Genomic DNA, 90,190 nt, shown 5'->3' with positions numbered 1-90,190 from the left:
ATGTCAGTTATATCTACATTATTATAAGAGCGACTTGCAACATCCACATTTGCGCCCAGCAAAATTGCTGAATTTTTTATTTCTAAACCAATACCACTTGTCCCTCCAAAAACCACTAAATTCTTATTTTTTAAAAATGACAAATCATCTTCAGGGTTATAAGATATTTTATTTGCTTCTTGCAATAATTTTTCAGCAATAAAGAGATCTATAGGATGAGTAATTTTTATATTAGCTTCATTTCCTTTAACTGTAGCAACTCTAATCCCCGGTATCATTGATCTAACAACACCACAGTCACAAGTAAATGAGAATCTCTGTTCTTTTATTGCTTTTTGGTAAGCTTTTTTTATTGTGCCAAGTTTAAAAGCTTGTGGTGTTTGCCCTCTACGCATGAAAGCTCTATTGGGTATATTGGAAATACATTCATCATCAAAGACTTCGACTAAAGTATCTGATGAAGGGATTACAACATCGACAGCATCAAATTCTTTGAGAGCATAAATACAGTCATTTATGATGTGTTCATTTATCAATGGTCGAACTGCATCATGAATAAGAATATTACATTCATGACTATACCCCTCTAATCCAACAAGAGCTGAATAAGTTGAATCAAACCGCTCTTTACCTCCAACAAAGACTTTAACAACTTTCTTCCATTTATTTTTTTTGATTATATCCCATGTTAAATGCATATGCTCCGATTGAGATACAATAATTATTTCATCAATATTATTAGATTTTTCAAAAGCATCTATAGTATACTCTATAACAGCTTTACCAGCTAGTTTTGTAAATTGTTTTGGTAGGGTGCCTCCGAAACGAGAACCTGTCCCTCCAGATAAAATCACAGCGATATTCTTCATGTTTCAACCCTAAGCTTATAATTAAAAACTATAATAAGTAAAAAGACAATAAATTACAGATATTGGCTTGATAAAATTTTTGAATTCATAAATGGTGTAGAATTTTAACGCTTTTAGCAGTATTAGTGAGTGCAATTATCCGCGCTCACTAATCAATATGCCCACTTTCATTTAAGTTGCGTTATTTTTTGAGGTTGTTCATAAATTCTTTTTATTTCTTTAACAAACTTATCATTAAGAGTTTCTTCATAACCTAAAATGTAATTCATAGCAAATTTTCTTTTATCCTCAAGATAGTCATTCCCATCTAATACAGAGCTTAGTTTCTCTTCCAATTCATTAAGTGTAGAAAAAGTATAACAATAATCCCCATAAGCCATATTAGAACTTGAGATATTAATCTCTCTATCTTGAGGAATATATACAAATATTGGTCCGTTTCCAGCGAGACATTCACTGATGACAGCAGAAATATCGCAAATGAATATGTTATAAGTAGCTAAAATTGTATCAACAGGAATAGTTCGTGGAATAACAGTAACTCTGTTTTCCTCATCAGAATTATATTGTGCTAAATTAGCATCAAGGTTCTTTAACTCGCTAATTCGTGACCCCGTTATATGGTGAAATTTGGCATCGATATGTAGTTTGAGATTATTTGCAACAGTTTGTATGATACCTCCAGAAATCAACGCAGAAGAATAGTTGCTTTCTTCAAAATGACCTTCCCATGTGGGCAAATAAAGTACGCGATAGTTTCTTTTTTTCCAATTTGATTGGCATGCTTCTATAATTTTTTTACTGTTTGGCCTACCAACTTTATTGAATATCATATGCTGGGTATTAAAATCACTGTTGCGGAATCTATCAATATGTGCTTCTCCTGCCGTCCATATCTCATCATATAACCTTAATCCCTTATGCGCACTAGAGGCCTTATCGCTATCCCCATGTCCAATAAAAATATGATTTAAATAACTAAACCGCACAAGATGTATATTATTTCCTGTGCTTGAAGGATATAAAACAGTATTAGCATACGGCATTTTATTTAAAAGATTTTCAATGTCCTGAGCTCCTTTCGCATAGGATATATATGTCCACGGAAAGTTCATCTTTACCCACTCAAATAAATTCAAATTACGCACTAATATTAGAAATTTAACATTAGTGCGCATCAATACTGCAATCCAAGGTTTTAAATGTGCCACCCCTGCATCAAAATTTTCTCCTGAATGTAAAATGACCCTGATGTCATCTAATATATTAAAATGATCAAGACTATTTATTTTGGGCTTGGTTACGACTTTTTCTTTTTTACTTTCCACTTTTTTTTGTGTCGGTATGTTTTTTTTCGCAACTTGTTTAGACGGCTCTGCATTACTTCGATTTATTTTTGCATCTCTAAAAAAAAGTCTCGGTTTCGTGATTAATTTAGTTAGCTTACTCATTTTATCTCCTCATTTTTTAGATATGTATAATTTCATATACACATTCATATAATTCATGGCGCGAAAGGCAATTTATTAGAAAGGCAATAGCATTCTTTCTTAAACATACAGATTTATGATAAATATACTTAATGATTATATTTTTTGTTCTACAACATACTCCTCTATCCCTTCCTGAACATCCTCAAAAAACCCAACCGCATTATCGTCTTTAAACACAATCGCCACATCACAAAACTCTTTCAATGAATTCAAACTATGTGAAACCATTAAAAAGCTAGACTCTTTATGCCTTTCTTTAAATAAGTGGGCGCACTTCTCTTTAAACCTGGCATCACCGACTGCGGTTACTTCATCGACGATATAATAATCAAACTTAAAGGCCATGCTTAAACCAAAGCCTAAACGCGATCGCATACCAGATGAGTAAGTTTTGATCGGCATATCAAAGTACTTACCGAGTTCGGCAAATTCTTCAACAAACTCTATTTTCTCTTTCAGTTCTTCTTGCTTCGCGTATAACCGCGCAACAAATTTTACGTTTTCGCGTCCGGTTAAACTTCCCTGAAATCCACCAGCGAGGCCGACTGGCCATGATATCGTTTTATTGGTGATGATCTTTCCGCTATCGGGGCGGTCAATGCCACCAATCATTCTCAGTAACGTTGATTTACCTGCACCATTACGACCAATAAAGGCAACGCTTTTTCCTGAAGGGATTTCGATGTTTAAATCCTTAAACACATAGTGTCGCCCCGTTGGCGTGCGATATGACTTCGTCAAATTCTCAATCTTAATCATGATGTCAGCATATCCTCCTCACGAGTTCGGTATAACGCCAGACCAATGAACAGGGTTATCAATGTAAACATTGCCAGGTAGTTCAGACTCACACCTTCGCTTATATAGCCAGGCATGACGGCCTCGCGACTTAACTCCACCACATGTACTAATGGGTTCCAGAGAAGATAAGACCAATATTGCTTAGGAATTGAGTGCAGAGGGAACATGATGCAGGAGATGAAATAAAGGGGCTTAAGAAGTATCGGTAGAACCTTTTGCATTTCGGGGAAGGTTTTACCAACGACCATGAATATTAAGCCAATGCTGCATGAAAGTATGATCAGCAGACTCCAGGTAGCCACAAGTTGTAAAAAATTTGTTATCTCGAAATATTCGCCTGCCATCCTGACAATGAGCATAAGCAGAATATAAACAGCAACGTAAATCAGTGTCTCAAGCAGTGCACGTGCAATGATCGTATCGATGGGTTTTACTGGACGATAATTAAACAGCCCCTGGTTCGCTTCAATAGCGCCGACAGAACGTTTGCTGATACTGCTAAAGATAAAAAAGGGAATCAGGCCATTAAGTAAGAACACCGGGAACGAGATGTCTGGCATCGTGCGGTGCATAATGTAACCAAAAATGCCCAACAGTATCAGCAAATGCGCAGAGGGTTCGAGAATCGCCCACAAATACCCCAGACGAAACTTACCAAAACGTGTTCGTATTTCTCGTAGAAATAATGCCTCTACGGTGACTTTCTGGACTTCAAATCCACTTCTTGCCATTTGATGATGTGCTCCTAATCTCTTCAGGTACGCTACCGCCCTTGGCTTAACAGCTACCAATACACTGGAGGTAATACTTGTTTGTAATTGGATAAAATACGTTCAGACGGTTTGACTTTTTAATAACTGCAAACAATTTCAGCAGAAATTATTTCCGCAGGGATAAATTGTTCTATTTCCGTCTTATTTCTTCTAATCCATTCTTCAGGCATGAATGTATTCGGTCTTCTGGTCATTTCAGAAAACTTGCCGTTTTAGAATGTAGAGTTAATTTCTCAGGAAATTATGCGCAACTCTTTTTGCTTAGCCTGTATGGGTAAAAAAGACGTAAAGCACCATGCATTCTGGATTACTCCGGAACACACTTATTTAAAATGAGTTGTTAATTTCACAAGAAATTATTTTTGCTTTTACTGTTAACTACTGGATTATAACACCACATATAAATTTTATGCGTAGCAACACCTGCAATCTGTTTCACACCAGAACGCACGAATTTATTACCAATTAATTGTTTACTGAGAAACTATTTCCCTATTTAAAATTCACTCGTGTACTTCTTATTTATATCTTCAGCCCCCTCTTTGCGGTCATATTTGTGATATTCATCACATTTAAACAATGTTATTTAAGTCGCAGGAATAATTCCGGCAGCAATTATTGTTGTCGATTAAAATATATGTCTTGATTATTTAGCGCGTTTATTTTAACCAGTGTTACAGCCAGCACTATCCCTCAGTAGATATACCTGAGCAGACATTGTTTCAAATCGACGGATAGTTTCTGTGGAAATTATTTTACTTACTTAAAATTTCCTTTCTGATTGTCTCCAGGAATTTTAGTAATTTCCAGGCTACACAAAATACAGATCACACAAGAATTATCCTATATGTTTTGACCTATCAATTGCCACCCAATGATTCATTACATCTATTAATGGTCATGATGTATTGCCACACTTAAGCATATTTATAGGACGCTGGGCTGCTTCAGGAGAGAACTCGTATCTGTTGTTTTGCAGAACATTCAGTGATGAGAGGAATGGGATATTTCTTATTGCAAAAATATTCAATTCGGTGAGTGGATAAGAAGATTATACACTCACCTTTCGGGCTGAATTTCACAGGGAATTTACTGGAACACTTATCCTCTTATCAACTCCAGTCGCTGCACATTCACCATCCCTGGCTTCTCACCTGCGCTGACATCAATTTGTGTCACCCGCAGCGCATACTTTTCATCCAGCGCGTTTAACCAGTTCAGCAGGTCATTAAACACCACAGGATCTATCCAGACCTGAATATTCTCCCCGCGCTCAGCTATCCGCTTAATGACCACTGAATGCGCCGAAGCACTGTCACTAATGACCCGCGATACCTGCGCAGGCGTTGTTGTGGCGGATTTTCGCGCTGCGATAATATCCGGCGCGGCGCTCTTCAGTCGCGCGTTCATCGCCACCAGTTGCTGCAGCATCGTCTCCTGTTGCTCAATCCGTTCGCTCAAAGGTTGCCAGATGAGGACGTAATATCCGGCGCTAAACAGAAACACCGCCGCAGCCAGTAACATGCCCTTTTCGCGCGGCGAACGCCCCGCGAGATGTTGAGCCAGCCAGTGTTCACCACGGCTTAACTGGCGCTCACGCCATTGCTGAAAATAGTGAATAAATTTATCGCGTAACATGTTATTTCCTCCGCAACGTTACGCCGCCGGAAACCGCATCACCCTCTTTCTGTAACGCGTCCTGTTGCACAACATAATCTGCCGCCAGTGCGCTACGCAGTTTGTCGAAACTGGCAAAGTTCGCAGCCCGTAGCTGGAGGTGAAGCGTCTGGCGTTTTTGATCAAAGGTGAAACCACGCATCTCGATGTCGGAAAGTGACGCTGATTTCAGGGTACTGGCGATCGCTGACAATTCTGCGAGCAGCCGGGTATCGTCGGCCTGTGGGCGATATTTTTTCAGCGCCATCGTCACCTGAGAGCGTAAATTCACAATCCGCTTCTGCTCCGGGAATAGCGTTAAGAACTGTTTCTCCGCCTGGGTGCGGCTTTGCGCCACCTGTTCGCTGACGCTCCATAATGTCACGCCCCGTTCCACTACCAGCGCAACCAGAATCAGCAATATCGGCAGAATCATCACCCGCCAGCGCGCCCACTGTTTTCGGTAGCTGACGCGAGGCTGCCACTGGCCGCTTAGCAAGTTCCCTTCTGGTTCTCCGAATGTGGTAATGGCTGGCAGTGCCGTGATTGTCAGGCGTTCTGCGTCCGCATCAGCCCATGTAGATAGCACTTCCGGCGCAATACCGACCACGGTCAACGAAAGCGGTAAATCCTGCTCATTGAGCTGTGCGCGTAACATGACCGGAGCCAGCGCCCGCCCGGCGCTCCATCCCCGGCACTCATTGATGCGGCAGATAACCCGTTGCGCATCGCCAGCCATATAGCCACAAGGAATGGACATCCAGTCCGGCGCGACGGTAGCGCGGGTGATGCCGTTTTCCTGCAACCACTGCGCAATGTTGCGCATATGCTGTTGGTGAATCACTGCCACGGTTGCCAGTTGCTGGTCGATTTTCAACGGGGCGAAATGCAGTTCATCGATATCCTGGTTCAGCTCTTCTTCCAGTAAGGCGGGCAGAATAGTCGGTATCTGCTTACGGGCGACATCAGGCAGTTCAACCTGCCAGACGCTGATCCATTCGCCGGGAATGTAGAGCCGAATCTCATCAGTTTGCAGCCATTGCTGAAGCTGTTCGTTGTCGACGTCAGGCCAGATACCGCACTCCACGTCGGCGGTACGGCGCTGCCAACGGATGGGGTCGGTGGCGCAAAGCGGGAAAAAAATCTCAAGGATGGAACTCACTCACTTTCTCCTGTCTGATGCCAGAGAACCGAAAAGTGTTGTGGCCCCATGCGGACAATTAACGAGTTCATCGTCAGTTCAATCTCATTCACGGTGATATCCGAACGCAGCCAGAAGTAATTGCTGTCCACGCTCAGGACGGTTTTTAGCTGTTTTTTAGTACGCTCATCGACGTCAGCAAGTAGCGGCTGCGCAAGAAACTGATCGACATCTTCCCAGCCCTTCGCCGGACGTTGTTGTAATAATGCCCGCGCCTGAACAGGGCTTAACCATGGGTCAAACAGCGCCTCAAGAATCACGCTTTGCGTGACGGCTAATGTGTTGATGTTGATTTGCTGGCGGGTCATCGGCAGCGCACAAACCAGCGGTTTCAGTTTTTGATAGAGTCCGGCGTCCATTCCCTGCACCACGCGCATTTCGCTGATATCAGCCAGCGGTTGATTCGCGGCATAGAACGGCACCGAACGGGCGAGATACTCGCTGTCTTCACGCCCCAGACGCGTCTGCACGCTGCGATCCTCGTCAATAAACTCCCACAGGCTTTCGGCTATCAGTTCAGCTCGATAAGCAGGCACATCAAGGCGCGAGATCAGGGCAATCAACTGTTGTACCGCGAGCGGACGCGATGCCGTCGTCGGCTGAGCGAGGGCATTCAGGTTAAAGCAGGCCTGTGCGTCGCGCAGGGTGACGGCAATTTGCCCCTGCGGCAGAGGGAAGAAACGAGGGCCGGATGCCCACGGCTGTGCCAGATGCACGCGTTGTTCATTTTTCAGGCTCAGACTGAGCGCGCTCAGCGCAAGGCTTTCAGCACTGGCGCTGTACCACAGCGCCTGCTGGTACTCCTGCTGGCTGCGCGTTCGCCCAAGTTGTTGTTGCATCCGCCCGGAAAGCGTGATGGTTACCAGCATTATGACCGCCAGCAATATCAGCACCACGACCAGTGCCATTCCGCGTTTTGGTGGTGAGGTGATCATGATAATTGCGGCCCGCGTAACAACCAGATGCGTTCAATCTCGCCCCATTGTGGCGAATGCAGGGTCATGCGCACCGCCACAGGGATCGCCTGCCCTGACGACCAGCTCTCCTGCCAGCGCGTGCCGTCGTAGAACTGCAAACGGAGCGAATCCGCCGGGATTAATTTTTGCGTTGTTGGCTTCACACTGCCTGCTGCATCGGTCAGCGGCCAGGCTAACCGTTCGAGATAACCGTCATGAATGCGGTAACCGACGGTGAGCAGATTACTGCGCGGCAGGCGCATCAACGGATTAACCACACCGCCACGCACAAAGCGCATCCCTTCACTCTCAGACGCCAGCACGCCAGCGCCCGCCAGTAACGCTGGTTCACGCTGCCCCTGCTCGCCTCTTACCGGGCGCGGCATCATTTGTGTCAGATCGTGGGTCAGAAAACTCATCGTTTGCTGCATGAGGTTTAGTTTTTGATCGTGTTCGGCGACGGCGCTATTCACGCGCGTAACGCCGTTTGTCACCTGCTGCGCCATCAGTGCCAGCGAAGCAAAAATGGCTATCGCCACCAGCATTTCCAGTAACGTGAAACCAGCGCGAGTCCTTCTCACTGTTGGCCTCCCACGGCGCTAAACCAGGCGCGTCGTGACTGGATCACCGACGAAAAGTCTTCATGACGGCTGACTTCAATATCCACCGCCTGGAGCAGCGCGTTACCGGTATTCAGCGGTGTAGTTCGCCAGTACCAGCGGCTTCCTGCCATATCGCTCTCGCCCTGATGCCTGACCGCCCGTTGTTCGCGGGTCATCAGGTAGAGCAGTGCGGTCTGGTTTTCAGCTACCCAGCCCGCTACCGTTTTCTCCTCAAGAACCTGCTGATTACTCAGCGCACCGCTGGCAATCTGTAGTACCGCCGTGGCAGCCAGCGCAAAAATCGCCAGCGCGAGCATCACTTCCAGCAACGTAAATCCGCGCTTCATGGCATCCTCTCATCACATTGATTGAGGGATAACGCGCCATCGTGCGCCAGCTTTACCGCCCAACATGCGTTTTGCGCCGCCGAGTAGAAGCGCAGCGTAAACGGCGTGGCGGGTTCAAAAGGCGAGAAGCGGATCTGCGGCGTCTTCTTTTTCGCCTCTTTTTGCAGTTCCAGTTCAATATCATGCAGCGTCAGGCGACGACGTTGCAGCTCCAGCGCATACTCTTTCTGCCAGATATCACTTCCGGGTTGTAACAGCATCTGCACCTGTTTCGGCACCGTAACCTGTGCCGATAACCGGGTCGCAGAAACGGGCAACCACTGCCCCTGACGACGCTGCATAAACTGATAGCCTGGCGGGTCGATTAACACACCGAGTGTTTTCCCTTCGATCACTGCCCTGTCCTTAAACTGCGCAAAGCGAGTCAGAAAATCCTGCGCCGCTTTTTTCGCAGGCGATTCAGAATCGGTCGCAAACGTCTGTACCACGCCCACACTGGCAAGGCCGATAAGGAAAATCACCAGCATGATTTCCAGAAGAGTGAATCCGCGTTCAGGCACTGATTACTGAAACTCCTGCAAATTCCAGTTACCGATATCTGCGCCAGCGCCTTCCCCGTTTTCCTGACCATCCGCCCCTAAGGTGTAAACATCAAACATCCCTTTTTCACCGGGGCTGAGATACTGATAATCATTGCCCCACGGATCTTTTGGCAGTCGTTTAATGTATCCACCTGGACGGTAGTTGCGGGAATCCGCCATATTGGCCGGTTGCTGGATCAGCGCCTCAAGCCCCTGCTCGGTGGTCGGATAACGCCCGTTATCCAGTCGGTACATATCCAGCGCGTTTTCCAGCGCCACGATATCGCTGATGGCTTTTTGCCTGTCCGCTTTTTCTTTGTTGCCCAGCAGGTTAGGCACCACCAGGCTTGCCAGAACGCCAAGAATAACAATCACCACCATCACTTCCAGCAGGGTAAAACCTGCCCGTGGTTTTTGTGTGCGGGATAACGAATTCATGTGATAACTCCGTAAATTACATTCCAACCATATTGTTCAGTTGCAGCATCGGCTCGAGGATGGCGATGACGATAAACAGCACCACGCCCGCCATCATCACCACCAGAGCAGGCTCAAACAGCCCCAACGCCAGCCCCACCTGGGTATCAAACTCCCGCTCCTGGTTGACTGCGGCCTGTTCAAGCATGGTTTCCAGCTCGCCGCTCTGTTCACCGGAGGCGATCATGTACAACATCATCGGCGGGAACAGGCGAAGCTCCGCCAGCGCGGCGCGCAGACTGCTTCCTTCGCGAACGCGATCTGCCGCCAGCAGCAGTTGTTGCTCGACATAGCGATTTGCCGACACGGCGGCAGCGGTCTGAATGCCTTCCAGCAGCGGAACACTGCTGGCGGTGAGGATGCTTAACGTGCGGGAAAAACGCGCCGTATTCAGTCCGCGCGCAACACGCCCCGTCACAGGCAGGCGCAGCAAAGTTTTATCCCAGCGCAGCCGCATAGCAGGATTTTTGAGTAACCGTTGCCCCAGCACCAGAAGCCCCAGCAAACCTACCAGCCAGTAAACGCCGCTGGTCTGTAACGTGTCGCTCATGGCGATGAGCATTCGGGTGGAGGCAGGCAGCGCGTGTCCGAGATGATCAAACTGTTCGATGATTTTCGGCACCACTGCCGTCAGCAAAATAGTGACCACGCCCGTTGCCACCACCAGCAATACCAGCGGATAGAGCATGGCCTGCAGCAGGCGTGATTTCAGGCGCTGCCGCTGTTCGGTGTAATCCGCCAGGCGATTGAGCACCACATCGAGATGCCCGGATTTTTCTCCGGCAGCCACCATCGAACAAAACAGAGAATCAAAGACGCGGGGATGTTCGCGCAGGCTGTCCGACAGGGTATAACCTTCCTGAATCCGGCTGCGTAGCGCCATACCGAGGCTTTTTACATGCAGTTTTTCACTTTGCTCACTGACCGCCTGTAAGCAGGTTTCCAGCGGCATTGCTGCCTGCACCAGCGTTGCCAGTTGACGAGTGAACAGCGCCAGATCTGCCGCCGCCACGCGACGATGTGCGTGTCGCCGACGCTGCAACATTCCCCCTGACGAAGCATTCAGCCGGGCTTCAATGTGCACGGGGATAAGCTCTTTACCGCGTAACAATTGACGGGCATGACGTGCTGAATCCGCCTCAATCATGCCTTTGGTTTTGCGACCATTACGCTCCAGCGCCTGATAGTAAAACAGTGCCATTACGCCTCCATGGTTACCCGCAGAACTTCATCGAGAGAGGTTTCTCCGGCGAGCACTTTCTCAATGCCATTGCTGCGGATGCCCGCAGAGTGTTGCCGGACATAACGTTCCAGCTCCAGTTCCCCGGCCTGACGGTGGATCAAATCACGCAATGTGGCGTCCACCACGATCAACTCATGGATGGCAGTACGCCCGCGAAAACCTTTGTGATTACAGGCGGGGCAGCCCTGCGGATGGTACAGCGTGACAGTACGCGCGTCGGTAATCCCCAGCAGGCGTTTTTCTTCGTCAGTGGCAGGCGCGGGCTGGCGGCAGTCGGGGCACAGCGTGCGAACCAGTCGCTGCGCCATCACGCCCGTCAGACTGGAAGAGAGCAGGAAAGGCTCCACGCCCATATCCTGCAAACGCGTAATCGCCCCCACCGCCGTGTTGGTATGCAGCGTGGAAAGTACCAGGTGTCCGGTCAATGACGCCTGGACGGCGATTTCTGCGGTTTCGGTATCGCGGATTTCACCGACCATCACCACATCCGGGTCCTGACGCAAAATCGCGCGCAGGCCACGGGCGAAGGTCATGCCGACGCGGGTGTTGACCTGCGTCTGACCGATCCCTTCAATCATGTATTCGATGGGGTCTTCAACCGTGAGAATGTTGCGCGAGTGGTTGTTCAGCTCCTGCAATCCGGCGTACAGCGTGGTGCTTTTGCCGGAACCTGTCGGCCCCGTCACCAGAAAGATACCGTGCGGTTTGTGTAACAGCTGGCGCAAATGCGCGGTCAGTTCATGACTCAGCCCCAGACGCTCCAGCGTCAGGCGGGCCTGGTTTTTGTCCAGCAATCGCAGTACCACGCGCTCGCCCCAGGCGGAAGGCATGGTGGAGACACGCACGTCAATCGCCCGACCGCCCAGCAGCAGCGCAATGCGTCCATCCTGCGGTACGCGCTTTTCGGCAATATCCAGCCGCGCCATCACCTTGATACGCGATACCAGCAGCGAGGCCAGTTTGCGCCCCGGACGCAGCATTTCATGTAATGTGCCGTCAACACGAAAACGGATCACCAGACTCTTTTCAAACGTCTCGATGTGGATATCCGAAGCGCCTTCTTTAATCGCCTCTGCCAGCATGGCGTTGATCAGTTTGATGATCGGCGCATCGTCGTCACTTTCCAGCAGATCTTCCGTTTCCGGCAGTTCTTCTGCGAGGGTAAAAAAGTCCTCGGCAGAACCGAGATCTTCCATCAGCTGGCGAGCCTCGGAAGAGTCCCGCTGCCAGACCGCATTCAGCCGCTGTTCAAACTCGGCCTCATCGATTTGCCGCAGCGTAAAGGGCGCGTTCAGCCCCCGTTGCAGCTCCTGCAAAACAGAGAGCGACAACGGGTGGACATGGAGGATCTCCAGCGACGATTCGCACCATGCCACCAGGCTAAACCGACGGCTGAAACTGTAGGGCAGACGCACGGTGTTAGCGGTGTTTTCCTGTGCTACAGGCACCATTAACGCGTTCTCCCGGCATTAAGGAATGCGCGTACTTCCGGCGGTAAGGCCTGGTTTTGCGCTGGCAGTACCGGCTGCGCGGTGTGCGGCATCAGGCTTAAGCCTTGCTCATCGCGATAGATCTGCTCGGCACGCATATAGTTATATTTGCGCTGCGACACGCCGTCTGCCGCCATACCGTCACGCAGAATCGTCGGGCGGATAAACACCATCAGGTTACGTTTTTCTTTTTTATCTGCCGTCGATTTAAACAGGTTACCAATCAACGGGATATCGCCCAGCAACGGCACTTTCGCCACACTTTCTCCCGCCTGGTCGTCCATCAGACCGCCAAGCACAATCAGCTCACCATCGTTAGCCAGCACGGTGGTTTTCAGTTTGCGCTCGCCAAACACCACGTCGAGGCTGGTCTGTCCTTCCACCTTCGAGACTTCCTGCTCAATCACCATCTGTACCGCGTTACCTTCGTTAATCTGCGGTGTGACTTTCAGCATGATGCCGACTTTTTTCCTCTCTACGGTGTTGAAAGGATTGCTGTTATTGGAGCCAACGGTAGATCCGGTTAATACCGGAACATCCTGCCCCACCATGAAGAAGGCTTCCTGGTTGTCCAGCGTGGTGATGCTCGGCGTGGAGAGGACGTTCGAGCTGGAATCATTTTTAACCGCCTGTACCAGCGCCATCCAGTCGCCTTTCACCACGCCAACCGCCGTACCGCTAAAGCCGGAAAGAAGCTGGGCGAGCGTGGAGAGATCGCCGTTGGTATCCGGATTAATGGTGGTTGCGCCGTTTTCACTGATCACCGTCGAGCCTTTCTGCGGTTTCGCCTGAGAAATGGCTGCGCCCAGCGTACCGATAGGGATCTGCGTACCATTAGCAAACTGCATTAATCCGGCATCTTTCGACGCCCACTGCACGCCGAAGTTGATATTGCTGCCTTCGGCAACTTCCACGATCAACGCCTCGACATGCACCTGAGCACGACGGATATCCAGTTGTTCAATCACGCTTTGCAGCGACTGCATGATGTCCTGCGGCGCGGTAACAATCAGGGCATTACTGTGTTTGCTGGCGGCGATGGAGACAACCTCACGCCCGCTACCAACCGTGCCTTCCGCCTCTTCTTTGGCGGCGGTGAGTGTGCCGCTGACCTGTTTCAGAACATCGACCAGATCTTCGGCTTTGCTGTATTTGAGATAGAACACCTGGCTGTTGCCGCTGCGCTCCATTTCTGAGTCCAGACGACGGATCAGGCGGCGCATTTTGTCCCGCGTGGCAGGGTCACCACTGACAATCACGCTGTTGGTGCGTTCATCGGCGACAATCTGTGATTTCAGCGTCGCTGGCTGGTTCTCGCCGCTGTTTTTAGTCAGGCTTTCCAGCACGCGAGCAATTTCCGAAGCCGAGGCGTTATCCAGCGGGATCACCTCTTCGGTGCGATTACCCGCGTGATCCACGCGCTGGATCACTTCCGTCAGGCGCTCCACAACGGAGGCGCGTCCGGTGAGCATAATCACGTTGGAGGGATCGTAATTAACGACGTTGCCAGAACCTGCGCTGTCGATCATCTGGCGCAGAATCGGTGCCAGCTCGCGTACCGACACATTGCGTACCGGCACCACTTTAGTGACCATTTCATCACCCGCGTAGTTGTCGCTACCTTCACCGACCAGCGGCAGCGGCTCGACTTTCGCGGCGCTGGATTTCACCACCTTCAGCACGTCGTTTTCCATCGGTACGACGGCATACCCCTGTGCTTCCAGCAGGTTAAGGAATAGCTGGTAATACTGGCGTTCATTGAGCGGGGTCATGGTACGAATACTCACTTTCCCCTGCACGCCCGGCCCCATAATGATGGTTTTATTAAGGTTAGCGCCGACGGTTTCGATGAACGATTTCAGGTCGGTATCTTTAAAATTGGCGGTGAAAGTGGCTTCTTCCGCCCAGACCGGTGAACTGCATAATGCCGCTGCCAGCACCAGCGGCAGTAAACGCTTTTTTGTTTTGAGGCCAGTTGTCTTCTTACGCCAGACCGACAACGTAATATCACGCCAAAACACGATGAATGATTCTCCTGGATTAAATGCGGTTAGCGCAGCGCGATGGAAATGTCGTAGCGCGCACCCTTGCGTAAAACCGTAAGTTGAATGGAATCCATTGAAGGTAACTGCCGCATCAGAGCAATCATTGCTCGCGGATCAGTAAAATCCTGCTGATTTAGCGCAATGGCGATATCGCCGTCCTTGAAACCGCTGGCATCGAACAGAGAACGATCTGCCCCCGGTTTCACTGCATAACCGACAATCCCCTCCTTACGCACGGGCGTAAGCTGGATATAGTTAAAAATTTTCTGCGGATCTTTCGCCAGCGCCTGACGCACGGCAACCGGGATCTCAACTGGCGCACTGGCAGCAGGCTCAGCAACAGCTTGCTTTGCTTCGTCACTAACGGCTTTTTTGTTGGTCACGGCTACGGTGGAACGCTCCTCTTCTGCCAGACTCAGGCGCTCCATTTTTCCCTGATAGCGCAGCATCACATGGTCGCGATTGATTTCCTCAATCACCGCGTTGTGAGAGCCAAGCCGTTCCCCCTGTAAATAGACCTGCTGTTTGCCGCCTTCTTCAATAACCGCGCCGGGTCTGGCACCAAAGGCGATCCCGCGCAGCACCACGTTAAGACGCGTTTCTGCCACAGGCGCAGGTTCGGGTTGTTTTACCGGCGCGGCGACGGGCTGATATTTGCCAAACCAGTTTTGCTGGCTGATTAATTGCACGTCTTTTTGCTCAAACGTTTTTGCATCCGCACGTGCCGGTTTATTCACCGATGGGGAAACCGCCGTATATTCCGCAGAAAAGGAGATATAGCGCCAGAGTGAATATGCCATTTTTGCAGAAATAATAAGCAGCATCAGCCAGAACATCGCGCGTACAATTTTTCGCAGATGCTCTTTGTCTGTATTAAGAGATTGTCTCTGGCTAAGAGTGTGACGAATTTTAGTCAGCCACTGAATGAGATAAATTCGTGCGTCACGAAAAACAACCCGCGCCAATTTATATACCCGACGTTATGCTTTGACTATTCCACAGGTGGTACGATCCAGTTTCCGCTGATACTGGTTACCTGTACGTGTATCATTAATCGTTATGCTGTAATTAATTCCCTCAGTGATCATTAATTTCACCGTCGGGTCAGCGCACATTTGTCGTTGATAGCTGGTTAAAAAGGCGTCAGGCGTCTGCGTGGTTTGTGTACCCGCTTCGCTGATAATGGTCATTTTTACCGTCGCACCGCTACTTTGCGCCAGCACTAAGGTATATCCCGCAGATTTAATCGGCAGGTTTTGGCTGATATTTTGCGCCTGTTTTTTCGCCAGTAAACTGGCATTTTCATTATGGCTGGCGCAGCCACTTAATAATCCTGTAACGCTCAACAATAGCGATATTAATACCCTCCCTGGCATTTGTTTTATCGACATGGTTAATAATCTCTAAGGTTATTAATAAGAGTAAAAATGTCACTTCGATAATGACGTTGTTATCATTAAAGCAATGCCTGTAGATAAAGTGTTGCTATACCGCCCAGACTTAAACATGGTCCAAAAGGCAGTGTGGTTGATCCTTTCTTTGTAATAACGGCATATATCAGGCCGCAGCATGAGGCGATTAAAGCAACATTGGGCAGCGACAACGCCCCCACCCAGCCACCTAAAGCGGCGAAGAGTAATACATCGCCCATGCCTAATGCTTCTTTACGCAGAACTATTCCGGCTATCCAGCGCAGCGAGTAAAAAGAGATAAACCCCACCAGTACGCCAGTAACTGCGTCTTGTAGCGTGAGCGGACTCTGCTGCGCCCATGCCGCAATAAGTCCTGTCCACAATACGCCCTGAGTAAAAACATCGGGCAGCCATTGGTGATCGAGGTCGATGACACTCGCGGCAATCAGCCAGGCGGATAATATCATCACCGCCAGCCCCCATCCACTTTCCGGCCAGACCAGACTCGCCAGCAAAAAAGCGAGTGCCGTCAATAACTCCACCAGCGGATAACGCTTGCTGATTTTCGTCTGACAGTCGCGGCAGCGCCCTTTGAGCATCAGCCAGGAGAACAGCGGAATATTGTCACGAACGCGGATGGTCTGCTGGCAATGCGGACAGTGCGAACGTGGCAGCGCCAAGCTTATTTTTGACTGCGCACTCGGAGTTTCCCCCTGAAACTCCGCCATTTGTTGGCGCAGCATGATGGGGTAACGCCAAATCACCACATTCAAAAAACTGCCGATGATTAATCCTCCAACGGTTGCCAGGATGGGCATCACCGCTGGATATTGCTGAAAAACATCAAAATGCATGGTTAAAGGTTGTTTGTTGTAATTTGCCGGATGCGGCGTAAAACGCCTTATCCGGCTTACAGGAGTCTGCCAACGCAAGTAATCGCGGCTTTTCCTGTAGCTCCGATAAGTTGGCACATCGGGCATATGTGTTAACCCGATGCGCCTTATTTCATGCCGGATGCGGCGTGAACGCCTTATCCGGCATACAGGAGTCTGCCAACGCAAGTAATTGCGGCTTTCCCTGTAGACCCGATAAGCTGGCGCATCGGGCAAATGTGTTAACCCGGTGCGCCTTATTTCATGCCGGATGCGGCGTAAAACGCCTTATCCGGCATACAGGCTTACTCGGCAGACATCTTATGCTCGGTAACCGTATTAATGGTTTCCGGCCCTTTTTCCGGTTTCGGCAGACCAAGCGCCGCGAGCGTCTTGTAAGCCGACTGGCTCACACCGCCCTCGAAGTTCATCTCGCTCACCCCCGGCAACTGGTAAGCATTCGCGCCCGGATTCCATTTCTTAAAGAACTCCGAAAGATCCGTCTGGGCTACCCAGGAGGCGCACAGCATCAGCGTGTCGGCAGCGTTACCGTTGGATTCAGCACAATAATTCTTGCCGCCGAAGGTGTTGTCGCCAACATCATCGCCGCGTGCTTTACGGTGCATCAACTGGAACAGGTTCCAGCCTTTCATCCCTTCACGATCGCTGTAGAACGCTGGCAGGTTGCCCTGCGGATACCACTTCGTGATATCAAAGTTTTTCTCTGCCCACTCCTTCAACTGTGCGTACATCAGCAGACGGTCACCCGCACCGCCGCGTGCCCATGCCTGACCGTTGCTCTCGTTCAGATATTCCGGCGCGACGGTAATATCGTCAGCGACACGGTTCATCTTGCCCAGATAGCGATCCTGCATGTACAGCGCCAGCACGTTGTTCGCTACTTCAGTTGCGCCCGGTACAGTCAGCGGCGTTTCTGCAGCGTTGTGCCCCACTTCATGCCAGATCAACCAGTCGTTCAGCGGCGTCGTCGGCAGCGTGGTGCTGTTCGTCGAGAAGCTGCTGTTCATCACCGGATAACCAGAGTGCGCATCACCGATGGAGATCTGCACATCGTTGGCGAAACGATGTTTATGCCCCGTCAATGCTTTATAGGTAAACATCCGGTGCTTACCGCTCGTTTCATCACGACCGTAGAAGTCATTCATCGAGCTGGCAAAGGTATCCAGATCTTTAGCGAATTCTGCTACACCACCAGTGAAATTGCTGGCCTCAAGGTTCTTCTTCGGCGTGGTATAAACGAAAGCGTCTGACTCCAGCTCGCCCAACGGCGCAGGGGATTTCAGATCGTTTTTCCATTTACCGTCTTTATAGAACGGCGCTTTTACCACACCGGTAAAGGTGAAGCTGGCAGATTTATTATTCTCCTTGCTGTCGCCCTTGATATAAATCAGACCACCGTAAGGAACCGTAAACTTCACCGTGCCATTAGCCTCCAGTGTATACGTTTTAGTCACTCTCGGCGGACGGTTCAGCGCGACCTCATGCTTCTCACGCCCGGTCAGGTCGTCGGCCAGCGCCACGGTGACAGTCACAGGAACGTTCGCATTGGACTTAATGGTGACCTCTTTCTGAGCCGGAGCCCACAGACCAGTAGACTGCATGTTACCCGCAAACCATTTGGTCGGATTCGAGTACAGGCTGATGGTTTCAGTAACATTCTCACCTTCAGCCGATACTGCTCCCGGATACTTCTCGACATCAACTTTGATGTTCAGATCCCACCAGGAACGCCCCAGCATCAGGCGAGTCAGCGGTTTTTCCATATAGTTGAGCGGATAGCTCGGGTTCATCATGCCCGCTTTGGCAGTATTATCTCCGTAGATCATCTTGTTATCGACAAGCGATTGTTTCAGCTCTGCGGAGCACTGCGTGCCTTTGGTGTAAGCATTGTTGGCGTAGCAGTTCAGGAACTCGGTGAACGTTTTAAAGCCCAGCTCGTCATCCTTGCTGCTGTCATAGCTGTATTCAATTTCATTCCACAGCCAGACCGACATGTTCTGGTACAGACGTTCCAGATCGACGCTGCTCAGACGCTCACCTTTGCGACCATTGGTACGGAAATAAAGCTCGTGCTGATACAGGCGCTGAATGTTGGTGCCTAAATCCGCCGCCTGCACCATCGCTTTCGCGGTGTCGGCGCTGAGATTCAGTTGCGTATAGCGCGGAACATACATGCCCCCGGTTACCGGAACGTTCGTGCCAGGACGATGTTCCAGGCAGTTGACCTCGTAGTGGTAGTCAGGATCCTTACACACCTCTAATCCAGGAAATGCCTTAAGGATTTTTGCCTTTGCCGCCTCCAGGGACTCGTTTGTTTCATGCTCCGCCTCATCAATAAAGGCATAGCGCTTGACCTGTTTGCCATCAACATCTTCCAGCCAGCTGGCCACTTCCAGTTTCGGCTTGTCATCAGGCTTGTTTTCTTGCTGGTATTTCCAGATAACTTCTTTCGTTGTTTCATCAATGGTATACGGCGGTTTACCGTCGACAAACGGATAACGTTCATATACCCAGATACCTTTTTCGCGCTGCTGACGAACGCGATCCGGATACCCCTGAGGATCGTTATTCACCACCGACTTGTTGAGTGCCATTGACAGGCCTGCGGCATCAAGCAGACGCACAAAGCCGGACGCACTTTCTTCCTTAAGATTGCTCATCACGTTTTCCATGATCAGCACCGATCCGCCTTTGTTCAGATAGGCGATCAGATCCGTCACATCCTGCTGAGTCAGCTTCGGTTTGCTGGTATCTGCACGCAGCGGGATTGCATAGGGATCGCCAGACCACTGAGTCACATACTCAAAGCCGTTGAGGATCAGCAAAGGAACTTCATCTGGATTCAGATTGCCATAACTGGTCAACGGTTTAACCGTGATACCTGCGAAATCCTTATGGAAAGCAAACGGTGCACTATTTCCTAATACCTGACCCGCTTTTTTGAAATAAACCGTATCCAGGTTAGTGCCCACGGTCATGCTGGTTTTCGCGTCCGGCAGCCAGCGTTCATTTGACAGATAGCGCAACACGTTCTCCATGAAGTTCTTCATGTCGTCCGGATCGCTGTCGAGCGTACACTGTCCGTCGCTATTAACCCCCCCGTTCCAGCTGTAACCGTTCGGGCAACGCAGGATGCTGTTGTAGTGCGGGTTACCGATAACCATCAGTTTGCCCTCACCAACTTGCCCCAGCGAGATAAACGGCAGGTTGAAGGTGGCAGTTTCGCGTGTCACGTTCTCCGGTCGCACAATGGAAGGCGCTTCCGTAATGTACGCCAGCTCGTTTTTATCCCAGGCGCGTTTTTCGCCAAACGCCAGCCAGTAGTTTTTATCATTACGCGCCATCAGAATCGGGAATGCCGCGTTGGAGATATTCACCACCGCCTGACCACGCGCATTACCGGTGCTACCATAGAAGTTGGTGGAGTCATGGAAAACATGGAATTTCGTCACTGATTTGTAATCTTTATCCACACCCCACAGCTTGTTGATAACGCCCTGAATCTGACCTTCGTTAACATTGCGAGCAGTCAACGAGAACCAACGTTGAGAGTTGCAGCCCCCAAGGGAGTCACAAATCGCCGTATCAATCTCTTTAGCCTGCCCGGATTTAAGTTGCTCAAGAAATTCGTTCTTCCGCTCAAAGGTTTGATCGCCTTCGCTCAACGTCTCGCCATTGGATAACGAGAGATTGATAATCTCGTTGATCACGTTGGGATACTCGGCAAAGACCTGGCGCACTACATCCGGCACTTCACGCTCATCATTTTTTCCGGCCTGGGAGTAACGATGAATAAGTTGATCGATATTTGCCCCGCGAACTTCATCGCCCAGTTCCGTCAGTGCAATAGTCGACTTATTGCCGCGTACTGAGCCCAGTTCAAAGGTGTCGATGCCAAAGGAGATGGTTTCACCCCAGCTGAAGTTGAATTTGCCGTTTTCGCCAGTTACGCCACGGCCTGAGCTGGTGTAGTAATTTACGCCAACCACACCATTGCCCATGCTGTCGACCAGGCGACCTTCAGAAAGAATGATTTCCGTAGGTTGATACTGATAAAACTGTTCCGCGTTAGCCGACACGAAGGAAGCGTTCAGATCCGGTTTTGTTCCCGGCGTCGTGACGGGCACTACCGGTGAAGTATGAGTGGATGGCGCCTTATCGGTCGCGGCATTGTTTTCCACCTCTTCATTGACCAGCTTTTTGAACTCTTCTGGTGCCAGATCGATTTGCTTATACAGCGAGTCGAAGCGTTTACTCTCCATCACCGAGGAGAAGGTCAGGCAAACCTGTTCTGTATCCGCCGGACAACTGTTCATGGAGGTTACCAGCGAGAGCGCATTGCTTTTCTTATCGTCGGACTCCGCCAGTTCTTGCGAGTCCTCAAGGCTAAACGACACTTTTTCAACCGCACGCAGGCTACGCGCAGCTTCTGACTGAGTGTTGAAGGTGGCAATTGTCGTGTTACCCGCCACGCAAGTAACGTCCTCGCCAGGTGTAAAAGTAAAGCCGTCGCTGGATTCACCATTACATTTAGCACCGATTACCCGCTGGCTTCCGCCCAGGGTCAGATAACCCGTTTTCGTCGGAACAGGTTCTGGCTCCGGTTCTGGCATTGGCTCTGGATCAGGTGTCGGGTCCGGAGTAGGTTCAGGCTCCGGCGTCGGCTCCGGGTTTGGTGTTGGATCAGGTTTCACTTCCGGCAAAGACCCTGTTCCAGAATCTACAGGCGGAGTATCGGAGGACGATCCTGAACCACCGCCATCACAACCGGCTAACAGGGTTGCGCTCAAAATAGCCGCTAAAAGCGATTTCTTATATTTAAATTTCTTATTCATTAATAACGCAAGTGACAAAACAAAGTTAAAAGATTCGTAACTGGGGAAATAGTTTTATGCTTTATCTTCTCTAATAATTTCCTCCATTCTTAAGAAAACTGCATTATTGATAACAAAACAGGTGAAATTTATAAGAATATCCCCTATACGATGCCAGTCGGGGTATTTATCAAAAGATTTAACAAACAAAAAAGTAACAATTATTCACAATGTGACTATCTCAAGCTGTTGATAGTTTTAACGATTGCGATTGCAAAAGCAACAGATAGCACGGTGTTTACTCATCAAGCGAACATAATTAATACAGACTTGTTTTGCGGGACAAAAAAATAGATATTCTCACGCACTTAATTATTTAGCGGATTATCTGAACGCAAAACATTATTGCTGCATAGATAATAAATCGGGAAATGATTTTTTAATTAATAAGACAGAATAATGTAACCAGCAAAGAATGAAGCCGGATGATATTGACGATCATCCGGCTTTGTTGACTTACGAGACTAACATTCCGGTAAACACATACGCCTGCAACAGCGTGATAATGCCAATAACGCTGGCAAAGATCAGACTGTGTTTCACAGTGTAGCGGAACAGTTCAGATTCTCTGCCCACCATACCTGTCGCGGCGCAGGCCACGGCGATAGATTGCGGGGAGATCATCTTGCCAGTTACGCCGCCGCTGGTGTTTGCTGCCACCAGCAGAGTGTCAGAGACGTTGATTTGCTGCGCCGTGGTCGATTGCAGTGAACCAAACAGGGCGTTCGAGGATGTGTCCGAGCCGGTAAGGAATACCCCCAGCCAGCCAAGGAACGGTGAGAAGAACGGGAACATTACGCCAGTGCCCGCCAGTACCAGCGCCAGCGTGGTGGACATACCGGAATAGTTGGTCACGAAGGCAAATGCCAGCACCATGCCAATCGACAATATCGGCCACTTCAGGCTAATTAGCGTTTCGGCAAAGACGCCAATGCCTTTCTTGATCCCCACGCCGAGGATGAAGATAGAGATAATCGCCGCAATAAAAATAGCGGTGCCGCCAGCAGAGAGCGGGTCGAATTTAAAAACCGCATCCATCGGTGTCGGCTGGGCGACAATGGGCGCCGCTTTCAGTACCTGCTGATGCAAATGAGGGATCTGGAAATTAATCACCAGCGAATAAAACGCGCCGCCCGGAGCAAATAACGCTTTAAATGGCTTCATCGTCCAGATGGTGACCAGCACCGTTAAGATTAAAAACGGTGACCACGCACGAATGATTTGCCCCAGACTATATTCTGAAGGCACGGGACCGCCAGAAGACGGTTTATTCACCACCATCGCACCTGCGGATTGCCCCATGCTGATTGCCGTTTCGGTATTTTTCGGCCGCCATACTTTAAGGAATAAAGAGAGTGAGACGATACTCACCAGCGCCGAAGTAATATCCGGCAGTTCCGGGCCAATATAGTTAGAAGTAAAGAACTGAGTAACCGCAAAGCTACCACCCGCAACCAGCGCCGCTGGCCACGTCTCTTTCACCCCTTTCCAGCCGTCCATCATCGCCACCAGCCAGAACGGCACAAGAACTGACAGGAACGGCAACTGACGTCCCGCCATTGCACCAATATCAAACGGATCGATTCCCGTTACCTGACCGGCGACCAGAATTGGCACACCCAACGCACCAAACGCCACCGGCGCAGTGTTGGCAATCAGGCACAGCCCCGCCGCGTATAACGGTTTGAAACCCAGCCCCACCAGCAACGCACCGGTAATCGCCACCGGTGCGCCAAAGCCAGCCGCCCCTTCCAGCAGTGCGCCAAAGGAGAAACCAATCAGTAACACCTGCAAACGCTGATCGTCGGTGATAGAGATAACCGAACTGCGGATAATATCAAACTGCCCGCTGGCAACGGTTAATTTATAGAGGAATACCGCTGCGACAATAATCCACGCAATCGGCCATAAGCCATAAATAAAGCCATATCCCGCAGCAGCAAATGCCATATCGATCGGCATTTTAAAGGCGAATATCGCAATCAGGATAGATAATATAAGGGTTATTGCTCCGGCGACATGTCCTTTCAGACGTAATACCGCGAGTGCAACGAAGAAGAATATTATCGGGATCAAGGCGACCAGAGCGGATAGCCCCAGTCCTCCCATCGGCATATACATTTGGGTCCAGGTAACCATATTGTTCAGTCTCTTATTATCTTTATATGCTTGATATACTTAAGGTTGTAATAAGCAAAAGAGGACCGAACTGTAAAATATAGGGGTTATACTTTACAGCAACAGCACGCTGCTAACGCAATTGCTACCTCTGGCATAACAAGTATATCGGGTAAGGGTTTCTGTTCCGCGCACGCAGGCGCAGAGTATCGTTAAGATGTCCATATTGTTGTTTTAATCCCGCTAGTGATGCGCTACGGGTATTTAATATTGTTAAACCCTGATAATCGCTCCGGTTATTTCCGGGGTAAATGTACTACCGCAGTAACTATAATAGCCCCGACAATAAAACTTGCCGGGGCTTTTGCTATTGCTATTAATGACTTTCTTTTTCGCGTAAACGCCAGGCATGTAATAACGGTTCGGTATAACCGTTTGGCTGTTTCACACCGAGGAAGATTAAATCGCTGGCGGCTTTAAATGCACACGAGTTAGCGAAATTCCCCACCATCGGACGATACGCCGGATCGCCAGCGTTTTGCTGATCCACCACTTTCGCCATGTTCTCCAGCGACGCCTGCACCTGTTCTTTGGTCAGAATACCGTGACGTAACCAGTTGGCGATATGCTGGCTGGAGATGCGCAGCGTTGCGCGGTCTTCCATCAGCGCCACGTTGTGAATATCCGGCACTTTTGAGCAACCAATCCCCTGCTCTACCCAACGCACCACGTACCCCAGAATCCCCTGCACGTTGTTATCCAGCTCTTGTTGGATCTCTTGCGCCGACCAGTTCGCGTTTTCAGCGACCGGAATAGTCAGCAGATCGTCCAGCAGAGGTTCAAATTCAGCATTGAACTCGGTCTGAGCAATGTTGGCTTGCACGCTCTGTACGTTGGTTTGGTGGTAGTGCAGCGCATGGAGCGTAGCGGCAGTTGGCGACGGAACCCAGGCCGTGTTTGCCCCGGCACACAGCTGGTCGCCCTTCTGGCTGTACATGTTTGCCATCAGGTCCGGCATTGCCCACATGCCCTTACCGATTTGCGCTTTACCGCGCAGCCCACAGAACAGACCAGACAGCACGTTATTACGTTCGTAGGCTTTGATCCACGGCGTCGATTTCATCTGGTTTTTACGCAACATCGGGCCAGCTTCCATCACCGAATGCATCTCATCACCGGTACGGTCGAGGAAGCCGGTGTTGATGAACGCCACGCGGTTGCGTGCCTGAGCGATACAGCTACGCAAGTTCAGCGAGGTTCGGCGTTCTTCATCCATAATGCCCATTTTCAGGGTATTCGGTGCCATACCGAGCATTGTCTCAATGCGGGTAAACAGTTTGTTGGCGAACGCCACTTCCTGCGGACCGTGCATTTTCGGTTTCACAATATAGACACTGCCAGTGCGCGAGTTTTTCTGCACTTTTAAATCATAGAGGGCAATCGCGCCAGTCATGACGCCATCAAGAATGCCTTCCGGGATTTCATTGCCTTCACTGTCCCAAATCACAGGAATGGTCATCAAATGACCCACGTTGCGGATAAACAGCAACGAGCGTCCGTGCAGAGAAATTTCAGAGCCATCGGCGGCGGTGTACTGACGATCGTCATTCAGTTTACGCACGATTTGCCGACCGTTTTTCTCCATTTTCTCTTGCAGAGTGCCCTGCATCAGGCCCAGCAGGTTGCGGTACAGCAGGATTTTGTCCTCGGCGTCAACCGCAGCGACCGAGTCTTCACAATCGAGAATGGTACTGATGGCAGCTTCGACGATTACGTCGTTGATGTGCGCCGGATCGTCTTTACCAATCCGCCCGTTGGCATCGATTTGCAGCTCGATATGCAGGCCGTTATTTTTCAGCAAAATGCAGGTCGGCGCAGCGGCATCGCCACGGTAACCGACAAACTGTGCTGGAGTACGTAACGTGGTTTCTTTACCATTTTTCAACTGGATGCGTAATTGTTTATCGACCACCTTAAACGCCACCACATCCTGATAGCTGCCGTTTTCCAGCGGTAGTGATTCGTCAAGAAAATGACGAACCCAGGCAATAACCTGCTCACCGCGCTGCGGATCGTAGCCGCTGACCATCGCCCCTTCCTGCGGGATGATGTCGCTGCCGTATAACGCATCGTACAGTGAACCCCAGCGAGCGTTCGCCGCGTTCAGCGCGTAGCGGGCATTCATTGCCGGAACCACCAGTTGCGGCCCCGCCTGGCTGGTGATTTCGCTGTCGATGCCCGTGGTTTCCACCGTCACGTGCTCCGGTTGCGGCACCAGGTAGCCCAGTTCACGCAGGAAAGATTTATAGGCCGCTTTATCTTTTACCGGCCCCGGATTGCTGCGATGCCACTCATCAAGCGCCGCCTGAATGCGATCGCGCTCTGCCAGCAACTGACGATTTTCTGGTGCCAGATCGTGAACAATCTCATCAACATTGCGCCAGAACGCGGCAGCATCCAGTTCCACGCCCGGCAAAACTTCTTCATCCACAAAACGTTTAAAATTGGCGTCAATGCGTAAACGGCCCTGGGTTATGGTTTCACTCATTATTTATCTCCTCGTTTTCGCTTATTTCGCCAACACCGCTGCTGCCGCTTTCGCGACCTGCGCATCCTGTGCTCCGGTTAAACCAGAAACGCCCACGGCACCAATAATTTGCCCATCCACAACAACCGGTACGCCGCCTTCCAGCGACGTCAGTAACGGCGCAGTCACGAACGCGGTACGTCCGTTGTTCACCATCTCTTCATAGCCCTTAGTTTCACGACGCCCCAGCGCGGCAGTACGCGCTTTCTCCTGGGAGATGTAAGCCGCAATCGGCGCGCAATCATCCATGCGGCTTAACGCCAGCAGATGACCGCCGTCATCTGCAACAGCAATGGAAACAGACCAGTTATTTTTCTGCGCCTCTTCCTGACCTGCGGCAATAATTGCACTCGCCATTTGCTGGCTAAGAATGACTTTAGTTTTCATTTTTTTATTCCTTTTCAAGGGCTTGTTCTACAATTTCAATCCAGTGACGCACAGAGGTACGACCGGCGCTCACCAGATGCGTCTGGCAACCAATGTTGGCGGTGACGATCATTTCCGGTTTGCCGCTTTCCAGCGCATTCATTTTGTTATCCCGTAGCTGGCGCGCCAGATCGGGATGCGTTAACGCATATGTTCCCGCCGACCCGCAGCACAGATGGCTATCGGGAACGTCGGTTAAGGTAAATCCAAGACGAAGTAACACTTTTTCCACTTCGCCGTTCAGCTTTTGCGCATGTTGCAGGGTACACGGGCAGTGGAAGGCCAGTTTTTTATCGCCGCGAATCGCCAGTTTTTCCAGCGGTTCCTCGCGCAACAGTTCGACTAAATCGACCGCCAGTTCACTGACCTGACGTGCTTTATCGGCATACAGCGCATCGTTTTTCAGCATCTGCCCATACTCTTTGACGAACGCACCGCAGCCGCTGGCAGTTTGCAAAATTGCCTCGGCACCTGCTTCAATTGCGGGCCACCAGACATCAATATTATTGCGCGCCCGCGCCAGCCCTTTCTCCTGCGCATTAAGATGATAGTCCACCGCGCCACAACAGCCTGCTTCGTTAGCTGGCATGACGCTGATCCCCAAACGATCCAGCACTCGCGCAGTTGCCGCGTTGGTGTTGGGCGAAAGCGTAGGCTGGGCGCAGCCTTCCAGCATTAAAACCCGACGCTTATGGCGCAGCGGCGGACGCGGTTTAGCTTTCACCGTTTCGGCAGGCAGTTTTGCTCTGATCTGTTCCGGCAAAAACGGTCGCAGCACCAGCCCTACCTGCGTCAGCGCGCGGAAGACCGCCGGACGCGGCACCACCTGGCGCAGCCCTTCGCGCAGCATTCGCTCCGGCAGTGGACGTTTCACCTTCTGCTCGACAATATCACGCCCGATATCCAGCAGAGTGTGATAGCGCACACCAGAAGGACAGGTGGTTTCACAGTTGCGGCAAGTGAGACAGCGATCGAGATGCTCCTGCGTTTTAAGCGTAACTTCGTTGCCTTCCAGCACCTGTTTAATCAGATAGATGCGCCCGCGCGGCCCGTCCAGTTCATCCCCCAGAAGCTGATAGGTTGGGCAGGTTGCAGTACAAAATCCGCAGTGAACACAGGCGCGCAGGATGCTGTCGGCTTCCAGCGCGCGCGCGTTCTGACGCATCTCTTCGGTTAATCGGGTTTGCATAGCCTGCTCCTCATAGTTCCGCGTACATGCGACCGGGGTTAAACACGCCGCAAGGGTCGAGCTGCTTTTTAAGCTGCTGGTGATAGCGGAATAAGGGAGTCGGTAGCGGAGCAAAGCCGCCATCTCCGGCACTAAAGCGAGTCGCATGACCGCCAGCGTTGCGGGCGATGCGGTGGATTTGATTGTCATCGGCTGTCGATTTCAGCCAGCGTAACGCGCCGCCCCAGTCGATCAGTTGCTCGCCGGGTAAATCCATCATCGGCGCATCGGTGGGTAAGGAAATGCGCCATAAAGTGCCCGGTAATGAGAAGAACGGCAATTGTTGTTCGCGCAATTGCTGCCAGAACTGACCAGCGACCTCTTCGCCACCCAGCAGTTCACGCGCTGCTTTTACCGATCCTTCACCGCCTTCAAGGCGGAGCCACAAGGCGTTGTCGAAATAACATAAGCCGCTAATGGGAAGTGGCTGGAGTTGCCACTGGGCGATTTCACTCATGGCTTCTTGTAGGTTGATTTCCCGCCGCAGGCTCAAGGTAGCGCGCGGTCGCGGCAACACTTTCATTGAGATTTCAGTGAGTACGCCAAGACAACCGTAGCTTCCGGCCATTAACCGCGAGAGATCGTATCCGGCGACGTTTTTCATCACTTCGCCACCAAAACGCAGATGTTTTCCAGTGCCGGTAATGATGCGCGTACCGAGGACAAAATCGCGTACTGAACCGCTCCACGGGCGACGCGGCCCCGCCAGTCCGCAGGCGACCATCCCGCCCCAGGTGGCTTCTTCACCATAATGCGGCGGCTCGCAGGGGAGCATTTGCCCCGCACTTTCCAGCGCCGCTTCAATCGCCACCAGCGGCGTTCCGGCGCGAGCGGTGATCACCAGTTCGGTCGGGTCGTAATTAACAATGCCGCGATGGCAACGCACATCCAGCGTTTGCCCGGCGACAGGGCGACCTAAAAAGGCTTTGCTATTGCTTCCCTGAATTACCAGCGGCGTTTTATCACTAATCGCCTGATTCACCTGCTCCAGTAACACCTGGCTGTAATCACACTCGCGTAGCATCAGAAACGCTCCAGTTCAGGGAAAGGTAAATGACCGTGATGCACGTGCATGGCACCAAATTCAGCGCAGCGGTGCAGTGTGGGGATGTTTTTCCCTGGGTTCAGCAAACCATCGGGGTCAAACGCCGCCTTGACCGCATGGAAGGTCGTGATTTCATCGCTGTTGAACTGGGCGCACATTTGATTGATTTTTTCGCGCCCGATGCCATGTTCCCCACTGATGCTGCCGCCCACTTCAACGCAGAGTTCGAGGATCTTCCCGCCCAGCTCTTCCGCGCGGGCAAATTCACCGGGTTCGTTGGCATCGAAAAGGATTAACGGGTGCATGTTGCCGTCTCCGGCATGAAAGACGTTGGCGACGCGTAAATCATATTGCTGCGATAAACGGGCAATGCCTTCCAGTACGCCAGGCAGGGCGCGACGCGGAATGGTGCCATCCATACAGTAGTAATCCGGCGAGATACGCCCCACCGCCGGGAAGGCGTTTTTGCGTCCGGCCCAGAAACGCACGCGCTCCGCTTCGTCCTGTGCCAGACGGACGTCAGTCGCGCCCGCTTTCAGCAAGATGTCGTTAACCCGCTCGCAGTCTTCCTGTACGTCAGACTCCACGCCGTCCAGCTCGCACAACAAAATCGCTTCGGCGTCGACGGGATAACCGGCATGAATAAAATCTTCCGCCGCGCGGATCGACAGGTTATCCATCATCTCCAGCCCGCCGGGGATAATGCCATTGGCGATGATGTCACCGACGGCGAGTCCGGCTTTTTCTACCGAGTCAAAGCTGGCTAACAGAACCCGCGCCACGGGCGGCTTCGGCAGCAGTTTTACCGTCACTTCGGTGGTCACGCCGAGCATACCTTCCGATCCGGTAAACAGCGCCAGCAGGTCAAAACCAGGCGAATCCAGCGCGTCCGATCCCAGCGTCAGCGCCTCGCCGTCCAGCGTTTGCACTTCAATTTTCAGCAGGTTATGCACGGTTAAACCGTATTTCAGGCAGTGGACGCCCCCGGCGTTTTCCGCCACATTACCGCCAATCGAACAGGCGATTTGTGAGGAAGGATCCGGCGCGTAATAGAGATTATGCGGCGCAACGGCCTGGGAGATCGCCAGGTTACGCACGCCCGGCTGCACGCGCGCGCGGCGACCAACGGGGTTAATGTCGAGGATCTCTTTAAAGCGCGCCATCACCAACAACACACCTTTTTCCAGCGGCAGCGCGCCACCAGAAAGCCCGGTGCCTGCACCACGGGTCACCACCGGTACACGCAGGCGGTGGCAGACAGCCAGAATCGCCGCCACCTGTTCCATCTGCTTAGGCAGAACAACCAGTAATGGACGCGTGCGATACGCGCTCAACCCGTCACACTCGTAAGGAATGATCTCCTCATTGGTATGCAGGATCTCCAGTCCAGGGACATGCTCACGCAGTGCTATCAGTACCGATGTGCGGTCGACATCGGGTAAAGCGCCATCAAGACGCTCTTCGTATAAGATGCTCATGAGTAGGCTTCGCTTTGTTGTGTTGTGTGGCAGCTGATTTTTGCGCGCTGCTTCTGTGAACAGTTATTAAGCGGGCTTTTTGTTTTCGTCTATCTCTTTAGCTACCGGTCAGACCATTTTTTTTCCAGCTCTGTGACCTTGCATTGGTTAACTTAATGTTAAATTGATGTAACATAATCACTTACGTGATGTGCGTGTTTTGCGAATTAAGAACAGAAAAATTGGTCCTACCTGTGCACGAGGTCCGGGAATGAAAGATGAGCGTCGCCCTATTTGCGAAGTGGTTGCAGAGAGTATCGAACGGTTGATTATCGACGGCGTGTTGAAGGTTGGGCAGCCGCTTCCTTCAGAGCGCCGACTGTGTGAAAAGCTCGGCTTCTCACGCTCCGCACTGCGCGAAGGGCTGACTGTGCTGCGCGGGCGCGGGATTATTGAAACGGCGCAGGGGCGTGATTCCCGTGTGGCTCGTCTTGATCGGGTGCAGGACACCAGCCCGCTAATCCATCTGTTCAGTACGCAGCCGCGAACGCTGTACGATCTGCTCGACGTTCGCGCACTGCTGGAAGGTGAATCAGCCAGGCTGGCGGCAACGCTGGGAACCCAGGCTGATTTTGTCTTGATAACCCGCTGTTATGAAAAAATGCTCGCCGCCAGTGAGAACAACAAAGAGATTTCGCTGATCGAACATGCGCAGTTGGATCACGCTTTTCATCGGGCGATTTGTCAGGCTTCCCACAATCAGGTGCTGGTATTTACTCTGCAATCATTGACCGACCTGATGTTTAATTCGGTGTTTGCCAGCGTGAATAATCTCTATCATCGACCACAGCAGAAGAAACAGATCGATCGCCAACATGCGCGGATCTATAACGCGGTTTTACAACGGTTGCCGCATGTCGCCCAGCGCGCCGCCCGCGATCACGTGATGACCGTAAAAAAGAATCTCCACGATATCGAGCTGGAAGGCCACCACTTGATTCGCTCGGCGGTGCCGCTGGAGATGAATCCGGGGTGAATGTGAGCCGAGTTTTCCTCCTCACCCTAACCCTCTCCTCGAGGGGCGAGGGGATCGCCCCTGCGCTTAATGGGAGCTGGTATTAAATGTGCTTTTCATACAATCGGTAACGTTTATACGGCTCCGCCCCAATGCGTTCCAGCATGTTATTCATGCCTGTATTGGTTTCGAGGATCCATGACATCTCCAGCGCATCGATCTTTCTGCGGGCAAACGGATCGCGTAAGGCTTCAATAAGCAACAACGCGATCACCGGGCCGATGCGGCTAAACTGATACTCGTCACGTACCCCCATCAGCGGCACTCGCGCAGTTCGCACACCGCTGACTTTTAAGCGCCACAGCAATTTTGCCCAGCCGAAGGGAAAGAGCGATCCATTCAGATCGGCAATCGCCTCGTTGATGTTCGGTAAGCCGACAATAAACGCACAGGGTGCAGAATCTATCTCAGCGATGTAGATCATATCGTCCGGCACCAGGTATTTAAGCTGATCGCCCATGGTCGCAAATTCGCGTTCGGTAAACGGCACAAATCCCCAGTTGTGCTGCCATCCAGAGTTGAAAATCTCACGCAGGATCTGCATTTCTTCGGCAAACCTCTGGCGATTGATGCAGCGAATGGTCACCTTCTTGCGTACCTGCTCCATCAGTTTTTTTAGCGCCGGAGAAAAAGTGAGATCGGTTCGCTGCATCCACCACGCCAGTAGATCAATGCCTTTGCGATAACCCAATTGTTCAATATGCGCGGCATACCACGGTTTACCGTGCGGCATCATCGCGCATGGCGGTGTGTCAAAACCTTCAATCAGTAATCCGCTTTCCTGATTGATATTCAGGCTGAAAGGTCCGCTGATGTTGCGCGCGCCTTGTGACTTCAACCACGCTTCCGCTGCGCCAAATAAAGCGGCAAAAACCTGCGGATCATCAATGGCATCAATCATACCGAAATGACCAGTATCTTCACCGTAACGCTCACGGTGCAAGGTATCGATTTGCGCGGTAATGCGCCCGACTATCTGCCCCGCTTTTTTTGCCACCCACGCCTGCCAGATAATATGCTTCGTCCCCGGATTCTTCTCTGACAAATGCTCGCTGCGTTCAATGAATAAAGGAGGGATCCAGTTTGGATCATCGGGATAAAGTGATGACGGAAAAGCGATAAATGCCTTAAGGTCATGTTTATTTATTACTTTTTCAATTTTAATCATCAGCGTCTCGCATTCCCTACCTCAATGGCTAACAAATAATTAACGGAGGGAATACGGACAATAACCGAGATATTCGGCATCTAAATAATCCATCCGATGAATATAAAATACTGCTTTTAATTATTGCGATAAAACCATCACCTACATTATCTGAAAAATATTAATATTTAGTGCTTAATGCGGCCAGACAGGCCATTTGCTTAATATATTCACAAATCAAATATCATTCACAATAAAAACAAAAAAGTTAAAATCATTATTTAAATCAATGTTCAATATCGCTCCCGTGAAAATACTATCTCATTTATCTTTTATGCATATATAATCCACCGCATTATTGTCATTTTATTTTTGATATCCAATTTTCTCGTGGTGTATATGTCTAATAAAATTTTTACGTATTCCCTGCCTATGCGCTATGCCGATTTTCCAACGCTGGTTGATGCTTTGGATTATGCCGCTCTGGGCCGCGCCGGAATGAACTTTTATGACAGACGTTGCCAGCTTGAAGATGAACTGGAATATCACAATTTAAAAGCACATGCCGAAGCAGGCGCAAAGCGGTTGTTATCGCTGAACCTGAAAAAAGGCGATCGCGTGGCGCTGATTGCCGAAACCAGTAGCGGGTTTGTCGAAGCATTTTTTGCCTGCCAGTATGCCGGGTTAGTCGCCGTCCCGTTGGCGATTCCGATGGGGGTCGGTCAGCGAGATTCCTGGAGCGCCAAATTGCAGGGCTTACTGGCAAGCTGTCAGCCTGCCGCGATTATCACCGGCGATGAGTGGTTACCGTTAGTCAATGCCGCGACGCATGACAACCCTGAGTTGCATGTGTTAAGCCATGCCTGGTTTAAATCCTTGCTGGAAGCCGACGTTACGCTCCAGCATCCCGTCCCAGACGATATCGCCTACCTCCAGTACACCTCCGGCAGCACCCGTTTTCCTCGTGGCGTCATCATTACTCATCGCGAAGTGATGGCCAATCTACGTGCCATCAGCCACGATGGCATTAAATTACGTCCGGGCGATCGCTGCGTCTCCTGGCTGCCTTTCTATCATGATATGGGACTGGTCGGCTTTCTCCTGACCCCCGTCGCCACGCAGCTTTCAGTGGATTACTTGCGCACTCAGGATTTCGCCATGCGCCCGCTGCAATGGCTTAAATTGATCAGCAAAAATCGCGGCACCGTTTCCGTTGCGCCACCGTTTGGCTATGAACTGTGCCAGCGCCGTGTGAATGAAAAAGATCTCTCTGAACTGGATCTCTCCTGCTGGCGCGTCGCCGGTATTGGCGCTGAGCCAATCTCCGCAGAGCAACTCCATCAATTTGCTGAATGTTTCCGTCAGGCTAACTTTGACGATAAAACTTTCATGCCATGCTACGGGCTGGCAGAGAACGCGCTTGCCGTCAGTTTTTCTGACGAAACCTCCGGCGTTGTAGTTAACGAAGTGGATCGCGACATCCTCGAATATCAGGGTAAAGCTGTTACGCCGGGTGCTGAAACACGCGCCGTATCGACTTTCGTCAACTGCGGTAAAGCATTGCCGGAACATGGCATTGAAATCCGCAATGAATCAGGTATGCCGGTTGCGGAACGTGTAGTAGGCCATATTTGCATCTCCGGCCCCAGCCTGATGAGCGGGTACTTTGGCGACCAGGTTTCGCAAGACGAGATTGCCGCGACGGGCTGGTTAGATACCGGCGACCTCGGCTATCTGCTGAACGGTTATTTGTATGTCACCGGGCGCATTAAAGATCTGATTATTATTCGTGGCCGCAATATCTGGCCGCAGGATATTGAGTACCTGGCGGAGCAGGAGCCGGAAATCCACTCTGGCGATGCCATTGCGTTTGTTACCGCCCAGGAAAAAATCATTTTGCAGATCCAGTGTCGGATTAGTGACGAAGAACGTCGCAGGCAGCTTATCCACTCGCTGGCGGCGCGGATACAAAGCGAGTTTGGCGTGACAGCGGCTATCGATCTGTTACCGCCCCACAGTATTCCCCGCACGTCTTCCGGCAAACCCGCCCGCGCGGAAGCGAAAAAACGTTATCAGAAGGCCGTCGCCGCTAATCCCCCAGTGCAGGAATCTCTCGTATGAGCCAAACAGTCGCGGTGACGGGTGCTACCGGGTTTATTGGTAAATATATTATCGATAACCTGCTCGTTCGCGGCTTTCATGTTCGCACGTTGACGCGTACTGCCCGCGCTCACGTCAGCGATAACCTCATCTGGGTGCGTGGTTCGCTGGAAGACACGCATTCGCTTAGCGAGCTGGTTGCCGGTGCCAGTGCGGTGGTTCATTGTGCCGGGCAAGTGCGCGGGCACAAAGAAGAGATTTTTACCCGCTGTAACGTTGACGGCAGCCTGCGCCTGATGCAAGCGGCAAAAGAGAGCGGCTTTTGCCAACGTTTTCTGTTTATCTCTTCGCTGGCGGCGCGCCATCCTGGACTCTCCTGGTATGCAAAATCCAAACACGTCGCCGAACAACGGCTTATCGCAATGGCTGACGAAATAACGCTGGGAATTTTTCGTCCGACAGCAGTCTATGGCCCCGGCGATAAAGAGCTAAAACCGCTGTTTGACTGGATGCTGCGCGGCCTGCTGCCACGACTTGGTGCGCCAGATACACAACTCTCTTTCCTGCACGTTACCGATTTCGCGCAAGCTGTAGGCCAGTGGTTAAGCGCCGAAACTGTACCAACGCAAACGTATGAGTTATGCGATGGCGTCCCCGGCGGCTATGACTGGCAACGCGTACAACAGCTTGCTGCTGCCGCCCGTCGTGGTTCCGTGCGGATGGTCGGCATTCCTCTACCGTTGCTCACCTGCCTTGCGGATATCAGCACAACATTAAGTCGTCTGTCTGGTAAAGAGCCAATGCTGACGCGCTCAAAAATTCGTGAATTAACCCATGCCGACTGGTCGGCAAGTAATAACCGTATTTCTGAAGATATTAACTGGTTTCCCGGGATTAGCCTGGAACACGCATTACGCAACGGGCTATTTTGATTGTCTTGTTTAAAGGTGTGTTAACGTTTCTATGGTAAATCGTGAAATAGTAATGGATTACATCCTTTCCTGTTTACAGGATTTGGTCGAAAACGGTGTGGAAATTAAGCCCGACAGCGATCTCGTCAACGATCTTGGCCTGGAGTCGATCAAGGTGATGGATCTCTTAATGATGCTGGAAGACAGATTCGATATTTCCATTCCTATTAATATTCTGCTGGATGTCAAAACCCCTGCGCAATTAATGGAAACACTACTTCCATGGCTGGAGAATAAATAATGGGGCTATACGATAAATATGCGCGTCTTGCTGGCGAGCGACTGCAATTTAGTGATAACGGTTTAACACCGTTTGGCACCTGTATTGATGAAGTGTATTCCGCCACCGAAGGGCGTATCGGCAATAAAAAAGTGATCCTGGCCGGAACCAATAATTATCTCGGTTTAACCTTCAATAACGAGGCCATCGCCGAAGGTCAGGCAGCGTTAGCGGCACAAGGCACCGGCACCACCGGTTCTCGTATGGCGAATGGCAGCTATGCGCCGCATCTGGCGTTAGAAAAAGAGATTGCTGAGTTTTTCAATCGCCCTACTGCTATTGTTTTTTCAACCGGTTATACCGCCAATTTAGGCGTCATCAGCGCACTTGCCGACCATAACGCCGTAGTGTTGCTGGATGCCGACAGCCACGCCAGTATTTATGATGCCTGCTCTCTCGGCGGCGCGGAAATTATTCGTTTTCGCCATAACGACGCCAACGATCTGGAACGTCGCATGATTCGCCTCGGCGAACGGGCGAAAGAGGCGATTATCATCGTTGAGGGCATCTACAGTATGCTCGGCGACGTTGCACCGCTGGCGGAAATTGTTGATATCAAACGTCGTCTCGGCGGTTATTTGATTGTCGATGAAGCTCATTCGTTTGGCGTGTTAGGCGCAACGGGGCGCGGGCTGGTTGAGGCCGTTGGCGTTGAGGACGATGTTGATATTATCGTTGGCACCTTCAGTAAGAGTCTGGCCTCTATCGGCGGTTTTGCCGTAGGCTCGGAAGCGATGGAAGTGCTGCGCTACGGTAGCCGCCCGTATATTTTTACCGCCTCCCCTTCTCCTTCCTGCATTGCGACCGTGCGCTCGTCGTTAAGAACCATTGCCACACAACCAGAGTTGCGGCAAAAATTGATGGATAACGCCAACCATCTGTATGACGGTCTGCAAAAACTGGGTTATGAGTTAAGTTCACATATTAGCCCGGTAGTGCCGGTAATAATCGGTTCGAAAGAGGAAGGTTTACGCATCTGGCGCGAGCTTATTTCGCTGGGCGTTTATGTGAATCTTATCCTGCCACCTGCCGCGCCTGCAGGCATTACGCTGCTGCGCTGTAGCGTTAACGCCGCTCACAGCCGCGAACAAATCGATGCCATCATTCAGGCGTTCGCCACGCTGAAACAGTAATGTTAACCCGTCGTGGTATTACGCCACGGCGGGTTTAGTGTTGTCTGTCATACCAATACACCAGACTCAACGCCACCAGCACAAATACGATTGGTAAACCGAGCGCGGTCGCTGGGGCGCTCAACGCAAATAACAATCCCAGGTTGACTATGATTTGATAGCTAATCCAGGTAAGCAAGCCAACGATGACGCCCACAGCAAGACGGCTGCCCATTCCCGGCGAACGCGGGGCGCTAAAGGTAAACGGCACAGCCAGTAAAATCATCGACAGAGTTAAGATGGGGTGTCCCAGCTTTTCCCACAGTGCCAGACGATATTCACTGCTCGGTTGCCCGGTTGCCTGCAAATAATGGATGTAATGGTTGAGCTGGCGGACAGAAAAGCTATTACCCGGCATCGATAACTCTTCGAGATTCATACTGGTGAATGCCGATTGCCACGGCAGATTATCTAATGTTTCCAGCGTTTCTTTGCCGTTAAGCCATTTTTTATGATTCACACCGTGCAGGAGCCACGTTTTATCGTCTTCGATGGTGGCGCTGCGCGCGTAAATGTAAGATTCGAGTGACAGATCGTCGCGGTAATGAAATATCTCCACACCTACCGGCTGGCCCTGTTCATTCAGCGATTTCACCGTCACAAATTCATTGTCACGTCTGGCCCACAACATGTTGCCGGTGATGTCATCGTCTACCCCTAACGCGGTGGCGGTCGATTTGATTTGCATCGCCTGTTGCTGCAATGGCGACGCTACCCACTCATCAATCGCGCCTAACGAGACTGTCCACAGCATTCCGGCGACCAGCGCCACCAGCGCGATACGGAAAATGGAAAATCCCGTGCTGCGAATGGCGGTAAGTTCACTGTTTTTCGATAACTGCCCGAGACCGACAATCCCCCCTAATAACGCGATAAACGGCGCAAGATCGACCAGTGTGCGCGGCAGGGTCATCACCACCACCAGCACCGCCTGAGTCCAGCGATAACCGCCAGGGCTGACATCATCCAGCTCGTTAATCAGGTTGAAGGTGGTAAAAAGCGGTAGCAGTAGCCCTGCGGCAGCGGCAAAACCGAGAAACAGGTGACGGATTAAATAGCGACTGAAGACATTCATCGGGAAAATTTCTGCAGCAAAGAGAAGTCGCGTGCGACCAGCACTAACAAACCAGTCAACATCAGTCCAGGCACTAACCACAAACCAGGGATAACAGGAATTGCACCGTTTGCCACCAGAGTGCGGCAAACATCTCCGCCATAAAAAATGGCAATAAACAGTAACGTTAAAGGCAATAAGGTAGAAAATCGCCCCTGCCGTGGTTTTACCCGACTTAAAGAGATAGCCATCAATGCCATTAACAACGCAGTCACGCCACGGCTTTGTCGCCATTGCAATTCGGCATGATCGGCAGGAAAGACAGAATGCGCCAGCTCCGTGACCGACTTCGCTTTGCGTTTGACGTTAGGGCTTTGATCCAGCGGATTCAGATGTAATTGTAGATTGCGGTAGATCTGTTCGTTGTCGTCATTGCCCTGATGATCGAGAAGATAGGCTGTGCCGTTATGCAACATGACGGTCGGTTTGTCCGGAGAGGGATCGATAACATCAACGGAGCGGGCACGAAAAATGCGGGTTCGATTGGCTGTAGAAGTGTATATCAGCGCGTCAGTCAGGCGATTATTGTCTTGATCAACCGTCTGCGAGAGGATCATCCGCCCATTATCGTTAGTATTAAATTTCTTTGCCCGTAGCTGGCGGACATCCAACTCCGACTGCGACTGTTGCTCCAGTTGATAAATCTGCGCATAAGCCCACGGCCGACCATACATCGACAAAACGGTGACAAAAATACTTAACGGTATTGCAAGGTAAAGAACAGCTTTATACAAACGCGCCGGGCTGCCTCCCGCCGCAGAAATTGCGGTAATTTCTGAGTCGGTATACATCTGCCCAAGCGTCACGCCAACCGACACATACAGGCCAACCGGTAACAACATCTCCAGTGCAATCAGCACCTTGTAGAAAACGATATCCAGCACAACGTTGAGATCTAAAGTGCCATTTGCCGCTTCGGTCAGATAACGCTGTGCGGAGTAGCTGGCGAAAATAAAGATTAGAAAACCGACGATAATCAGCACCAGACGGCGCGTACCGCGCATGATGTAATGTTCAACCAGCTTCATCTCACTAACGCCCTCAATCCTTTGAGTTTTTTATTCATTGATCAGCTTCTGCGCCAGCGCAATAACATGATCTACCTCTTCCGGCGTCAGGCTGCCGTCCTTTGCCCACTGAATTTGCCCGGCTTTATTCAATACCAGAATGGTTGAACTCTGCTCCGGTAATAGCCAGGCAACGCGTCCCAGACCATTGCCGTCAATAACGAATTGCGCCCACGGATAGCGGCGTTTATTTTTTTCGATTTTGCCGCTCACAAAATAGCCTGTACCAAAGATAGCATCATCGGTATTCACAATGGTGGTGGGCTGAAAACGATCCTGCGGAAAGTTCGCCACTTCTACTGCTTTGATTAACAGTGAGTTCTTTTTCTTTGCCGACTTGCGCCCGGCGATATACTGGATAATGCGGACTTTTCCCTTCAGTTGCGTACTGTTCCACTTTTGGTAGTAAATTTCGTCGTTATTAAGCAGTAGCTCGCCGCCTTCCTGGATATAAACAGGCGTAACCTGCTTCCCATTGATGAAATTATGCGCCGCCGTGCCTGGTGCTAAGAGTGCGATAATCAGAGCGACAATCCGACGAGATGGCATTATTGCTCCGGATATAGCGGAAAACGCGAGATAAGCAGCTCTAAACGCTGGCGAATATCGCTATCCAGCGCCACCGGTGCGTCATATGACCGGCGGTTTTCCATATCATCCGCCACCATGTCGTCGTGTTTATCCCCCATCAGACCATTAATGGCAGCGAGGAAGCGAGAAATCTGTAACGCCTCTTTATTTTCAGGATCAAGCGATCTTAGGGTGTCGTAATAAGAAACCTGCTGACTGATGATTTTTCGCACATCATGAAATTCCCTGCCGGTTAGTCGCGGTTTGGCAATAATCTCTTTCAGGATATGCATTTGCTTTTGCCGATAGGCAATAAAACCGTTCACGCTTTCTAACTGGCTATGGCGTAATGACCAGTTCACTAACGACCAGACCGGAGAGCTTAAATAAATCCGTAACAGGTTACCGTAATACGACACGATATTTTTCTTACCGTTACGAAAACCATCCTGAAAATGGCCCAGACATACCGTCGTTTTGCCGAATAAAAATCCGGCCTGATGCTTCTTTAAATACAACCGTTGAGCAAAACGTAAATGCTTATAGCGCGCTCGCATGTATTTAAATTGTTTGCGCTCATCAGCCGTAAGTCCCTCGCCTTTGGCTTGTTTATGGATTAAACGCAGCAACTCCTTATGATCAACGCCATTTAGCCAGAATTGCAGGCATAACGCGTAATTATCATGGATGATTTCGGCGGTACAACCCAGGGCGATTGTCGGCGGCAAACTGACCTGCGCGTCAACAACATCATCTTCCTCAATCGCAACAAATAAACGCTCGCTCGCCTCAAGCGGGAAATATTTTCTCATCATCAGGATTTCTCTCCGGCTGCGTTATAAAGCAATGAATGGCGCTGAAAGAACGCCTTTAAGGTCGGAATTAGTGAGAGCGCCACGTCCAGACATTGACCGCCGAAATAAGCAAACGCTGCTCCCAGCACGCCAAACAGATGACAAAACATGAACAGCAAAACGATGTAGCCGATTGAAGCGATGGTTTGCGCCACGAGGAAGGCTCGCTGTTTACCCGCCATCAATAGCAATGACTCCTGCGGGAAGCCCAGCATCGAAATAACAATCGCGCCAAGCATCACCTGGATCAGGTCATATGCTTCGAGATATTTGACGCCAAATACCAGCGAAATGAGCGGCTTGCCGACGATTAGCACCGCGAGCGCCACCAGAACACCGATTCCGCCAGCCAGTAACCCTGACTTCACGCCTAACAACCACGGTCTGGTAGTGCGCGGATCTAAGCGCATTACTTCTGGATAAAAACTTTTACCCAGCAAACCCGCCGGCGTCCCGGCTGCGTCGAAGAATGTCATGGCAATTTTAAATAACCCGGCTGCGGCTGGCCCCAACACAATCCCCACCAGCACTGTGCTGCACGAGTTACGCACCGACCAGATGGAGTGGGCAATGTTGGTTGACCAGACAAAACTCCACGCCCCTTTGATGTGTCGGGCAGACTCGAACAGATTCAATTTAAACGCGTTATGGATATTTCTGCGGCGCAATTCGCGCGCAGCAAACCACCAGTACATGGTGCCGCCAACCAGATTCGAGGCGTACCAGGCTATAACAAACCCCGCAAAACCAAAGTCAAAATACCAGGCGATTACGCTCCCCGCTGCGCGCAGAAAAGGCTTCGTCGCCTGCTGTACAGCAATCAAATCGAAGCGATCTACCGCACGCAGAATGCCGGTCGGCGTGGAGGAAGCCATTGAAGGAATGAGCGTGCAATAGAGCGCCGCCAGCCAAAAACTTTGGTCATCCAGACCTAATGAGTGAGAAAGAAATGGCAGTAAGGCAATGCCGCCGACAATCGCCACCGCGCCGCTGACGATATCCAGCGAAAAGGAAAACGAGACGACATTGCGAAATTGTTGGGGATTATTGTTGGTTAAGGCTGGCGTTCCGTACTGCACTACCAACTGCCATGTCTGAAACTTAATAAAATCGCTGATCGACTTGGCATACGATTGCACAATCACCAGTACGCCAAACATCGCTGGCGTCATCCCTTTACCAGCGCACGAGAGCGCCAGTAAACCCAGCAAGGCGCTCACGACATTGCTGGAGCCTAACCAGGCGCTATTGCGAATAATGGTGCGAAAGGCTCCATCTGCAAACCAATGTTTGATGTTAAAACCCGCCAATTCAGCCAGACCTTATCGTTGATAATGAAAAATAGCCACCAGCCTTAAGTTAAACTTCGGCGGTCAGAAACGATGGCAACCAGAGAAACCGCTTTCTGCGCCTGTTCCAGCACGTCGCGGTAGGGCGCTCTGGAATCAATCTCAAGAATTTTTGTGCCGTTATAGCCAATCTTCGACATGACGCCGATTTTGTCCTGCAACTCGGCATAGTCGTGATCTGGCTTGCGGGAGATGGCGGTATCAATATCAATGCCCAGACGAATAATTAATTCAGGACGATATTGCGCCATTTGTTGATATAAGCGCCGCTCGCGCTGTGCCAGAAACATGTTGATTTTGCCGCTGGCACGTTCGACGCCAATCCCCGGTCCGTCATAATAAAAACCGGAAATTTCAGCCTGCGGAAAGCGATCGCTGACCACCAGAACGCCACTTTGCGCCAGCCGCTGAACCTTGCGCAGATTCGTCATTCTTCGCAGCGAGAAGCAATACATAATCAACGCCGCCCATAGCGCCGGAGATTTGGTTTTCATGCTTTGGGTTTTCGAGGATTTGGCCGCCAGACGCCGTTCCAGCCAGACGCCAACGAGCGGCAAGCGTTTAATTTTGTCGCCGTCTTCGCCGGATAGCAGCCCCAGATAGCGCCGCTCAGTTTGCCAGTGTTGTTGCAGCGATTTAACCAGATCGGTGGTCAGCGTAGATTTACCGGTGCCATCGCACCCAACCACCGCAATCAGCCCCGGAATATAGTTGGTCTGCGGTGCGGTTGTACTATTAACAGTTTGTGTTTGTAGTGCATCCATTCGTAAATCATCCCCTATCCATTTTGGTGATCAGGAAAGTGCGGCGTGAATCGCGCATAATGAGGCTTGCAGGATTTCATCAGCAGGTTGTCGCCCGTCCAGTTCCAGTATCTTTGCGCCATTGAACGTCAGTTGTGGCGTAACGGCGATTTTTTCCTGTAACGCCGCCAGTTGATGATCGGGTTTGCGGGAAAATGCCGTCTGTTCATCAATAGCAAGACGAATCAATAACACAGGCAAATAAGATGCCATCCACTGGTATAGTTTCAGCTCGCGTTGCCTTAACATTTTTATCCAGCCGTTACCGCCAGAGGTTTTTGCCAGTTGCGGACCATCAAAGCGAAAACCTGGCACTTCGACCTGTGGGTAACGGTCGGTAATCAACAGATAGCCCTGCTGGCTTTTACGCAACATTTTGCGAAACTTGTAGGCTCGCCAGCAGGAAAGCAAATAAATAACCAGTGCGGTAATATTGCCAGGCGGCGTTGACGGCTTTTCATGCACATGTGCCGCTTTACCCCGCAGATAACCCCCAAAAGGTGCACCAATAATGGGGAGCTGTGATATCCATTCGCCAATTCTCCCGGAAGACTGCCCGAGATAAATGTGTTCTGTTGGCATTTTTGTTGCCAGTTCATTCACCAGACTTGCTGTGAGAGTCGATTTACCTGAACCATCACACCCCACAATGGCAATAACACGCACTGGCGTGGAATTAATTATTGACATATTACGTTGATTCACGAAAAACCCGGCAGCAAATAATGTATTGAATATTACGTGGTCCGTGCTCAGAATATCTGCTCAATCTTATTGTGACAATGGTTAATTGTGGTATTGACCTGAATTACACTTTCATAAAAACATATTAATCAAATAAATATTTTGGGTGGATATTTAAATTTAAGGATATATTCATGCAGTCAATAACCCCTCCATTAATTGCCGTTATTGGTAGCGATGGTTCAGGCAAGTCAACGGTGTGTGAACATCTTATTACCGTTGTCGAAAAATATGGTGCCGCCGAAAGAGTTCATCTTGGAAAACAGGCAGGGAATGTCGGACGCGCGGTGACAAAACTACCGTTGATGGGAAAATCCCTGCATAAAACCATTGAAAAAAATGAAGTGAAAACGGCAAAAAAATTACCGGGGCCGGTTCCGGCGCTGGTAATTACGGCGTTTGTTGCCCGTCGCTTACTGCGCTTTCGTCATATGCTCGCCTGTCGTCGTCGCGGGTTAATTGTTTTAACCGACCGTTTTTCGCAGAACCAAATTCCTGGCGCTTACGATGGTACGGTGTTTCCACCTAACGTTAAAGGCGGTCGTTTTGTCTCATGGCTGGCAAGCCAGGAACGTAAAGCGTTTCACTGGATGGCAAGTCATAAGCCTGATTTGGTTATCAAACTCAATGTTGACCTTGAAGTTGCCTGCGCGCGTAAACCCGACCATAAACGGGAATCGCTGGCAAGGAAGATTGCCATAACGCCACAGTTAACCTTTGGCGGTGCACAACTGGTTGATATCGATGCCAACCAGCCGCTGGAACAGGTACTGGTTGACGCAGAAAAAGCAATTACGGATTTTATGACAGCACGGGGTTATCACTAATCAGAGATGAAAATGCCCGATCGCCAGTACCGGGCATTTTCAGGAAGGTTAAATTAACTGCAATGCTATCCAGTACAAACTACCAGACAGAAAAATCGCCGCCGGTAAGGTAAACACCCACGCCATCAGGATGCTGGTTACCGTTTTACGCTGTAAGCCTCCACCATCCACGACCATCGTCCCTGCTACCGCCGAAGAAAGTACGTGTGTTGTGGAAACTGGCATCCCAATATAACTGGCAAGGCCAATAGATACCGCCGCCGTCATCTGCGCCGCCATGCCTTGCGCATACGTCATGCCACGCTTACCAATCTTCTCACCGATGGTCATCGCCACACGACGCCAGCCAATCATGGTGCCAATACCCAGCGCCAGTGCCACCGCCATAATGATCCACACCGGAGCGTATTCAATGGTACTTAACATATCGCTGCGCAGTTTTTTCAGCAGGTTCTGGTCTTCTTTACTGACGCCTGGCAGTTTCGCCAGCTTCGCGGAAGTATCAGAGATGCAAAGCATAATGCGGCGCAGCTGGCTGCGCTGACTCACGCTTAACGGCTCATAGCTTTCCATATTGCCCGGCAACATCGTTTTAACGCGCGCGATGGCATCAAAGGTATTTGCCGGATGACAGTGAAACTCCGTCACTTGTGTGCCATCCGTCTGAGTCGCAGGCAGCGGGGGTTCCATCGTAATCAATTTCTGCGGCAATTCAGGATGCTGTTGCAGATAATGTTCAAAGTTAGTGACAGCATCGCGGGTACGGGTAATTTCATAGCCGGAGGCGTTCATATTGACGACAAACCCGGCGGGCGCAATTCCCACCAACACCAGCATCACCAGACCGATCCCTTTTTGTCCATCGTTCGCACCATGCGAAAACGCCACGCCCGCAGCGGAAACAATCAGTGCAATACGCGTCCAGAATGGCGGTTTACGTTTGCCTTTTTTCTTTTTGCGATCTTCAGGAATGCGGTGAATACGGTCACGCTTTTTCGTGCCGCTCCAGAAGCGACGCAGCAGGAAAATCAGTCCTCCCGCAATCACCAGCCCCACAATTGGGGAGACAATCAGTGAGGAGAAAATCTTGGTCACTTCACGCAGATTTAACGCGTCCATCACCGATGAGCCGGTTAACATCGCATTAGTTAAACCGATGCCGATAATCGCGCCAATTAAAGTATGCGAACTGGAGGCCGGTAAACCAAAGAACCACGTTCCCAGGTTCCAGATAATCGCCGCCAGCAGCATGGAAAAGACCATCGCCAGACCGTGGGTTGACGCCATATTCAGCAACAAATCGGTTGGCAACATATGGACAATGGCATAGGCAACGCTAAGTCCGCCCAATAACACGCCAAAAAAATTAAAAAATGCCGCCATCACCACAGCAAGTTGTGGTTGCATGGCACGAGTATAAATAACGGTTGCCACCGCATTCGCCGTGTCATGAAAACCATTGATTGCTTCGTAGAACAACACAAATGCCAGAGCAAGTAATAACAAAAGCCCTGTGTATATATCAAGGCCAACAAATAAATTTAGCATATATTAGATTACGCCATTTTGAATTTACGAACGGACGCATTATCAGTGACTTTAACGGCGTGGGCAAAGTGAAATATCATTTTTTAACGATAAAAAGAGTGTTATTTCTTGTGTATCAGACAATAAGCATTCATTCAAAATTATTAGATATAATTAATACACAGACATTTCGCCAGTCCATATATTCATGCATGAAATGAATAAATAATAAAATATATAAACATTAAATATTTTGATTAATCCCCGTACTGATTACTCTTTATAATCAGTACGAGGTTGCTACAACATGTATTACTCTTTCACCACAATTAACGGTTCAATATCACTCTCTTTTTTGATGACCAGTGATTCATCGCCGCGCAAGCAAGTCCCGCCATAGTTGCCGCCAACGGTGAAGGTACATACCTGGATGTATTTACCGTCCACTTTCGGCAAGCACCACAACTGTTGATAGATGTTTTTCTGCTCGGCAAATTTACCGCTGGTCTGATCAAGCACCTCTTCATGATGGCTGACGAGGTCAATATTGCTGCCACAGCGACCGGCAATCGGCTTCACGGCATAACCGGTTTTCACCAGTTCATCATTAACAGTGAAATCAGTATCCAGCAGATAGCGATGGTGCGGGAACAGCGACCAGAGGATCGGCAGAATCGCTTTGTTGCCGGGGATCACCGTCCACAGCGGCTCAAAGACCAGCACTTCCGGGCGCAGCAATACGTCGATAAGACGCACTTCATTTTGCGGATGCCCGGTACGGATCGGCACCGCAGCAAACTCACGGTCGCTGACTTCACGAATCTGATCAAACGCCGTTTCCCACGCCCAGGTTTTCCATACGCAGTTAACCAGTCGCCCTTCCCCATCAATCAGTTGCCCGGCAGCATCCCAGCCCAGTTCATCCAGCCCGCGCAAGATACGCGTTTCAAAGCCCGCCTGTTGCAGCGCCTGCTCCATAAACTGCGCGTGATAGTTCTCCTCGATATCTTTGTCCTGCATGATATGGACAAATGGACGTGCACGACTGTGTTTCCATGCGCCTGCCAGTTCGTTAATCAGCCCTTCCGCCGGATTGAAGCCGTTGCCTTTATAGCCTTGCTCCGTCCAACGTTCGAGGATCAAGCCTGCTTCAGTATGACAAGAGGCGGAATCGGCATTGTATTCGTAGACCTTCAGGCCACGCTCATCCATACAGAAATCCATGCGACCAGTGATCATATGGTGCCGGCGACGCTGCCAGGAGAGGCGCAAACGCGGCCAGAGGATTTTTGGAATATCGAACAATGCCAGCAGGTTGTCATCTTTCAGCACCTTATCGGTAGCGTGAAGATACATCAGGTGCAGCTCGTTGGTAGCTTTAATCAGCTCCTGCTCGGCACTCTCGGTAATGGTGTAATAATGATATGGATCCTGATTGATCACCTGACCGTTGGCCTGCACATAGGCGTTTTGCAGCGGATCTTTTTCATCCAGCCATTTACCGTCAAACTGGCCTTTGTTTTCCAGGCGCGCTCCGCTGATTTTCAGCAGCTCGCCTGCAATTTCCGGCTGCGGTAAGCTGTATTCAGTATCTTCCGTCTGGATCATCCAGCCCAGAATGGTGGTGTCATCAAACGTGTCTTTGAGGGTATAGCAGCCGTTTTCGACCACCATCTCCAGTTCGCGCGTCCACTGCTGCCCTTGCGGCAACGGGGAATGAATCACGTTTTGTTCAGCAATGCGAACTTTGTTGCCATGCAATTGGGTAATGATGGCGACATGGCCGGTGTCTTTAAATTCTCCGCCTTTATCCCAGATAAGAAGCGCACCCGCGACTGGCGCACGCGGCGAACCGTTAGGAAATGCCTGCAACGGCAGGATGTTGTCGTTAACCACTTCACGCAGGAAGCGCAGCGAGAAAATCTCCCACGCCATACCCACGTCTGTGAAGACCACACCGTAATTCAGAAAGAGAAAACGGCGAGCAAATTCAACGCATTGCCATTTGTGGCCCATATATTCGTCGTCGATATAGCTACGGAATACGGCGTCATCTTCGTATTCCTGCGGATCGAGAGAACTGTAATCTGAAGAGTAGATTGCTACACCACCTGGGGCGTAGCCCAATAATGTCCCGAACGGGGCATCCTGGCTGGTCGTTCCTTTGCTCATCACTTTACCTTTAACAATACAACCTAAGCAGTTGGCGTAATTGTTGTGCTCTGATTACCTGCTCAGCGACATTAACCGGACAGAGGTCTGACTTATCATACACCTCAACGCAGCGGCTGGCGCAAAGGGTTAAAAATTCACAATCTGTATAGCAATCGAACTGCTACACTGCTTCAACACTACCACTCAGAAGGCAATTCAGTATGACAGACAATACTTATCAGCCCGCGAAAGTCTGGACGTGGGATAAATCTGCTGGCGGCGCATTCGCCAATATCAATCGCCCGGTTTCTGGCCCGACGCATGAAAAAACGCTGCCGGTTGGCAAGCACCCGTTACAGCTCTATTCTCTGGGCACGCCAAACGGTCAGAAAGTAACGATTATGCTTGAGGAGCTGCTGGCGCTGGGCGTTACTGGTGCAGAGTACGACGCCTGGCTGATTCGCATTGGCGATGGCGATCAATTCTCCAGCGGCTTTGTGGAAGTGAATCCGAACTCGAAGATCCCCGCGCTGCGCGATCATACGCATAATCCGCCAATCCGCGTGTTTGAGTCTGGTTCGATCCTGCTTTATCTGGCAGAGAAATTTGGCTACTTCTTGCCGCAGGATTTGGCAAAACGGACGGAAACACTGAACTGGTTGTTCTGGTTACAGGGCGCTGCGCCGTTCCTCGGCGGTGGTTTTGGTCACTTTTACCATTACGCGCCGGTGAAAATTGAGTACGCCATCAACCGCTTTACCATGGAAGCCAAGCGCCTGCTCGACGTGCTTGATAAGCAACTGGCGCAGCATAAGTTTGTTGCGGGCGATGAGTACACCATTGCTGATATGGCAATCTGGCCGTGGTTTGGCAACGTGGTGTTAGGCGGCGTATATGATGCCGCAGAGTTTCTTGATGCGGGCAGTTATAAGCACGTGCAACGCTGGGCGAAAGAAGTGGGCGAACGTCCGGCGGTGAAGCGTGGGCGTATTGTTAACCGCACCAACGGACCGCTGAACGAGCAGTTGCATGAGCGCCATGACGCCAGTGATTTCGAGACGAATACGGAAGATAAGCGCCAGGGGTAAGGGTTAGTGCTCGTCGCAGCAAGCCATCCAGGCCGATGTAGGCCGGATAAGGCGTTTACGCCACATCCGGCAATCGAGCACAATGCCTGATGCGACGCTGCCGCGTCTTATCAGGCCTACGAAAGCTAATTTTCACGCGCTGGTAATGTCGTAATCCATTTGGCGCAGTGCGTCTAATGTGGCTTTGGCTTCGTCTTCGTCGATGATGCTCATGGCAAATCCGACGTGCACCAGTACCCACTGGCCCAGCAGATCGGCAGGGTTACCTTCGCAAATCAGCGCGATATTCACGTCGCGCTTGATACCACATACTTCAACCTGCGCAAGCTGGTGAATATCTTCACCGACAGCCAGCACCTGGCCTGGAACGCCAATACACATTGTTAACTCCGGTTATTTCGATTGCAGACAAACGCGAAAAAAACCTTTGGGTGTTTCCCCTCACCTTACCCCTCTCCCCGGAGGGGCGAGGGAACCGTCCGTGCGCTTTTCAGGCGTTGTCCGCAGTCTTATTCAACTTCAATACTTTTGACGATCAGCGAATCGCCGGTATCGACACGCAACCGCTCGCCATGACAGAGCGGGCACTGCGCATCGTGCTGATGAATCTCCACTACCTGGCTGCAATCCCAACACCAGGCCTGGGCGGGTTTATAGACGATATGTAAATCGCACCCTTGCGCCACCGTTCCCTGGCAGACAATTTCAAAACTAAAACGGACGGCGCTCTCCTCAACGCAGGAGAGCGCGCCAATTTCCAGCCACACGGCGGTGACGCGCTTAACATCGTGCTGCTCCGCCTGCCGTTGGATAATCTCAACGGCGCTCTGGCAAAGCGACAACTCATGCATTTTCGCCACTCCTGCGACCAAACAGCAGGGCGCGACGCCCTGCGTGTGGTACATCCGGATTGGTGACCGGCAGCGAAAGGATCATTCGCGCACAGTCATCCGTCAGGCGTTGACCCTCTTCAATCGACATGCTGTGCGAAAGCGGCGACATCAGCGAGCAGGAGAGGTATTGCGAAACACCGTCCAGTTCACCAACGGTAAAGGTCATAGTGCCATACGGCAGTTGCAGACCGATTTTTTCACTCACTTTGCGCAGCGGCCAGAGTTGATCCGGGCCGGGGAAGATAACTGCACTCAGCATCCACGGGGTGATCACACACCCCGTCCACTGACCTTCGAACAGCGTAAAGTCGGAAACATACACCGGCATTGAAGGATGCAGAAAAGAAAGATCGTGCATCGAACGCCGGGCAATTTCTTCAAACGCTGCCTGTACTTGCGCCTTCGGGGAGGTCTGGAAACCTGCTATCTCTTCAGTCATGAGCAGCCTCCCGTGGGATAGCTTCCACGCCTGATTCGCGCAACGCAGCCAGAACCTGCTCAAGCGCAGGTTCAATCATCGCTTCTACCGTCGGCGTCAAGCCGATGTGCGGCTCCAGTGATTCCGGGATCACGCCGACCAGCGTCAGCTTTTTCGGAAACTCGCCGGTGAAGCGCAGGGCCGACAATACGTCGGCCAGGCCAAGCTGATGCGGAGAGATTTTATTAGTAAACAACGCCGGAACTTCTTCATCCCGCAGGATCATCATCGTTCCCGGCGCGTTCTTTTTCGACACAATGGCATCCGCAATGATCAGATGATCGCGATTTGCCATGTCGCCAAGCAGCTCCATTCCCGCCGTGCCGCCATCAAGGATTTCAACATAATCCGGCAGAATGTATCGTTGCTCTAACGCTTCGACAATCCGCACACCGATGGCTTCATCGGTCAGCAAAATATTGCCGACCCCTAAGACTAAAATACGCATTACAGAACCTTCACTGAAACCACTTCGTTGCCGTCGGCATCCACTACGTGTACCGCGCAGGCCATGCACGGGTCGAAGGAGTGAATGGTACGCACCACTTCCAGCGGTTTATTCGGATCAGCAACCGGCGTGCCTACCAGCGACTGTTCGTAAGGGCCGACGTCATCATTGAAGTTACGCGGGCCAGAGTTCCAGGTTGACGGAACAACTGCCTGATAGTTGCTGATGATACCGTCTTTGATCACCATCCAGTGAGAGAGCATACCGCGCGGTGCTTCAAGGAAGCCAACGCCTTTGAACTCACCCGTTGCCGGAATGTTCGGCTTCACGAACGTGGTGTGGTCGCCTTTGCCGATATTGGTGATCAGTGCACTGTATTGATTTTGCAGGATATCCTGCAATTCGCAGCAGTGAACAGTACGACCAATAATACGCCCCAGCGTGGAGTGCAGTTGCGCCACTTCCAGCGTGTTGCCAGTCAGTTTCTGATAAATTGCAACGATTTCATTCAGTTTGTTCTGGGTAGACTCGCGTCCTGCCGCCAGTTTCACCAGCATGTTCGCCAGCGGACCCACTTCTACCGTTTTGCCGTAGAAAGTCGGTGATTTCACCCACGAGTATTTACCGTCGTCAGACCAGCCATCATAAGCAGGAATGGTTGTGCCTTCCCACGGTGCCTGCGGTGCTTCGTCTTTATACCAGGAGTGCTTCGCGCTTTCCTGAATCCCTTTGATCAGGTATTCATCGGAATGGGAAGTGATCGGACGATACGAGGACAGATCCGCATTCTCAATGTAGCCGCCCGGGAACAGGAAGCTGCCATTTTTGCTGTCGGTCGGGAATTCCGGCACACTCAGGTAGTTCACTGCACCTTTACCGCGCGTCAGCCATTCAGGGTAGAACGCGGCGATAACTGCGGTATCAACCTTGTAAACCTGCTCAACAAAGTCGCTCAGCTTGTCGATGAAAGACTTGATGTACATCAGGCGCTCAAGGTTCAGCACGCCCAGACCGTCGAGGTTGATTGGGTTAGCGACCCCACCTACCGCCAGGTTCTGAATGTGCGGCGTTTTACCGCCCAGCAGAGCCACGACGCGGTTAGCGTCACGCTGGCACTCCAGCGCCTGCAGGTAGTGAGCTACCGCAATCAGGTTCACTTCCGGCGGCAGTTTCATCGCCGGGTGACCCCAGTAGCCGTTGGCGAAAATACCCAACTGACCGCTGGCAACCAGCTCTTTGATCTTGTTCTGAACTTTGGTGAACTCTTCCGGACTGTTCAGATGCCAGGTCGAAACGCCTTTCAGCATTTCGGAGGCTTTGGTTGGGTCAGCTTGCAGTGCAGAAGTGATGTCCACCCAGTCCAGCGCCGAAAGCTGATAGAAATGAACGATATGGTCATGCGTGGTGTGCGCAGCCAGAATGATGTTACGGATGTATTGCGCGTTAACCGGAACGTCGATATTCAGCGCACTCTCTGCCGCACGAACGGAAGACAGCGCGTGAGTGGTAGTACATACGCCACAGATACGTTGCACAATCATCCATGCATCGCGCGGATCGCGGTTTTTCACGATCTCTTCCATGCCGCGCCACATGGTTCCGGAAGCCCATGCTTTCGAAACGACGCCATTTTCGATTTCGCAATCGATGCGTAAATGCCCTTCAATACGGGTTACCGGATCAATAGTAATTCTCTGGCTCATGCTTTGCTCGCCTCATGACGATTATGATCGTTTTGTTTTAAAGGAGGAAGTATCGGCAGTAGACGAATGAGTACGATGTAAGCGCAAATCTCAATAGCCACAAAACCAATAGAAATCAACAGTTCTTCCCAGGTCGGGAAGTAGGCGTAACCGCCGCCTGGGTTAAATGCCACCAGCGAATAGGTCAGACGCCAGGTTGCACAACCTAACAGCGCGCTCAGTGCTGACAGGAACAGCATACGGGAATCATTGCGCAGCTTCGCCACACGCAGAACGACCAGCGGGAAGAGCATCAGCAGGACTTCAATCCAGAACATCACGGAGTAGAAGTCACCGGCAAACGCTAAGGACAGCTTGTCACGATAGATTAGCTCACCAAAGCGCAGCACGATGAAAATCGCCAGCAACACACTGATGGTGTTGGTCAGCTTGACGAACAGGCTCTTCTCATCCGGACCATTGCCGCGCAGACCCGCCTGCACCAGCGAACCTTCAAAGATGACAATCGAGAAGCCCATGATGAACGCCGTCAGCAGCGAGAACAGCGGCAACATTTCATAGCTTTGCCACAGCGGATGCACCTTGTAGCCCGCCGAGATCATCAGCGACCCCATTGAAGACTGGTGCATGGTCGGCAGCAGCGCACCGAGCGCGATGATGAAGAACATCACCTTGTTCAGACGTTTGAGCGACACCTTCCAGCCCAGACGTTCAAACAGTGCCGGAGCAAACTCCAGAGCCATCACGCCGATGTAGATAGTCATACAGACCGCCGTCTCGAACAGTACCGAGTTCACGTTGAAGTGACCCGGAATGTAGAAGTACGGCAGGTTCCAGTAGCGACCCACGTCGATAGTGATCGACAAGCCACCCAGTGAGTAACCAAACAGACTCGCCAACAGCGCCGGACGCACCAGCGGATGGTATTGCCCACGGTTAAAGACGTATACCGCCCACGCCAGCGCCCAGCCGCCACAGGCGAAGCCGGTGCCGATCAGCAGGTCAAACGCGATCCACACGCCCCACGGGAAGCCGCCGTTCAGGTCGGAGACAGAGCCCAGACCGAACACCAGACGTTTCACAATCAGGAGCATACAGATGACGATTAACGGTCCAAAAATCATGACCGGTTTACTGATGATTTTGCCGCCCAGCGGTTGTGGATCATGACTCATGATCGTCTCCTCCGTTGTGATGGTCGTTTTTGGTGTTGCGACGAACCAGCACGGTTAAGCCCGCCAGCACAGCCAGTGGTAGCATCATGCCTTTATACAGGGTGTGTTGAATATTTTCGGAACGCGCACCGGTAGAAAGATCGTCCAGTTTCGGCAGGTCGAGATTTTCATAAGGCACACCCGTCAGTACCAGAACCTGAGTACCGCCGCCCTCTTTCTCGCCGTACAGATGCGGATAATATTTCGGCACTGTGTGCAGGTAAGTGTCGCCAGATTTCAGCGTCTGACGCGGATAGTGGTATTCGCTGCCCGGCTTCAGCGCCAGGCGTTTTTTCGCCTCCGCCATCAGCTCTTCACGCGTACCAAAAATCACCGCACCCGCCGGGCACACTTCTACGCAGCCAGGCAGACCGCCTTTATCGAGACGTTCCACACCTTTCTGGTTACACAGCTCACACTTATGCAGCGCACCAAACGGGTTGTTGTAGTCGTACTTCGGCACGTTGTACGGGCAGGCAACCATGCAGTAACGGCAGCCGGTGCACACGTCTTTGTCGTAATGGACAATGCCGGTTTTCGGATCTTTTTTCAGCGCGGAGACCGGGCACACAGAGACACAGTTCGGATCGACGCAATGCATACACTGTTTCTTAATGTACGCGTAGCCGTTCTCTTCCTGGTCTTTGTTGACCCCCGTGCCGCTGGTCCACACCTGAATGATGTTATTGGTGTATGGCGACAGTTTGTCGTTGTTCGACCAGGTCTGTTCCCCTTGTGGGTTACGTTCAGGGAAGTTGATATCCTGACACTTGGTGACGCAAGCCTGGCAGCCTACGCACAAGGTCGAGTCATACAACATACCCAGCGATCCCGGAATTGGCGGGCGGTTTTCAGCAGCCGCATGGCTGACCGACGGCAACGCGCCCGTCAGCAATGCCCCGCAGGAGGCTGCTTTAATAAAATTACGTCTGTTCACGGTTATTCTCCCCGTGAGTCAGCGTTATCTTTCTTTTGCTGACGACCCAGTTCACGCACCGCCATCACGCTGACACCGGCAACCAGCCCAACCACGCCGCCGAGCAAACCGATAGCGCCCGCAGAGACGTTGCCGCCTTCTTTAGCATTCACGTCCGGTTTTTGTGAGCGTGGCGTCTGATTTTCGACGTTGGCAAGCTGATGGATGCCTTTATGGAAGCCGATACCTTCTTCGTTACAGCCATAGCACGGGTGACCAATCGCCACCGGCCACACGCCGCCAACGTCGCAGAATTGCAGCGTTGAGCAGTTGCCGTAAGTTTCAGGGCCTTTACAGCCAAGGTGGTACAGGCACCAGCCTTCGCGGTGGCCTTCATCACCGAACTCTTTGGCAAAACGACCAGCATCGAAGTGCGGGCGACGTTCGCAGTGTTCGTGAATCAGACGGCCATAGGCGAAGGTCGGACGATTTTTGTCATCCAGTTTCGGCGGTTTGCCGTAAGTGATGATGTGCGCAACGGTCGCAAGGAAGTTGTGCGGGTTCGGCGGACAGCCTGGAATGTTGATAACGGTTTTGCCCGGCAGAACTTCTTGCAGGCTGACCGCGCCGGTGGGGTTAACCCCAGCTGCGGCGACACCGCCCCACGCGGAGCAAGAACCGATAGCAATAATGGCTGCTGCGCCTTCCGCCGCTTTGCGGATGTGATCCACAATCGGCTCACCGGCAACCATGCAGTAAATACCGTTATCTTTTAATGGGATGGAACCATCCACAACCAACACATACTGCCCTTTATACTTCTCAAGCGCGTTATGTTTGTTCTCTTCAACCTGATGGCCGAATGCGGCGGAAAGGACTTCGTGATACTCCAGAGAGATGGTCTCCAGCACGAGGTTTTCTACCGTTGGATGCGTTGCACGAAGCAGAGATTCCGTACAACCGGTGCATTCCTGCGCGCCAATCCAGATAACCGGCGGGCGCTGCGGGTTAGTGACCGATTCGGCCATCTCTGCGGCGGCTTTGCTACTCAGCCCCATGGTGGCGGCTAATGCTGCACAAAGCTTCATGAAATCACGACGATTAATGCCGTGAGAATGGATGAGGGTGTTATCTCCAGTCATTTATAGTTATTCCGTTGCGAAGACCTGGCATATATTTTGCCTCAACCGCAAAATCAATAATGCGATCGATGCGCCATTTACCACACATTTATTATGGTTATCATTGTCATGATACTGCGGCGGGGCGCTAAAACGAAGGGAAGAAGCATTAGTGTAATTAATTAAAGCAAGATAATACGTATGTTTGATCAATTTTCGAGGCGATAACCAGCCATAAAAAATCGTAATGTAGAACAGGAATTATTCTCACGAAAGAAATCCATTACCATCTCTTTATCCAGTCCATAACGGCGCGTCAGAATACCCGCTTCCCAGGCGCTGAGCTGGCGGTCACCGGTCTTTTTATACATCCGGTGCGAATAGCCTAATACAAATCCACGCTTATAATCAGCACAGAATTTAGTCACATTAACCGCACTGTCGGCATGTGTTGCTTTTAATCCCGCCATTAAGCCTTTACCAAAATGGTTATTCATCGTTTTGCCCTTAAACGTTATATATGAACCTATATAGCGATATTTTAGGCAAAGAACGACTTTTGCGCACGCTATTTTTTTCAGCATGTTAAGAATGTTATCCAGAAAGAGATAAACCCATCAGGAGAGATATTTGTCGAACCATTTCAGCGTCCTTTGCCAGGCAAGATTGGCGGCAGATTTGTCATAACGGGGCGTGGAATCATTATGGAATCCGTGATTAACCCCCGGATAAATATACGCCTCATAGACCTTATTATTCGCTTTCAACGCCGCCTCATAAGCAGGCCAGCCTTCGTTGATTCGGGTGTCCAGTTCAGCGTAGTGAAGCAGTAAAGGTGCGTCGATTTTCGCCACATCAGCGGTGGGTGCCTGGCGACCATAAAACGGCACCGCGCAGGCCAGTTCCGGATATGCCACCGCAGCCGCGTTTGAGACACCACCGCCATAGCAAAATCCAGTAATACCCACTTTGCCTGTCGCTTGCGGATAGCGTTGCATAAACTCAATTGCGGCAAAGAAATCATTCATCAACTTAGTCGGATCGACCTGCTGTTGCAGCTCACGACCTTTATCATCGTTCCCCGGATATCCACCCACGGAGCTTAAACCGTCTGGCGCCAGGGCGACGTACCCCGCCTTCACCACTCGCCGTGCCACATCTTCGATGTACGGATTCAGCCCTCGATTCTCATGCACCACCACCACGGCTGGCGTTTTGCCGCTCATCTTTGCGGGCTTCACCAGATAACCCCGTACCTCGCCGTGACCATTTGGCGAAGGATATGTGATGTACTCAGCAACAATCTCCGGGTCGGTAAACTCTACCTGAGTCGCCAGCGCATAATTTGGCTTGAGCAAATCAAACAACGCTAATGCCGTCATCCCGCCCACCGCATACTTCGCCGCAAGGTTGAGGAACTCACGTTTCGAGATTTTCCCATGAGCGTAATAGTCGTAGTAATCCAGCAACTCTTGTGGGAAATCTTTGGCGGTTAAACGCGGCATCGTTGCACTCCTCAACTGGTGTTTTTTTAAGCAAAGCATAAGCACGTGTTTTTGCCCAGTTTTTCGTCACTCTGTGAGCCACACTACGGGATACACGCTGGCGAATCGCTAAACTAGAAACATTGTTTCGAAATTGAACGGTTGAAAGGAGAGGTCATGGTCTGGTTAGCAAATCCCGAACGTTACGGGCAGATGCAATACCGCTATTGCGGAAAAAGCGGTTTACGCCTGCCCGCGTTATCGCTCGGTTTATGGCACAATTTCGGTCACGTTAACGCGCTGGAATCACAGCGTGCGATCCTGCGTAAAGCGTTTGATTTAGGCATTACGCACTTTGATTTAGCCAACAATTACGGGCCGCCTCCAGGAAGCGCAGAAGAGAACTTTGGTCGCCTGCTGCGGGAGGATTTTGCCGCTTATCGCGATGAACTGATTATCTCTACCAAGGCTGGCTACGATATGTGGCCCGGCCCTTACGGCTCTGGCGGTTCACGTAAATACCTGCTCGCCAGCCTCGACCAAAGCCTGAAGCGTATGGGTCTGGAATATGTCGATATTTTTTACTCTCATCGCGTCGATGAAAATACGCCGATGGAAGAAACCGCCTCTGCGCTGGCTCATGCTGTGCAAAGCGGTAAGGCGCTTTATGTCGGGATCTCCTCTTACTCGCCAGAGCGGACGCAAAAAATGGTCGAGTTGCTGCGCGAGTGGAAAATTCCGCTGTTAATTCATCAACCTTCGTACAATTTACTGAACCGCTGGGTAGATAAAAGCGGCCTGCTGGATACCCTGCAAAATAACGGCGTGGGCTGCATTGCCTTTACTCCTCTGGCTCAGGGATTGCTGACCGGAAAATATCTCAACGGTATTCCGGAGGATTCACGGATGCATCGCGAAGGTCATAAAGTTCGTGGTCTGACGCCGAAAATGCTCACCGAAGCCAACCTCAACAGCCTGCGCTTATTGAATGAAATGGCACAGCAGCGTGGACAATCAATGGCGCAAATGGCGTTAAGCTGGTTGCTGAAAGATGAGCGAGTGACGTCGGTATTGATTGGTGCCAGCCGTGCGGAGCAACTAGAGGAGAACGTGCAGGCGCTGAATAATCTGACATTTAGCACCGAGGAGCTGGCGCAGATTGATCAGCATATCGCCGATGGCGAGCTGAATCTGTGGCAGGCGTCATCCGATAAATAACATGTTAATAACGGGCGCGAGAACCGCGCCCGAATCAGATCAGTGATTATGACGAGTCAGTCGGTCAAGATAGCCCATCACAAATGCAGAGAGCACAAACGTCAGATGGATAATGACGTACCACATCAGTTTGTTATCAGGCACGTTTTTCGCATCCATAAAGACGCGCAGTAAGTGAATGGAAGAGATTGCCACAATCGACGCTGCTACTTTGTTTTTCAGCGACGTTGCGTCCATTTTCCCCAGCCAGTTCAGCTTCTCTTTGTTCTCGGAGATATCAAGCTGCGAGACGAAATTCTCATAACCGGAAAACATCACCATCACCAGCAAACCGCCAACCAGCGTCATATCCACCAGCGACAGCAACACGAGGATCAAATCAGATTCCGCCATCGAGAAGATATTCGGTAGTACATGAATAATCTCCTGGAAGAACTTCAGCGCCAGGGCAACTAACGCCAGCGAAAGGCCAAAGTACACGGGGGCAAGCAGCCAGCGAGAAGCATACATTGCATTTTCAAGAAAACGTTCCATACATTCCTGTCGTGTAGTTAAAACGGGCAACAGTATATCGCAATTGAGTAAACAGCGCGCAACAGCAAATCAACATATACGTTAAACCTTTGTCGCATAATTCTGAGGTTTAGGGATCTTCCTGGTTCCCTGATTAACGCATCGAGAGCGTCTACCCTTAAAGGACGTTGAACCTGAAGGGAGAAAAGCGATGTCTCATTTAAAAGACCCGACCACGCAGTATTACACTGGTGAATATCCCAAACAGAAACAACCGACGCCAGGCATCCAGGCGAAGATGACGCCGGTGCCGGATTGTGGCGAGAAAACTTATGTTGGTAGCGGTCGCCTGAAAGATCGTAAAGCACTGGTGACAGGGGGCGATTCCGGAATCGGTCGCGCTGCCGCCATCGCTTACGCGCGTGAAGGCGCTGACGTGGCGATCAGTTATCTTCCCGTGGAAGAAGAAGACGCTCAGGATGTGAAAAAGATCATTGAAGAATGCGGACGCAAAGCCATTCTGCTGCCAGGCGATTTAAGCGATGAGAAATTTGCCCGTTCGCTGGTTCACGACGCGCATAAGGCGTTAGGCGGGCTGGATATTATGGCGCTGGTCGCCGGGAAACAGGTTGCCATTCCTGATATTGCAGACCTCACCAGCGAACAGTTTCAAAAGACCTTTGCCATTAACGTTTTCGCGCTGTTCTGGTTAACCCAGGAAGCGATTCCCCTGCTGCCAAAAGGTGCCAGTATCATCACCACTTCGTCAATCCAGGCGTACCAGCCAAGCCCGCATTTACTGGATTACGCAGCAACGAAGGCGGCGATTCTGAACTATAGCCGAGGCCTGGCAAAACAGGTCGCGGAGAAAGGTATTCGGGTGAATATTGTCGCACCTGGTCCTATCTGGACGGCGCTGCAAATTTCCGGCGGACAAACGCAGGATAAGATCCCGCAGTTTGGTCAGCAAACGCCGATGAAACGTGCGGGGCAACCGGCGGAACTGGCCCCTGTATATGTTTATCTGGCAAGTCAGGAGTCGAGCTACGTCACCGCAGAAGTGCACGGCGTATGCGGCGGCGAGCATTTAGGTTAAAAAAATGCCCGGTTGTGTGAAGCAACCGGGCATCATCGTACTTTTAACGCTTGCCGGATGCGGCGTGAACGCCTTATCCGGCCTACATGTCATGCAAATTCAACACGTTGCGATAGATTTGTAGGCCTGATAAGCGTAGCGCATCAGGCAATTCTGCTTTACTTCGCTTTGGCAGTTTCTTCGCCGACCAGACCTATCTTCAGGTAACCCGCCTGATGCAGCGTATCCATGACCTTCATCAACGTCTCGTAATCAACGGTTTTATCCGCACGGAAGAAGATGGTGGTATCTTTCTTACCTTCGGTTAACGCATTCAGCGCCGTAACCATCGTTTCATCGGTGACCGGATCGTTACCGATAAACATCGAGTTGTCCGCCTTCACCGACAGATAAACCGGTTTTTCCGGGCGCGGCTGCGGCGTGCTGGTAGAAGCAGGCAAGTTCACCTTCACATCTACCGTCGCTAACGGTGCCGCCACCATAAAGATAATCAGCAAAACCAACATCACGTCGATAAACGGCGTCACGTTGATATCATGCATTTCGCCGTTATCGTCGAGGTTTTCGTTAAGATGCATTGCCATAGCGCATTACCCTGCACGTAATTTCTGTGCGACACAAACCGGATGCGCAGCGGCGCTGGCTTCCAGATCCAGGTCACGACTTTGCAGCAACAATACCTGCGCTGCAACATCACCCAGCATCGCTTTAAAGCCGCCAATCTGGCGCGCGAATACGTTATAGATAACGACCGCCGGAATCGCTGCCACCAGACCGATTGCTGTTGCCAACAATGCTTCTGCGATACCCGGCGCAACCACCGCCAGGTTGGTGGTCTGCGTTTGCGCAATACCGATAAAACTGTTCATGATGCCCCAGACCGTACCAAACAGCCCCACAAACGGCGAAATCGCGCCAATGGTTGCCAGATAGCCGTTACCGCGTCCCATTTGACGCCCCACAGCGGCGACCCGACGCTCCAGGCGGAAGCTGGTACGCTCTTTAATACCTTCGTTATCGTCGCTGCCTTCTGACAGTTCCAGCTCGTTCTGCGCTTCATTGAGCAAATGCAGGCTTAAGCTTTTGCTACCAAAATCAGCGGCGATATCGTTGGCCTGGTTTAGGGAACGCGCTTCAGCCAGCAGTTGCTGCTCGCGCTTAAGACGGCGCTTCTGATTGAAGAACTCTACGCTCTTACTGAAGAAGATTGCCCAAGTGACAACGGAGGCCAAAATAAGCCCAATCATCACGCACTTAACGACAATATCGGCGTGCTGATACATACCCCAGACGGAAAGGTCCGTCTGCATTAAATTATTACCCACTGTGTATCTCCAGGACGCAAGTCACAAAATCTGCGCATAATAATATCAAAACGACGTCGAATTGATAGTCGTTCTCATTACTATTTGCATACTGCCGTACCTTTGCTTTCTTTTCTTTGCGTTTACGCAGTAAAAAAGCCACCAGAGCGCCATTTGCGAAAATTTTCTTCTTTATGCCAATTCTTCAGGATGCGCTCGCTGTTATTCATGCTAGTTTAGACATCCAGACGTATAAAAACAGGAATCCCGACATGGCGGACAAAAAGCTTGATACTCAACTGGTGAATGCAGGACGCAGCAAAAAATACACTCTCGGCGCGGTGAATAGCGTGATTCAGCGCGCCTCTTCGCTGGTTTTTGATAGCGTTGAAGCGAAAAAACATGCGACGCGTAATCGCGCCAACGGCGAATTGTTCTATGGACGGCGCGGAACGTTAACCCACTTCTCGTTACAAGAAGCAATGTGCGAACTGGAAGGTGGCGCCGGCTGTGCACTGTTTCCTTGCGGTGCGGCCGCCGTTGCCAATTCCATTCTTGCTTTTGTCGAACAGGGCGATCATGTATTGATGACCAATACCGCCTATGAACCGAGTCAGGATTTCTGTAGCAAAATCCTCAGCAAACTGGGCGTAACGACATCGTGGTTTGATCCGCTGATTGGCGCGGATATCGTTAAACATCTGCAGCCAAACACTAAAATCGTCTTTCTGGAATCGCCAGGCTCCATCACTATGGAAGTCCACGACGTTCCGGCGATTGTTGCTGCCGTGCGCAGTGTCGTGCCAGACGCCATCATTATGATCGATAACACATGGGCTGCCGGGGTGCTTTTTCAAGCTCTTGATTTTGGTATTGATATTTCGATTCAGGCGGGAACCAAGTATCTGATAGGTCACTCGGATGCCATGATCGGCACCGCAGTATGCAATGCCCGTTGCTGGGAGCAACTACGGGAGAACGCTTATCTGATGGGACAAATGGTCGATGCCGATACCGCTTATATGACCAGCCGTGGCCTGCGCACATTAGGTGTGCGTTTGCGTCAACATCATGAAAGCAGTCTGAAAGTGGCTGAATGGCTGGCAGAACATCCGCAAGTAGCGCGAGTTAACCACCCTGCTCTGCCGGAAAGTAAAGGTCACGAATTCTGGAAACGAGACTTTACAGGCAGCAGCGGGCTATTTTCCTTTGTGCTTAAGAAAAAACTCAACGATGAAGAACTGGCGAACTATCTGGATAACTTCAGTTTATTTAGCATGGCCTACTCGTGGGGCGGTTATGAATCGTTGATCCTCGCGAATCAGCCGGAACATATCGCCGCCATCCGCCCACAAGGAAAGATTGATTTCAGCGGCACATTGATTCGCCTGCATATTGGTCTGGAAAACGTCGACGATCTGATTGCCGATCTGAACGCGGGATTTACCCGAATTGTGTAACATTGCCAAATTTGGACAATTTTGCAGACATTTAATTGTGAATAGTCTTAAATTGTTGCGTCCGGGATCAAGGCGTCCCGGACAATTCAGGAGTACAATAGGCAAATAAAGGCTTAAACGCTGTTCCACAGGAAAGTCCATGGCTGTTATTCAAGACATTATCGCTGCGCTCTGGCAACACGACTTTGCCGCGCTGGCGGATCCTCATATTGTTAGCGTTGTTTACTTTGTCATGTTTGCCACGCTGTTTTTAGAAAACGGTCTGCTGCCCGCTTCATTTTTGCCAGGCGACAGCTTGTTGATACTGGCTGGCGCACTGATTGCCCAGGGGGTGATGGATTTTCTGCCAACAATCGTGATTCTGACTGCCGCAGCCAGCCTGGGCTGCTGGCTAAGCTATATTCAGGGGCGTTGGCTAGGTAATACCAAAACGGTGAAAGGCTGGCTGGCACAGCTTCCGGCCAAATATCATCAGCGCGCCACCTGTATGTTTGACCGCCACGGTTTGCTGGCTTTGCTGGCTGGCCGTTTTCTTGCATTTGTCCGCACGCTGCTACCAACCATGGCGGGGATTTCCGGGTTGCCAAACCGCCGCTTCCAGTTTTTCAACTGGTTAAGTGGATTGCTATGGGTCAGCGTGGTGACCAGTTTTGGTTATGCCTTAAGCATGATCCCGTTCGTTAAGCGCCATGAAGATCAGGTGATGACGTTCCTGATGATCCTGCCGATTGCCCTGTTAACCGCAGGCCTGTTAGGCACGCTGTTTGTGGTGATTAAAAAGAAATACGGTAACGCCTGACGTTTTTCTCCGTTCCCGGCGACTTGTCCGGGAACACATTTAACTCCCTTGCATCGCCCGCATTCTTGCCGCATCTTCCCCCGGCGTCACACCGAAGTAGCGTTTAAACTCACGGCTAAATTGCGACGCACTTTCGTAGCCAACGCGCATCGCCGCCGCGCTGGCCTTCATGCCATCATGGATTATCATCATCCGTGCCTTATGCAGTCGGTAGTTCTTCAAATACTGCAACGGCGAGGTGCTGGTGACAGACTTAAAATTATGGTGGAACGCCGAAACGCTCATGTTGGCTTCTGCCGCCAGTTGCTCGACGCTCAGGTTTTCAGTGTATTTATTCTCAATCCGTTTCAACACGCGGCTAATCAGGCTGAAATGAGTCTGCCGACTGACCAGCGCCAGTAACGCACCGCCGCAAGGTCCGGTCAGCACGTAGTAAAGAATTTCGCGAATGATCTGTTTACCGAGAATGCGCGCATCCAGCGGTCGCTCCATCACATCAAGTAACCGCTCCGCCGCGCATAAAATCTCTTCTGACAACGTAGCGGAGTTTATACCACTGGCAGCCATCGACGGCTGGAAATGCTCATCCTCACCAATGTCCATCAACAGTTCCTGTAACTGCAAAATATCAACATTGAGACGTAAACCCGCTAATGGCACTTCCGGCGTGGCATAGGTTTCGCACTCAAACGGTAACGGCACCGTCAGCAGCAGATATTCATTGGCATCATAACGAAACACGCGCTCATTGATATAGCCGATTTTATGCCCGGAAAAGAGAATTATGATGCCAGGCTCATACATCACCGGCGTACGTGCGCCGGGGTTCTCGCCATACAATAAGCGCACATCGGGCAGCAATTCAGACAAACTATTTTCTTTATTTTTCATATTATTAATTTTGTCCGTCAGCAGGCGGCAAATCTCTTCACGTTTCATATCGCGTAATTTCTTAAGAATAATGCGTCAATTTGATTGTGCGCAATTTTGTACTATTTCTCCAGTGCTCTGGAGAAATAGGCAAGACATTGGCAGAAATGAGCATTGAGAGCAGCGACGCTGGCGACCACAATGAAAAACATCAGGCAGACCGATCTCTGCCCTCATATTGGCCCAGCAAAGGGAGCACGTAATGAACAACTTTAATCTGCACACCCCAACCCGTATTCTGTTTGGTAAAGGCGCTATCGCTGGTTTACGCGAACAAATTCCTCACGATGCTCGCGTATTGATTACCTACGGCGGCGGCAGCGTGAAAAAAACAGGCGTTCTCGATCAGGTTCTGGATGCGCTGAAAGGTATGGACGTGCTGGAGTTTGGCGGTATTGAACCAAACCCGGCTTATGAAACGCTGATGAACGCCGTGAAACTGGTTCGCGAACAGAAAGTGACTTTCCTGCTGGCGGTTGGCGGCGGTTCCGTACTGGACGGCACCAAATTTATCGCCGCAGCGGCTAACTATCCGGAAAATATCGATCCGTGGCACATTCTGCAAACGGGCGGTAAAGAGATTAAAAGCGCCATCCCGATGGGCTGTGTGCTGACGCTGCCAGCGACCGGTTCAGAATCCAACGCAGGCGCGGTGATCTCCCGTAAAACCACAGGCGACAAGCAGGCGTTCCATTCTGCCCATGTTCAGCCGGTATTTGCCGTGCTCGATCCGGTTTATACCTACACCCTGCCGCCGCGCCAGGTGGCTAATGGCGTAGTGGATGCCTTTGTACACACCGTGGAACAGTATGTTACCAAACCGGTTGATGCAAAAATTCAGGATCGCTTCGCAGAAGGCATTTTGCTGACGCTTCTCGAAGATGGTCCGAAAGCCCTGAAAGAGCCAGAAAACTACGATGTGCGCGCCAACGTCATGTGGGCAGCGACTCAGGCGTTGAACGGTTTGATCGGCGCCGGCGTACCGCAGGACTGGGCAACACATATGCTGGGACACGAACTGACTGCGATGCACGGTCTGGATCACGCGCAAACGCTGGCTATTGTCCTGCCTGCTCTGTGGAATGAAAAACGCGACACCAAGCGCGCGAAACTGCTGCAATATGCTGAACGCGTCTGGAACATCACTGAAGGTTCCGACGATGAGCGTATTGACGCCGCAATTGCCGCTACCCGCAACTTCTTCGAGCAATTGGGCGTGCCGACCCGCCTGTCCGACTACGGTCTGGACGGCAGCTCCATCCCGGCATTGCTGAAGAAACTGGAAGAACACGGCATGACCCAACTGGGCGAAAATCATGACATTACGCTGGATGTCAGCCGCCGCATTTACGAAGCCGCTCGTTAAGCTTTTTCCTCCTCAAACTTTCGTTTTTGGGTATTTCGTCCAGACTTAAGTTCACACCAACTCACCGGAGCAGGCTCCGGTGAGTTCATATAAAAGGAGGAACGTATGGCTAATCCAACCGTTATTAAGCTACAGGATGGCAATGTCATGCCCCAGCTGGGACTGGGCGTCTGGCAAGCAAGTAATGAGGAAGTTATCACCGCTATTCAAAAAGCCCTGGAAGTGGGTTATCGCTCAATTGATACCGCTGCTGCCTATAAAAACGAAGAAGGTGTCGGCAAGGCGCTGAAAAATGCCGCACTTGCCAGAGAAGAGTTGTTCATTACAACCAAGCTGTGGAACGACGACCACAAACACCCCCGCGAAGCACTGCTCGACAGCCTGAAAAAACTCCAGCTTGATTATATAGACCTTTACTTAATGCACTGGCCCGTTCCCGCTATCGATCACTATGTCGAGGCGTGGAAAGGAATGATCGAGCTGCAAAAAGAGGGATTAATCAAAAGCATTGGCGTCTGTAACTTCCAGATCCACCACCTGCAACGTCTGATCGACGAAACTGGCGTGACGCCTGTTATTAATCAAATCGAACTTCACCCGCTGATGCAGCAACGCCAGCTTCATGCCTGGAATGCCACGCACAAAATCCAGACCGAATCCTGGAGTCCATTAGCGCAAGGTGGGAAAGGCGTTTTCGATCAGAAAGTCATTCGCGACCTGGCGGATAAATACGGCAAAACACCGGCACAAATTGTTATCCGCTGGCATCTGGATAACGGTCTGGTGGTGATCCCGAAATCGGTCACGCCTTCACGCATTGCCGAAAACTTTGATGTCTGGGATTTCCGTCTCGACAAAGACGAACTCGGTGAAGTCGCAAAACTCGATCAGGGTAAACGTCTCGGTCCCGATCCCGACCAGTTCGGCGGCTAACGGGCAAATTCTCCCGGTAGCGGTAATGTTCCGCTACCGGACTTTTCAGAAATCATTTATTCCCCTCACCTCCCGCCCGTTGTTACTCTCCCCTGCTCAGAAATGCCAAATTTAAGGACATAATCATGCAGAGCTGGGAGCTCTTTAATCAACAAAGCCTCTACAATATGGATAAACACGACGGTGAGGTCAAAAACAGATGAAAATAATACTTCTGTTTTTGGCGTTTTTTGCAAGCTTCACTACTCAAGCCCAATCATCCTCGCTGACTGTAGAACAGACAGTTCGCCAGATTTATCAAAACTATAAATCTGATGCCAGCGCGCCTTATTTTGGTGAGACAGGAGAGCAGGCGATAACGTCTGCACGCATACAAAAGGCACTTACCCTGAATGATAATCTCACGCTGCCGGGCAATATTGGCTGGCTGGATTATGATCCGATTTGTGATTGTCAGGATTTTGGCGATCTGGTGTTAGAAAGCGTAGTGGTTACTCAAACGGATACCGATCATGCAGATGCCGTTGTGCGTTTCCGTACCTTTGACGACGATAAAGAAAAGACCACGCAAACGCTGAAAATGGTGGCAGAAAATGGTCGTTGGGTCATTGATGATGTCATCAGCAACCATGGTAGCGTCTGGCAGGCAGTTAATAGCGAGAATGAAAAAATCCTGGCAACACTGGCTTCATTACAAAAAGAAGAGCCTGAAGCCTTTGTCGCTGAACTGTTTAAACATATTGCCGATTATAGTTGGCCCTGGACATGGGTTGTTTCCGACACCTATCGCCAGGCAGTCAATGAATTTTATAAAACCACCTTCAATAAAAACGGCAATTTCGATCAAGAGATGCAAATAGAACGGCAATTTATTTACGACAACCCGATTTGTTTTGGTGAAGAGTCGCTATTTGCTCGTGTTGATGAAATTCGTGTCCAGGAAAAAACCGCCGATTCCGCCCGTATTCATGTTCGTATTGCGCTGAACAATGGTAACAGTGAAGAGCAGGATTTAGTTTTACATCGGCGCGAAGGAAAGTGGGAAATTGCCGATTTTATCCGTCCAGGCAGCGGTAGCTTGCTTAAACAGATTGAAACGAAAACCGACGCCAGATTAACGCAATGAACTGAATAAAATAAAAATTAGTCGGAACAATAAATAAAAGGGAGCACGATATGAAAACGATTTTCACCGTGGTAGCTGTTGTTCTGGTAACCGGCTTATTAAGTGGTTGCGTCAATGAGCAAAAGGTCAATCAACTGGCAGGTAATGTACAAACATTAAATGCCAAAATCGCCCGGCTAGAGCAGGATATAAAAGCATTACGCCCGCAAATTTACGCCGCCAAATCCGAAGCTAACAGAGCCAATACACGCCTTGATGCGCAGGACTATTTTGATTGCCTGCGCTGCTTGCGTATGTATACGGAGTGATAAAAATATCCCCGGTAGCATTCAGTTACCGGGGATGTTTTTTTAACGTCCAGTCGCCGCTTTAGGACGTTTCTTCGCACCGGCATTCATCGGGCGAGGTTGCGCAGACGGCGCTTTCTTTGCTCCGGCAGGCGTCTGGCGCTGGGTCGCCATCGGCGTATGTTTGGTCAACGCCGGACGGGTATTACGGTTCTGACGGCGAGCTTCGCGCATCTCTTCAATGGTTGGCGCAGGCACTAAGCAATCGCGACGGCTGCCAATCAGATGCTTTTTACCCATCGCTTCCAGCGCCTGGCGGATTAACGGCCAGTTTGCCGGATCGTGGTAACGCAACAACGCTTTATGCAGACGACGCTGTTTGTCACCCTTCGGCACGAAAACGTCTTCGCTCTTATAACCAATCTTCGCCAGCGGATTTTTGCCGGTGTAATACATGGTGGTTGAGTTAGCCAACGGCGACGGGTAGAAGTTCTGTACCTGGTCGAGACGGAAGCGATGTTTCTTCAGCCACAGCGCCAGATTCACCATATCTTCATCGCGTGTACCGGGGTGCGCGGAGATGAAATATGGGATCAGATACTGCTCTTTACCTGCCTGTTTCGAGTAGGTGTCGAACAGCTCTTTAAAGCGGTCATAGCTGCCCATGCCCGGCTTCATCATCTTCGACAACGGCCCTTCTTCGGTATGTTCCGGGGCAATCTTCAGATAACCACCAACGTGATGGGTTGCCAGCTCTTTGATATAGCGCGGATCTTCCACGGCGATGTCATAACGCACGCCGGAGGCAATCAGGATCTTTTTAATGCCTTTCAGATCGCGCGCGCGGCGATAGAGATTGATCGTCGGTTCGTGGTTAGTGTCCATATGCGGACAAATATCCGGGTAAACGCACGATAAACGACGGCAGGTTTGCTCGGCGCGTGGCGATTTGCAGCGCAACATATACATGTTGGCAGTTGGCCCGCCGAGATCGGAAATCACGCCCGTAAATCCAGGAACGGTGTCGCGGATCGCTTCAATCTCATTGATGATCGAATCTTCCGAACGGCTCTGAATAATGCGCCCTTCATGCTCGGTAATAGAACAGAAAGAGCAGCCGCCAAAGCAGCCACGCATAATATTGACTGAGAAACGGATCATTTCGTAAGCCGGAATACGGGCATTACCGTAAGCCGGATGCGGCACGCGCTTGTACGGCAGCGCAAAGACGCTGTCCATCTCTTCGGTAGAAAGCGGAATAGCAGGCGGGTTGATCCACACATAGCGGTCGCCATGTTTTTGCATCAATGCGCGAGCGCAGCCTGGGTTGGTTTCGTGGTGCAAAATACGCGAAGCATGAGCGTACAGCACTTTATCGCCCTTCACTTTCTCGAAAGAAGGTAACAAAACGTAGGTTTTTTCCCACGGCTTCGGACGCGGCGGCTGCACGGTTACGGCTTTGGCTTCTTGTTTTTTCGGAGCCACCGGTTTGTTATCCGCACACGGCAAATCTTCGCCATACGGATGCGGAATCGGGTCGATTTTCCCCGGTGTATCAAGGCGAGTAGAATCCACGCCGCTCCAGCCAGGCAGCGCCTCTTTCACGATAATCGCGGTATTACGTACATCGCGGATTTCGCTAATCGGCTCGCCCATCGCCAGACGGTGTGCCACTTCCACCAGCGGACGCTCACCGTTACCGAACATCAGCATGTCTGCTTTGGAATCCACCAACACGGAACGGCGCACGGTATCAGACCAGTAATCATAATGAGCGGTACGGCGCAGGCTGGCTTCAATACCACCGAGGATCACCGGCACATCTTTCCACGCCTCTTTACAACGCTGGGTATAAACCAGTGTGGCGCGATCCGGTCGCTTACCCGCGACGTTATCCGGCGTGTAGGCATCGTCATGACGTAAACGGCGATCGGCGGTATAGCGGTTGATCATCGAGTCCATATTGCCTGCGGTCACGCCGAAAAACAGATTCGGTTTACCCAGACGCATAAAGTCGTCTTTGCTGCTCCAGTCCGGTTGGGCGATGATCCCGACACGAAAGCCCTGCGCTTCCAGCATACGACCGCAAATCGCCATCCCAAAGCTTGGGTGATCGACATACGCGTCGCCAGTAACCAAAATGATGTCGCAGCTATCCCAGCCAAGTTGATCCATCTCTTCACGAGACATCGGCAAAAACGGTGCCGGTCCAAAACAGGCGGCCCAGTACTGCGGCCAGGAGAACAGGTCGCGATCCGGTTGGATCAGGGAGATAGAGCTCATTTTGCTTCCAGAAATGATAAAAAAATAATCAAAGGCCGGGGATTATAAGCCGGAACGAAAGAGAAATCGAAAGGTATTCCATACTCGCCCTCCCAGGGCGAGTATGAAGATTACGGTACTGGATTGACCAGCAACTGCCCAATAGAGCCGCGATCCGCCATTTCCAGTGTCTGGCTACCAAAGTAAAACGGGAAATGCGCCCAGGAAGGCTGACCGTAATAAACAAGCAGTTCCACTTGTCCATCAACCCAGACGGTATCTTTCCAGCCTCTGTCTTCCGGGAATGGCATTGCGCCATTAACATTACGGATCTGGAACATCACACCTTCAATATGGAATGATTGCGGTTCATCCGCGCGTACCGTCCAGCGTTCCCACGTTCCCTGCTGGGCAGCAACGTCAATGCGGTTAACGTCCCATAGCTGCCCGTTGATGCCGGGATCATCGCCCAGGCTTATATCACGGCTGCGAATCGGCGAACCAGCCATTATTTCAGTCGGCAGCAGGCGCATCGGCAGGCTGTCAGTCACCAGCGGCAGAAGGCCGGTCGGGCGCAGCGTTAGCACCAGCGTAGAAACCAGAATGCTGGACGGCTCAAAGAAGCCGCGAATACGATCAACAATGCTCGCCGCTTCGCCACAGGTGATCGACACTTCATCACCGTTGCTCATATCCACCAGTATTTCACGGCGTTCACCCGGTGCCAGCGAAAGCTGCTTCACCGATACAGGAGCAGGCAGGAATCCCTGATCGCCAGAAATCACGTGTAACGGGCGACCATCGCTCATCTGCAGTTGATAGCGACGGGAGTTCGATGCGTTCAGCAGACGCAGGCGCACCCAACCGCGCGAAACTTCAACGTACGGGCTTTGTACACCGTTGACCAGCAGCGTATCGCCAACAAAGCCGCCGCTTCCCGGTTCGTTGTATTCTGGCGTACCAAAGTTATCCAGCCGTTTATCCTGAATAATGACCGGAAAATCATCCACACCATAATGGTTAGGAATGGGCAGCGACTTGCTGACTTCATCTTCCACCAGCCACATCCCGGCAAGGCCGTTATAGACCTGCTGCGCCGTGCGGTTGGGGGTATTGGCGTGATACCACAAAGTCGCAGCATTCTGGCGAATTGGCAGCACAGGCGCCCAGTCAGCGTTTGGCGACATCATGCGTGCCGGACCGCCCATCAGTGGGCCTGGCACTTGTAATCCAGCCACTGTCATTGAGACGTTTTCTGTCAGTCGGTTGCTGTAAATCAGCTTAACATCGTCGCCCTTCCAGACGCGGATAGTCGGCCCAAGGTAGCGACCATTGATACCCCAAACCGACGCGCGCGTTCCTGGCGTAAATGACCAGTGCGCGCGCTGTACTGTCATAAATAACGGTTGCCCACGGCGAGATTCAAGCAGCGGCGGAACGGGCAGTGGTTGCTGTTGACCGGCTGCGCTTGCCTTCAGGGGGACAGCACCTGCACACAGTGCAATCCCCGATGCCTGAATGAACTGACGCCGACTGAGTGACATATTTGCTCCATGTAAAACTGGCTAAAGTAATACCGTGCAGGAAAACATCCCCGCAAAAAACAGATTGCCGACTTAAACTTTTCCGGCGGCTTCGCGCTCTGCGACTTCTTTATCGAGCTCGGCGATTTTTTGTTCCATTATCGAACGACAATGAGCAGCCAGCTCGCGAACCTGATCTTTACCATATTGACTGACGTCAATCGGCGGCAGCATTTCTACGATCACTAAACCATTATTCAGTCGATTAAGATTAATCTTATTCGAAGTCGTGGAAACACACACGGGAATAATCGGGACGCCTGCCGCAATTGCCGCATGGAATGCCCCTGTTTTAAACGGCAGCAGGCCGCGACCACGGCTACGCGTTCCTTCCGGGAACATCCAGATGGAAATACGGCGCTTTTTGAAGTGGTTCACGACTTCCGCGATGGTGCCATGCGCCTTAGTACGGTTGTTTCTGTCGATCAATAAGTTGCCGGTTAACCAGTACAACTGCCCAAAGAAGGGGATCCACAGCAAACTCTTTTTACCCACTGTGACCGTCGGTGGCTGCACGATGTTCGATGCTGTCACCATGTCATAGTTGTTCTGGTGGTTAGCAATATAGATAGCATTACCATAGCTTTCAGCATCAGCAGGTTTGCGGCACTCAACTTTCAGCCCATATAGCGGCGCAAGGCGCCCAAACATATGCCCGAAGGTGGCTACATGCTTTGGATTTCGCGGGCTGAAAAGGCAGTAAATGGAGCCGAAAACACAGACTAAGATGCTGTAAATAACGGTAATAATAAGACGAAAGATATATAGCATAACACCCTCTGAAGATCTGAGAGACTGGCATTGTACGTCACCTGAAATCAGGTTAGGGCATTGTTAAAAGCCGCTCTCTGGAAAAGCGTATTGTTAATCGCAACGCATGAATAAACAACGGTTTCAAGGGAATTTTTATCGTTTCCGGGGGTTGAATACGCTGCCGGATGACGACTTAACATTTCATCCGGCATTCCTTGCAAACGGGAGAAAGCCCCCCTCCGGCATATTACTCTTCGCTATCGCCGCTGCTGGCGCGGTGAGGGGAGTCAATCTCGACACGGTCGATACGCTGTAAACCGCGCATCAAGGTGCCACGGCGACCACGCTCACCAGTCACTTTCAGCAACTCTTCCGGGCGCAGTTTAATTTTGCGTTTCCCGACATGAATAGTCAGAGTGCTCTGCGGCGGCAGTACATACAGGTGTGCCAGACCATCCTCGCCTCGCGCGGCTTCTGCCGACGGGATGTTGATGATCTTGTTGCCTTTACCCTTCGACAGTTGCGGAAGCTCGCTTACCGGGAACATCAACATGCGTCCTGCCAGGGTGATAGCCAGTAGCATATCAGAAGCATCTTCAATCACTACTGGCGGCATAACATGCGCATTTTCAGGTAAGGTAATCAACGCTTTACCAGCACGGTTACGGGCAACAAGATCGTTAAAGGTGCAGACGAATCCGTAGCCAGCATCGGAAGCCATCAACAGTTTCTTATCGTCGCTTTCCATTAGCATGTGATCAACTGTGGCACCTGGCGGTAACGTCAGTTTACCGGTGAGTGGTTCGCCCTGACCACGCGCCGACGGCAGCGTAATCGGGTCGATGGCGTAGCTACGGCCGGTAGAATCAACAAATACCACCGGTTGGTTGCTCTTGCCTTTCACCGCCGCTTTGAAGCTATCGCCCGCTTTATAGTTCAGGCCTGGTGCGTCGATGTCATGGCCTTTGGCGCTGCGTACCCAGCCCATCTGTGACAGCACAATGGTAACGGGTTCAGACGGCAGCATGTCGTGCTCGCTCATCGCTTTCGCTTCTTCGCGTTCCTGCAACGGCGAACGGCGATCGTCGCCGTAGGCCTGTGCGTCGGCCTGTAGCTCTTTCTTCAGCAGGTTATTCATCTTGCGCTCGGAAGCCAGAATGCTCTGCAACTGGTCACGCTCTTTTTCCAGTTCGTTCTGCTCACCGCGAATCTTCATCTCTTCCAGTTTGGCGAGATGACGCAGTTTCAGTTCGAGGATCGCTTCCGCCTGGGTTTCCGTAATGCCAAAACGCGACATCAGTGCCGGTTTCGGTTCATCTTCATTACGAATGATCTCAATCACTTCGTCGATATTGAGAAACGCCACCAGCAAACCTTCAAGAATATGCAGGCGCTTGAGGACTTTCTCCAGACGATAATTGAGACGGCGGCGCACGGTATCGCGACGGAACACCAGCCATTCGGAGAGGATTTCCAGCAGGTTTTTCACCGCCGGACGCCCATCCAGACCAATCATATTGAGGTTAATACGATAGCTCTTTTCCAGATCGGTCGTGGCAAACAGATGATTCATCACCTGATCCATATCCACACGATTAGAACGCGGCACAATCACCAGACGTGTCGGATTCTCGTGGTCAGATTCATCGCGCAGATCGTCAACCATCGGCAGCTTTTTGTTGCGCATTTGCGCAGCAATTTGCTCCAGTACGCGAGCGCCAGAAACCTGATGCGGTAAGGCGCTGATCACTACCGCGCCATCTTCTTTCTTCCACACCGCGCGCATACGCACAGAACCACGACCGTTCTCGTAAATTTTACGGATTTCGGCGCGGGAGGTGATGATTTCCGCTTCAGTCGGGTAGTCTGGGCCCTGCACGATATCCAGCAACTGGTCGAGCGTGGTTTTCGGCTGGTCGATTAACGCGATTGCCGCCTGTGCGACTTCACGCAGGTTATGTGGCGGAATGTCCGTCGCCATCCCGACAGCAATACCGGTGGTGCCGTTAAGCAAAATATTCGGCAGGCGGGCAGGCAGCATTTTCGGTTCCTGCAACGTGCCGTCGAAGTTTGGCACCCAGTCCGCCGTCCCTTGCCCCAGCTCACTCAGTAACAGCTCAGAATATTTCGACAGGCGGGATTCGGTATAACGCATTGCCGCGAACGATTTCGGATCGTCCGGTGCCCCCCAGTTTCCCTGCCCATCAACCAGCGGATAACGGTAAGAAAACGGCTGAGCCATTAGTACCATCGCTTCATAGCAGGCGCTGTCACCGTGCGGATGGTATTTACCCAGTACGTCACCCACAGTACGGGCCGATTTTTTAAATTTGGCGGTAGCATTCAGACCCAGTTCTGACATCGCATACACAATGCGGCGCTGAACAGGTTTCAGACCATCACCAATAAACGGCAACGCACGATCCATGATGACGTACATGGAGTAGTTTAAGTAGGCGTTTTCCGTAAATTCATGTAGCGCAAGGCGCTCTGCCATATCGCTCATTAATTCTGATTCCTCAACTTATTCGCCAGCCTTCAAAGGGGCAATATTGCCGGAGATACTACATTATCTGTCGCGTCGAGTCACAGGAGATCAGTGTGAATAGTGCCGCCGGACGTGCTCCGACGGCGATAAAGGCATCAATGTGCCTTGATATACAACTCTTTGCTGTAGACATAATCCTGGGGATTATGCAGCGGAAAACCGCCAACGTAGGGTTTAAGCAGTTTGATCAGCGGTTGATAGTAGATGGGGATGAGCGGTGCCTGCTGGTTGATGATCTCTTCTGCCTGCTGATACAACGCATTACGCTTTGTCGCGTCAGTGGTCTGAGCGGCCTGGTTTAGTAACACGTCATACTTTGCGTTTTTCCAGTGACCGACGTTCTCTTCACTATCGCTTTTAAGCGTGTTCAGGAAGCTGGATGCATCATTATATGTCGCATCCCACGACTGCCGCGACAACATGAAATCACCACTACGCCAGGCATCGAGATACGTTTTCCACTCCATCGTGCGCAGCGTCACCTGTGCGCCAAGCCATTTTTTCCATTCGGAAGACAAGGCTATCGCCGTTTTTTCATGCAGATCGTACTTGTTGTAGAACAGTTCAAAGCGTAGCGGATGAGAGGCGTCGTATCCCGCCTGTTTCAGCAAGGCTTTTGCCATCGCAACGCGTTCACCCATTGGCTTTTGCAGTTCCTCAAACGTCGGCGCACGAAACCCTTCTACCTCTGTCGGCGTCAATGTTGTTGCTGGCGTTCGTAGCCCAAGTATCTTTTGCGCGATTAGCGGCCTGTCAACCGTAAGATACAATGCCCGCCGCACACGGGCATCATCAAACGGCGGTTTCCGGGTGTTGAAGTTGTAATATTCGCTGTTCAGGCGAGGGATTATCCGCAGCTCGCCAGGCAGTGATTTTTCGATTGCAGGAATTTGCTGCGCCGGAACCCAGGTGAGATCAACCTCTCCCGCGCGATAGCGGTTATAACCGGTGACCGAATTATCCAGCGCCAGATACTCAACCTGCTGTAAGACAGTATGCTCGGCATCGCGGTATTCCGGATTTTTTCGGGCTGTAATCTTTTCGTTAACTACCCATTTATCAAGAACAAAAGCACCGTTGTAAACCATATGTTCTGGCTTACTCCAGCTATCGCCATACTTCGCAATCACATGATGCGGAACCGGAAACAGCGTCGGCCAGGCGAGCATGGTCGTGAACCAGGGAACGGGCTGCTCAAGCGTGACTTCAAGAGTGCGGTCATCGGTAGCCTTCACACCCAGCGATGCAACATCCGCTTTGCCTGTCACAATAGCCGCTGCATTTTTAATATGCGCCTGCGCCAGATAGCCGGCAAAAGGGCTTGCCGTTTTGGGGTCAACCGCGCGCTGCCAGCCGAGGACAAAATCCTGTGCCGTTAAGGGCTGACCATCAGACCACTGTAAGCCGTGACGTAAATGGAAAACATAGCGTTTGCCGCTATCTGCCACCTCCCATGATTCGGCCTGAGCGGGTTGCACTTTGCCTTCACTGTCTATCCATACCAGACCTTCAAACAGATCCAGCACAATCTGCGCAGCAGTATTCTCCTCAACCTTTTGCGGGTCGAGCGTACCGGGGTCGCTATGATTGTTGTAACGAAAGACTTGCTGTGGGGCGAGCGGTGTGTTGGCGGGAATGTCAGCAGCATAGAGAGGAGCCGCACTTACCAGGCTGACCAGCCATAATAAATTTCGCGTATACATGGTATTCCTTACCGAAGAAATTATAAGCCCGACAACAATACGCCTGTGACATTGTTAGCTCAAACTTATCGCGAGTGATTTGGCTCACACTCCGGTAAAGATTCCCCCATCACGCCAACGGCACATAGACATCCGTTTCCAGCCGCTGCTCTGACATCCCTTCAGCCAGATTAGTGTAGTGAAACAGTATCGGCGCTTTACGTATTTTCTCGCCGCTTTCAGGCAGCCACTGACGAATGATGCCCCATACCGTGCGCGAAATATCGTCCAGTTCGCCAACGTGACGAGCCACGGCATAACGTCCTCCATCAAGCTCACTATTACTCACGCCATAACGATTCTCCGGAATCGCTTCGCTAACGCTGCCGCAGATATCAAAGCGAAACGCTTCCGGCGCGGTGCTTGCAGGGTCGTCCCAGGCAACACCAAATGTCTGGCTTTGGTTAACAGGAGAAAGTCCCGTCTCTTTGCGCCACATGATAAATTTCGCCACGCTATAGTTGAGTAACTCAGGGCTACAGCGATGCGGCAACAAAGCCACGCGGGTTGAAGGGAAATTGATGATGTTCACGTCCAGTGTCAGGTTTGTCATTTTGCCTCCCTGCGAAATTATTCCCGGGAACGCGTCCCGGGAGCGGTAACAATTACGGATTCACTTTACGAATCTGTTTAACGTCGATCTCAACAGAGTTCCAGTCCTTATCGACCTCCCCCTGAATCTCAACCGTATCTTTCGGTGTAACAGTCACACCGTTCCAGCGTTTGTGGTCGATATCGACATTGATAGTACCGCTGGCATCTTTGAACACGTAGAGATCGTCAGAGATGCGTTCAACGATATTGCCGCGCAGGGTTACCCAGGTATCATCACGCAGGGATTTTGCGTTTTCTACGTTAGTTACACTGCCGTTCGGCCCCTGGAATCCTCCGGTCTGACTTTGTGTTGCCGATGGGCCAGAAAAACCACCCTGCTCTGCTGCCATAACTGGTGCGCTACACAGAGCCATTACTGCAATTACTGCTGCTAATTTTTTCATGTTTGTTACTCCCTTTAATGTCTGTTTTCGAGCATTAAACAAGATACTCCTTAACAACTTCTTAAGAAAAAAAAAGAAAATTTAGTACTGTACAGAGCACGTTACAACACGGTTTACTGGCAACGAATACAGCTATCGCAGGGATGAAAAGATGCGAATTTTACTGATAGAAGATGACATGCTGATTGGCGACGGCATCAAAACAGGTCTTAGTAAGATGGGCTTTAGTGTTGACTGGTTTACGGAAGGTCGTCAGGGAAAAGAGGCGCTTTATAGCGCACCTTATGACGCAGTAATCCTTGATCTAACCTTACCGGGAATGGATGGTCGCGATATTTTGCGCGAATGGCGGGATAAAGGTCAGCGTGAACCGGTACTGATCCTGACCGCGCGCGACGCCCTGGCGGAACGCGTAGAAGGTTTGCGTCTGGGCGCCGACGATTATCTGTGTAAACCTTTTGCCTTAATAGAAGTCGCTGCCAGGCTGGAAGCACTGATGCGTCGAAGCAACGGGCAAGCCAGCAATGAGTTACATCACGGTAACGTAATGCTCGACCCCGGCAAACGTATTGCCACTCAGGCTGGCGAACCCTTAACGCTGAAGCCAAAAGAATTTGCCCTGCTGGAATTACTGATGCGTAACGCTGGTCGGGTACTGCCGCGCAAATTGATTGAAGAAAAACTGTACACCTGGGACGAAGAGGTCACCAGCAATGCCATCGAAGTGCATGTGCATCATCTGCGACGTAAGCTCGGCAGCGACTTTATTCGCACCGTTCACGGTATTGGCTACACATTAGGTGAGAAATGAAATTTACCCAACGCCTTAGTCTGCGAGTCAGACTGACGCTGATCTTTTTGATTCTGGCCTCGGTGACCTGGCTTGTCTCCAGCTTTGTCGCCTGGAAACAAACAATGGATAATGTCGATGAGTTATTCGATACCCAGTTGATGCTGTTTGCCAAACGGTTAAGTACGCTCGATCTTAACGAAATCAATGCGGCAGATCGTATGGCGCAAACACCGAATAAATTAAAACACGGTCACGTAGATGATGATGCGCTGACCTTTGCAGTCTTTACTCACGACGGCAACATGGTTCTTAACGATGGCGATAATGGAGAAGATATTCCCTACAGCTATCAACGGGAAGGTTTTGCTAATGGGCAACTGGTAGGTGAAGACGATCCCTGGCGTTTTGTCTGGATGACGTCACATGATGGTAAATATCGCATCGTTGTTGGCCAGGAGTGGGAATACCGTGAAGACATGGCACTGGCGATTGTCACTGGACAGCTCATTCCCTGGCTTATCGCGCTGCCTATCATGTTGATCATCATGATGGTACTACTGGGCCGTGAACTCTCGCCACTAAACAAACTGGCGCTGGCGCTACGTATGCGCGATCCTGACTCGGAAAAACCGCTCAACGCTGACGGTGTACCCAACGAAGTGCGTCCGCTGGTTGAGTCTCTGAATCAACTTTTCGACCGTACACATGCGATGATGGTTCGTGAACGACGCTTTACCTCCGATGCCGCTCACGAACTGCGTAGCCCGTTAACGGCGCTGAAAGTACAAACCGAAGTCGCACAGCTTTCCGACGACGATCCGCAGGCACGGAAAAAAGCACTGATACAGTTACATTCCGGGATCGATCGCGCCACCCGCCTTGTTGATCAACTGCTCACACTATCGCGGCTCGACTCGCTGGATAACCTTCAGGACGTCGCGGAGATCCCACTTGAAGATCTCCTGCAATCGTCGGTAATGGATATTTACCACACGGCGCAACAGGCGAAAATTGACGTGCGGCTGACGCTCAATACACAGGGCATCAAACGCACCGGACAACCGCTATTGCTAAGTTTGCTGGTACGAAATCTGCTGGATAACGCCGTGCGCTACAGTCCACAGGGCAGCGTGGTGGACGTCACGCTGAATGCCGATAATTTCATCGTAAGGGATAACGGTCCCGGTGTAACGCCAGAGGCACTGGCGCGAATTGGCGAACGTTTCTATCGCCCACCAGGACAAACCGCCACCGGCAGTGGGCTTGGGCTGTCGATTGTCCAGCGGATCGCCAAATTGCATGGCATGAATGTTGTGTTTGGGAATGCGGAACAAGGTGGATTTGAGGCGAAGGTGAGCTGGTAGTGGTGATATTGTTGCAAAATTCGCAAAAGACTTTGCACATTTTGCTAATTTCACCGTACCGCTCTGTGACGTACTATAGTCGACAAACTTCTCACCTTGAGGATAAAAAATGAGCAATATCCTGATTATCAACGGCGCGAAGAAATTCGCCCACTCCAATGGTCAACTGAACGACACCCTGACCGAAGTCGCGGATGGCACGCTCCGCGACCTCGGGCATGATGTCCGTATCGTTCGCGCCGACAGCGACTACGATGTCAAAGCCGAAGTACAAAACTTTCTCTGGGCTGATGTGGTTATCTGGCAGATGCCTGGCTGGTGGATGGGCGCGCCGTGGACGGTGAAAAAATACATTGATGATGTGTTCACCGAAGGTCACGGTACGCTGTATGCCAGCGATGGTCGTACCCGCAAAGATCCGTCGAAAAAATACGGCTCTGGCGGCCTGGTACAGGGCAAAAAATATATGCTCTCTCTGACCTGGAACGCACCAATGGAAGCCTTCACCGAAAAAGATCAGTTCTTCCACGGCGTCGGCGTTGACGGCGTGTATCTGCCGTTCCATAAAGCAAACCAATTCCTCGGTATGGAACCGCTGCCGACATTTATCGCTAATGACGTGATAAAAATGCCTGATGTTCCCCGCTATACTGAAGAATATCGCAAGCATCTTGTGGAAATTTTTGGTTAACTAGAGCTCTGGCTTTAGAAGGAGTTAACCATGCTTACAGTAATCGCTGAAATCCGTACTCGTCCTGGCCAACATCACCGTCAGGCAGTATTGGATCAGTTTGCTAAAATCGTTCCAATCGTACTGAAGGAAGAAGGTTGCCACGGCTATGCGCCGATGGTGGATTGCGCTGCTGGCGTGAGTTTCCAGTCTATGGCGCCGGACTCTATCGTGATGATTGAGCAGTGGGAAAGCATTGCCCATCTTGAAGCGCATCTGCAAACCCCGCACATGAAAGCATATAGTGAAGCCGTAAAAGGCGACGTGCTGGAGATGAATATTCGTATTCTGCAGCCGGGGATTTAATCCTGCCTTGTTTGCCCGGCCATCCTGACCGGGCAATGTTCTTTCTTTTAAACCTCAATCTCCGCCATGTCGCCTTTCTCTTGCAACCAGTTACGGCGGTCTTCCGAGCGTTTCTTCGCCAGCAGCATATCCATCATCGCGTCAGTACGCTGATCGTCTTCATCATCAATGGTTAACTGCACCAGACGGCGAGTATTCGGATCAAGCGTAGTTTCGCGCAATTGCATAGGGTTCATTTCCCCCAGCCCTTTAAAACGCTGAACGTTCGGCTTGCCTTTCTTGCGTTTTAATTGCTCAAGTACGCCCTCTTTCTCTTCTTCTGTCAGCGCGTAATAGACCTCTTTACCCAGATCAATACGGTAGAGCGGTGGCAGAGCAACGTAAACGTGACCATGTTTCACTAGCGTGCGGAAGTGTTTTACAAACAGCGCGCAGAGCAGCGTGGCAATGTGCAGGCCATCGGAGTCCGCATCCGCGAGGATACAGATCTTGCCGTAACGTAGCTGGCTAAGATCATCGCTGTCAGGATCAATACCGATCGCAACCGAAATATCGTGCACTTCCTGCGAGGCCAGTACTTCATCGGAAGAGACTTCCCAGGTGTTAAGGATCTTACCTTTCAACGGCATGATCGCCTGATATTCACGATCGCGCGCCTGCTTGGCGGATCCGCCTGCGGAGTCCCCTTCCACGAGGAACAGTTCGGTACGGTTAAGATCCTGCGCGGTGCAGTCAGCCAGTTTGCCAGGCAGCGCCGGGCCGCTGGTCAGCTTTTTACGTACCACTTTTTTGGCGGCACGCATACGACGCTGGGCGCTGGAAATCGCCATCTCAGCAAGTAGTTCCGCCGCCTGGACGTTCTGGTTCAGCCACAGGGTGAAGGCATCTTTAACCACGCCAGAAACGAATGCCGCACATTGACGCGAAGAGAGACGCTCTTTGGTCTGCCCGGCAAACTGCGGATCCTGCATTTTTACTGACAACACATATGCGCAGCGATCCCAGATATCTTCCGCCGACAGTTTCACGCCGCGCGGCAGAATGTTGCGGTATTCGCAAAACTCACGCATCGCATCCAGCAAGCCCTGACGCAGACCGTTAACGTGCGTACCGCCCTGCATCGTTGGGATCAGGTTGACGTAGCTTTCGGTCAGCAGTTCACCGCCTTCCGGTAGCCACAGTAGTGCCCAGTCAACCGCTTCAGTATCGCCAGCGAAATTACCGATAAACGGTTTTTCCGGCAGTGTCGGTAAACCGTTTACCGCTTCCGCCAGGTAATCGTTCAGACCGTCCTGATAGCACCAGCGTTGCTCAGTGTTGTTGATCTCATCTTTAAAGGTGATCTCAACGCCGGGGCACAGTACTGCCTTGGCTTTCAGTACATGTGTAAGCCGGGAAACAGAAAAGCGCGGGCTGTCAAAGAAGGTTTCATCCGGCCAGAAGTGCACGCTGGTGCCGGTATTGCGTTTACCGCAAGTGCCGACGACCTGCAAATCCTGAACCTTTTCGCCATTTTCAAACGCGATGTTATAAATCTGGCCATCGCGGCGCACGTTGACTTCTACGCGCTTCGACAAGGCGTTAACCACCGAAATCCCCACGCCATGCAGGCCGCCAGAGAACTGGTAATTTTTGTTAGAGAATTTACCGCCTGCGTGCAGACGGCAAAGAATCAGTTCAACCGCCGGTACACCCTCTTCAGGGTGAATATCCACCGGCATCCCGCGACCATCGTCAATCACTTCTAACGACTGGTCAGCATGTAAAATTACATCCACGCGTTTTGCGTGACCCGCCAGTGCTTCATCGACACTGTTATCAATAACTTCTTGCCCCAAATGGTTAGGGCGAGTGGTATCGGTATACATCCCCGGACGGCGGCGAACCGGCTCAAGCCCGGTGAGTACCTCAATGGCATCAGCGTTATAAGTTTGCGTCATGGTTTAAGTTAGCAATTCGAGTTGATCGTCAGAGATGGTGCAGACCAAGAAAATCGACGATCGGGTTGAAATAATCTTCGAAGCCCGTGAATGCGTGGTTGCCGCCTTCTATTACAGTCTGGCGGCAGGAAGCGTAGTACGCCACCGCCTGGCGGTAATCCAGCACTTCATCTCCCGTCTGTTGCAGCAGCCAGATAAGATCCGGCGCTTCCAGCGGGTCAATCTGCATGACTTTGAGATCGTAAATATGGCGTGACTCTAGCACATATTGCTGCCCGGTGTAGGGGTTCTCGTTCTGACCGAGATAGTCTGTTAGCAATTCAAACGGGCGCACCGCCGGGTTTACCACCACTGCGGGCAGCATAAAACATTGCGACAACCAGGTGGCGTAGTAACCCCCCAGTGATGAACCGACGATACCCAGCGAATCGCCGCCATGTTCCAGGACAATGGATTCCAGCAGTTCTGCCGCATCGGAAGGATACGGCGGCAACTGCGGAATAATCATCTCAACGTCAGGGTGATGTTCCGCCAGCCAGTTTTTCAACAAGCTCGCTTTTGCAGAACGCGGCGAGCTGTTGAAACCGTGTAAATAAAGAAGCGTAGACATCAGTAACCTTCTGAAGCGGTATCAGGTTGGAAACGCGTGTCCGCAAGGCGGTGCACTTCGGTAGTCAGCGTGCCATCAGCATGTAACTCCAGCGTACGCCAGCCGGGAGCAATGGTGTCCAGCGTGAAGTTGGAACAGTGTGGTTTAAATTGTACACAGGTCGACGGCGTTGCCATCAGGCGGCGCCCGTTCCAGTCGAGATCGAGTTCCTGATGAATATGACCACACAGCAGATATTTGACGTGCGGAAACTTCGCCAGCACATTATCCAGTTCACCTGCGTTACGCAGACTGTGTTGGTCGAGCCAGCTACAGCCTGCAGGCAGCGGATGATGGTGCAGTAGCAGCAACGTATGGCGCTCTGGCGCATCAGACAGCTTACGCTCCAGCCAATCAAGCTGAAACTCGCTCAATTCGCCGTGCGGTACGCCAAACACCTGGCTATCCAGCAGCAAGATTTGCCATTGCTCACCGATAAACACACGCTTCGCCGGGGAAATACCCGCATCCTGTAACGCGCTGTACATCGCAGGCTGGAAATCATGGTTTCCCGGCAGCCAGACGCAGGGCGCACGAAAGCTTGCGATGCCTTCCGCAAAGTGCAGATAGGCCGCAGCAGTTTGATCCTGCGCTAAATCACCTGTCGCGACAATCAGGTCGAATTCGTGCTGGTGTGGACGAATCGCCTCCAGCACAGCCTGGTAGCTCTCCCAGGTGTTTACCCCCAACAGGGCTTCGTGCTTTTGTGCAAACAGGTGAGTGTCGGTAATTTGTAAAATCCTGACTCTGGCCTCACCAGCCAGAGGAAGGGTTAACAGGCTTTCCAAATGGTGTCCTTAGGTTTCACGACGCTAATAAACCGGAATCGCCATCGCTCCATGTGCTAAACAGTATCGCAACCAATCCGCTAAAAACTGATTAATTTGATGCTTTTCGTCGCGTTGATGCAACTTTTTATTAGGATAATCATACCGCGCTTTGAAGCGAAAAATCTGCTGGCTTGAACACACTTCAGCCACCATCGCGTCATGATACAGACGCACCGTCATTGACGGAAGGCTCCAGTAACTGATCGCGGGCGCAGTCTGTTCTATTGTCACCAGGGTAGTGTATCGGGTCGATTCCACTATCGTTAGCCGATAATGTGCGTTTGCCACCTGATAGCTTATAGTTTCGCCGGGTGCATCATTGCGCGGTAACAAACGGCGCAATTGTGAAAAGTTCATCTCGCACAGGCGCATCATTTCAGGAAAGTCAGGTGTGTAACGCTTCATTTATGCCCACTCATTTTTTAACGCTTGATGATGCAGTTGCAGCCATTGCAAAGCGATGACTGACGCTGCGTTGTCGATTTTCCCCTCTTCTACCCACTGGTAGGCCTGTTCCCGGCTTACCACATGAACGCGAATATCTTCGTTTTCATCAGCCAGACCGTGAATACCGCTTGCGGTCGTGGCGTCCACTTCGCCCACCATAATTGACGAACGCTCACTGGTGCCGCCTGGGCTTGCCAGGAAACTTAACACCGGTTTGGTTCGTTTGACTATCAGCCCCGCCTCTTCAATCGCTTCGCGTCGGGCGACATCTTCCACACTTTCCCCCTCTTCAATCATCCCGGCAACCATTTCCAGTAGCCAGGGCGTTTCGCTGGTGTCATACGCGGCAATCCGTATCTGCTCAATCAACACGACTTCATCACGCACTGGGTCAAAGGGTAGCAAGACTGCGGCGTGACCGCGCTCAAAAATTTCTCTGCGGACTTCATGACTCATTTGCCCGTTGAATAGACGATGACGAAACCTATAAAGATCTAATGAAAAAAAGCCGCGATAAAGTGTTTCTCGTGCAATAATTTCTACATCGTTTTTGCCAAATGTAACGGGCAGGTTGTCTGGCTTAAGCATGGTTAATGTCCTGGCACTAATAGTGAATTAAATGTGAATTTCAGCGACGTTTGACTGCCGTTTGAGCAGTCATGTGTTAAATTGAGGCACATTAATGCCCTATGGCACGTAACGCCAACCTTTTGCGGTAGCGGCTTCTGCTAGAATCCGCAATAATTTTACAGTTTGATCAGCGCTAAATACTGCTTCACCACAAGGAATGCAAATGAAGAAATTGCTCCCCATTCTTATCGGCCTGAGCCTTTCTGGGTTCAGTACGTTGAGCCAGGCCGAGAACCTGATGCAAGTTTATCAGCAAGCACGCCTTAGTAACCCGGAATTGCGTAAGTCTGCCGCCGATCGTGATGCTGCCTTTGAAAAAATTAATGAAGCGCGCAGTCCATTACTGCCACAGCTAGGTTTAGGTGCAGATTACACCTATAGCAACGGCTACCGCGACGCGAACGGCATCAACTCTAACGCAACCAGTGCATCCCTGCAGTTGACTCAGTCCATTTTCGATATGTCGAAATGGCGGGCGCTGACCTTGCAGGAAAAGGCTGCCGGTATTCAGGACGTCACCTATCAGACCGATCAACAAACCTTGATCCTCAACACCGCGACCGCTTATTTCAACGTGTTGAATGCTATTGACGTGCTTTCCTATACCCAGGCGCAAAAAGAAGCGATCTACCGTCAGTTAGATCAAACCACCCAACGTTTTAACGTGGGTCTGGTGGCGATCACCGACGTGCAGAACGCCCGCGCCCAGTACGATACCGTGCTGGCGAACGAAGTGACCGCACGTAACAACCTCGACAATGCCGTTGAGCAACTGCGTCAGATCACCGGTAATTACTATCCGGAACTGGCGGCCCTGAATGTCGAAAACTTCAAAACCGACAAACCACAGCCGGTTAACGCGCTGCTGAAAGAAGCAGAAAAACGCAACCTGTCGCTGTTACAGGCACGTTTGAGCCAGGATCTGGCGCGCGAGCAAATTCGCCAGGCGCAGGATGGTCACTTACCGACGCTGGATTTAACGGCTTCTACCGGGATTTCTGACACCTCTTATAGCGGTTCGAAAACCCGTGGAGCGAACAGTGCCCAGTATGACGACAGCAATATGGGTCAGAACAAAGTGGGTCTGAGCTTCTCGCTGCCGATTTATCAGGGCGGGATGGTTAACTCGCAGGTGAAACAGGCACAGTACAACTTTGTCGGTGCCAGCGAACAACTGGAAAGCGCACACCGTAGCGTCGTGCAAACCGTGCGTTCCTCTTTCAACAACATTAATGCATCTATCAGTAGCATTAACGCTTACAAACAAGCCGTTGTTTCCGCCCAAAGCTCATTAGACGCGATGGAAGCGGGCTACTCGGTCGGTACGCGTACCATTGTTGATGTGTTGGACGCCACCACTACGCTGTACAACGCCAAACAAGAACTGGCAAATGCGCGTTATAACTACCTGATTAACCAGTTGAATATTAAATCAGCTCTGGGTACGTTGAACGAGCAGGATCTGCTGGCACTGAACAATGCGCTGAGCAAACCGGTTTCCACTAACCCGGAAAACGTTGCGCCGCCAACGCCAGAACAGAATGCTATTGCTGATGGCTATGCGCCTGATAGCCCGGCACCTGTTGTTCAGCAAACATCCGCACGCACTACCACCAGTAACGGTCATAACCCTTTCCGTAACTGATGACGACGACGGGGCTTCGGCCCCGTCTGAACGTAAGGCAACGTAAAGATACGGGTTATCTGCCGCATTCTTCCCCCTTCTCGCTTCAATTTCGACCAGCCATCCTCTATTCTGATGGGTATTTACCACTGGTCCCGGAAGACAAAAATGAAACGGACAAAATCCATACGCCACGCATCGTTCCGCAAAAACTGGAGCGCACGCCATCTGACACCTGTTGCTCTCGCGGTTGCCACTGTTTTTATGCTGGCAGGCTGTGAAAAGAGTGATGAAACAGTGTCTCTGTATCAAAATGCTGATGATTGTTCAGCGGCAAACCCAGGCAAAAGTGCAGAATGCACCACTGCGTACAATAATGCGCTGAAAGAAGCGGAACGTACTGCGCCGAAATACGCCACCCGTGAAGACTGTGTTGCTGAATTTGGCGAAGGTCAATGCCAGCAGGCACCTGCTCAGGCTGGCATGGCGCCAGAAAACCAGGCGCAGGCTCAGCAATCCAGCGGTAGCTTCTGGATGCCGCTGATGGCCGGTTACATGATGGGACGTCTGATGGGCGGCGGCGCGGGCTTTGCGCAACAACCGCTGTTCTCTTCGAAAAACCCGGCCAGCCCGGCTTACGGCAAATACACTGATGCCACCGGTAAAAACTATGGCGCAGCCCAGCCAGGCCGCACCATGACCGTACCGAAAACAGCCATGGCGCCGAAACCAGCCACCACCACCACCGTTACCCGTGGCGGCTTTGGTGAATCTGTTGCCAAACAAAGCACCATGCAGCGTAGCGCAACCGGCACTTCCTCTCGTTCAATGGGCGGCTGATACCGATGGAAAGAGTCAGTATTACCGAGCGCCCGGACTGGCGCGAGAAAGCTCACGAGTACGGTTTCAATTTCCATACCATGTACGGTGAGCCGTACTGGTGTGAAGATGCTTACTACAAATTGACCCTCGCCCAGGTTGAAAAGCTGGAAGAGGTCACCGCTGAACTACACCAGATGTGCCTGAAAGTGGTGGAAAAAGTGATCGCCAGCGACGAGCTGATGACCAAATTCCGCATTCCAAAACACACCTGGAGTTTTGTGCGTCAGTCATGGCTGACGCACCAGCCATCGCTTTATTCGCGTCTTGATCTGGCGTGGGATGGCACTGGCGAACCTAAACTTCTGGAAAATAACGCCGATACGCCAACGTCACTATACGAGGCGGCGTTCTTTCAGTGGATCTGGTTGGAAGATCAACTTAACGCGGGCAACCTGCCGGAAGGCAGCGACCAGTTTAACAGTCTGCAAGAAAAGCTCATTGACCGTTTTGTCGAGTTGCGTGAGCAGTACGGCTTTCAGTTGCTGCATCTCACCTGCTGTCGCGACACAGTGGAAGATCGTGGCACCATTCAGTATTTGCAGGACTGCGCGACCGAAGCTGAAATCGCCACCGAGTTTCTGTACATCGACGATATCGGTTTAGGCGAAAAAGGTCAGTTCACAGATTTGCAGGATCAGGTCATCGCTAACCTGTTCAAACTGTATCCGTGGGAATTTATGCTGCGCGAAATGTTCTCCACTAAACTTGAAGATGCTGGCGTGCGTTGGCTGGAACCGGCGTGGAAGAGCATTATCTCCAACAAGGCGCTTCTGCCGCTGCTGTGGGAGATGTTCCCGAATCACCCGAACCTGCTGCCCGCTTATTTTGCGGAAGATGATCATCCGCAAATGGAAAAATATGTGGTTAAACCGATCTTCTCCCGTGAAGGCGCAAACGTGTCGATCATTGAGAACGGTAAAACCATTGAAGCAGCGGAAGGTCCGTATGGCGAAGAAGGGATGATTGTTCAGCAATTCCATCCACTACCGAAATTTGGCGACAGTTATATGCTGATTGGAAGTTGGCTGGTGAACGATCAACCTGCCGGAATTGGGATTCGTGAAGACCGAGCATTAATCACCCAGGACATGTCACGGTTTTATCCGCATATTTTCGTTGAATAATACTGTTCAATATTGCCCCGTTTACTGGGGCAATTTATTATAATCCGCAAATCATCACTCCCACCTATATATAATCAACTACATCTATCACCTTTATTTAACATTAATTCCTAATTTAATATTAGATCGTCATATGTAAGCGATATTGTAATTAAATTAACTAATAAAACCACATGGTAACTTGTTGTTTTATATGCTTATTTATAACTTTTATTGCACCAAAAATAGATTTAATAATTAAAAAACAATGTCGCTGGGATCACACTACACAATATTGAAT

General features: G+C 51.1%; 82 protein-coding genes. 22 read left to right on the top strand and 60 right to left on the bottom strand.

The window, feature by feature from the left end:
- From A7Z29_RS18805 to glcD, 24 genes are all read right to left on the bottom strand, one after another.
- On the bottom strand, window positions 1-869 hold an 869-nt coding region (locus A7Z29_RS18805; protein WP_123058421.1), incomplete at its 3' end, for an IspD/TarI family cytidylyltransferase.
- 167 nt (window positions 870-1,036) lie between these two features.
- The gene (locus A7Z29_RS18800; protein WP_105290630.1) at window positions 1,037-2,320 is read right to left on the bottom strand and encodes a hypothetical protein; all 1,284 of its coding nucleotides are present in this window, start codon (window positions 2,318-2,320) and stop codon (window positions 1,037-1,039) included.
- 135 nt (window positions 2,321-2,455) lie between these two features.
- On the bottom strand, window positions 2,456-3,121 hold the full coding sequence (locus A7Z29_RS18795) for an ABC transporter ATP-binding protein (protein ID WP_105290629.1): 666 nt from the start codon (window positions 3,119-3,121) through the stop codon (window positions 2,456-2,458).
- Entirely contained in the window at window positions 3,118-3,894 is a 777-nt protein-coding gene (locus A7Z29_RS18790) for an ABC transporter permease (protein ID WP_123058420.1), read from the bottom strand. Before A7Z29_RS18790 ends, A7Z29_RS18795 begins: the two co-directional genes overlap by 4 nt.
- Window positions 3,895-5,037: 1,143 nt before the next feature.
- Window positions 5,038-5,574, bottom strand: a complete 537-nt coding sequence (yghD, locus tag A7Z29_RS18785; protein ID WP_105282617.1) for a GspM family type II secretion system protein YghD — start codon at window positions 5,572-5,574, stop codon at window positions 5,038-5,040.
- A 1-nt stretch (window position 5,575) separates the two neighbouring features.
- Entirely contained in the window at window positions 5,576-6,754 is a 1,179-nt protein-coding gene (gene gspL / locus A7Z29_RS18780; protein ID WP_105290627.1) for a type II secretion system protein GspL, read from the bottom strand.
- Window positions 6,751-7,728: a type II secretion system minor pseudopilin GspK gene (gspK, locus tag A7Z29_RS18775; RefSeq protein WP_105290626.1), complete on the bottom strand. Its 978-nt coding sequence runs from the start codon at window positions 7,726-7,728 to the stop codon at window positions 6,751-6,753. Before gspK ends, gspL begins: the two co-directional genes overlap by 4 nt.
- Window positions 7,725-8,330 carry a type II secretion system minor pseudopilin GspJ gene (gene gspJ / locus A7Z29_RS18770; protein ID WP_105290625.1) on the bottom strand — a complete coding sequence of 202 codons (606 nt, stop codon included), beginning with the start codon at window positions 8,328-8,330 and terminating at the stop codon, window positions 7,725-7,727. The genes gspK and gspJ overlap by 4 nt, the downstream gene beginning before the upstream one ends.
- Window positions 8,327-8,698, bottom strand: a complete 372-nt coding sequence (gspI, locus tag A7Z29_RS18765) for a type II secretion system minor pseudopilin GspI (protein ID WP_000820131.1) — start codon at window positions 8,696-8,698, stop codon at window positions 8,327-8,329. The genes gspJ and gspI overlap by 4 nt, the downstream gene beginning before the upstream one ends.
- Window positions 8,695-9,258, bottom strand: coding sequence for a type II secretion system minor pseudopilin GspH (gene gspH, locus A7Z29_RS18760; RefSeq protein ID WP_105290624.1), 564 nt, complete (start codon window positions 9,256-9,258; stop codon window positions 8,695-8,697). The genes gspI and gspH overlap by 4 nt, the downstream gene beginning before the upstream one ends.
- A 3-nt stretch (window positions 9,259-9,261) precedes the next feature.
- Complete coding sequence (gene gspG / locus A7Z29_RS18755) at window positions 9,262-9,717, bottom strand: type II secretion system major pseudopilin GspG (protein WP_001087292.1); 456 nt, start codon at window positions 9,715-9,717, stop codon at window positions 9,262-9,264.
- Between the two features lie 16 nt (window positions 9,718-9,733).
- Window positions 9,734-10,957 (bottom strand): type II secretion system inner membrane protein GspF, encoded by a 1,224-nt coding sequence (gspF, locus tag A7Z29_RS18750; RefSeq protein WP_085461170.1) that lies wholly within the window; start codon window positions 10,955-10,957, stop codon window positions 9,734-9,736.
- Window positions 10,957-12,450 (bottom strand): type II secretion system ATPase GspE, encoded by a 1,494-nt coding sequence (gspE, locus tag A7Z29_RS18745; protein ID WP_105290623.1) that lies wholly within the window; start codon window positions 12,448-12,450, stop codon window positions 10,957-10,959. Before gspE ends, gspF begins: the two co-directional genes overlap by 1 nt.
- Window positions 12,450-14,510, bottom strand: coding sequence for a type II secretion system secretin GspD (gspD, locus tag A7Z29_RS18740; protein WP_000498829.1), 2,061 nt, complete (start codon window positions 14,508-14,510; stop codon window positions 12,450-12,452). The genes gspE and gspD overlap by 1 nt, the downstream gene beginning before the upstream one ends.
- A gap of 29 nt (window positions 14,511-14,539) precedes the next feature.
- The gene (gspC, locus tag A7Z29_RS18735; protein WP_105290622.1) at window positions 14,540-15,499 is read right to left on the bottom strand and encodes a type II secretion system protein GspC; all 960 of its coding nucleotides are present in this window, start codon (window positions 15,497-15,499) and stop codon (window positions 14,540-14,542) included.
- 15 nt (window positions 15,500-15,514) lie between these two features.
- Entirely contained in the window at window positions 15,515-15,925 is a 411-nt protein-coding gene (gene gspS2, locus A7Z29_RS18730) for a type II secretion system pilot lipoprotein GspS-beta (protein WP_065227660.1), read from the bottom strand.
- 65 nt (window positions 15,926-15,990) lie between these two features.
- Window positions 15,991-16,800: a prepilin peptidase PppA gene (gene pppA / locus A7Z29_RS18725; protein WP_105290621.1), complete on the bottom strand. Its 810-nt coding sequence runs from the start codon at window positions 16,798-16,800 to the stop codon at window positions 15,991-15,993.
- Between the two features lie 323 nt (window positions 16,801-17,123).
- Window positions 17,124-21,674 (bottom strand): lipoprotein metalloprotease SslE, encoded by a 4,551-nt coding sequence (gene sslE / locus A7Z29_RS18720; RefSeq protein WP_105290620.1) that lies wholly within the window; start codon window positions 21,672-21,674, stop codon window positions 17,124-17,126.
- Between the two features lie 495 nt (window positions 21,675-22,169).
- Complete coding sequence (glcA, locus tag A7Z29_RS18710; RefSeq protein ID WP_000259282.1) at window positions 22,170-23,852, bottom strand: glycolate permease GlcA; 1,683 nt, start codon at window positions 23,850-23,852, stop codon at window positions 22,170-22,172.
- Between the two features lie 355 nt (window positions 23,853-24,207).
- Window positions 24,208-26,379 carry a malate synthase G gene (gene glcB / locus A7Z29_RS18705; protein WP_105290619.1) on the bottom strand — a complete coding sequence of 724 codons (2,172 nt, stop codon included), beginning with the start codon at window positions 26,377-26,379 and terminating at the stop codon, window positions 24,208-24,210.
- A 21-nt stretch (window positions 26,380-26,400) separates the two neighbouring features.
- Window positions 26,401-26,805 (bottom strand): GlcG family protein, encoded by a 405-nt coding sequence (locus A7Z29_RS18700; protein WP_000853256.1) that lies wholly within the window; start codon window positions 26,803-26,805, stop codon window positions 26,401-26,403.
- Between the two features lie 4 nt (window positions 26,806-26,809).
- Window positions 26,810-28,033: a glycolate oxidase subunit GlcF gene (gene glcF, locus A7Z29_RS18695; protein ID WP_105290618.1), complete on the bottom strand. Its 1,224-nt coding sequence runs from the start codon at window positions 28,031-28,033 to the stop codon at window positions 26,810-26,812.
- Between the two features lie 10 nt (window positions 28,034-28,043).
- Complete coding sequence (gene glcE / locus A7Z29_RS18690; RefSeq protein ID WP_105290617.1) at window positions 28,044-29,096, bottom strand: glycolate oxidase subunit GlcE; 1,053 nt, start codon at window positions 29,094-29,096, stop codon at window positions 28,044-28,046.
- Complete coding sequence (gene glcD, locus A7Z29_RS18685) at window positions 29,096-30,595, bottom strand: glycolate oxidase subunit GlcD (protein ID WP_105290616.1); 1,500 nt, start codon at window positions 30,593-30,595, stop codon at window positions 29,096-29,098. The genes glcE and glcD overlap by 1 nt, the downstream gene beginning before the upstream one ends.
- Window positions 30,596-30,845: 250 nt before the next feature.
- On the opposite strand from glcD, the gene glcC reads away from it, so the two are divergent.
- Window positions 30,846-31,610 (top strand): transcriptional regulator GlcC, encoded by a 765-nt coding sequence (glcC, locus tag A7Z29_RS18680; protein ID WP_029365893.1) that lies wholly within the window; start codon window positions 30,846-30,848, stop codon window positions 31,608-31,610.
- Window positions 31,611-31,692: 82 nt separating this feature from the next.
- Here glcC and yghO read toward each other — a convergent pair whose 3' ends face one another.
- The gene (gene yghO / locus A7Z29_RS18675) at window positions 31,693-32,817 is read right to left on the bottom strand and encodes a protein YghO (RefSeq protein WP_105290615.1); all 1,125 of its coding nucleotides are present in this window, start codon (window positions 32,815-32,817) and stop codon (window positions 31,693-31,695) included.
- Window positions 32,818-33,195: 378 nt separating this feature from the next.
- Here yghO and A7Z29_RS18670 point away from each other — a divergent pair, with 378 nt between their 5' ends.
- The 4 genes from A7Z29_RS18670 to spt are packed head-to-tail and all read left to right on the top strand — an operon-like array spanning window position 33,196 to window position 37,280.
- Entirely contained in the window at window positions 33,196-34,917 is a 1,722-nt protein-coding gene (locus A7Z29_RS18670; RefSeq protein ID WP_206748680.1) for a fatty acyl-AMP ligase, read from the top strand.
- Entirely contained in the window at window positions 34,914-35,828 is a 915-nt protein-coding gene (locus A7Z29_RS18665; protein WP_105290613.1) for an NAD-dependent epimerase/dehydratase family protein, read from the top strand. The genes A7Z29_RS18670 and A7Z29_RS18665 overlap by 4 nt, the downstream gene beginning before the upstream one ends.
- 31 nt (window positions 35,829-35,859) lie before the next feature.
- The gene (locus tag A7Z29_RS18660; RefSeq protein WP_000248097.1) at window positions 35,860-36,108 is read left to right on the top strand and encodes an acyl carrier protein; all 249 of its coding nucleotides are present in this window, start codon (window positions 35,860-35,862) and stop codon (window positions 36,106-36,108) included.
- Window positions 36,108-37,280, top strand: coding sequence for a serine palmitoyltransferase (spt, locus tag A7Z29_RS18655; protein WP_000524983.1), 1,173 nt, complete (start codon window positions 36,108-36,110; stop codon window positions 37,278-37,280). Before A7Z29_RS18660 ends, spt begins: the two co-directional genes overlap by 1 nt.
- A 34-nt stretch (window positions 37,281-37,314) precedes the next feature.
- Here the strand turns inward: spt and lptG are convergent, their stop codons facing one another.
- The 7 genes from lptG to A7Z29_RS18620 are packed head-to-tail and all read right to left on the bottom strand — an operon-like array spanning window position 37,315 to window position 43,781.
- On the bottom strand, window positions 37,315-38,394 hold the full coding sequence (lptG, locus tag A7Z29_RS18650; protein WP_010347785.1) for an LPS export ABC transporter permease LptG: 1,080 nt from the start codon (window positions 38,392-38,394) through the stop codon (window positions 37,315-37,317).
- Window positions 38,391-39,461 carry an LPS export ABC transporter permease LptF gene (lptF, locus tag A7Z29_RS18645; protein ID WP_105290612.1) on the bottom strand — a complete coding sequence of 357 codons (1,071 nt, stop codon included), beginning with the start codon at window positions 39,459-39,461 and terminating at the stop codon, window positions 38,391-38,393. The genes lptG and lptF overlap by 4 nt, the downstream gene beginning before the upstream one ends.
- A 30-nt stretch (window positions 39,462-39,491) precedes the next feature.
- Window positions 39,492-40,049, bottom strand: coding sequence for a YtfJ family protein (locus A7Z29_RS18640; protein ID WP_001141136.1), 558 nt, complete (start codon window positions 40,047-40,049; stop codon window positions 39,492-39,494).
- The gene (locus A7Z29_RS18635; protein WP_000984959.1) at window positions 40,049-40,885 is read right to left on the bottom strand and encodes a hypothetical protein; all 837 of its coding nucleotides are present in this window, start codon (window positions 40,883-40,885) and stop codon (window positions 40,049-40,051) included. The genes A7Z29_RS18640 and A7Z29_RS18635 overlap by 1 nt, the downstream gene beginning before the upstream one ends.
- On the bottom strand, window positions 40,885-42,234 hold the full coding sequence (locus A7Z29_RS18630) for a lipopolysaccharide biosynthesis protein (protein WP_105290611.1): 1,350 nt from the start codon (window positions 42,232-42,234) through the stop codon (window positions 40,885-40,887). Before A7Z29_RS18630 ends, A7Z29_RS18635 begins: the two co-directional genes overlap by 1 nt.
- A gap of 44 nt (window positions 42,235-42,278) precedes the next feature.
- Window positions 42,279-43,037, bottom strand: a complete 759-nt coding sequence (locus A7Z29_RS18625; protein ID WP_085461184.1) for a nucleoside/nucleotide kinase family protein — start codon at window positions 43,035-43,037, stop codon at window positions 42,279-42,281.
- A gap of 30 nt (window positions 43,038-43,067) precedes the next feature.
- A complete protein-coding gene (locus A7Z29_RS18620) occupies window positions 43,068-43,781 on the bottom strand; it encodes a dTMP kinase (protein ID WP_085461185.1) in 714 nt (237 codons plus the stop codon).
- Window positions 43,782-43,954: 173 nt separating this feature from the next.
- Here A7Z29_RS18620 and A7Z29_RS18615 point away from each other — a divergent pair, with 173 nt between their 5' ends.
- Window positions 43,955-44,647 carry a dTMP kinase gene (locus tag A7Z29_RS18615; RefSeq protein ID WP_105290610.1) on the top strand — a complete coding sequence of 231 codons (693 nt, stop codon included), beginning with the start codon at window positions 43,955-43,957 and terminating at the stop codon, window positions 44,645-44,647.
- A 48-nt stretch (window positions 44,648-44,695) separates the two neighbouring features.
- On the opposite strand, the gene pitB is transcribed toward A7Z29_RS18615, so the two are convergent.
- Window positions 44,696-46,195, bottom strand: a complete 1,500-nt coding sequence (pitB, locus tag A7Z29_RS18610; protein WP_105290609.1) for an inorganic phosphate transporter PitB — start codon at window positions 46,193-46,195, stop codon at window positions 44,696-44,698.
- A gap of 291 nt (window positions 46,196-46,486) precedes the next feature.
- On the bottom strand, window positions 46,487-48,346 hold the full coding sequence (gene gss / locus A7Z29_RS18605) for a bifunctional glutathionylspermidine amidase/synthase (protein WP_010347796.1): 1,860 nt from the start codon (window positions 48,344-48,346) through the stop codon (window positions 46,487-46,489).
- Window positions 48,347-48,549: 203 nt separating this feature from the next.
- Here gss and yghU point away from each other — a divergent pair, with 203 nt between their 5' ends.
- On the top strand, window positions 48,550-49,416 hold the full coding sequence (yghU, locus tag A7Z29_RS18600; protein ID WP_000131798.1) for a glutathione-dependent disulfide-bond oxidoreductase: 867 nt from the start codon (window positions 48,550-48,552) through the stop codon (window positions 49,414-49,416).
- A gap of 132 nt (window positions 49,417-49,548) precedes the next feature.
- Here yghU and hybG read toward each other — a convergent pair whose 3' ends face one another.
- From hybG to yghX, 10 genes are all read right to left on the bottom strand, one after another.
- Window positions 49,549-49,797: a hydrogenase maturation factor HybG gene (gene hybG, locus A7Z29_RS18595; protein ID WP_000334896.1), complete on the bottom strand. Its 249-nt coding sequence runs from the start codon at window positions 49,795-49,797 to the stop codon at window positions 49,549-49,551.
- A gap of 128 nt (window positions 49,798-49,925) precedes the next feature.
- On the bottom strand, window positions 49,926-50,267 hold the full coding sequence (hypA, locus tag A7Z29_RS18590) for a hydrogenase maturation nickel metallochaperone HypA (RefSeq protein ID WP_000544957.1): 342 nt from the start codon (window positions 50,265-50,267) through the stop codon (window positions 49,926-49,928).
- Complete coding sequence (hybE, locus tag A7Z29_RS18585) at window positions 50,260-50,748, bottom strand: hydrogenase-2 assembly chaperone (protein ID WP_000134014.1); 489 nt, start codon at window positions 50,746-50,748, stop codon at window positions 50,260-50,262. Before hybE ends, hypA begins: the two co-directional genes overlap by 8 nt.
- The gene (locus tag A7Z29_RS18580) at window positions 50,741-51,235 is read right to left on the bottom strand and encodes a HyaD/HybD family hydrogenase maturation endopeptidase (RefSeq protein WP_001221938.1); all 495 of its coding nucleotides are present in this window, start codon (window positions 51,233-51,235) and stop codon (window positions 50,741-50,743) included. The genes hybE and A7Z29_RS18580 overlap by 8 nt, the downstream gene beginning before the upstream one ends.
- Window positions 51,235-52,938, bottom strand: coding sequence for a hydrogenase 2 large subunit (gene hybC, locus A7Z29_RS18575; protein WP_085461188.1), 1,704 nt, complete (start codon window positions 52,936-52,938; stop codon window positions 51,235-51,237). Before hybC ends, A7Z29_RS18580 begins: the two co-directional genes overlap by 1 nt.
- The gene (hybB, locus tag A7Z29_RS18570; protein ID WP_000017694.1) at window positions 52,935-54,113 is read right to left on the bottom strand and encodes a Ni/Fe-hydrogenase cytochrome b subunit; all 1,179 of its coding nucleotides are present in this window, start codon (window positions 54,111-54,113) and stop codon (window positions 52,935-52,937) included. Before hybB ends, hybC begins: the two co-directional genes overlap by 4 nt.
- Window positions 54,103-55,089: a hydrogenase 2 operon protein HybA gene (hybA, locus tag A7Z29_RS18565; protein WP_105290608.1), complete on the bottom strand. Its 987-nt coding sequence runs from the start codon at window positions 55,087-55,089 to the stop codon at window positions 54,103-54,105. The genes hybB and hybA overlap by 11 nt, the downstream gene beginning before the upstream one ends.
- A gap of 2 nt (window positions 55,090-55,091) precedes the next feature.
- On the bottom strand, window positions 55,092-56,210 hold the full coding sequence (gene hybO / locus A7Z29_RS18560) for a hydrogenase 2 small subunit (RefSeq protein ID WP_000145410.1): 1,119 nt from the start codon (window positions 56,208-56,210) through the stop codon (window positions 55,092-55,094).
- Window positions 56,211-56,398: 188 nt separating this feature from the next.
- The gene (yghW, locus tag A7Z29_RS18550) at window positions 56,399-56,686 is read right to left on the bottom strand and encodes a DUF2623 family protein YghW (protein ID WP_001059138.1); all 288 of its coding nucleotides are present in this window, start codon (window positions 56,684-56,686) and stop codon (window positions 56,399-56,401) included.
- A gap of 120 nt (window positions 56,687-56,806) precedes the next feature.
- Window positions 56,807-57,694: a YghX family hydrolase gene (yghX, locus tag A7Z29_RS18545; RefSeq protein WP_123058419.1), complete on the bottom strand. Its 888-nt coding sequence runs from the start codon at window positions 57,692-57,694 to the stop codon at window positions 56,807-56,809.
- 156 nt (window positions 57,695-57,850) lie between these two features.
- Here yghX and gpr point away from each other — a divergent pair, with 156 nt between their 5' ends.
- Window positions 57,851-58,891: an L-glyceraldehyde 3-phosphate reductase gene (gpr, locus tag A7Z29_RS18540; RefSeq protein ID WP_105290606.1), complete on the top strand. Its 1,041-nt coding sequence runs from the start codon at window positions 57,851-57,853 to the stop codon at window positions 58,889-58,891.
- Window positions 58,892-58,930: 39 nt separating this feature from the next.
- On the opposite strand, the gene A7Z29_RS18535 is transcribed toward gpr, so the two are convergent.
- Window positions 58,931-59,425: a TIGR00645 family protein gene (locus A7Z29_RS18535; RefSeq protein WP_000439331.1), complete on the bottom strand. Its 495-nt coding sequence runs from the start codon at window positions 59,423-59,425 to the stop codon at window positions 58,931-58,933.
- 190 nt (window positions 59,426-59,615) lie between these two features.
- On the opposite strand from A7Z29_RS18535, the gene yghA reads away from it, so the two are divergent.
- Window positions 59,616-60,500, top strand: coding sequence for an NADP(+)-dependent aldehyde reductase (gene yghA / locus A7Z29_RS18530; protein ID WP_105290605.1), 885 nt, complete (start codon window positions 59,616-59,618; stop codon window positions 60,498-60,500).
- Between the two features lie 158 nt (window positions 60,501-60,658).
- On the opposite strand, the gene exbD is transcribed toward yghA, so the two are convergent.
- Together exbD and exbB are read right to left on the bottom strand one after the other, a co-directional pair.
- Complete coding sequence (gene exbD, locus A7Z29_RS18525; RefSeq protein ID WP_001240714.1) at window positions 60,659-61,084, bottom strand: TonB system transport protein ExbD; 426 nt, start codon at window positions 61,082-61,084, stop codon at window positions 60,659-60,661.
- A gap of 6 nt (window positions 61,085-61,090) precedes the next feature.
- Window positions 61,091-61,825 (bottom strand): tol-pal system-associated acyl-CoA thioesterase, encoded by a 735-nt coding sequence (exbB, locus tag A7Z29_RS18520; protein WP_073507229.1) that lies wholly within the window; start codon window positions 61,823-61,825, stop codon window positions 61,091-61,093.
- Between the two features lie 251 nt (window positions 61,826-62,076).
- On the opposite strand from exbB, the gene metC reads away from it, so the two are divergent.
- Both metC and yghB read left to right on the top strand, forming a co-directional pair.
- Window positions 62,077-63,264, top strand: a complete 1,188-nt coding sequence (metC, locus tag A7Z29_RS18510; protein WP_010347810.1) for a cystathionine beta-lyase — start codon at window positions 62,077-62,079, stop codon at window positions 63,262-63,264.
- A 139-nt stretch (window positions 63,265-63,403) separates the two neighbouring features.
- Window positions 63,404-64,063, top strand: coding sequence for a DedA family general envelope maintenance protein YghB (gene yghB, locus A7Z29_RS18505; protein WP_000268433.1), 660 nt, complete (start codon window positions 63,404-63,406; stop codon window positions 64,061-64,063).
- 39 nt (window positions 64,064-64,102) lie between these two features.
- On the opposite strand, the gene yqhC is transcribed toward yghB, so the two are convergent.
- Window positions 64,103-65,002, bottom strand: coding sequence for a DNA-binding transcriptional regulator YqhC (gene yqhC, locus A7Z29_RS18500; protein ID WP_105290604.1), 900 nt, complete (start codon window positions 65,000-65,002; stop codon window positions 64,103-64,105).
- Window positions 65,003-65,195: 193 nt separating this feature from the next.
- Here yqhC and yqhD point away from each other — a divergent pair, with 193 nt between their 5' ends.
- The 4 genes from yqhD (at window position 65,196) to yqhH (ending at window position 68,726) form a co-directional block, all read left to right on the top strand.
- Window positions 65,196-66,359, top strand: coding sequence for an alcohol dehydrogenase (gene yqhD / locus A7Z29_RS18495; RefSeq protein ID WP_001058817.1), 1,164 nt, complete (start codon window positions 65,196-65,198; stop codon window positions 66,357-66,359).
- Window positions 66,360-66,464: 105 nt separating this feature from the next.
- Window positions 66,465-67,292 (top strand): 2,5-didehydrogluconate reductase DkgA, encoded by an 828-nt coding sequence (gene dkgA / locus A7Z29_RS18490; RefSeq protein WP_105290603.1) that lies wholly within the window; start codon window positions 66,465-66,467, stop codon window positions 67,290-67,292.
- Window positions 67,293-67,491: 199 nt separating this feature from the next.
- A complete protein-coding gene (locus tag A7Z29_RS18485; RefSeq protein WP_105290602.1) occupies window positions 67,492-68,418 on the top strand; it encodes a YqhG/Tai3 family protein in 927 nt (308 codons plus the stop codon).
- Window positions 68,419-68,468: 50 nt separating this feature from the next.
- On the top strand, window positions 68,469-68,726 hold the full coding sequence (gene yqhH / locus A7Z29_RS18480) for a lipoprotein YqhH (RefSeq protein ID WP_105290601.1): 258 nt from the start codon (window positions 68,469-68,471) through the stop codon (window positions 68,724-68,726).
- A 42-nt stretch (window positions 68,727-68,768) separates the two neighbouring features.
- Here yqhH and A7Z29_RS18475 read toward each other — a convergent pair whose 3' ends face one another.
- The 7 genes from A7Z29_RS18475 to ygiW all read right to left on the bottom strand — a co-directional run bounded on the left by A7Z29_RS18475 (window position 68,769) and on the right by ygiW (window position 78,591).
- Window positions 68,769-70,988 (bottom strand): YgiQ family radical SAM protein, encoded by a 2,220-nt coding sequence (locus A7Z29_RS18475; RefSeq protein WP_000095183.1) that lies wholly within the window; start codon window positions 70,986-70,988, stop codon window positions 68,769-68,771.
- Window positions 70,989-71,098: 110 nt separating this feature from the next.
- Window positions 71,099-72,511 (bottom strand): cell division protein FtsP, encoded by a 1,413-nt coding sequence (gene ftsP, locus A7Z29_RS18470; protein ID WP_000059392.1) that lies wholly within the window; start codon window positions 72,509-72,511, stop codon window positions 71,099-71,101.
- A 72-nt stretch (window positions 72,512-72,583) separates the two neighbouring features.
- Window positions 72,584-73,321 carry a 1-acylglycerol-3-phosphate O-acyltransferase gene (gene plsC, locus A7Z29_RS18465; RefSeq protein WP_000965725.1) on the bottom strand — a complete coding sequence of 246 codons (738 nt, stop codon included), beginning with the start codon at window positions 73,319-73,321 and terminating at the stop codon, window positions 72,584-72,586.
- Window positions 73,322-73,550: 229 nt separating this feature from the next.
- Window positions 73,551-75,809 (bottom strand): DNA topoisomerase IV subunit A, encoded by a 2,259-nt coding sequence (gene parC, locus A7Z29_RS18460; RefSeq protein WP_032226284.1) that lies wholly within the window; start codon window positions 75,807-75,809, stop codon window positions 73,551-73,553.
- A 137-nt stretch (window positions 75,810-75,946) separates the two neighbouring features.
- Window positions 75,947-77,554, bottom strand: coding sequence for an ABC transporter substrate-binding protein (locus A7Z29_RS18455; protein WP_105290600.1), 1,608 nt, complete (start codon window positions 77,552-77,554; stop codon window positions 75,947-75,949).
- A gap of 109 nt (window positions 77,555-77,663) precedes the next feature.
- Entirely contained in the window at window positions 77,664-78,146 is a 483-nt protein-coding gene (locus A7Z29_RS18450) for an AraC family transcriptional regulator (RefSeq protein ID WP_000183515.1), read from the bottom strand.
- Window positions 78,147-78,198: 52 nt separating this feature from the next.
- Window positions 78,199-78,591 (bottom strand): OB fold stress tolerance protein YgiW, encoded by a 393-nt coding sequence (ygiW, locus tag A7Z29_RS18445; protein WP_010347824.1) that lies wholly within the window; start codon window positions 78,589-78,591, stop codon window positions 78,199-78,201.
- A 151-nt stretch (window positions 78,592-78,742) separates the two neighbouring features.
- Here ygiW and qseB point away from each other — a divergent pair, with 151 nt between their 5' ends.
- The 4 genes from qseB (at window position 78,743) to A7Z29_RS18425 (ending at window position 81,784) form a co-directional block, all read left to right on the top strand.
- Window positions 78,743-79,402 carry a quorum sensing response regulator transcription factor QseB gene (gene qseB, locus A7Z29_RS18440; RefSeq protein ID WP_001221481.1) on the top strand — a complete coding sequence of 220 codons (660 nt, stop codon included), beginning with the start codon at window positions 78,743-78,745 and terminating at the stop codon, window positions 79,400-79,402.
- The gene (qseC, locus tag A7Z29_RS18435) at window positions 79,399-80,748 is read left to right on the top strand and encodes a quorum sensing histidine kinase QseC (protein WP_105290599.1); all 1,350 of its coding nucleotides are present in this window, start codon (window positions 79,399-79,401) and stop codon (window positions 80,746-80,748) included. The genes qseB and qseC overlap by 4 nt, the downstream gene beginning before the upstream one ends.
- 109 nt (window positions 80,749-80,857) lie before the next feature.
- Window positions 80,858-81,439, top strand: a complete 582-nt coding sequence (gene mdaB / locus A7Z29_RS18430; protein ID WP_000065430.1) for an NADPH:quinone oxidoreductase MdaB — start codon at window positions 80,858-80,860, stop codon at window positions 81,437-81,439.
- 30 nt (window positions 81,440-81,469) lie between these two features.
- Window positions 81,470-81,784, top strand: coding sequence for a putative quinol monooxygenase (locus tag A7Z29_RS18425; RefSeq protein WP_032226299.1), 315 nt, complete (start codon window positions 81,470-81,472; stop codon window positions 81,782-81,784).
- A 47-nt stretch (window positions 81,785-81,831) separates the two neighbouring features.
- On the opposite strand, the gene parE is transcribed toward A7Z29_RS18425, so the two are convergent.
- Genes parE through nudF form a run of 5 tightly spaced genes read right to left on the bottom strand, consistent with a single transcriptional unit; the run spans window position 81,832 to window position 86,238 of the window.
- Window positions 81,832-83,724, bottom strand: a complete 1,893-nt coding sequence (gene parE, locus A7Z29_RS18420) for a DNA topoisomerase IV subunit B (RefSeq protein WP_000195277.1) — start codon at window positions 83,722-83,724, stop codon at window positions 81,832-81,834.
- Between the two features lie 28 nt (window positions 83,725-83,752).
- Complete coding sequence (gene yqiA, locus A7Z29_RS18415; protein WP_000105733.1) at window positions 83,753-84,334, bottom strand: esterase YqiA; 582 nt, start codon at window positions 84,332-84,334, stop codon at window positions 83,753-83,755.
- The gene (gene cpdA / locus A7Z29_RS18410; protein ID WP_000444758.1) at window positions 84,334-85,161 is read right to left on the bottom strand and encodes a 3',5'-cyclic-AMP phosphodiesterase; all 828 of its coding nucleotides are present in this window, start codon (window positions 85,159-85,161) and stop codon (window positions 84,334-84,336) included. Before cpdA ends, yqiA begins: the two co-directional genes overlap by 1 nt.
- 24 nt (window positions 85,162-85,185) lie before the next feature.
- Window positions 85,186-85,608 carry a DUF1249 family protein gene (locus A7Z29_RS18405; protein ID WP_000833387.1) on the bottom strand — a complete coding sequence of 141 codons (423 nt, stop codon included), beginning with the start codon at window positions 85,606-85,608 and terminating at the stop codon, window positions 85,186-85,188.
- Window positions 85,609-86,238 carry an ADP-ribose diphosphatase gene (gene nudF, locus A7Z29_RS18400; RefSeq protein WP_000917117.1) on the bottom strand — a complete coding sequence of 210 codons (630 nt, stop codon included), beginning with the start codon at window positions 86,236-86,238 and terminating at the stop codon, window positions 85,609-85,611.
- A 205-nt stretch (window positions 86,239-86,443) separates the two neighbouring features.
- Here nudF and tolC point away from each other — a divergent pair, with 205 nt between their 5' ends.
- The 3 genes from tolC to A7Z29_RS18380 all read left to right on the top strand — a co-directional run bounded on the left by tolC (window position 86,444) and on the right by A7Z29_RS18380 (window position 89,910).
- A complete protein-coding gene (tolC, locus tag A7Z29_RS18395) occupies window positions 86,444-87,925 on the top strand; it encodes an outer membrane channel protein TolC (RefSeq protein WP_000735301.1) in 1,482 nt (493 codons plus the stop codon).
- 147 nt (window positions 87,926-88,072) lie between these two features.
- Window positions 88,073-88,744, top strand: coding sequence for a DUF1190 family protein (locus A7Z29_RS18385; RefSeq protein WP_000831543.1), 672 nt, complete (start codon window positions 88,073-88,075; stop codon window positions 88,742-88,744).
- Window positions 88,745-88,749: 5 nt separating this feature from the next.
- Window positions 88,750-89,910 (top strand): glutathionylspermidine synthase family protein, encoded by a 1,161-nt coding sequence (locus tag A7Z29_RS18380; protein ID WP_000442852.1) that lies wholly within the window; start codon window positions 88,750-88,752, stop codon window positions 89,908-89,910.
- The last annotated feature ends 280 nt before the right edge of the window (window positions 89,911-90,190 follow it).

The sequence above is a fragment of the Escherichia sp. MOD1-EC6842 genome (assembly GCF_002965705.1).
Lineage (GTDB): Bacteria > Pseudomonadota > Gammaproteobacteria > Enterobacterales > Enterobacteriaceae > Escherichia > Escherichia ruysiae.
This window is presented reverse-complemented; position numbering and strand designations above follow the sequence as displayed.

Coding starts and splice junctions, on each gene's coding strand:
- A7Z29_RS18800 (WP_105290630.1), bottom strand. CDS start 2,320: ATGAGTAAGCTAACTAAATTAATCACGAAACCGAGACTTTTTTTTAGA.
- A7Z29_RS18795 (WP_105290629.1), bottom strand. CDS start 3,121: ATGATTAAGATTGAGAATTTGACGAAGTCATATCGCACGCCAACGGGG.
- A7Z29_RS18790 (WP_123058420.1), bottom strand. CDS start 3,894: ATGGCAAGAAGTGGATTTGAAGTCCAGAAAGTCACCGTAGAGGCATTA.
- yghD (WP_105282617.1), bottom strand. CDS start 5,574: ATGTTACGCGATAAATTTATTCACTATTTTCAGCAATGGCGTGAGCGC.
- gspK (WP_105290626.1), bottom strand. CDS start 7,728: ATGATCACCTCACCACCAAAACGCGGAATGGCACTGGTCGTGGTGCTG.
- gspI (WP_000820131.1), bottom strand. CDS start 8,698: ATGAAGCGCGGATTTACGTTGCTGGAAGTGATGCTCGCGCTGGCGATT.
- gspG (WP_001087292.1), bottom strand. CDS start 9,717: ATGAATTCGTTATCCCGCACACAAAAACCACGGGCAGGTTTTACCCTG.
- gspF (WP_085461170.1), bottom strand. CDS start 10,957: ATGGCACTGTTTTACTATCAGGCGCTGGAGCGTAATGGTCGCAAAACC.
- gspE (WP_105290623.1), bottom strand. CDS start 12,450: ATGGTGCCTGTAGCACAGGAAAACACCGCTAACACCGTGCGTCTGCCC.
- gspS2 (WP_065227660.1), bottom strand. CDS start 15,925: ATGTCGATAAAACAAATGCCAGGGAGGGTATTAATATCGCTATTGTTG.
- pppA (WP_105290621.1), bottom strand. CDS start 16,800: ATGCATTTTGATGTTTTTCAGCAATATCCAGCGGTGATGCCCATCCTG.
- sslE (WP_105290620.1), bottom strand. CDS start 21,674: ATGAATAAGAAATTTAAATATAAGAAATCGCTTTTAGCGGCTATTTTG.
- glcA (WP_000259282.1), bottom strand. CDS start 23,852: ATGGTTACCTGGACCCAAATGTATATGCCGATGGGAGGACTGGGGCTA.
- glcB (WP_105290619.1), bottom strand. CDS start 26,379: ATGAGTGAAACCATAACCCAGGGCCGTTTACGCATTGACGCCAATTTT.
- A7Z29_RS18700 (WP_000853256.1), bottom strand. CDS start 26,805: ATGAAAACTAAAGTCATTCTTAGCCAGCAAATGGCGAGTGCAATTATT.
- glcF (WP_105290618.1), bottom strand. CDS start 28,033: ATGCAAACCCGATTAACCGAAGAGATGCGTCAGAACGCGCGCGCGCTG.
- glcE (WP_105290617.1), bottom strand. CDS start 29,096: ATGCTACGCGAGTGTGATTACAGCCAGGTGTTACTGGAGCAGGTGAAT.
- glcD (WP_105290616.1), bottom strand. CDS start 30,595: ATGAGCATCTTATACGAAGAGCGTCTTGATGGCGCTTTACCCGATGTC.
- glcC (WP_029365893.1), top strand. CDS start 30,846: ATGAAAGATGAGCGTCGCCCTATTTGCGAAGTGGTTGCAGAGAGTATC.
- yghO (WP_105290615.1), bottom strand. CDS start 32,817: ATGATTAAAATTGAAAAAGTAATAAATAAACATGACCTTAAGGCATTT.
- A7Z29_RS18670 (WP_206748680.1), top strand. CDS start 33,196: ATGTCTAATAAAATTTTTACGTATTCCCTGCCTATGCGCTATGCCGAT.
- A7Z29_RS18665 (WP_105290613.1), top strand. CDS start 34,914: ATGAGCCAAACAGTCGCGGTGACGGGTGCTACCGGGTTTATTGGTAAA.
- A7Z29_RS18660 (WP_000248097.1), top strand. CDS start 35,860: ATGGTAAATCGTGAAATAGTAATGGATTACATCCTTTCCTGTTTACAG.
- spt (WP_000524983.1), top strand. CDS start 36,108: ATGGGGCTATACGATAAATATGCGCGTCTTGCTGGCGAGCGACTGCAA.
- lptG (WP_010347785.1), bottom strand. CDS start 38,394: ATGAATGTCTTCAGTCGCTATTTAATCCGTCACCTGTTTCTCGGTTTT.
- lptF (WP_105290612.1), bottom strand. CDS start 39,461: ATGAAGCTGGTTGAACATTACATCATGCGCGGTACGCGCCGTCTGGTG.
- A7Z29_RS18640 (WP_001141136.1), bottom strand. CDS start 40,049: ATGCCATCTCGTCGGATTGTCGCTCTGATTATCGCACTCTTAGCACCA.
- A7Z29_RS18635 (WP_000984959.1), bottom strand. CDS start 40,885: ATGATGAGAAAATATTTCCCGCTTGAGGCGAGCGAGCGTTTATTTGTT.
- A7Z29_RS18625 (WP_085461184.1), bottom strand. CDS start 43,037: ATGGATGCACTACAAACACAAACTGTTAATAGTACAACCGCACCGCAG.
- A7Z29_RS18615 (WP_105290610.1), top strand. CDS start 43,955: ATGCAGTCAATAACCCCTCCATTAATTGCCGTTATTGGTAGCGATGGT.
- pitB (WP_105290609.1), bottom strand. CDS start 46,195: ATGCTAAATTTATTTGTTGGCCTTGATATATACACAGGGCTTTTGTTA.
- gss (WP_010347796.1), bottom strand. CDS start 48,346: ATGAGCAAAGGAACGACCAGCCAGGATGCCCCGTTCGGGACATTATTG.
- yghU (WP_000131798.1), top strand. CDS start 48,550: ATGACAGACAATACTTATCAGCCCGCGAAAGTCTGGACGTGGGATAAA.
- hybG (WP_000334896.1), bottom strand. CDS start 49,797: ATGTGTATTGGCGTTCCAGGCCAGGTGCTGGCTGTCGGTGAAGATATT.
- hypA (WP_000544957.1), bottom strand. CDS start 50,267: ATGCATGAGTTGTCGCTTTGCCAGAGCGCCGTTGAGATTATCCAACGG.
- hybE (WP_000134014.1), bottom strand. CDS start 50,748: ATGACTGAAGAGATAGCAGGTTTCCAGACCTCCCCGAAGGCGCAAGTA.
- A7Z29_RS18580 (WP_001221938.1), bottom strand. CDS start 51,235: ATGCGTATTTTAGTCTTAGGGGTCGGCAATATTTTGCTGACCGATGAA.
- hybC (WP_085461188.1), bottom strand. CDS start 52,938: ATGAGCCAGAGAATTACTATTGATCCGGTAACCCGTATTGAAGGGCAT.
- hybB (WP_000017694.1), bottom strand. CDS start 54,113: ATGAGTCATGATCCACAACCGCTGGGCGGCAAAATCATCAGTAAACCG.
- hybO (WP_000145410.1), bottom strand. CDS start 56,210: ATGACTGGAGATAACACCCTCATCCATTCTCACGGCATTAATCGTCGT.
- yghW (WP_001059138.1), bottom strand. CDS start 56,686: ATGAATAACCATTTTGGTAAAGGCTTAATGGCGGGATTAAAAGCAACA.
- yghX (WP_123058419.1), bottom strand. CDS start 57,694: ATGCCGCGTTTAACCGCCAAAGATTTCCCACAAGAGTTGCTGGATTAC.
- gpr (WP_105290606.1), top strand. CDS start 57,851: ATGGTCTGGTTAGCAAATCCCGAACGTTACGGGCAGATGCAATACCGC.
- A7Z29_RS18535 (WP_000439331.1), bottom strand. CDS start 59,425: ATGGAACGTTTTCTTGAAAATGCAATGTATGCTTCTCGCTGGCTGCTT.
- yghA (WP_105290605.1), top strand. CDS start 59,616: ATGTCTCATTTAAAAGACCCGACCACGCAGTATTACACTGGTGAATAT.
- exbD (WP_001240714.1), bottom strand. CDS start 61,084: ATGGCAATGCATCTTAACGAAAACCTCGACGATAACGGCGAAATGCAT.
- metC (WP_010347810.1), top strand. CDS start 62,077: ATGGCGGACAAAAAGCTTGATACTCAACTGGTGAATGCAGGACGCAGC.
- yghB (WP_000268433.1), top strand. CDS start 63,404: ATGGCTGTTATTCAAGACATTATCGCTGCGCTCTGGCAACACGACTTT.
- yqhC (WP_105290604.1), bottom strand. CDS start 65,002: ATGAAACGTGAAGAGATTTGCCGCCTGCTGACGGACAAAATTAATAAT.
- yqhD (WP_001058817.1), top strand. CDS start 65,196: ATGAACAACTTTAATCTGCACACCCCAACCCGTATTCTGTTTGGTAAA.
- dkgA (WP_105290603.1), top strand. CDS start 66,465: ATGGCTAATCCAACCGTTATTAAGCTACAGGATGGCAATGTCATGCCC.
- A7Z29_RS18485 (WP_105290602.1), top strand. CDS start 67,492: ATGAAAATAATACTTCTGTTTTTGGCGTTTTTTGCAAGCTTCACTACT.
- yqhH (WP_105290601.1), top strand. CDS start 68,469: ATGAAAACGATTTTCACCGTGGTAGCTGTTGTTCTGGTAACCGGCTTA.
- A7Z29_RS18475 (WP_000095183.1), bottom strand. CDS start 70,988: ATGAGCTCTATCTCCCTGATCCAACCGGATCGCGACCTGTTCTCCTGG.
- ftsP (WP_000059392.1), bottom strand. CDS start 72,511: ATGTCACTCAGTCGGCGTCAGTTCATTCAGGCATCGGGGATTGCACTG.
- plsC (WP_000965725.1), bottom strand. CDS start 73,321: ATGCTATATATCTTTCGTCTTATTATTACCGTTATTTACAGCATCTTA.
- parC (WP_032226284.1), bottom strand. CDS start 75,809: ATGAGCGATATGGCAGAGCGCCTTGCGCTACATGAATTTACGGAAAAC.
- A7Z29_RS18455 (WP_105290600.1), bottom strand. CDS start 77,554: ATGTATACGCGAAATTTATTATGGCTGGTCAGCCTGGTAAGTGCGGCT.
- A7Z29_RS18450 (WP_000183515.1), bottom strand. CDS start 78,146: ATGACAAACCTGACACTGGACGTGAACATCATCAATTTCCCTTCAACC.
- ygiW (WP_010347824.1), bottom strand. CDS start 78,591: ATGAAAAAATTAGCAGCAGTAATTGCAGTAATGGCTCTGTGTAGCGCA.
- qseB (WP_001221481.1), top strand. CDS start 78,743: ATGCGAATTTTACTGATAGAAGATGACATGCTGATTGGCGACGGCATC.
- qseC (WP_105290599.1), top strand. CDS start 79,399: ATGAAATTTACCCAACGCCTTAGTCTGCGAGTCAGACTGACGCTGATC.
- mdaB (WP_000065430.1), top strand. CDS start 80,858: ATGAGCAATATCCTGATTATCAACGGCGCGAAGAAATTCGCCCACTCC.
- A7Z29_RS18425 (WP_032226299.1), top strand. CDS start 81,470: ATGCTTACAGTAATCGCTGAAATCCGTACTCGTCCTGGCCAACATCAC.
- parE (WP_000195277.1), bottom strand. CDS start 83,724: ATGACGCAAACTTATAACGCTGATGCCATTGAGGTACTCACCGGGCTT.
- yqiA (WP_000105733.1), bottom strand. CDS start 84,334: ATGTCTACGCTTCTTTATTTACACGGTTTCAACAGCTCGCCGCGTTCT.
- A7Z29_RS18405 (WP_000833387.1), bottom strand. CDS start 85,608: ATGAAGCGTTACACACCTGACTTTCCTGAAATGATGCGCCTGTGCGAG.
- nudF (WP_000917117.1), bottom strand. CDS start 86,238: ATGCTTAAGCCAGACAACCTGCCCGTTACATTTGGCAAAAACGATGTA.
- tolC (WP_000735301.1), top strand. CDS start 86,444: ATGAAGAAATTGCTCCCCATTCTTATCGGCCTGAGCCTTTCTGGGTTC.
- A7Z29_RS18385 (WP_000831543.1), top strand. CDS start 88,073: ATGAAACGGACAAAATCCATACGCCACGCATCGTTCCGCAAAAACTGG.
- A7Z29_RS18380 (WP_000442852.1), top strand. CDS start 88,750: ATGGAAAGAGTCAGTATTACCGAGCGCCCGGACTGGCGCGAGAAAGCT.